This is a genomic window from Acidicapsa borealis (assembly GCF_059115245.1).
Genome location: NZ_JCACNY010000001.1, coordinates 4,087,922 through 4,203,264, shown reverse-complemented (window position 1 = coordinate 4,203,264; position 115,343 = coordinate 4,087,922). Strand labels below are relative to the sequence as shown.

The 115,343-nt window shown below is 57.5% G+C and carries 93 protein-coding genes, 1 tRNA gene and 1 riboswitch (2 of these 95 running past the window's edge); of the genes, 50 read left to right on the top strand and 44 right to left on the bottom strand.

The window, feature by feature from the left end; all coding sequences use genetic code 11:
- Together AC5S27_RS17240 and AC5S27_RS17235 are read right to left on the bottom strand one after the other, a co-directional pair.
- Nucleotides 1–663: the 5' portion of an L-dopachrome tautomerase-related protein gene (locus tag AC5S27_RS17240; protein WP_493935804.1), read on the bottom strand. Its footprint begins 480 nt before the window's first position; 663 of the gene's 1,143 nt are visible here — the first part of the coding sequence; it begins with the start codon at nucleotides 661–663; the stop codon falls past the left edge of the window.
- Between the two features lie 113 nt (nucleotides 664–776).
- Nucleotides 777–1,616 carry an oxidoreductase gene (locus AC5S27_RS17235; protein ID WP_493935803.1) on the bottom strand — a complete coding sequence of 280 codons (840 nt, stop codon included), beginning with the start codon at nucleotides 1,614–1,616 and terminating at the stop codon, nucleotides 777–779.
- Nucleotides 1,617–1,699: 83 nt separating this feature from the next.
- Here AC5S27_RS17235 and AC5S27_RS17230 point away from each other — a divergent pair, with 83 nt between their 5' ends.
- Nucleotides 1,700–2,257, top strand: a complete 558-nt coding sequence (locus AC5S27_RS17230; protein WP_493935802.1) for a TetR/AcrR family transcriptional regulator — start codon at nucleotides 1,700–1,702, stop codon at nucleotides 2,255–2,257.
- 282 nt (nucleotides 2,258–2,539) lie between these two features.
- Here the strand turns inward: AC5S27_RS17230 and AC5S27_RS17225 are convergent, their stop codons facing one another.
- Both AC5S27_RS17225 and AC5S27_RS17220 read right to left on the bottom strand, forming a co-directional pair.
- Nucleotides 2,540–2,965 (bottom strand): PIN domain-containing protein, encoded by a 426-nt coding sequence (locus AC5S27_RS17225; RefSeq protein ID WP_493935801.1) that lies wholly within the window; start codon nucleotides 2,963–2,965, stop codon nucleotides 2,540–2,542.
- Nucleotides 2,962–3,207: an antitoxin gene (locus tag AC5S27_RS17220; protein WP_493935800.1), complete on the bottom strand. Its 246-nt coding sequence runs from the start codon at nucleotides 3,205–3,207 to the stop codon at nucleotides 2,962–2,964. Before AC5S27_RS17220 ends, AC5S27_RS17225 begins: the two co-directional genes overlap by 4 nt.
- Before the next feature lie 252 nt (nucleotides 3,208–3,459).
- On the opposite strand from AC5S27_RS17220, the gene pgsA reads away from it, so the two are divergent.
- Complete coding sequence (gene pgsA, locus AC5S27_RS17215) at nucleotides 3,460–4,110, top strand: CDP-diacylglycerol--glycerol-3-phosphate 3-phosphatidyltransferase (RefSeq protein WP_493935799.1); 651 nt, start codon at nucleotides 3,460–3,462, stop codon at nucleotides 4,108–4,110.
- A gap of 85 nt (nucleotides 4,111–4,195) precedes the next feature.
- Here the strand turns inward: pgsA and AC5S27_RS17210 are convergent, their stop codons facing one another.
- Complete coding sequence (locus AC5S27_RS17210; protein ID WP_493935798.1) at nucleotides 4,196–5,023, bottom strand: GvpL/GvpF family gas vesicle protein; 828 nt, start codon at nucleotides 5,021–5,023, stop codon at nucleotides 4,196–4,198.
- Between the two features lie 353 nt (nucleotides 5,024–5,376).
- A complete protein-coding gene (locus AC5S27_RS17205; protein ID WP_493935797.1) occupies nucleotides 5,377–6,186 on the bottom strand; it encodes a hypothetical protein in 810 nt (269 codons plus the stop codon).
- 203 nt (nucleotides 6,187–6,389) lie between these two features.
- On the opposite strand from AC5S27_RS17205, the gene AC5S27_RS17200 reads away from it, so the two are divergent.
- Entirely contained in the window at nucleotides 6,390–7,115 is a 726-nt protein-coding gene (locus tag AC5S27_RS17200) for an MBL fold metallo-hydrolase (protein ID WP_493935796.1), read from the top strand.
- A gap of 74 nt (nucleotides 7,116–7,189) precedes the next feature.
- Entirely contained in the window at nucleotides 7,190–8,500 is a 1,311-nt protein-coding gene (locus AC5S27_RS17195; RefSeq protein WP_493935795.1) for a Gfo/Idh/MocA family oxidoreductase, read from the top strand.
- On the opposite strand, the gene aroE is transcribed toward AC5S27_RS17195, so the two are convergent.
- Entirely contained in the window at nucleotides 8,497–10,077 is a 1,581-nt protein-coding gene (aroE, locus tag AC5S27_RS17190) for a shikimate dehydrogenase (protein WP_493935794.1), read from the bottom strand. The genes AC5S27_RS17195 and aroE overlap by 4 nt on opposite strands.
- Before the next feature lie 143 nt (nucleotides 10,078–10,220).
- Between aroE and AC5S27_RS17185 the strand changes: the two genes are divergently transcribed.
- Together AC5S27_RS17185 and AC5S27_RS17180 are read left to right on the top strand one after the other, a co-directional pair.
- Entirely contained in the window at nucleotides 10,221–12,239 is a 2,019-nt protein-coding gene (locus AC5S27_RS17185; protein ID WP_493935793.1) for a M3 family metallopeptidase, read from the top strand.
- Nucleotides 12,240–12,277: 38 nt separating this feature from the next.
- Complete coding sequence (locus AC5S27_RS17180; RefSeq protein WP_493935792.1) at nucleotides 12,278–13,066, top strand: SDR family NAD(P)-dependent oxidoreductase; 789 nt, start codon at nucleotides 12,278–12,280, stop codon at nucleotides 13,064–13,066.
- 3 nt (nucleotides 13,067–13,069) lie between these two features.
- Here the strand turns inward: AC5S27_RS17180 and AC5S27_RS17175 are convergent, their stop codons facing one another.
- A complete protein-coding gene (locus tag AC5S27_RS17175; protein WP_493935791.1) occupies nucleotides 13,070–13,720 on the bottom strand; it encodes a hypothetical protein in 651 nt (216 codons plus the stop codon).
- A gap of 413 nt (nucleotides 13,721–14,133) precedes the next feature.
- Between AC5S27_RS17175 and pgeF the strand changes: the two genes are divergently transcribed.
- Nucleotides 14,134–14,928, top strand: a complete 795-nt coding sequence (gene pgeF, locus AC5S27_RS17170; protein WP_493935790.1) for a peptidoglycan editing factor PgeF — start codon at nucleotides 14,134–14,136, stop codon at nucleotides 14,926–14,928.
- A gap of 131 nt (nucleotides 14,929–15,059) precedes the next feature.
- Here pgeF and AC5S27_RS17165 read toward each other — a convergent pair whose 3' ends face one another.
- A complete protein-coding gene (locus AC5S27_RS17165) occupies nucleotides 15,060–15,353 on the bottom strand; it encodes an integration host factor subunit beta (protein WP_493935789.1) in 294 nt (97 codons plus the stop codon).
- 206 nt (nucleotides 15,354–15,559) lie between these two features.
- On the opposite strand from AC5S27_RS17165, the gene AC5S27_RS17160 reads away from it, so the two are divergent.
- Entirely contained in the window at nucleotides 15,560–16,324 is a 765-nt protein-coding gene (locus AC5S27_RS17160) for a dolichyl-phosphate beta-glucosyltransferase (protein WP_493935788.1), read from the top strand.
- 194 nt (nucleotides 16,325–16,518) lie between these two features.
- On the opposite strand, the gene AC5S27_RS17155 is transcribed toward AC5S27_RS17160, so the two are convergent.
- From AC5S27_RS17155 to AC5S27_RS17080, 16 genes are all read right to left on the bottom strand, one after another.
- Nucleotides 16,519–19,668, bottom strand: a complete 3,150-nt coding sequence (locus AC5S27_RS17155; protein ID WP_493935787.1) for an efflux RND transporter permease subunit — start codon at nucleotides 19,666–19,668, stop codon at nucleotides 16,519–16,521.
- Nucleotides 19,665–20,942, bottom strand: coding sequence for an efflux RND transporter periplasmic adaptor subunit (locus AC5S27_RS17150; RefSeq protein ID WP_493935786.1), 1,278 nt, complete (start codon nucleotides 20,940–20,942; stop codon nucleotides 19,665–19,667). Before AC5S27_RS17150 ends, AC5S27_RS17155 begins: the two co-directional genes overlap by 4 nt.
- 2 nt (nucleotides 20,943–20,944) lie before the next feature.
- Nucleotides 20,945–22,243 carry a TolC family protein gene (locus AC5S27_RS17145; protein ID WP_493935785.1) on the bottom strand — a complete coding sequence of 433 codons (1,299 nt, stop codon included), beginning with the start codon at nucleotides 22,241–22,243 and terminating at the stop codon, nucleotides 20,945–20,947.
- A 92-nt stretch (nucleotides 22,244–22,335) separates the two neighbouring features.
- Nucleotides 22,336–23,394 (bottom strand): YncE family protein, encoded by a 1,059-nt coding sequence (locus AC5S27_RS17140; protein ID WP_493935784.1) that lies wholly within the window; start codon nucleotides 23,392–23,394, stop codon nucleotides 22,336–22,338.
- Nucleotides 23,395–23,496: 102 nt separating this feature from the next.
- Complete coding sequence (locus AC5S27_RS17135; protein WP_493935783.1) at nucleotides 23,497–24,762, bottom strand: sensor histidine kinase; 1,266 nt, start codon at nucleotides 24,760–24,762, stop codon at nucleotides 23,497–23,499.
- A gap of 194 nt (nucleotides 24,763–24,956) precedes the next feature.
- On the bottom strand, nucleotides 24,957–25,646 hold the full coding sequence (locus tag AC5S27_RS17130) for a response regulator transcription factor (RefSeq protein ID WP_493935782.1): 690 nt from the start codon (nucleotides 25,644–25,646) through the stop codon (nucleotides 24,957–24,959).
- 90 nt (nucleotides 25,647–25,736) lie between these two features.
- Nucleotides 25,737–26,873: a phosphatidylinositol-specific phospholipase C1-like protein gene (locus tag AC5S27_RS17125; protein WP_493935781.1), complete on the bottom strand. Its 1,137-nt coding sequence runs from the start codon at nucleotides 26,871–26,873 to the stop codon at nucleotides 25,737–25,739.
- A gap of 57 nt (nucleotides 26,874–26,930) precedes the next feature.
- Entirely contained in the window at nucleotides 26,931–27,866 is a 936-nt protein-coding gene (locus tag AC5S27_RS17120) for a metallophosphoesterase family protein (protein ID WP_493935780.1), read from the bottom strand.
- A 27-nt stretch (nucleotides 27,867–27,893) separates the two neighbouring features.
- Nucleotides 27,894–31,430 carry a carboxypeptidase-like regulatory domain-containing protein gene (locus AC5S27_RS17115; RefSeq protein ID WP_493935779.1) on the bottom strand — a complete coding sequence of 1,179 codons (3,537 nt, stop codon included), beginning with the start codon at nucleotides 31,428–31,430 and terminating at the stop codon, nucleotides 27,894–27,896.
- A 323-nt stretch (nucleotides 31,431–31,753) separates the two neighbouring features.
- A complete protein-coding gene (locus AC5S27_RS17110) occupies nucleotides 31,754–33,076 on the bottom strand; it encodes an amidohydrolase/deacetylase family metallohydrolase (protein WP_493935778.1) in 1,323 nt (440 codons plus the stop codon).
- A gap of 148 nt (nucleotides 33,077–33,224) precedes the next feature.
- Nucleotides 33,225–34,841, bottom strand: a complete 1,617-nt coding sequence (locus tag AC5S27_RS17105; RefSeq protein WP_493935777.1) for a PLP-dependent transferase — start codon at nucleotides 34,839–34,841, stop codon at nucleotides 33,225–33,227.
- A gap of 69 nt (nucleotides 34,842–34,910) precedes the next feature.
- On the bottom strand, nucleotides 34,911–35,396 hold the full coding sequence (locus AC5S27_RS17100) for a RidA family protein (RefSeq protein WP_493935776.1): 486 nt from the start codon (nucleotides 35,394–35,396) through the stop codon (nucleotides 34,911–34,913).
- Nucleotides 35,397–35,462: 66 nt separating this feature from the next.
- Nucleotides 35,463–36,323, bottom strand: coding sequence for an RraA family protein (locus AC5S27_RS17095; RefSeq protein ID WP_493935775.1), 861 nt, complete (start codon nucleotides 36,321–36,323; stop codon nucleotides 35,463–35,465).
- Between the two features lie 71 nt (nucleotides 36,324–36,394).
- Nucleotides 36,395–36,646: a chitobiase/beta-hexosaminidase C-terminal domain-containing protein gene (locus AC5S27_RS17090; protein WP_493935774.1), complete on the bottom strand. Its 252-nt coding sequence runs from the start codon at nucleotides 36,644–36,646 to the stop codon at nucleotides 36,395–36,397.
- Nucleotides 36,647–37,356: 710 nt separating this feature from the next.
- Nucleotides 37,357–41,415 (bottom strand): translocation/assembly module TamB domain-containing protein, encoded by a 4,059-nt coding sequence (locus tag AC5S27_RS17085; RefSeq protein ID WP_493935773.1) that lies wholly within the window; start codon nucleotides 41,413–41,415, stop codon nucleotides 37,357–37,359.
- Between the two features lie 12 nt (nucleotides 41,416–41,427).
- On the bottom strand, nucleotides 41,428–44,418 hold the full coding sequence (locus AC5S27_RS17080) for a POTRA domain-containing protein (protein ID WP_493935772.1): 2,991 nt from the start codon (nucleotides 44,416–44,418) through the stop codon (nucleotides 41,428–41,430).
- Nucleotides 44,419–44,657: 239 nt separating this feature from the next.
- On the opposite strand from AC5S27_RS17080, the gene AC5S27_RS17075 reads away from it, so the two are divergent.
- Nucleotides 44,658–45,635 carry a YihY/virulence factor BrkB family protein gene (locus tag AC5S27_RS17075; RefSeq protein ID WP_493935771.1) on the top strand — a complete coding sequence of 326 codons (978 nt, stop codon included), beginning with the start codon at nucleotides 44,658–44,660 and terminating at the stop codon, nucleotides 45,633–45,635.
- A gap of 255 nt (nucleotides 45,636–45,890) precedes the next feature.
- On the top strand, nucleotides 45,891–46,784 hold the full coding sequence (locus AC5S27_RS17070; protein ID WP_493935770.1) for an SDR family oxidoreductase: 894 nt from the start codon (nucleotides 45,891–45,893) through the stop codon (nucleotides 46,782–46,784).
- 43 nt (nucleotides 46,785–46,827) lie between these two features.
- Here the strand turns inward: AC5S27_RS17070 and AC5S27_RS17065 are convergent.
- A tRNA-Val gene (locus tag AC5S27_RS17065) sits at nucleotides 46,828–46,902 on the bottom strand.
- Nucleotides 46,903–47,283: 381 nt separating this feature from the next.
- On the opposite strand from AC5S27_RS17065, the gene AC5S27_RS17060 reads away from it, so the two are divergent.
- The 3 genes from AC5S27_RS17060 (at nucleotide 47,284) to AC5S27_RS17050 (ending at nucleotide 49,510) form a co-directional block, all read left to right on the top strand.
- On the top strand, nucleotides 47,284–48,000 hold the full coding sequence (locus AC5S27_RS17060; protein ID WP_493935769.1) for an RNA polymerase sigma factor: 717 nt from the start codon (nucleotides 47,284–47,286) through the stop codon (nucleotides 47,998–48,000).
- Nucleotides 48,001–48,049: 49 nt separating this feature from the next.
- Nucleotides 48,050–48,559: an anti-sigma factor family protein gene (locus AC5S27_RS17055; RefSeq protein WP_493935768.1), complete on the top strand. Its 510-nt coding sequence runs from the start codon at nucleotides 48,050–48,052 to the stop codon at nucleotides 48,557–48,559.
- A 114-nt stretch (nucleotides 48,560–48,673) separates the two neighbouring features.
- Complete coding sequence (locus tag AC5S27_RS17050) at nucleotides 48,674–49,510, top strand: DUF3106 domain-containing protein (RefSeq protein ID WP_493935767.1); 837 nt, start codon at nucleotides 48,674–48,676, stop codon at nucleotides 49,508–49,510.
- A gap of 77 nt (nucleotides 49,511–49,587) precedes the next feature.
- Here the strand turns inward: AC5S27_RS17050 and AC5S27_RS17045 are convergent, their stop codons facing one another.
- Nucleotides 49,588–50,514, bottom strand: a complete 927-nt coding sequence (locus AC5S27_RS17045; RefSeq protein WP_493935766.1) for a proline dehydrogenase family protein — start codon at nucleotides 50,512–50,514, stop codon at nucleotides 49,588–49,590.
- A 231-nt stretch (nucleotides 50,515–50,745) separates the two neighbouring features.
- Between AC5S27_RS17045 and AC5S27_RS17040 the strand changes: the two genes are divergently transcribed.
- Nucleotides 50,746–51,252, top strand: coding sequence for a hypothetical protein (locus AC5S27_RS17040; RefSeq protein ID WP_493935765.1), 507 nt, complete (start codon nucleotides 50,746–50,748; stop codon nucleotides 51,250–51,252).
- A gap of 22 nt (nucleotides 51,253–51,274) precedes the next feature.
- Here AC5S27_RS17040 and AC5S27_RS17035 read toward each other — a convergent pair whose 3' ends face one another.
- Nucleotides 51,275–52,669, bottom strand: coding sequence for a glycoside hydrolase family 27 protein (locus tag AC5S27_RS17035; RefSeq protein WP_493935764.1), 1,395 nt, complete (start codon nucleotides 52,667–52,669; stop codon nucleotides 51,275–51,277).
- A 269-nt stretch (nucleotides 52,670–52,938) separates the two neighbouring features.
- Between AC5S27_RS17035 and AC5S27_RS17030 the strand changes: the two genes are divergently transcribed.
- Nucleotides 52,939–54,216, top strand: a complete 1,278-nt coding sequence (locus tag AC5S27_RS17030; protein WP_493935763.1) for an alkaline phosphatase family protein — start codon at nucleotides 52,939–52,941, stop codon at nucleotides 54,214–54,216.
- Nucleotides 54,217–54,231: 15 nt separating this feature from the next.
- Nucleotides 54,232–55,155 carry an N-acetylglucosamine kinase gene (locus AC5S27_RS17025; RefSeq protein WP_493937329.1) on the top strand — a complete coding sequence of 308 codons (924 nt, stop codon included), beginning with the start codon at nucleotides 54,232–54,234 and terminating at the stop codon, nucleotides 55,153–55,155.
- Nucleotides 55,156–55,224: 69 nt separating this feature from the next.
- Here the strand turns inward: AC5S27_RS17025 and nagA are convergent, their stop codons facing one another.
- Both nagA and AC5S27_RS17015 read right to left on the bottom strand, forming a co-directional pair.
- Nucleotides 55,225–56,391: an N-acetylglucosamine-6-phosphate deacetylase gene (nagA, locus tag AC5S27_RS17020; protein WP_493935762.1), complete on the bottom strand. Its 1,167-nt coding sequence runs from the start codon at nucleotides 56,389–56,391 to the stop codon at nucleotides 55,225–55,227.
- Between the two features lie 66 nt (nucleotides 56,392–56,457).
- Nucleotides 56,458–56,742 carry a hypothetical protein gene (locus AC5S27_RS17015; protein ID WP_493935761.1) on the bottom strand — a complete coding sequence of 95 codons (285 nt, stop codon included), beginning with the start codon at nucleotides 56,740–56,742 and terminating at the stop codon, nucleotides 56,458–56,460.
- A gap of 150 nt (nucleotides 56,743–56,892) precedes the next feature.
- Between AC5S27_RS17015 and AC5S27_RS17010 the strand changes: the two genes are divergently transcribed.
- The 3 genes from AC5S27_RS17010 to AC5S27_RS17000 all read left to right on the top strand — a co-directional run bounded on the left by AC5S27_RS17010 (nucleotide 56,893) and on the right by AC5S27_RS17000 (nucleotide 60,537).
- Nucleotides 56,893–57,780: a deoxyribonuclease IV gene (locus AC5S27_RS17010; RefSeq protein WP_493935760.1), complete on the top strand. Its 888-nt coding sequence runs from the start codon at nucleotides 56,893–56,895 to the stop codon at nucleotides 57,778–57,780.
- A gap of 44 nt (nucleotides 57,781–57,824) precedes the next feature.
- The gene (locus AC5S27_RS17005) at nucleotides 57,825–59,066 is read left to right on the top strand and encodes a serine hydrolase domain-containing protein (protein WP_493935759.1); all 1,242 of its coding nucleotides are present in this window, start codon (nucleotides 57,825–57,827) and stop codon (nucleotides 59,064–59,066) included.
- Between the two features lie 367 nt (nucleotides 59,067–59,433).
- Nucleotides 59,434–60,537 carry a tetratricopeptide repeat protein gene (locus AC5S27_RS17000; protein ID WP_493935758.1) on the top strand — a complete coding sequence of 368 codons (1,104 nt, stop codon included), beginning with the start codon at nucleotides 59,434–59,436 and terminating at the stop codon, nucleotides 60,535–60,537.
- A 480-nt stretch (nucleotides 60,538–61,017) separates the two neighbouring features.
- Here the strand turns inward: AC5S27_RS17000 and AC5S27_RS16995 are convergent, their stop codons facing one another.
- On the bottom strand, nucleotides 61,018–61,410 hold the full coding sequence (locus AC5S27_RS16995) for a cupin domain-containing protein (protein ID WP_493935757.1): 393 nt from the start codon (nucleotides 61,408–61,410) through the stop codon (nucleotides 61,018–61,020).
- A 122-nt stretch (nucleotides 61,411–61,532) separates the two neighbouring features.
- Between AC5S27_RS16995 and leuS the strand changes: the two genes are divergently transcribed.
- From leuS to AC5S27_RS16975, 4 genes are all read left to right on the top strand, one after another.
- Nucleotides 61,533–64,037, top strand: a complete 2,505-nt coding sequence (leuS, locus tag AC5S27_RS16990; protein ID WP_493935756.1) for a leucine--tRNA ligase — start codon at nucleotides 61,533–61,535, stop codon at nucleotides 64,035–64,037.
- A gap of 59 nt (nucleotides 64,038–64,096) precedes the next feature.
- The gene (locus tag AC5S27_RS16985; RefSeq protein ID WP_493935755.1) at nucleotides 64,097–64,990 is read left to right on the top strand and encodes a hypothetical protein; all 894 of its coding nucleotides are present in this window, start codon (nucleotides 64,097–64,099) and stop codon (nucleotides 64,988–64,990) included.
- Between the two features lie 66 nt (nucleotides 64,991–65,056).
- A complete protein-coding gene (guaA, locus tag AC5S27_RS16980; protein WP_493935754.1) occupies nucleotides 65,057–66,607 on the top strand; it encodes a glutamine-hydrolyzing GMP synthase in 1,551 nt (516 codons plus the stop codon).
- Between the two features lie 3 nt (nucleotides 66,608–66,610).
- Nucleotides 66,611–67,846 (top strand): glycosyltransferase family 4 protein, encoded by a 1,236-nt coding sequence (locus tag AC5S27_RS16975; RefSeq protein WP_493935753.1) that lies wholly within the window; start codon nucleotides 66,611–66,613, stop codon nucleotides 67,844–67,846.
- On the opposite strand, the gene AC5S27_RS16970 is transcribed toward AC5S27_RS16975, so the two are convergent.
- Both AC5S27_RS16970 and fba read right to left on the bottom strand, forming a co-directional pair.
- Nucleotides 67,843–68,457 (bottom strand): DUF421 domain-containing protein, encoded by a 615-nt coding sequence (locus tag AC5S27_RS16970; protein WP_493935752.1) that lies wholly within the window; start codon nucleotides 68,455–68,457, stop codon nucleotides 67,843–67,845. The genes AC5S27_RS16975 and AC5S27_RS16970 overlap by 4 nt on opposite strands.
- Before the next feature lie 140 nt (nucleotides 68,458–68,597).
- On the bottom strand, nucleotides 68,598–69,647 hold the full coding sequence (fba, locus tag AC5S27_RS16965; protein WP_493935751.1) for a class II fructose-bisphosphate aldolase: 1,050 nt from the start codon (nucleotides 69,645–69,647) through the stop codon (nucleotides 68,598–68,600).
- A 341-nt stretch (nucleotides 69,648–69,988) separates the two neighbouring features.
- On the opposite strand from fba, the gene msrA reads away from it, so the two are divergent.
- Nucleotides 69,989–70,636, top strand: coding sequence for a peptide-methionine (S)-S-oxide reductase MsrA (msrA, locus tag AC5S27_RS16960; RefSeq protein ID WP_493937328.1), 648 nt, complete (start codon nucleotides 69,989–69,991; stop codon nucleotides 70,634–70,636).
- Nucleotides 70,637–70,667: 31 nt separating this feature from the next.
- Here msrA and AC5S27_RS16955 read toward each other — a convergent pair whose 3' ends face one another.
- Nucleotides 70,668–72,350 (bottom strand): DUF1570 domain-containing protein, encoded by a 1,683-nt coding sequence (locus AC5S27_RS16955; RefSeq protein WP_493935750.1) that lies wholly within the window; start codon nucleotides 72,348–72,350, stop codon nucleotides 70,668–70,670.
- On the opposite strand from AC5S27_RS16955, the gene AC5S27_RS16950 reads away from it, so the two are divergent.
- A complete protein-coding gene (locus AC5S27_RS16950; RefSeq protein ID WP_493935749.1) occupies nucleotides 72,342–73,115 on the top strand; it encodes a hypothetical protein in 774 nt (257 codons plus the stop codon). The genes AC5S27_RS16955 and AC5S27_RS16950 overlap by 9 nt on opposite strands.
- Nucleotides 73,116–73,135: 20 nt before the next feature.
- Here the strand turns inward: AC5S27_RS16950 and AC5S27_RS16945 are convergent, their stop codons facing one another.
- From AC5S27_RS16945 to AC5S27_RS16935, 3 genes are all read right to left on the bottom strand, one after another.
- Nucleotides 73,136–74,260, bottom strand: a complete 1,125-nt coding sequence (locus AC5S27_RS16945; protein ID WP_493935748.1) for a DEAD/DEAH box helicase — start codon at nucleotides 74,258–74,260, stop codon at nucleotides 73,136–73,138.
- Between the two features lie 522 nt (nucleotides 74,261–74,782).
- On the bottom strand, nucleotides 74,783–77,473 hold the full coding sequence (locus AC5S27_RS16940; protein WP_493935747.1) for an ABC transporter permease: 2,691 nt from the start codon (nucleotides 77,471–77,473) through the stop codon (nucleotides 74,783–74,785).
- A 28-nt stretch (nucleotides 77,474–77,501) separates the two neighbouring features.
- On the bottom strand, nucleotides 77,502–77,885 hold the full coding sequence (locus AC5S27_RS16935; RefSeq protein WP_493935746.1) for a PadR family transcriptional regulator: 384 nt from the start codon (nucleotides 77,883–77,885) through the stop codon (nucleotides 77,502–77,504).
- A 50-nt stretch (nucleotides 77,886–77,935) separates the two neighbouring features.
- On the opposite strand from AC5S27_RS16935, the gene AC5S27_RS16930 reads away from it, so the two are divergent.
- Nucleotides 77,936–78,877 (top strand): hypothetical protein, encoded by a 942-nt coding sequence (locus AC5S27_RS16930; RefSeq protein WP_493935745.1) that lies wholly within the window; start codon nucleotides 77,936–77,938, stop codon nucleotides 78,875–78,877.
- Nucleotide 78,878: 1 nt separating this feature from the next.
- On the opposite strand, the gene AC5S27_RS16925 is transcribed toward AC5S27_RS16930, so the two are convergent.
- The gene (locus AC5S27_RS16925) at nucleotides 78,879–79,433 is read right to left on the bottom strand and encodes a molybdopterin-binding protein (protein WP_493935744.1); all 555 of its coding nucleotides are present in this window, start codon (nucleotides 79,431–79,433) and stop codon (nucleotides 78,879–78,881) included.
- Between the two features lie 38 nt (nucleotides 79,434–79,471).
- Between AC5S27_RS16925 and AC5S27_RS16920 the strand changes: the two genes are divergently transcribed.
- The 9 genes from AC5S27_RS16920 (at nucleotide 79,472) to AC5S27_RS16880 (ending at nucleotide 90,691) form a co-directional block, all read left to right on the top strand.
- Nucleotides 79,472–79,939 carry a NuoI/complex I 23 kDa subunit family protein gene (locus tag AC5S27_RS16920; protein ID WP_493935743.1) on the top strand — a complete coding sequence of 156 codons (468 nt, stop codon included), beginning with the start codon at nucleotides 79,472–79,474 and terminating at the stop codon, nucleotides 79,937–79,939.
- A gap of 202 nt (nucleotides 79,940–80,141) precedes the next feature.
- On the top strand, nucleotides 80,142–81,257 hold the full coding sequence (locus AC5S27_RS16915) for a homocysteine S-methyltransferase family protein (protein WP_493935742.1): 1,116 nt from the start codon (nucleotides 80,142–80,144) through the stop codon (nucleotides 81,255–81,257).
- Nucleotides 81,254–83,962 carry a methionine synthase gene (gene metH, locus AC5S27_RS16910; RefSeq protein WP_493935741.1) on the top strand — a complete coding sequence of 903 codons (2,709 nt, stop codon included), beginning with the start codon at nucleotides 81,254–81,256 and terminating at the stop codon, nucleotides 83,960–83,962. Before AC5S27_RS16915 ends, metH begins: the two co-directional genes overlap by 4 nt.
- Before the next feature lie 716 nt (nucleotides 83,963–84,678).
- Entirely contained in the window at nucleotides 84,679–85,674 is a 996-nt protein-coding gene (locus tag AC5S27_RS16905; RefSeq protein ID WP_493935740.1) for a hypothetical protein, read from the top strand.
- Between the two features lie 152 nt (nucleotides 85,675–85,826).
- Entirely contained in the window at nucleotides 85,827–86,963 is a 1,137-nt protein-coding gene (locus AC5S27_RS16900; protein WP_493935739.1) for a chitobiase/beta-hexosaminidase C-terminal domain-containing protein, read from the top strand.
- A 137-nt stretch (nucleotides 86,964–87,100) separates the two neighbouring features.
- A riboswitch (SAM riboswitch) is annotated at nucleotides 87,101–87,211 on the top strand.
- 126 nt (nucleotides 87,212–87,337) lie between these two features.
- Nucleotides 87,338–88,600: a threonine synthase gene (gene thrC / locus AC5S27_RS16895; protein WP_493935738.1), complete on the top strand. Its 1,263-nt coding sequence runs from the start codon at nucleotides 87,338–87,340 to the stop codon at nucleotides 88,598–88,600.
- Complete coding sequence (locus AC5S27_RS16890; protein ID WP_493935737.1) at nucleotides 88,590–88,865, top strand: MoaD/ThiS family protein; 276 nt, start codon at nucleotides 88,590–88,592, stop codon at nucleotides 88,863–88,865. Before thrC ends, AC5S27_RS16890 begins: the two co-directional genes overlap by 11 nt.
- Nucleotides 88,866–89,033: 168 nt before the next feature.
- The gene (locus tag AC5S27_RS16885) at nucleotides 89,034–89,948 is read left to right on the top strand and encodes a GNAT family N-acetyltransferase (protein ID WP_493935736.1); all 915 of its coding nucleotides are present in this window, start codon (nucleotides 89,034–89,036) and stop codon (nucleotides 89,946–89,948) included.
- Nucleotides 89,945–90,691, top strand: a complete 747-nt coding sequence (locus AC5S27_RS16880) for a lysophospholipid acyltransferase family protein (RefSeq protein WP_493935735.1) — start codon at nucleotides 89,945–89,947, stop codon at nucleotides 90,689–90,691. Before AC5S27_RS16885 ends, AC5S27_RS16880 begins: the two co-directional genes overlap by 4 nt.
- 185 nt (nucleotides 90,692–90,876) lie before the next feature.
- On the opposite strand, the gene AC5S27_RS16875 is transcribed toward AC5S27_RS16880, so the two are convergent.
- The 4 genes from AC5S27_RS16875 to AC5S27_RS16860 form a co-directional block, all read right to left on the bottom strand.
- Nucleotides 90,877–91,941 carry a LacI family DNA-binding transcriptional regulator gene (locus AC5S27_RS16875; protein WP_493935734.1) on the bottom strand — a complete coding sequence of 355 codons (1,065 nt, stop codon included), beginning with the start codon at nucleotides 91,939–91,941 and terminating at the stop codon, nucleotides 90,877–90,879.
- 121 nt (nucleotides 91,942–92,062) lie between these two features.
- Nucleotides 92,063–94,780 carry a glycoside hydrolase family 3 C-terminal domain-containing protein gene (locus AC5S27_RS16870; RefSeq protein WP_493935733.1) on the bottom strand — a complete coding sequence of 906 codons (2,718 nt, stop codon included), beginning with the start codon at nucleotides 94,778–94,780 and terminating at the stop codon, nucleotides 92,063–92,065.
- 152 nt (nucleotides 94,781–94,932) lie between these two features.
- Nucleotides 94,933–96,828: a tetratricopeptide repeat protein gene (locus AC5S27_RS16865; protein WP_493935732.1), complete on the bottom strand. Its 1,896-nt coding sequence runs from the start codon at nucleotides 96,826–96,828 to the stop codon at nucleotides 94,933–94,935.
- A 463-nt stretch (nucleotides 96,829–97,291) separates the two neighbouring features.
- Entirely contained in the window at nucleotides 97,292–98,440 is a 1,149-nt protein-coding gene (locus AC5S27_RS16860) for a DUF481 domain-containing protein (protein WP_493935731.1), read from the bottom strand.
- Nucleotides 98,441–98,698: 258 nt separating this feature from the next.
- On the opposite strand from AC5S27_RS16860, the gene AC5S27_RS16855 reads away from it, so the two are divergent.
- The 4 genes from AC5S27_RS16855 to AC5S27_RS16840 all read left to right on the top strand — a co-directional run bounded on the left by AC5S27_RS16855 (nucleotide 98,699) and on the right by AC5S27_RS16840 (nucleotide 102,853).
- Nucleotides 98,699–99,334: a helix-turn-helix domain-containing protein gene (locus AC5S27_RS16855; RefSeq protein WP_493935730.1), complete on the top strand. Its 636-nt coding sequence runs from the start codon at nucleotides 98,699–98,701 to the stop codon at nucleotides 99,332–99,334.
- 50 nt (nucleotides 99,335–99,384) lie between these two features.
- Complete coding sequence (locus tag AC5S27_RS16850) at nucleotides 99,385–100,737, top strand: sugar porter family MFS transporter (RefSeq protein ID WP_493935729.1); 1,353 nt, start codon at nucleotides 99,385–99,387, stop codon at nucleotides 100,735–100,737.
- 76 nt (nucleotides 100,738–100,813) lie between these two features.
- Complete coding sequence (locus AC5S27_RS16845; RefSeq protein ID WP_493935728.1) at nucleotides 100,814–101,329, top strand: Uma2 family endonuclease; 516 nt, start codon at nucleotides 100,814–100,816, stop codon at nucleotides 101,327–101,329.
- Between the two features lie 99 nt (nucleotides 101,330–101,428).
- A complete protein-coding gene (locus tag AC5S27_RS16840; RefSeq protein ID WP_493935727.1) occupies nucleotides 101,429–102,853 on the top strand; it encodes a cytochrome P450 in 1,425 nt (474 codons plus the stop codon).
- Here AC5S27_RS16840 and AC5S27_RS16835 read toward each other — a convergent pair.
- A complete protein-coding gene (locus tag AC5S27_RS16835) occupies nucleotides 102,819–104,567 on the bottom strand; it encodes a glycosyltransferase family 39 protein (protein WP_493935726.1) in 1,749 nt (582 codons plus the stop codon). The two genes, AC5S27_RS16840 and AC5S27_RS16835, sit on opposite strands and share 35 nt — an antisense overlap.
- A 173-nt stretch (nucleotides 104,568–104,740) precedes the next feature.
- On the opposite strand from AC5S27_RS16835, the gene AC5S27_RS16830 reads away from it, so the two are divergent.
- From AC5S27_RS16830 to AC5S27_RS16780, 11 genes are all read left to right on the top strand, one after another.
- Nucleotides 104,741–105,259: a Uma2 family endonuclease gene (locus tag AC5S27_RS16830; protein ID WP_493935725.1), complete on the top strand. Its 519-nt coding sequence runs from the start codon at nucleotides 104,741–104,743 to the stop codon at nucleotides 105,257–105,259.
- Nucleotides 105,260–105,654: 395 nt separating this feature from the next.
- Complete coding sequence (gene rplM / locus AC5S27_RS16825; protein ID WP_493935724.1) at nucleotides 105,655–106,089, top strand: 50S ribosomal protein L13; 435 nt, start codon at nucleotides 105,655–105,657, stop codon at nucleotides 106,087–106,089.
- A gap of 56 nt (nucleotides 106,090–106,145) precedes the next feature.
- A complete protein-coding gene (gene rpsI, locus AC5S27_RS16820; protein ID WP_493935723.1) occupies nucleotides 106,146–106,541 on the top strand; it encodes a 30S ribosomal protein S9 in 396 nt (131 codons plus the stop codon).
- A gap of 147 nt (nucleotides 106,542–106,688) precedes the next feature.
- Nucleotides 106,689–107,576, top strand: coding sequence for a 30S ribosomal protein S2 (gene rpsB, locus AC5S27_RS16815; RefSeq protein ID WP_493935722.1), 888 nt, complete (start codon nucleotides 106,689–106,691; stop codon nucleotides 107,574–107,576).
- A 136-nt stretch (nucleotides 107,577–107,712) separates the two neighbouring features.
- A complete protein-coding gene (locus AC5S27_RS16810) occupies nucleotides 107,713–108,372 on the top strand; it encodes a translation elongation factor Ts (RefSeq protein WP_493935721.1) in 660 nt (219 codons plus the stop codon).
- A gap of 213 nt (nucleotides 108,373–108,585) precedes the next feature.
- Nucleotides 108,586–111,246, top strand: coding sequence for a glycoside hydrolase family 2 protein (locus tag AC5S27_RS16805; RefSeq protein ID WP_493935720.1), 2,661 nt, complete (start codon nucleotides 108,586–108,588; stop codon nucleotides 111,244–111,246).
- Between the two features lie 97 nt (nucleotides 111,247–111,343).
- On the top strand, nucleotides 111,344–111,580 hold the full coding sequence (locus tag AC5S27_RS16800) for a hypothetical protein (protein ID WP_493935719.1): 237 nt from the start codon (nucleotides 111,344–111,346) through the stop codon (nucleotides 111,578–111,580).
- An 11-nt stretch (nucleotides 111,581–111,591) separates the two neighbouring features.
- Nucleotides 111,592–111,876: a PIN domain-containing protein gene (locus AC5S27_RS16795; RefSeq protein WP_493935718.1), complete on the top strand. Its 285-nt coding sequence runs from the start codon at nucleotides 111,592–111,594 to the stop codon at nucleotides 111,874–111,876.
- Between the two features lie 75 nt (nucleotides 111,877–111,951).
- Complete coding sequence (sseA, locus tag AC5S27_RS16790; protein WP_493935717.1) at nucleotides 111,952–112,788, top strand: 3-mercaptopyruvate sulfurtransferase; 837 nt, start codon at nucleotides 111,952–111,954, stop codon at nucleotides 112,786–112,788.
- A gap of 83 nt (nucleotides 112,789–112,871) precedes the next feature.
- Nucleotides 112,872–113,576, top strand: a complete 705-nt coding sequence (gene pyrH / locus AC5S27_RS16785) for a UMP kinase (protein WP_493935716.1) — start codon at nucleotides 112,872–112,874, stop codon at nucleotides 113,574–113,576.
- A gap of 91 nt (nucleotides 113,577–113,667) precedes the next feature.
- On the top strand, nucleotides 113,668–114,729 hold the full coding sequence (locus tag AC5S27_RS16780; RefSeq protein ID WP_493935715.1) for an acyltransferase family protein: 1,062 nt from the start codon (nucleotides 113,668–113,670) through the stop codon (nucleotides 114,727–114,729).
- Between the two features lie 299 nt (nucleotides 114,730–115,028).
- Here AC5S27_RS16780 and AC5S27_RS16775 read toward each other — a convergent pair whose 3' ends face one another.
- A protein-coding gene (locus tag AC5S27_RS16775; RefSeq protein WP_493935714.1) for a lactonase family protein crosses the window boundary here: on the bottom strand, nucleotides 115,029–115,343 show its 3' end. 885 nt of this gene lie beyond the right edge of the window; the window shows 315 of its 1,200 coding nt (coding positions 886–1,200); its start codon lies beyond the right edge, outside the window; it ends in the stop codon at nucleotides 115,029–115,031.

Sequence of the window (115,343 nt, the reverse complement as noted above, 5' to 3'; positions counted from 1 at the left end):
GTCGGGCCCGTAGGGCGTTTGAATGATCCAGTCTTCTGGCCTCATGCACGGATGATCTGACTTGATCGGATAAAACGTGTGCTCCAGGACGGAGTAGACGACGAGACTTGAAGTGGTGAAAGTGAAGAGCCCAGGATTGGGCATGACCACGTATTTGCCATCGGACGTGACTCGGATGTCTTCCGCAAACTTCGCTTGTCCTTCAGGGAATTCAAAGAACTCTACCCGTTTTTTCGTATCCAAATCGAACGCCGAGACATGCGTATGCTTGAAGTCAAGACTCGCCGGTTCAATAAACCAGATTCGATTTTGCTTATCGATCGTCATTCCAAACGTGCCTTGAAAGTCTTTCTGGGCCTCAAGCGAGGGGAAAGGCTCTACTTTGCCGTTCGACCACTTAAAGACCGTTGCAGGCGAAAAGCGATCCGCTTTTGCGTTCGGATGGTAGTTGAAATAGACATCGCCATTCGCCGCAACGGCGAGGTTTCCCGGCGGGTAGTCCAGTTGAATCAATTTTTCGAGGACAAAAGGCTCTGTTGGTAGATTGGCTCCAAGATTGGGGTACTTTTTCCCAGTGCCATACTTGACCTTAACAACAGCCACAAAAATCAGTAATGCCGAGAGCACGACTGTCAGAATCTTTAGAGTGAGCGATTTTTTCATGACGATCCTCTTTCCACGCAGTCGTCTTCTTCTACATAGAGCTGACCCACAAGCTCATCAGACCAGTCCAAATGCTGGCACCATCGTCACCGCATGTTGTTGATGACCAGAATTCACGCTTTAGATTTCGCCATTTGGCGTCCAATCATCCGGAAGAAAGCGTCGAAGCCGCGGTCGGAAAGAACGCGGCGCATGAACAACATTGTCCGTGCCAACCCGCCCGTCACATAGCGGGTCTTGGGTTTGCTCGCCTGAACCGCTTGAACGATCGTGTTGGCGACAACACTGGGCTGCGCAGGAACTGACCCCTTATGGCCTTCCTCCATCATGTTCGCGTGCGCGGTGGCGCCCTTGCCATAGGGGCCGTCACTGGAATACTTCAGGAGACTCTCGTGGGCTATCTGGGACCATTCGCTATGGGTCGCTCCCGGCTGGATAACGATGACATCAATACCGACCGGATACAGTTCCATCCGCAAAGAGTCGCTCAGCCCCTCCAACGCAAATTTGGTAGCGTGGTACCAGGCACCATAGGGTTCGCCGAACTTCCCGCCGATGGAGGATACATTGATGATCCTCCCGGAACATTGCGCCCGCATCGCTGGCAGTACAAGTTGGGTTAGGCGGGCGAGGCCGAATAGGTTGACTTCAAATTGCCTGCGGGCTTCCTCCGGCGGCACATCTTCAAGCGCTCCATAGGAACCGTAGCCCGCGTTGTTAATCAGCACATCGATCCGTCCCGTTTCTTGCATGACAGTGTTTACCGCAGCGGCTATCGAGGCATCATCGGTCAGATCCAAAGCCAACAGATGCGCACCGGCATCGGTTAGGGATTTCATCCGGTCAAGTCGCCGCGCCCCTGCATAAACCGTGTATCCCGCCGTCATAAGGCGCCTGACGGTTTCCTCGCCGATACCTGATGACGCGCCCGTGATGAGAACGACTTTATCCAAATCTTGCCTCCTGCTGACTCCTGACAAAAAACGTCTATTCGTCTAATATTGACAGCGAGACGCAGATTGTCAATAGTCGAGAGATGGATCTTGCAAAAAGAGACAAGGTACTCGCTGCCGCTCTCGATGTGTTTCTCCGTTACGGATACAAACGCGTAACGATGAACGATATCGCCGAGGCTGCAAGCATTTCAAGGCCCGCTCTTTATCTGGTCTTCGATAGTAAGGAGGAGATCTTTAAGGGCGTATACGAGCGTTTCGTCAAAGAGACGCTGATTGAGATTGAAAGCAAAATAGGTCAGCTTAAGACACCCGAGGAAAAGCTTCGAACCGCTTTTGAGCTCTGGACGGTTCGATCTTTCGAAAGGATGCGAGCTTCCAGCGAAGCGGCAGAACTCCTTGAGAGTACTTTTGGGTTCGCTCAAGATTCTGTCAATCAAGGTTATCGATCTTTTGAAAAAATTATCGTTCCAGTCCTCAAGTCACACTCCAAATTCAAGAGCGCTAAGCCAAAGGTCTCCGCCGAGAAGACGGCGCGCATTCTTTCAGGCGCTGTTCGTGGATTCAAGATCGTAGTGAAGGATGTTCCCGAACTCCGTTCGCTGATTAAGGAACTTCTGATTCTCCTGTTAGAGGATTAGTCGTTTATGCCGGCTTGCCGTAAGCAGTTCACAAAAGTAACTGCCGAGATTCACTGGCGTCTTAGTTTGAAGCATTAGTTCGGCCCGTTGTCGTCAACGTCGTTCACCTTCATGGCACATCGCCAATACACGCACCGACGTGCGTTAGTACCGATATGTCGGCATATGGGAGGTAAACCCGCGCCTTGAGAATCAGCGGGTGGAGCAGACGTGCTCCCTGGAATCTCTACCACTGAAAAGATACAGAACAAAGTCGGACAACAGCGCCTGCGCAATCCTTCCTTACCAGCTCTCCGCTGACAAGTCCGGCGTACGCGCCAGATCGCGAGCGCTGGGCGATACCAGCGTCATCCCGAGACTTCGCGCATGCGCCGCTGCCAGCATCTCCTCCGCAGTCGCGTGCAGTTCGCACAGCTCCAGCACCATCTTCACCATGCCGTAGTGCTCCGCCGCGCTTTGCGGAAAATCGAGCACGGAAACATGACGCAGAAACACGTCGATAGCCGTTCGCTCCTGCGCTGAGCGGCGCGAGACCTCCGCCCCATACATCAGCTCGGCCAGCGTCACCGAAGAGATGCAAACCGCCGCAACAGCATGCCCGGTCAACCGGTCCAGAACCGCTCGATCCGCAGCATCGGTGCGCCGCAGGATGGCCGCGCACGTGGCCGCATCCAGCAGGTATTTGCAGGATGAAGGATCGCTTTTCACAGCCCGCCCCACGCCCGGCTGGAGGACGGTTTACGCAGGAAATTCTCAGTCGCCACTTCTTTCGAATGCACTAGCCCAGACCAATTCAGCGGCCGCGCGGAAAGGATCAGTTCGTCGCCGCGCTTTGCGATAAACACAGCATCCGCTGCGAATTCGAATTCGCGCGGGATGCGTATGGCGCGATTGCGGCCATTGCGAAACAGCTTGGCCTTTCTTGCGGTTTCAGACTCGGTTTGCGGCATTGGTTTCTCCAAAAAGGATGCGGCATAGGCCAAGGCCTATGCCGCTCCTCTATTAATGCACAAACAGGCATAATTCCACGCAAATGCAAGTCGTTCAAAACAGGTCAGTTCCAACAAAAATACTTGACAGCCAACTGGAGCTCCGGGCCGGCGAAATTGTTCCACGCGGAACAATTTCGGTGCGAACGCAAGGGACGCATATAATCCCCCTAAGGCTGGACGCTTCCAATTCCAGTTTTTCGGACCCGAAACTTGAATCTGCCCAACTCCATCACGCTGAGCCGCATCGTCATGATCCCGCTGTGGCTCTGGATCCTCTCGCCCTATTTCCCCTGGCGGGATGTCTACGGCGTGCAGGAGACGTCGGCTTCGATTCTCTTCATTCTTGCTTCGATCACCGATGGCGTGGACGGATACCTGGCGCGCAGCCGCGGGCAGATCACCACCATGGGCATCCTGCTCGATCCCCTGGCTGACAAGATCATGGTCACCGCAGCCTTCATTGAGCTGGTTGCCTATAACCCGTCTGTCGTGAAGGTGTGGATTGCCGTCGTGATTATCGGGCGGGAGTTCCTGATCTCTGGCCTCCGCTCGATCGCTGCTTCCGAGGGTTTCACGATTCAGGCCAGCGATCTTGGCAAGTTGAAGACTGTGATCCAGATTGTCGCGGTGGTTTCGGCGATCCTGGCGCATCGATGGTACGAGTGGAACTTCGGCCCACTCGTCGTGCCGGTCGAGTGGACGGCGTATGTGGCCATCTACTTTGCCACGCTGGTTTCGATCATTTCCGCAGTGGACTACTTTATCGGCTTCTGGCGGAAGATCGACGGCGCGGCGAAGGATAGGCGAAAAGCATTTATCTTGTCACGCAAAGGCGGCCGCAGTACCTCCACGGCGGAATGAAGCAATGAATAGGGAATAGGGAATAGGGAATAGAAAAAGCCCCGGCGAGTGCCGGGGCTTTTCGGTTCTGTGATTGCTGCTTATCTTAGACGGCGGCCAGGACTGGCTGGGACTGTGAGGCTGCTGCAGGCTGCGCATGGGTGGCTGCTGCCGGGGCATGCGGTTGAGCCGGTACATGGGCGCCGCGGGTGAGACGATGAACGAAATGGTACGGGGGCCACGGGCCGGAGAGCTGCATGTGGCACTCGCGCATCATGGCGCTGGTGGTCTGGTACTTGTTCTGATACTTCTCGACGCACTTGCGGTCGATCAGGTGGGCGATGTCGAGCATCATCTTGCCGCTCTCGGTCATCCGGCAGCTGACTTCCTCGTCCAACGGATTGAACATGCGGTGCATCTGGAAGCTAACGGCACGTGCGCGGGTCTGGCGTTCGCGCTGGCGTGTGGCGCTTTCGCGGAGGTTGGAGAGATATTCCTTGCCTACGCCTTCGAGCGGGAGATGCTTGGCAGCCTGATCGACTTGCTCTTTGCAGCAGGCATCCACGTGAATCTTGAGGTGCATCTCGGTTTTGCCGTGGAGGCGCTCGAGGTTGCCCTGAAACTGGCGCTGATTGGAGCGGATGGATTTGCGAAGGCTTTCGTCGTCTTGGAAGACAGTTCCGAAACGGAACGGGAGGACGGTGGATTGCTTGAAGCAGTCAGCGATAACTCTGGCGTGATCGACGCCTGCCTTTTGATTCATGATTTCGGCGGGATTGTGTTCGCTGACGACGATAGCTAAGTCACTTGCCGGGTAGAGGAAGACCTGGTTTCCACTGACTCCAAGTACGGATTCAAGCGGGATGGGTTTGCGATGCCGGGCTAACTCTGGAAATGCTTGTTTCTCACCGATGCAATAGGCATACCATGCCATAACGTACACACTCCATTGGGCTGCGTTGGTATTCGCCGCCTGATTGATGACTTTCTACATCGTTGATGAATTCTGTAAAGCTAGTAAATCCGCAATGATGCCGCTTGATATGTGCTAACCCGGATGGCAAGTAGTGCCGCGGGAGTTGAGCTAGGCGAATACTAGCCCCTGGAAAATACGACTGGCAATGTATCAAATACTGAAATCCCGAAATGGAAGCAAGAAATTTAAGTTCAATTTCAGGAGGTAGTACAAGTTTTTGATATGGCGAAAATAGATGCAAGTAACCGTATTCTCGACTGCATCCGCTTGTCGCAGGCCGAAATCTAACGCGGCTCGGGATTCGCGTTGGATTAACGAAGAATGTGCTGAAGCTGGATGAGGAAATAGATGTTCAATCCCAGGGAGACTACCAGGAGCACCAGGCCGACGATGGCCAGAGTGCTGATGCGGCTGCCGACGGCACGAAGGTCTTCGACCAGTTCCTGCTGCTCAAGAGTGTTGCGGTCGGTGGCTTCGCGTACGCGCTCGAGCTGATCTTCGACACGCTTGAGGCTCGTGCCCTGTTCCTGAATCTGGGTCTTCAGTTCCCGGTTACTGGTGCGAACCTCGGCGAGGCCGCGTTCGACTGGTTCCAGGTCTACTTTCACCTGTTGCTGAGGGTGATGAGTACCGGGCTGAGGAGCCATCAAAGCCCCCAGCACGTTGGCAAAATTGCCTTCGAGCAGGGGAAGCAGGCGTTGGACGAGCGGCAAAGCGGAACGAACGGCGCTCACGGCGCGCTGCAGACCTGATTTGGGGGCGTTCGGATCCTCTGGCAGGGAAGCGATCGGCGCAGCGGGATGGGCAGTTGGCGATTCGCCAGCAGGACTGTGACCGTTACTGGAGGTGGCGGCCGCAGGGTGGAAGGGTTCAGCGGGAGCCGGCTGTGCGGCAGGCGGTACCGCTCCGTAAGGCGCAAATGGATTCGCTGGCGGCTTTGCGGTCACGGTTTCAAAAGGCGCGGTCGATGGGGATTCGGACGACGGAACGGAGCGGCCGTTCGGTGTCGATGAGGAGGCTCCTCCCTGATAGGGGCGCAGACGCGGTTCCGGAGCCGGGTCGCTCATCGCTTGTACGCGCTGGCCCAGTTCACTCAAACCAAATTGCTGCGGATCGTTCATGGAAAGCCTTTCCCCTCCACTATATAGAGAAGCGAGGGCAGGGAATAGAGGATAGCGGGCGGAACCGGCGCATTGGCGACAATTATTTGCTGTTGTCCCTTGCAAAGGCTCGCGAACTCGACTGAGTCCTCCATCTTAGCCTTAAGCAAGAATCCCGGAGGCGTCTGCCGCATCAAGAGTTGGGTGGAATGCTGGAGGTTCTGTTGAAGATTCGCCCCGTATCGCCCCTCTCGTATCAACTGACGCGCTTGAACTTTGTGAATGCTTACCTGGTGAAGGAAGCAGATGGTTTGACTCTTGTGGATACCGCATTGTCCGGGTCAGCAGGGGCCATTGTGAAGGCTGCCGCGCAGCTGGCGCCAACGCTGGGTTCGGGAACGATCAAGCGCGTGCTGCTGACGCATGCACATGTGGACCATATTGGTTCGCTGGACGTGGTGGTCGCTGAACTGTCTGCTTCAGGCGGTAAGGTCGAAGTGGCGATTGGGCGCAGGGAAGCGCGTATGCTGCCGAAGCCTCCAAAGCAGGATCTTATGTTGTTGCCGGGTGAGCCGCCCTGCCATATGAAGGGCTCCTTTTCCGGCGCGGATACGGAGCCGACGCGCTTGCTGGAGGATGGCGAGATGTTTGGATCGCTGAGGGTGATTGCGACGCCAGGACATACTCCGGGGCATTTGAGCTTTCTGGATGAGCGTGACGGGACCTTGTATGCCGGGGATGCGTTGCTGACGATTGGCGGGTCGGTGAATATTCCGGGGTTTGGGCCGTGGTGGTTTCCGCTGGCGGGGTTGGCGACGTGGCACAGGCCTTCGGCACTGAAGAGCACACGCAAGCTGGCGGAACTGCGGGTGGAGCGGGTGGCTCCTGGGCATGGTCCTGTGGCGCCGGGTAGTGGAATCGCTCGGGCTGCGCAGACTGCCAAACTTTAAAGAGATGAAAGATCGATGCGGCTGAGCGCGACCGCATCGACAACTTCGCTGATGAGCCTGGCATCAGAGCGATCATGGCAAACTTCTCCTCTGTCGCTTCACTTTCGCGCCGCCAATTTCTTCAGAGTGCTTCTTCTTCCGCTGCTGCTGCTTTCGCCCTTGGCGCTTCAGGAGAGGCTGTCGGTCAGGGAACGGGACAGCCATCGTCGCAGCTGGCTGCTTCGCTCGAACAGTCCAGAGAAAACTTCGTACAGTTGTCGCAGATCCATGGGCCTTCCGAGCAGGACGAGAAGGCACCTGGTCCGTTTCTGCCACCAGACAAACGTGTTGGGTACGCAATTGTCGGCTTGGGCCGCCTGTCGATCAACCAGATTCTGCCTGCGTTTGGCCACTCGCAGTACTCGCGGGTGACGGCGCTGGTGAGTGGGGATCGCGTCAAGGCGCGTCGCATTGCCGCGCAGTATGGTGTACCGGAGTCATCGCTGTACAGCTATGCCGAATATGAACGGCTGGCTGACAACAATGATGTTCAGGTGATCTACATCGTTTTGCCCAATGGCATGCATGAGGAGTACGTGCTGCGCGGGGCTAAGACAGGCAAGCACATTCTTTGTGAGAAGCCGATGGCTACTTCAAGCGCAGAGGCGCGGCGGATGATTGCAGCCTGCGCGCAGGCCAAGGTGAAGCTGATGATTGCCTACCGGCAGCAGTATGAGCCGCATAACCGGATGCTGCGCACGATGGCGAGTGAGGGGAAGCTGGGTAAGCTGCGCGGGTTTGTGGCTACCAATTCGCAGCAACAGGGCGATCCTGCGCAGTGGCGGCTGAAGAAGGCGCTGGCAGGAGGTGGATGCCTGCCGGATGTCGGGCTTTACTGCATCAATGCGGCACGTTTTCTATCCGGGCAGGAGCCAGTGCGAGTCAGCGCGCAGATGTGGCAGCCAAAGGATGATCCTCGCTTTCACGAGGTGGAGGCGAGCGTGAGTTTCTCCATGCAGTTTGCGGATGGTTTTCAGGCTACCTGTACGACCAGCTACGACGTGCATAAGAGCCAGGCTCTGCGGCTGGAAGGCACGGATGCGTGGGCGGAGTTGAGTCCTGCGTTTGCGTATCACGGGAACAAGCTGCGGTGGTCGCGGCTGGACGATGGCAAGGAACAAGCGGTTGAGCCGCAGGTGGAAGAGAAGGACCAGTTTGCTCTGGAGATGGATCATTTCTCTTCGTGCATCGTGGATGGGAAGCAGCCGCATACGCCGGGGGAAGAGGGCTTGCAGGATCACCTGATCATGGAGGCGATCTACAAGGCGGCGCGGTCGGGCAAGACGGTGGAGATTGCCGGGCTGAGCCCGCACACGCGCGGGCCAGAGTTAATTGATTTAGATTAGTGCGCCTTATTGGTCAGGGCGTGCAGGACTACGCGGAGCATTTCTGCTTCCGGGGCGGCTTTGCCGGTCCATAGCTCGAACTGGCGGGCACCCTGGTGAACGAACATTTCCACGCCCTGGATGGTGTGGAGGCCGCGGGCTTTGGCTGCTTGAAGCAGGGGCGTGTTCAGCGGGTTGTAGACGAGGTCGAAGACGACACGGGCTTTCCAGGGAGTGCCTTCGAGCGGTAGCGGGTGTGGGTTGCCGGTCATGCCACAGGGTGTGGCGTTGATGAGGACGTCGAATTCGTTGGCGGCGATCTGCTGCTCGGTGATGGTGCGGGTGTTGGAACTGGCGGCCAGTTCTTTGGCGGCGGACTCCTTGCGGCTCCAGATGAAGACTTTTGCGCCTTTTTCGGCGAGGCCGTAGACGGCGGCGCGGGCGGCTCCGCCTGCGCCGAGGACGAGGATGCTGCGGTCCTTGAGGGTCATGCGCTTTTCGAGCGGGCGGATGATGCCGGCTACGTCGGTGTTGAAGCCGTAGAGCTTGCCGTCTGCGCCGAGGCGGATGGTGTTGCAGGCGCCTAGCTTGGCGGTGAGCGGGTCGACGTTGGCCAGGTGAGGCAGCAGTTGCAGCTTGAGCGGCATGGTCACGCTCAGGCCGCTGAGGGGCAGCTTGTGAAAGAGGTTGAGCAGGTCGGCTACGCCGGCTGGGCCGGACTCGGCTTTGAGCGGGAGATAGACGGCGTTGACGCGCTCGCGGCGGAAGGCGGTGTTCTGCATGAGCGGCGAGAGGGAGTGGGAGATGGGGTTGCCGGCGACGCCGTAGATCTTGGTGGCCTGGTCGATCTGGTCGATTCTGTAGAGCTCGCGCAGGGTGCGGGCGGTCATCTGGCCGGGGGCGGTTTCGTGGCCGTCGGGCGCGGAGGCGAAGGTGAAGGCCGAGCCGGCGCGGATGCCGAGGATGCGGCTGACGATGCCGGTCTCGCCCATGGCGATGCCGATGACCTGGGCGTCTCCGGAGCGCTGTTTGAGCCAGTCGAGCAGGGAGAGATTGTCGGAGAGCGTGAGGGCGGTGTTGACGATCTTGATGAAGTCGGGCTGGAAGCGCTGGATGCGGGCGAAGGCGGCTTCGGGGTCGGCGGCGGCGTGGAAGTCGTGGAAGCTGATGAGCAGGGCGGTGCCGGACTGATCGAGGGTTTCGCGGAGCAGTTCGAGTGCGCCGGCGGAGGCTTCTTCGGCGGACTCGATGGAGAGATCGATGAGGGCGAATCCGGCCTCGGCTGCGGCGGAGAGGGCTACCAGCTCGTCAGCGAGCTTGCCGGAGAAGTTGCCGCCGTGGGCTTTGCGGCGGCATGTGGCGATGGCGGTAACTTCCTTGTGGTCAGCGAGGAAGGCGCTGATGGGCGCGAGAGTGATCGCTGCCTGGCCGAGGGCGTCGAGGGAGTCGAGGCGGAACTCGAGAAATTGGGAGTCGGCGAGGGTGGCTTTGGCTCGTTCGAGCAGCTCGGGAACGGTGCGGGCGGAGAGTGCGACGCAGACTTTGCCCAGCCGGGTTCGGAGGTGGAGAGCGGGCGAGATGAGTGTCGAATGCTGCATGACGGCAATTGCGGCATCTTAACGGGGCTACGCCGGGAACGCAAGTGACGGATGTTGGCGGGGCGCAATTGAGGCATTTGGCGCAGATGCGGCTGGGTGTGGCAACCTAGATACTTGGAACGGGAAGCGGAGGTTGGGTGGCTATGAGCTTGGTACAGGATTCGGTGACTGCGGTGGATTCGGCGATTCATGCGTGGGATGGTGGGGAGCCGACGGCAGAGGGATTTGCGGGCTGGGTTTCGGACCGGCTCGCGGCGCATGAGGCGGCGCTTGCGGCTCTGCTGGTGGTGGAGGGTGCCCGGACTCCGGAGAATTCGCTGCGGCTGTATGACGTGGCCCTGGAGCAGCTTGGGCTGGCTAGCGCGCAGGCTGGGATTCTGAATTCTGTGGCGGCTGAGAAGGCTTTGCGGGACCAGGCGCAGACGGAGGCACAGCGGATTTCGCAGGCGTATACGGCGCTGGGGCTGAACCGGCCGGTATATGACGCGCTTTCGGGGATTGATGCAACGGGGGCCAGCGCGGCTACGCAGCATTATTTGAAGCGGACGTTGTTGAGCTACCGGCTGGCGGGTGTGGATAAGGATGAAGCGACTCGCGCGCATGTGCGGGCGTTGTATGACAAGGCTACGGGGTTGGCGCTCGAGTTCAGCCGGAATATTCAGGAGGACCAGAGCAAGGTACTGGTGACGGATGCGGCGGAGCTGGATGGGCTTCCGGCCGACTATCTGGCGCGGCACAAGCCAGATTGCAATGGACACTTTGAACTGAGCACCGACCAGCCTGACATGCAGCCGGTGATGGCGTATGCCAAGAGTGATGCGCTGCGCGAGCGGATGTTTATTGCTTACCACAGCCGGGCTTATCCGCAGAACAAGCAGATTCTGCTGGACTTGCTGGCGGTGCGGCAGGAGATTGCGACGGTTCTGGGATTTTCGAGCTGGGCCAACCTGGCTACGGCGGACCAGATGATCGGGTCGGCGGCGAATGTGCGGAGCTTTATTGCGCAGCTGGAAGAGGCGAGCCGCGAGAGCGCAGAACGCGAGTTCGGCATGGTGCTCGAGCTGGCACAGAAGCGGCGCCCTGAGGTGAAGACGCTGAATGCGGCTAGCCGGGGGTATTGGTTCGAGCAATACAAGCGTGAGGCTCTGGACTTCGATTCGCAGTCGGTGCGGCCTTACTTTCCGTACGCCGAGGTGGAAAAGGGTGTGCTGGCAACAGCGGAGCGTTTGTTTGGAGTGAAGTTTCAGCGCTCGACGGAAGCGGGCTGGCATGCGGACTGCACTGTTTGGGATGTCTGGAGCAAGGATGGGGAGGCTCAGGTTGGCCGGTTCTATCTGGATATGCATCCGCGCGATGGCAAGGATAAGTGGTTCTCCGCTACCGGCGTGGTGACCGGAGTCAAGGGCCGCTATTTGCCCGAGGCGGGACTGATCTGCAACTTCCCGCAGACGGTGGTGGATGCTGACGGCAAGGTGACCGAACCGGGGCTGATGCTTTATCGCGATGTGGTCACGTATCTCCACGAGTTTGGGCACCTGATGCATGCGCTGGTGGGTGGTCATACGGAATGGGCCGGGTTGTCGGGGTTTGCGACTGAGGGCGACTTCATTGAGGTGCCGTCGCAGTTGCTGGAAGAGCTTTTCCGCGATGCCGGGCTGTTGCAGAGCTTTGCGCGCCACTATGAGACGGGTGAGGTGCTGCCGGAGGAGCTGATTCGGAAGATGAATCTGGCGGATGCCTTTGGCCGCGCGGACGGCATGCGGACTCAGTTGTATTACACGACGCTTTCGCTCGATCTGCATGACCAGGATCCGGCGGGGATCGATCTGGACCGGGTGACGAAGTCGCTCTACCGAAGCTTGCTGCCGTGGGAGTGGATCGAGGGCAACCGCATGTATGCGAGCTTTGGCCACCTGATGGGCTACACGTCCAACTACTACACCTATGCGTATGACAAGGTGATTGCGCTGGACTTCTTCGCTCAGTTTGATCCGAAGGATTTGCTGGGTTGCGAGGCTGCGGCGAAATACCGGAAAACGGTCATTGAGCAGGGAGGGTCGAAGCCGGGGCGGGAGATGGTTCGCGACTTCCTCGGACGGGATGAGGATTTTTCAGCGTTCTCCGATTGGCTCAATGAGGAGTTTGCGGCGGTTGCCGGCTAGTCCCTGAGTGGGTGTCGTCCATCCGTTATGATCTCGGAATGGCGAGTGTTGCGGATTTGAAAGGGAAATGGGCGCTGGTGACTGGGGCCAGCGCCGGCATTGGCGTGGCATTGGCGCGGGAATTGGCTTCGCATGGCGCAAAGCTGATTCTCACCGCACGGCGGCGGGATCGCCTGGAGGCTCTGGCTACGGAGCTCAAGGCCAAAGGCACCGAGGTTCGCCTGGTCACGGCGGATCTGACCCAGCGTGAGGATCGACAGGCTATTTTTGACGCAACGGCCGGCGCCGGTCTTGAGGTTGAGATCCTCATCAACAATGCCGGCCTTGGTGTGTACGGCAATTTCACCGAATGTGATTTAAAGACAGAGTTGAGCCAGGTGCAGGTGAACTGCGAAGCGGTGGTGCATCTCTCACGGCTGTTTGTTCCCGCGATGGTCCAGCGCGGCCGGGGATGGGTGCTGGTGGTGGCTTCCACGGCAAGCTTTCAGCCTGTACCGTTTCTCTCAACCTATGCGGCGACCAAGGCTTTTGACCGCTACTTCGCGCTGGGTTTGGCGGAGGAATTGGCTCCCACAGGCGTGAAGGTGACTGCGCTCTGCCCGGGGCCGACGGAGAGCGAATTTTTTGACGTGGCGGGCGCTGCGAAATTCAAAGACAGGAAAATTCAGTCGGCGGAGCAGGTAGCGCGGCTGGGGATTGCTGCGCTGGCCGCTGGCAAGCGGACGATCATTCCATACTTTGGCGGACGGGCTACGGCCTTTCTCGTGCGGTTTTTGCCGGCCGGATTGATTACCTATATCGTGGCCAAGGTAGCGCGTCCGAAGTAGAACCTATTGGGTGGTCGCGGCAGGAATTGTTTCCGGAATTTGCGTGTTGCTGGCGATGCTGAATGAGTTGAAGAAGTGGATCACTTCGTCTTCGTGGCGCGCGGCGGGGGATGGGGCGGTCGCGATCAGCATATAGAGCCTTGGGCGAGCGTAGATGAAGCGGGTATCCATGATGCCGCCTCCGGCGTTGTGACTGACGACGTCGCGTCCCGGGTAGCCCTGGGGGTTGGTGCGAATTTCGCTTACCTGCGTCGTTCCTGAGCGTCCAAGTGCGCCGTCACGGGCCTGATCCAGAGTCTTGTCGGCGACCAGATCGTTCATGCGAGCGACGGGCGGCTTCTCGGCCCATGCGATGGCGTAGGTTCGATCGGAGTCGGGTTTGACCATCAGCATGCTGATCGGTTCGTTTGCTCCGGTTTCGCTGGTCGCCTGCACGACGACCTGCTTCGGATCTCCCGGCATCTCCAATTTGAAACCCTGATCGGACTCGTCCACCGGTCGCCACTCCAGTTGCTTTCCGGACGCAAGTTGCCCGTCCGCTGACCGGCTGGGGAGCAGTTCTCGAAGGAAGTCGAGGTCAGTGCGATATCTCCAGACGTAGACCGCCCCGATGAACACAAGTACAGCGATCAGATAGAGATACATCCGCTTCATATACTTCTCAGCTTGCCGCGTGGTAATCAGCGGCGCAAGGGGCGATATGCACAATGAGTAAACAGGGTGCCTTTTTGGGTAATAGGTAACCAGGGACTCTCGCGGCACTGAGGATACATAGTTGGGCGATACACGATTTTTTTTGCAGACTTGGGCAACTCTTCGCATTCCGATGCATCTGAATGAATAACCAGCAGAGGCAACCGCTGTAGTACTTTCCCGCCAAAGCGCTTCTATCTCCGTTGTTGGTCTGGAAACAGACTCCCATCCCCCGATCCACAGAAACTCCCATCTAAAATGCCTCTCGAGTGGGCCCGCCGGAAGGCGGGCCCAACGCTCGTCTGGGCTCTGTTTCCGTCCAGCCGGTTTAAGATAGGCGTGTGAAGTCCTTTGCCAGCTCCGTCGATCTTCCCATGGCATCTGCAAATGGGGTTTCGCCATTGACGGTGCCTCAATTTGAAAATCTGCCATGGCTCTGGCATGGTTTCAGCACCCGGCTGGGTGGCGTGAGCCGCGCCTACTCTTCAGGTGCCACCGATTTGAACCTCGGATTCACGCAGGCAGATGCGGCTGAGGATGTGCGGGAAAACCGGCGTCGATTTCTCCATGCGGTAACGGGTAATCCGGAGACGCCGCTGGTCACGGTCAGGCAGATTCATTCCAATGTGACGGTTGTCGCGGGCGGGGTCGAGTCCGGAGGATGCGAGGCGGACGGGCTGATGACTGACCAACCTGGGTTGCTGTTAGGCATTCTTACCGCGGACTGCATTCCTGTGTTGGTGGTGGATCCGGTTAAGAAGGCTGTGGCAGCGTTTCATGCAGGATGGCGGGGCACCGTTACGCGCATCGTCGAGCGTGGGATCGCCCAGATGCATGCGCAATTCGGCTCGCGCCCGGGTGACCTGCTTGCGGCTATCGGGCCTGGGATAGGCGCCTGCTGTTATGTGATCGGCGGTGAGGTGGAGGGGCGGTTCGCGGAGAACTTCGATTACGCCGCAGAGCTGTTTTCTCGAAACGGAGACCAGCAGCATCTGGATCTGATTGAAGCCAACCGCCGGCAGTTGCTGGCGGCGGGACTAGCAGGAGACTCAATCTCGGTTGCAGGTGGGTGCACGGCTTGCCACCCTGAGCTGTTCTACTCGCATCGCGCTTCTGGCGGCCACGCCGGGCGGATGATGGCGGCAATCGGTATCCGGCCAGGGTTTTAGCCGAATTCAGCGGCCGAGGGCATTCCCCACGCGACCAGCCACCCGGCGGAATTACCGGAGAACTCAATTCCGGAGCTTGCCCCATGCAGGCCGCGCGGCGACCGGAGCCCGAGGGCGGCACGCAGAGCTGTCTATCCGGCTGCAGCTTCGTCTGGATTGACCAGATCACGCAGTTCTTTGGAAGGCTTGAAATAGGGAACACGTTTGGCAGGAACGTCGACGCGATCGCCGGTCTTGGGATTGCGGCCGATGCGCGGATTGCGCTCCCGGATGCGGAAGGAGCCGAAGCCCCGGATTTCGATTTTGTCTCCGGACTGCAGAGCTGCAATGACGGAGTCGAAGATGGTCTCGACGATGACTTCGCCGTCACGGCGGGTCAAATCGCCAAGGTGCGTCACCTTCTCAACGAGGTCTGCTTTAGTCATGCCCAACGCCTCCGCTTCCAAGCATAACCGGATTCTCCCCGGCATCCCAAAAAAAGTGCTTTGTTGTGCAAATTGAACAGGTTGGGAGGTATTTTTCTCAAATTTTCCCTGTTCTGGCAGATCCGGTGATGGGCAGGTCCGCTCCGGTATGATGACAAGGTATTCTGCCGGAATGTATTGCCGTCAGCCAGAAAGGTTCCCGTTTCGTGAGTCGCTATCCCGCCTGCAGTATCGTCATACCTGCCTATAACGAAAGCGCGCGGATTGGCGCCACGCTGCGGGAGGTTGTAGAGTGCATCCGTCGTGAGGGCTGGAATGCGGAAGTGATCGTGGTCAACGACGGGTCGACCGATACAACGGCGCGCCAGGTCCTCGACTTCGCCATTGCTGCACCCGAAGTGCGCCTCGTCGAGAATCCAGGCAATCATGGCAAGGGCTATAGTGTTCGCAATGGCCTGTTGCAGGCGCAGGGCGAGATTGTCATGTTCACGGATGCTGATCTTTCGGCACCGATTGGCGAGGCAGAGTTGCTGTTCCAGGCAATTGCCGGGGGTGCGGACATTGCCATTGGTTCCCGCTGGCTGGAACGCAATCGCCAGACCCACCGGCAGCCACTCTACCGTCAATTCTTCGGACGGTGTTTCAATCTGGTGACCAGGACCCTGATGGGCCTCGCGTTCAAGGACACACAATGCGGGTTCAAGGCATTTACCAGGGCTGCGGCTCAGACGGTCTTCCAGTTGCAGACCATCGAGGGATGGGGTTTTGACCCTGAAATTCTGTTCATTGCCACCAAGCGCGGTCTGCGCATCGAGGAAGTGCCTGTAAGCTGGGGGCACGACGAGCGCAGTCGCATGAGCTACCTTCGCGACGGGATTCAGATGTTGCGGGAGATGATGATCATCCGCTGGAATGCGCTGCTGGGGCGGTATAACGGACCAGTCCAGCCCATCAAACGGCCAAGAGTCTAGCGGCTGGCGGCGTCGTGTTGGAAACACCGAGTCTCGAACAGCTCGGTCAGGAGAGCGTTTCCGGATGTCTCATCCCATCATCCTCCGTATCTCTGGAGTAGCGATATTCTTTTTGCTGCTCGCGCTGCTTCTCTGGCGGCGGGGCCATAGGGGCTGAGTTCTCACCAAAGTGGAAAGGGACCGGCGCACCTGCGCTACGAGTGCAGCGTCTGGCCGTGATTTCGTGTCAGGAGATGGTAGACCACCGGCGTCACAATCAGCGAAAGCGCCACCGAGACAAAGATTCCGCCGATGACGGCGATGGCAAGTGGCTGCAGCATCTGTGACCCTTCGCCGAGCGCGAATGCCAGCGGCAACATGCCGCAGACGGCGGCGATGGCGGTCATCACAATGGGGCGAAGGCGGCGTTGGGCGGCCTGGAGCATGGCTTCGGTGCTGGAGATGTTCGCGGTGCGGAGCTTTTCGTCGGCGTCAAGGAGCAGGATGCCGTTCTTTGCGACGATACCGATGACCATGATCAGGCCCATGAAGCTGGCGACGTTGAAGGTTGTCTGCGTCATGAGCAGGGCGAGGACGACGCCGGAGATGGACAGGATCGAACTGGTGAGGATGGCGATGGGCGCGGCGAAGTTGCGGAACTCGCCGAGAAGGACCCCGAAGACTAGGACCATCGCGAGGATGAGAACGCGCAGGAGTTCCTGGAAGGATTTCTGCTGCTCCTGGTAGGTGCCGCCGTATTCGACGCGAACGCTGGGAGGCAGATGCAGTCCTTCGACGGTGGATCGTACTTTGGTCATGGCGTCGCCTAGATTGGTACCCTCCAGACGGCCTGTGACGAGGATGAGCTGCTGCAGATTTTCGCGGCGAATTTCGTTCTGCGGAGGGAGCTGGGTGATCTGGGCGATGGAGCCCAGGGTCGCCGTGTGGCCGGAGGCTGAATTGAAGACGGTGTCCTGGATGGCCTCGAGAGATCTGCGGTTCTCCTCCGGCAGGCGGACGCGGATGGTGTAGGGGCGGCCGTTGACGATGAGCGGGTCGGTTGTTGGAAGGCCGTCGAGGATGGCGGTTGCGTCTTCCGCGACCTCTTGGGGCGTGAAGCCGTAGCGGGCGGCGAGGACGGGGCTGAGCTGGAAGCTGGTGGCCGGGCCGCTTACGGTGTTGTCGATGCCATTCTGGGTGTCTACCACGCCGGGGATTTTGCCGATGGCATCCTGAACCTTGGGGCCGAGCTGGTTGAGCAACTTCTGATCGTTGGCGAAGAGCTTGATCTGGATGGGTTCGGGTGAGTTGGAAAGGTCGCCGATCATGTCCTGGAGGACCTGCGTAAATTCGACGTCCAGCTCGGGCTCGGTCTTCCTTACTTCGGCGCGTACATCGGCCATGATGTCGTCGATGGGGCGGGAGCGTTTGGTCTTGAGGCGCACGGTGAAGTCGCCGTAGTTGGCCTCCGTGACGGCGGCCAGACCGAGTTGGAGACCGGTGCGGCGGGAGGTGATTTCAACCTCCGGAGTATTGTGGAGGATCTGCTCGACGTGCTGGAGGACGCGATCGGTTTCGACGAGAGAGCTTCCGGCGGGCATGGTGTAGTCGAGGATGAAGGCGCCTTCGTCCATCTCGGGAAGCAGGTCGGTGCCAAGGTATCTGTAAGCGATAATGCCGCCTGCGACCAGCACGAGGCAGCAGATGCCGAGCAGAACGGGGTGCGCCAGTGCCCAGTGCAAGGCGCGGCTATGGATTGCGAGTACCCGGCTCATGAATTTACCGGGCTTCTCTTCGTGTGCCTGTTCTTGCGCCGGCTCGATGGGGTCCGCCTTCTTTTTGCGCTCACCGAGAAAAGCCAGCGAGAGCGCGGGAGTCCAGGTGAGGGCCAGCAGAAGGGAAGTGAGCAGCGCCGCGGTCATGGTGATGGCGAGCGCGCGGAAGAAGCTGCCGGTGACGCCGGTCACGGCGATCAGCGGTAGGAAGACCACTACTGGAGTGATTGTGGAACCGACCAGTGGAGCGGTGATTTCGCCAAGGGCCTTCTTGACGGCATTGGCGCGAGATTCTCCGCGATCGCGATGGACGACGATGTTTTCGACGACCACGATGGCGTCGTCTATGACCAGGCCGATGGCGGCGGCGAGGCCTCCGAGGGTCATCAGGTTGAAGCTCTGGCCGATGATCCAAAGAAAGAGGATGGTGATGGCGATGGTGACTGGAATGACCATGCCGGCGACGAGGGATGAACGCCAGTCATGCAGGAAGAGGAAGAGGATGACGCAGGCGAGGATGAGTCCGATAAAGATGGCGTCGCGGACGGAGGCGATGGATTCGCGAACCAACTGGGACTGATCGTAAAAGGGAGTCAGATGGACTCCGGCGGGGAGCTTGGACTGGAGTTCTGCGATCTTGACGGCGACTGCGTTGGCGACGGTGACGGTGTTGGAAGAGCTCTGCCGGGCGATGTTGAGCAGCACGGATGGCTTTCCGTTGGAGGTCACCATCGTGTAGACGGGCATGGTTGCAGCTTCCACAGTGGCAACATCCGCAACGCGGATGGGAGCGCCGTTGGGGGTGGTCTTGATGACCAGATTGGCGAGATCGTCGGCGGAGTGGGCCTGCGCGCCGATCAGCCCGAGGATGAGCTGATGATTGGCCTGGTAAAGGCCGGGCGAGTCGATGATGTTGGCGGCCTGGACGCCGTTGACGAGGTCAAGCAGTGTGACGCCGGAAGCCTGAAGGCGGGCGAGATTTGGGATGATGTGGAACTCGGGGACTTTGCCGCCCTGGACAACGACAGTGCTGACGCCTTCGACACGATTGAGCGGTGGCTTGAGGTCGTAGGTAGCGAGCTCCCACAGACGGGTCTGCGAGACAGTCTGCGGGCCTTTATCGTCCGCCGTCAGAGCATAACCGAGGATAGGGAAGGTGGCGAAGGTGAGGCGGTTGGTGCTGATCTTTGCCGTGGCGGGGAGGGTCTGCCGGACTTTAGAGATTGCGGCATCGGTGAGCTGGAGAGTGCGAATCATGTCCACATTCCAGTCGAAGAAGAGGCTGATTTCCGCAGAGCCTCGGCTGGTTGTACTGCGGACTGTGCGCAGGCCGGAAACGGAATTGACTGCGTCCTCGATGGGCTTGGTGACGGTGATCTGCATCTGCTCGACGGGCATCACGCCGTTGTCGACGCCGATGACCACGCGCGGGAAATTGGTGTCTGGAAAGACGGATATGGGCACCTGCAACGCAGCGTAGATGCCGACGATGGTGAGTGCGATCAGGAAGAAAAAGATTGGTGTGGAGATGCGGGTGAGCCAGAAGGATTTTTCTGGAGCGGCGCTTGGCAAACCTGGGAGAGTGCTCACTTGTCGTCAGCTCCCTTGGCTGCATCCGGCTTTTCAGCTGGCGCGATCTTGACCTTGGTGTTTTCGTCGAGTGCGTAAGCGCCAGCAAGAATGACTTTGTCCGCGCGGGTGATGCCGGAAAGAATTTCTACATCTTTGTCCGTTGTGATGCCTACGGTAACAGGGTGTTTGTGAGCCTTGCTGTCGGGTCCAACCACCATGGTGAACTTAGTGCCATTCGGCGCGGTCTGGAGTGCCTCTGCAGGAATCAGCAGAGCGTTGCTCTTTTCTCTTGAGGTGATGCTGGCGTGGACCGGAGTTCCGGCCTTCAGCGTACCGTTCTTGTTTTCGATGCGTAACCAGATCTCGACCGTGGTACTGCCGGGGTCGAGCGCGGGGCTGATCAGTGAGACCTTCGCGTCCACGGGATCGTCAATGCCGGGCACGCTGATGGTGGCTGGAGCGCCGACTGCAAGCTGTTGCGCTTCGACCTGCGCAATGTGCACCTTGGCTAACAGCGCGGAAGTATCCATCACGGTGATCAGAGGCGTTCCGGCCGGAGCCGTCTCCCCGGCGAAGAGCGGTCGGTCGGTTACAACGCCGTCGATGGGGCTGCGAATTTCGGTATAGCTCAGTTGCGCCTGCGCGCCGAGAAACTTGCCCTTCGCGGAGTCGAGCTGACCCTTGGCCGCAACCAGCGATGCCTGGTTGCTGGTCTTCTGTACCGCCTCAAAGTGCTGTTTGGCGATGTCGTAAGCGGCTTGAGCCTGCACGAGCGCGGCCCTGGCCGTGTCCAGATCGCGGCCCGGAATGGCGCCCTGCGTAAACAGTTGCGTGCGAGCGGCAACGATGCTTTGGTTGAGATCGAGCTGAGCCTTGGCCTGTGTCAGATCGAGCTGAGCCTTGGTAAATTCTTCTGGTACGGTGGCGCGGGTGGCTGTTTCGTAGCCGGCTTTGGCCGCATCGTAGGATCCTTGGTTGTCGAGCGCTGCTGCGGCCAGATCGCTGTTTTCAAGGGTGGCCAGAAGTTGTCCCGCCTTGACGTGAGCGCCGCGCTGAACGAGGAATCTCTTCACTGGCGCCGTGACTTTTGGCGCGATGGCGGCCTGGGATAGCGGAGCCAAAGTGGCGTCTGCAGTGATGGAGTCGGAGATCGAGCCAGTATGCGGCTGCGCTGCCTGCACTTCGACTTCGGGCGTGGGTGCTTCTTCAGCTTTGTGGCAGCCTGAGAGAACCAGAGACAAGGTCAGGGTAACGCCTGTCAGTCGGAAGATTTTTAGTCGTGTCAAAGGCATGATCAAAGGCTTCCCGTAAGGATCTGGAGGTTGGCTAGAGCGGTCTGATAGCGGACCACGCCGTCTACGCGTGCCGTTTCCGCTGCAGTCATCGCTGTCTGAGCATCGACGACTTCGAGCACTGTGGCTTCGCCCGCCGAGTAGCGCAGGCGCGTCAGGCGCAGGCTTTCGCGCGCAGTGGATGCGCTCTCGTCGAGCGATGCAAGCTGAGTGCGTGCAACGCCGGCTTCTGCGTAGAACTCGTCGATCTGCGCGATGAGCTTGCGCTGCGCGGCGGTCAATGCAACTCGGGCAGAGTCCCGCAAGGCGACTTTCTGCTTGATGCGGTCGTGCGTTGCAAACCAGTCCCACACCGGGATATCGAGTGTGACCGATGCGGAATAGCCCAGGTTGCGCGTGCCATCCGGCGCGTGTATCGCGAACTGGGCCGAGTCGATGCCGTAATTGAAGTTAAGGCCAAGATCAGGCAGGTATGCTGCGCGCGCGCCCAGCAGATCGAGTGAACTGGCGCGCACCGAGGCCAGAGCGCTCTTGAGCTCGGGATTGTCATGGGCTGCTGTAGCCTCAAACTCTTCGCGCGCGGCCAGCGGCGCGGGCGTGGTGAAGTCTGTCAGCGTGTACGCGGTGCGTGGGTCGGGAAAGAGTAGCACCGCAAACTCGAGGCGTGCCTTCTCGCTCTGCAATTTCGCGTCGTCCAGATCGCGCTGACGCTGTTGAAGCGTGAGTTGAGCTTTGATCACATCGGCATGGGCTACTTCGCGGGCACTTTCGCGGTTCTGCGTCAGCTTTGAAAAATCCGTGGCTTCATCCAGCGCATGCTGCGCCACAGCCACCTTTTGGTCGGCGGCAAGGCTTGTGTAATAGAGGCTGATTACTGTTGCAACGAGTCCGCGGCGAGCGATTTCGAGCTCCGCTGTAGCGACGACGCTGGCCGCCGATGCGCGAGAGGCTGCGGCAAACTGCTGGATGCCGATGGTTTCAGTAACGACGCCCTGACTTGTGTATTCGTGTACAGCGTTGTTGGCGATAAAGCGAGGCGTACTTTGAACAGTGCTGGCGCTGGCGTTGGCTGAGTTGGTGGCTCCGTGAGCTGGCTCTGTATAGAGAAACTGATTGTGATAAACGACATTCGGCAGCAGGGCTGCACGAGCCAGCGAACGGTCGAGTGCGGCCACTTTGCCTGCGGCAACAGCAGCGGCAAAGGTTGGCTCATTCGCCTTTGCCCGGGCAATTGCATCCTCAAGAGAGATCGTTTGCGGATTGGTCGATGAAGTGGCAAGCGGAGTGGTAGATACCTTCACTTGCTGAGCTTCAGCAACTTTGCACGGCAAGGCGATACCTGCGCATACAAGGCATGCGCAGGTCCAGCTCAGTGTTCTGGAGAAGAGGCCGTTCATTTTCCGATAACCATCACGCTGAAGCTGTTCGGCAGGATCGACGGACGCGGATGGGGGTTGGCATCGGTTGCTGCCGGCGCTGGCCCAAACTGCGCCGTGACCACGTAGATCTTGCCTGTCGAGGGATCGAGTGTCATGGTGCGTGCGCCTTTGGCCGTCGTCAATGTTTGCACGGTCTTGTAACTGCCGTTGCTTGCATCTACAACACTGAGCTTGCCGTCTCCGCTTGAGGCGAAGGCAAGCTTCAGCTTTGCGTCGTAGCCCGCCGCATCCGGACCGTCGCCGATCGCGGGAGTGGCAAGCACCTTACCCGTGGTGTAGTCGACGACGGCCATCTTGTTGCCATCGCACACGGCGAAGAGGCGCTTGCCGGCCACATCGATCGCCAGGCCTGACGGTGATTCGCACGGGGTGATGGACCACTCGGAGATTACCTTGTGTGACTTGGCATCGATGTGCGCAATGGTGTTCTTGGTTTCGATATTCACATAGACATTGCCTGCACCATCCGCAACCGGGAACTCGGGCTTACCAGAGACAGCAACAGTGGCGATGACTTTACGGGTCGCCGTGTCGATCACCGTGGCATCTTTGCTGCTGCCGTTGAATGCCCAAACGGTTTTTGTCACCGGCTCGTACACCATGCCGTCGGGGTTCGTGCCTGCCGGAATCGTCGCAACGACCTGCAGGGTGGCCAGATCGAAAACTGCTACCGCGTTCGAGCGGCCGTCGCTGATGTAGCCAAACTTGCCAGTGCTGTCGAAGACGACGCCATGTGTGCCTTTGAATCCAGTGACGGCACCCACGGACTTGCCTGTAGCCAGGTCGAGGACTTCAACGCGAGTGCCGTGAGTAACGTAGAGACGATGCGTTTCAGGGTTGGCTACGAGATAGTCCCAGCCGCCTTCGCCACCGATCTTCCAGGTGTCTTGAACTTTGTACGATTGCGCTGGGGCTGCGGCGGTAAGGGTGAGAACGAGGCCGGCGGACAGAGTGGCAGCCATGCCAAGAGTGCGGATTTTGCCAATTGCATTTGGAAGTTGCTGCAAGTGCATAGATACTCCAATTCGTTGCGGCAGGTCGATTGCTGCATCGGTGGCTGCCGCTTCACTTACTATCCCATTGCAACCTTAAGCGTTACTGAAGAAGCGCCAGTATTACTGAAATTCTTTTTGAGTTTGCACAGGCTGAGACGAAGCGAGAGGGAGGCGAATGGACACGGTTGTACCGCGCTTCAGTTCGCTATGGATTGTAATTGCGCCACCGCAACGATCGGTGATGGCTTTGCAAATGGCCAATCCGAGGCCGGTGCCGCCGGTTCGCCTGCTGCGCGAAGGGTCGCTGCGGGAAAAACGCTCGAAGATGCGCGGCAGATCCTCGGCATCGATACCCTCGCCTTCATCACGAATCAGGATCTCTGCTACCCCATCCGCATCTTTAAGATCGATGTCGATATGCGAGTTAACCGGGCTATGCTGCAGGGCATTCATCAGAATGTTTGTAAAGAGCAGCTTCAACTCTTCTGGATCGATCTGGGCATTCAGAGACAGATCGCCGCTGATTGCAATCGCGATGCTGTTCACTTCCGCCATGGTATCGAGCTGACGAACGACAGCTTGGAGGCTCACATAGATCGGGGTGGCGGCAGTTGTTATTTGCGCTGCACTGTTATCCTCTAGCCTTGCCAGCGTGAGCATCTGCGCGACGATCGATTCCATCCGGGCGCAATCGTTCAGAACACGTTCTAACCCCGCCTCGTATTCAGGGGCTGTACGCTGCTTCATGCCCAGCAATTGAAGGGACGACTTCACGACGGCGACACTCGTTTTCAGTTCATGCGCGGCATCGCCGACAAATCTCTTCTGCTGCTCAAAGGACTGCTGGAGACCTTGCAGAACATTCTCAATGGCGTGCACAAGCGGGGTTAGCTCCTGCGTCTGGCGAGCCTCTTCCGGCGGCGCAAAATTCCATGATGTGACTGAGACACCGGCTGCTGCGTAAGCTAACTGGCGCAGCGGCGCAAGACCGCGATTCAACAGCCAGAACATGAGTATTCCCGTGGCGGCCAGAACCAGCAAACTGCTTAGCGCATAGAAGCCTGCGGCACGCAGAACGGCCTCCCACACGCGCTCGGTCGAGGCTCCGTAATAAATCGTTACGGCTCGGCGTATGCCACCGCCCTTGTCGCCGGGGTCGACGATTCGTTGGCCGGTGATTGCAATGACACGATATTCCTTGTGATTGAGTCTTACGCTGTAGTATCGCTCTTCGTTCCTATCTCCTTGATCGGATCGACGGTGCTTCTTTTCCACCAGAGCTGCCGAACCGGCCCAGTTTGCAGAACGGCCGAGCAGGCGTCCGTGGTCGTCGGTGACTTCGTAAATGTCATCTTTGGGCGCACTCACTTCTGTGCCGTCCAGCATGACGTTATCGGCGGCGTCTTCGGCATCCTGAACCGCGCCGAGCATAGAGTCCGCACGCCCTCGCAGCAGAATGTCGAAGGAGCGGAAATGGGTGTGCCGCTCGTAAACGATGGCCACACCAGTCACACATAGAGCGGATATTAGCTCCACGAAGAGAACGGTCACGATGAGACGCCGCGTGATGGAATAGGGTCTCAATCGATCGCCGCCTTGCGCGTAACGAGCCTGTAGCCGCGTCCCCGCAGCGTTTCGATGCTGCCGGCCTCTTCACTTCCGCCCAGTTTCTTGCGCAGATTTGAGACGTGGACTTCGATGACATTCGAGTGGTGCTCCCAGTTATAGTCGTAAAGGTGCTCGAGCAACTCCTGCTTGGAGACCACTACGCGAGGGCGATGCATCAAGTACTCAAGGATGCGATACTCCATGGGAGATAAGGTGATGGACTCGTTGGCCTTCTGCACCGTCTGTTCGAGCGTATTAAGCGAGAGATCGCCTGCGTGCAAAGTCGGATGAGCGACGCCCTTGCCTCGACGCACGAGCGCCTTCACGCGGGCCAGCAGTTCGCCCAGGTCGAATGGCTTGCTGAGATAGTCGTCGGCTCCCGCGTTCAGGAGACTGATGGTGGAGTGAACTTCGTCGCGTGCCGTGAGAATGAGGACGGGTGTCTGATCCTTCGCTGCACGAATGCGACGCAGCACAGTGGGCCCATCGAGCCTGGGAAGCATCAAATCGAGAAGGATCAGGTCGTAGCAGCGATTCTGCGCGAGCATCAACCCAGTCTCGCCGTCCTCCGCGCAGTCCACGGCAAACCCCGGGCCCTCGCGCAGAGCTGTGGCCACGTTCTCGGCCAGACGCAATTCGTCTTCGACGATTAACACCCGCATAGGTGCATTATCTACCCTTCGAGCTTAAGGTAGCCTGAAGACGGTCGGTCAGGCTGCCCTAAGCAGCGATGGAATGGCAAACACGGCGCATCAGGGTTGTACGCTGCATCCTGCCGGGGCATTGACAGGATTGCATCGAGCGACCGCATTGCCAGGCAGTGTGACGACGTAGTGGCCCTCCCAGCGGGCGGGCTCGTCCACTGGATAATCCGTGCTCAGCAGCTGTGCTCCGCTGGCCAGGCGGGAATCACGAGTGCTTGTGTCGTTTGCTCGTGCCTGTCGGGTGTCTGCGTCCGTACGGGAACGCACGAGATAACCCTCCTTCACCAGCTTCTGTATCTCTTCAACAGAGCCATCGTTTCGTTCTACGAAGGCTGCGTCTGGTTGACCCGGGTCAGCATTGGTGAAGATAACGCGGCCACGCAGCGAGGGATGCCCCGAGAGGTAGGTAGGACCGACAGGCTTTTGATCCATTAGAAACACTACTTTGCCGCGTGCTTCGGAAAGCGTCGGCCAATGGCCGGCGAGGATTGCTTCATTCAGCGTCTTGAAAGAACCGCGCACATCGTCGGGCGTGATCATTTCGCCGGGAGCGAAGACGGACCGAATCTCGGCATCGAGCGCGTCAAAGGTGGCGGCGGTGAAGGTCTCCGGGGTTGTGACTTCCAGTGCGCCTTCAGGCTTATCCTGCTTGGTCTCAAGGAGAACAAAGATTGGGATGTGATTGGGGTGTGCTTGTGACCATTGCCTCACCTGCGTGAGACAAGCGATGAAAGGCTGGCAGGTGCTGCGGTAGTCCACATCCTGTACGTGCATCACCTTGAAGCCTGACTTGAGCATCAATCCTTCCGGGTCGAAGTCCGGATCGGGAGGGAGCTTGGCCGAAGCAACCATCCTGGGCCCTGAAGGGTGGGCGTATAGACCACCCTTGCTATCGGCAAAGATGTCGAGTTCGATCTGGCGAACACCACTGTCGAACTGTTGCGGAAGCGGCTCATGTTTGTAGTCAAGGCCCTTATAGGCATTGGCATACTTCGCCTGCCATAGCTTGCTCTCACTCGGAGCAATGCCTGCGTGATAGCTGTTGTGCGTGCCGATCACCTGGATCTGGTTGAGCTTGAGCGCATCACTGGATGTCTGACCGTAAAGAATGCCTGTCGAGGAAAGAAGGAAAGCTGCGCTCGAGCACGCGGACAAGGACAGAATCCGGAAAGTGGAGGGAAGCATGTGATTTCCTTTGCGAGCTGTTGTGGCGTCTTGAATGTTGATCGAGCGAAATGAAGACTAAGCAGATCGATAAGGCTGGCTGTAGTGCGTGGCCCATTCGACGAGGTCTATATTCATGAAGCGCCAGGTTGCCAGCTTAGGATCAATCTCGATCAGCATATATGCATTGGGATCGTAGCGCGTGGCGGCCATGACATAATGCTGTGGCCCGTAGGTATGCGCGAAGTCGATCCACTTGTGCATGTGACCTGAAACAACGACCTGGATCGTGTCCTTATACTTGCGCAGCAGGGGATACAGACCATAGTCGCCGAACTCCATAGGCACATCCGAAATGAGCGGATAGTGAATGAAGACAAAGGTTGGCTTGTGCTGTTGCAACTGCGCTTCAAACCAATGTAGTTGCTCTTCGCCGAGCGAGCCAATTCCAGGGTTGAAGTCCGCTGCAGTATGGTCCTGCGTGCTGCCGAGGAAATTATTGAGATGGATGAACTTGTATCCTTTGTAATCGACCACAGAGTAGGGATCGGTATTGTACTTAGCCTTGAATAACCGGTGGCTCATCTCACGCGGTACGCGGCGCACATCGTAATCGTGATTCCCGAAGCCGAGGTGTACGGGCATCTTGAACTGATCCGTGATGGCCTTGGCATTGTCGAGGCGGGTGGTGTTCTTGAAGTAGAAGTCGTAGTCGGTCGACGGGTAGTTGTGGAAGTAATCGCCAATGAGGAAGACTTGCTCAATGGCTGGGTTGAGCGAGTTGATCAGGTTTCTTGCGGAGATGAGCCGTGGAGTTGTGACGAGGATGCTCTCGTTGTCTTCCACGCCGTTTTCACTTCCCTTCACGTAGAAGTCGTCAATGATGTGGGTATCGGCGATGAGTGCTATGTAGAACTTACCCGAGGAGGCCGAAGCCCGCTCAGCCCAGAGTTGATGGGTGAGCAGGCTGCCTAATGACGCGCCGGCAAGGGTGGTGAACTGTCTGCGATTCATAGTTCGGCTCCTCAGGTCTGTTAATGGTTAGAACACGATTTTGCCTGCGAACTGCAACACTCGAGGCGGGAAGATGGTGGATGCTGAAACAACGCCGAAGCTGCTGGACGTCGGGCTGAAGGTGCTGGAAGGAAAAGCATAGTTGGTTTGATTGAGCACGTTGAACGCCTCAAAGCGGAAGTCAAACTTGACGCTCTCAGGATACAGCGCGAAGGTCTTGTGCAGACCCATATCCAGTTGGTAGTAGGGATCAAAGCGCACTGAGTTGCGGCCCGCTGTGCCGTAGGGATGATTGTTATCGGGAAGGCTCAGCGCGGGATCCGTGACGTTGACAAAGACTTTGTTTTGCAGCACAACAAGGCCTTGATTTCCGTTGATCTTAACGCGCTCGCTTTTGGGAAGGACGATATTCCCGCTCTGATTGGGCCGCTGAACAAGCAACGGACTGACCTGCTGAAAGCTGTTCGGTGAGTAAGTGATGTTGACCGGAAGACCTGCGCTCGCATTTTCAATCGCGGTCAACTGCCAACCCCCCAGGACCTGCTGCATCAGGTAACCTGCACCGCTTCCGAAGGTACGTCCCTTTCCGTAAGGCAGGTCGTAAACCACGGACAGAACGTTGTTCAATGGCTGGTTGTATGCGGACGGTCCGCGATCCCCATTTGGATTGGCAAGGTTGATACGCGAATTGTCTCCGTCCGGCGTGTCGAGATGACCGGCAGCGTTGTCAATGGCACGTGACCACGTGAACGAGTCGAGCAGGTACAAACTATGACCGGCGCGGTGTTCCACTTTGGCCTGAAGCCCGTTGTACGAGAGGAAGCCTGCAGGTAACGTCTCCTCGATGGTGGTGAACGTCTTGATCGGACGACGTGCTGCAAGCGAAAGGCAACCAGACGAGACGGTTGCGTTGCAAGTAGGAGTGACCGCATTTGGCGCGGACTGGTTCAAGTCGGCAAGCACTTGTAATTTCACGCCATGCGAGCCGACATACGCGGCCTCCAGCGTGGTTGAGGGACCGATCTGTCGCTGCACGGTGAGATGCCAGGCTTGCACGTAACCGGTAGGTAGATTTTTGGGAATGTAACGTGCCTGAGCGGTGAGGTTGCTGGCAGCCGTGACGTTCGAGGGACTGGTAAAGCCATCGGGATAGCCCTGGCTGGTGGTGCGGAAGCACGGCGTAGGATTGGTGGAATTGAAGGGTGCAGTAGCCTGTGCGTCCGTGCAGACAGGCAGCAACTTCTGCGAACCAGTCACTGCAGGATCGGCAAACTGCGGAGCTTGCACGATATTGGTGTTAACGATGTTGGGCAGGTTGTACACCAGCAGATTCTCGCCGCCTTCGCGATTGTACTGGGCAAAACTCAGTCCGTAGCCTGCGCGTACAACGGTCTTTGGATCGATAGAATAGGCAACACCGAGACGTGGGGCAAAGTCGAGCTTGGGCATGTTGACCAGGGCGCGATCATAGATCGAGCCGGAGTGAGCCCTGATGAGCGACTGTGTGCCCGGGTCATAGTTTGCAAGCTTGTTGTCCGACTCCCACTGCGGTGTAGCCAACTCGTAGCGCAGACCTGCGTTGAGGGTGAGCTTAGAGGTAAGACGAATATCGTCCTGGAAATAGAAGTAGTGCATGCGCTGGTTGAGATGCACCACGACGAAATTGTTCAGCTGGAATGTGTCGCGCGCACCGAAGAGAAAGTCCGCCAGTGAAACAGCTTCTTTGGTGCCTGTATCGGCGCCGCTCAATGCGCTTGCCGTTGCTCCCGTAAAGCTATAGCCGCCGTTATACGTGTCTTGTCCGTAGGTTGGGTTGAAGTCGTCAATCTTCGTGAAGATTGCCTGATACTCGTAGCCGACCTTGTATGTGCTGCGTCCGTGAATCTGCGTGTAGTTGATCTTCGGATTGAAGATATATGGATTCTGAAACTGAGGATTGCTGCCCTGGTTGCCAAATTGCGAAAAACCATTGACGCTCTGCACGTTCAGGCTGCGTACAACGACGGGGTCCGTCGGTAATCCTGGGATACCGGTCATCAGGCTGGGTAGATTGGCGCCATAGGGACCTTTGCCGCCGTCGGTCAGAGTGAAGGCGAAACGCGCATCAAGGATGGAATTCTGGTTGAAGACATGCGTCGCACCGATGGCCGCTTGTTGATTGAAGATCTTCACATGGCCATTGCTGTTGCCGCCTGCCGGGCCCTGGATGTTCGGTGGTGAAAGGATCAATGCCTGGTGCTCGCTGTAGCGGAAGAAGGCGGTCGTCTTTGGACTCACGGTAGCGTCCATGCGGATATCGCCCTTATCGTCATTGATTGTATCCGCCGGCAAGGAAGCGTAATTGTTCGAGAATGGATCGCCGGGCACATTAGGAGCAGGGAGAGCAGCAAGAACACCTTTGGCGAAGGAGGAGACAGATGGGTCGGTGAATGGAATGACGCCGTTACTGTACGTTTGTCCCGTCAGAGGATTACGCAGAGGTACAGGCGTTCCCGTTTCTGTGCCGCCGCTCGCAGTCAAGAAGGTATAACCGCCGTTAGCCTTGGCAAGATCGCTTGTGCCGTACTGGTTCGCCGTGGGAACCGTAGCGAGATTTACAGCGTGTACGACCTGGCGTGTTCCTTCGTAGTCGCCGAAAATAAAGATGCGATCTTTCCATACCGGTCCGCCCAGTGTTCCGCCGAACTGATTGCGAAGAAGAATTGGTTTCTGCGGTGCGCCGGTGAGGGGATTTTTCGGAGGCGTAAAGGGGCCGATCGCGTTGAATGCTGTGTTACGAATGTAGTCGTAAGCCTTGCCATGGAAGCTGTTGGTGCCGCTGCGGATGCTGACATTGATGACAGCGCCGGCGGAGCGGCCGTATTCTGCGCTGTAGTTGTCTGTCTCAACGCGGAATTCGGAGATGGCATCGGGAGACGGTGGAATCGCCTGGTTCGAGAACCCCTGATTTGAAGTACCGTAAGCGTTGTTGTCCAGGCCGTCGAGAAGGAAGTTGTTGAACTCACTGCGTTGACCATTCACGTTGAAGGAGGCATCACGGCTGCTGTCGGATGTGTTCTCCAGAGTATTGCGACGAACACCCGGAACAAGCGCAGCGAGATCAGCATAAGCGCGGCCGTTCAGCGGAAGATTTTCTACTTCGCGCGTACCGATCACTTGGCCGCGTTCACTCGAATCGGTCTCAAGCAGCTGAGCGGCATCACTGACTGTTACCACTTCGCTGGCCGCGCCAACTTTGAGTGTTACATCGACGCGTTGGTGCGCATTCACCTGGACCAGAAACGCAGCGGTGGTAGAGGTACCGAAGCCAGTAGCCTGGGACGTGACTTCGTAACTGCCTACCTTCACATCGGTGAATTGATAGGCACCCTGAGCGTCAGTCGTCACGGTGACCTGACCCTTGGTCTCTTCGTTGATGAGGGTAACAGTTGCGTTGGCCACTGCTGCTCCGGAAGGGTCGCGGACGTATCCGAGGACTGAGGCGGTTTCGAATTGGGCAAAAGCCGCGACTGCATTGAGCAACAGCAGACATGCGAATGCAGCGAGCAAGTAGATGCGTTTCATGGTCAGCTCCGAGGTGCAAATTCTGTCAAATGATTTTGGTAACAAATGCAGCGGGCCCGGCCTTTATGGGAGAACAAATTAGACAGCGGCTCAGGGAATAGTCAAATTGCTCCGCTACACTGGGTCGCACTCACGTCCGGGTGACTTGCCCGGACCTGAGATCACAAACTCGCTCTATTTAACCGCATCAATGTAAATTCATTGTGAATGTAAAGTGTTTTGTGTTGCAGACACGAAAGAGAAGACGCCCGGCTTCGTTTGGCTGCTTGAGGTCAAAGGGCGAACGCTTGGATGTGGTCCTGATAGCCTGAGGATGGAACAGTTCAGTGCGGCTTATCAGCAGTCTTCTGCTCTTCTATATGTGGCGCAAACGTGGTCCAGCGAGATGCTTTCTCTGCGTTTGGTCCCGGGGCCGCGTCCCAGGGAGTTGCGCTGATGCCGTTCAGATCGTAGACAATTTTCCCATCCTTTACGGTGAGCTCACAAATAATCTTCTGGGTGCCTGTAAGCCTACGGTTGACCATATCCGTAAAGCCGAAGTGACCCTGTTCCACGCGTAAAACCACGACATCGGCGATTGCGCCTTCTGACAGATTCCCTAATTCCTCATGCTTGATCTCGCGTGCGGGATTTGCTGTCATCTCTGCGATCACGTCCTTGAATGGCACTCCGATATTGAGAATTTTGTCAGCTACATTGAGTTCGTCTTTCATTGCGCTGTTCATGCTGCTGATGTGCAGGTCGGTAGAGATGGAATCAGGTATGAAGCCAGCTTTTATCATCGGGATGGCAAGCGACCATTTGAAGCTGCCTCCTCCCTGACCTACATCAAAATAAATGCCGCGCTTTCTTCCTTCCAATAGGCCAGCACTGGGACCGAGTGTGACGGCATCCTGCTCGTGGCGCAGGCCAGAGTACATGTGCGTATAGATATCGCCCGGCCGGAGTTTGCTTGTGAGCAGATCGTAGATGGGGCGGGTTGGCCGATCAGTGCCGAAGTCAACCATCACCGGAATATTTGCTTTGGTACCCGCAATGACTGCCTGTTCTACAGGCTTCCAATCGGGACCTTCGTAGTGTGCGGTCTTGATTCCAACTATTGTCGCGGGGTACTTGAGCGCCATTGCGGCGGTCACTTGCCCATCCATGTCTGCGGTGTTGTTTTCAAATGCTGGTCCGCGCATTCCCGCACCCACGATGTTCAACATTGCGAAGACGCGCGTCTTTGAACGGTCAATGATCCGCTGCTTGAAGTCTTCGAAGTTGCGCCACCCCGAACTGCCTGCATCTACGACCGTGGTGACGCCGGTACGAAATGTAAATCCATCCGGCGCCACGCTGTTGTCGCCCGCGTAGGAGTCGCGTTCGCCGGTGCCGGCATAGACATGGACGTGAATGTCGATGAGCCCAGGAGTAACATAGAGCCCTTTGACATCGATCGTCTTGAGCGCTGCATTCGAAGGAATATGCGCTGCAACTTTGCCAATCTTGCCATCTTTGATGGCAACATCCATTCTTGCGTCAATGTTGTTTTTGGCATCGATCACATGTCCACCTTGCAGCAGGAGGTCATAGACCGGAGCAGGGGATTGCGCCGTAGCTCTCTCAAGGGAAAATAGCAGGATGGAGATTCCGAGTGTAAGCATGAAAGCAGTGCGCCGAGACCAAAAACAAGGCTGCATTAGTGAACCTCTGGTTGAAAAAAGGTGCAGTTAGTACGCAACTCTTATGGCTCTATCGCGGTTTGAAGCACAGGGATGCGGTTCAAGTTGAGACTTGATTCTCGCAGGGAGTTCAGGCGCGTGTGGCCTTCCAGGTCGCGTCGCCGTATTCGCCCAGGTGTACCGTACCGGTCATGCTGCCGCCGTCGACCTTACCTTTGAATGTCCATGGAATCTCGTTGCCGCTGACCGCCATCGAGGAATGCAATTCGATCTCAGTGGCGTGTATGCTTCCTTTGATATCCGCCTGGTACAGTTCACCTTGCTGCTTGCCTGTAATGCTGTTGCCGCTTTGTTCAAGCGCGAAGTGCTGCTCACCAACGCCTCGCGTGTATTGGATGGAGACTGCCCACTTCCCCTGGACCTTGGCAGGCTCCCCTGAGGGGATAACGGGATCGTCGTAGTGACCTGGTTGCGTAAGGCCGAGATAGATTGCTTCGGCAACGATGGTCTCCTCGCCTGCGTCCATCATGTAGGGCATGATGGTGATGGAACTTGCCATGTTATCCGGCCTTGTGCCCGTCCCGCTATCGACAAGAATGCGCGGAGTGCCAGCGTCCAGGCGTGCTACCAGTTCCGTGCCTGTAATCTTCAATTGTGTAGCATCCCAGTGAATGCGTAGCCGCTGCGACTTGTTCGACAGGTCTTCCGGCTGCAAGTATTCGGTCGTGACGGAAGGCAGGCCTTTCACTCGTCCTTCGATGTGCTGCAACCACGAGACCCACTGGCGCTGTTCTGCTTCATGATCGCGTTTGTACCACTGGCGCACTGCGGCCAGCAGTCCCATAGTCTCTTCCTTACTACACTTGTAGGCGCGTCCGTAGTTGTGATGCGGTGCTGCCTGAAAATATGCCGCCCGACAGAGATCTTTCTGGCCAATCATCATTCCCGAGGACTGCGGACCGCGCAGGCATTTGCCACCGGAATAACCTACCAGCGTGGCCCCATGTTGAATATGGATATTCGGCACTAGGGGTTCCTCGGCAGCCGCGTCCACAAACACCGGGATGTCTTTCTCCTTAGCGATGGAACAGATATTGGGAATGCTCAACGGTCCTTGCTCGGCAGCGGGACTGGAAAGGATATAGATCATTGCGGTCCGTTTGGAGATTTTACTTCTCAACTGCTCCGCTGAGTCCACTTCGACGATCTCAGCGCCTGTCATCCGGATACCGAAGTCGTATGGGTTGCGTGAATGCGATGGAACAATCACCTGATCGCGTGCCTTGATATAAGGCAAAGCCTGCGACTTCTCAGGATCGGTTCCTGCAATACAGGCAATGGTGGCAAGAGCAATAGCCGCTTCGCAGCCAGTCGTTGCAATGCCCCACTCTGCGCCAGTCAATTGGCCGAGCTCTTTCCCCACGGCATCCATCAGTTCATCAAGATGAACGAAGTAGTGCGAAGCCTCAAACATCGCCTGCTTCACCTGCGGCAATGACCGCGAACCGCTGATAATGGTAAAGGTTCCGCGTGCATTCAGCAGGGGACGAACACCGATTCTCGTATAGAGATTGTTGGATTCTGAGCCTTCTCGCTGCGGCAGTGTCATGCTGTCGCCATGCTCCGAAGACGGGCCAGCGTTTGCTGCGGTTGGTGAAATAGCCGCAACTGCTCCCATAGCGGAGAGGAGCCCGGACTGCTTGATGAGTTGACGCCGCGACCAGAGCTTCGATGGAAAAATGGGCATGATGGCTGCTATTCCTTTACATTGCGATGTCGTTGTAGGAACTGTTCAGAACGTTCAAGGCGCGCTGCTTCAGATGTAAGCGATGAGATCAATCTCGACCAGAGAGTTTCCTGGAATACCGCCGGCAGGGGCAACTGTCGTACGGACTGGCGGCACCTTGCCCCAGCGCCCTGCATAGACCGTATTCATCTTAGCCCAGTCGTTGATGTCGTTGAGGTAGACGTTGACCTTCAGCACCTTTTCCATCGACGATCCAGCCGCGATGAGGGTTTGCTCCAACTCATCCAGCACATGCTTGGTGTGTTCCTCGATCGTCCCCTTGAAATGCGCGCCGACGCCTGCGAGGAAAAGAAGGTTTCCGTAAGATACTGCGCTTGAAAAGAGCGGTGGAGCGGCTGGTGCAGAATCTGCATTGGCCTTCGTGGGATAGGACTTCTTCTCCAGTTTGCTGGGTGACTGCGCCTCTGCAGATGGTATGGATAGCGTGCCGCCTGTCACGGCCGCCGCGGTGGTAACTGCGCTCTTCAGCAGGTTTCGTCTTGATTGCTTTTGCATGGAATCTCCTTACCTTCGAATGATGAGCGATGGGCCGTCGCGCTGCACACAACTATGGTCAGGCAGCTAGATTCTGCCGAACTGCTTGACTGCTTCAACGATTGAGTGCAGCTTCTCAATGACCGGATACATCGCATGTTCACTGTAATCCAACTGCTGTGCGCGAATGAGAACCTCAGCTGCATGTTCGCGGGGAACGACCACTACCCCATCCTGGTCTGCCACAATGATGTCATTGGCCCTTACGGTTACGCCGTCGCATTGGATCGGTATGTTACTGCCCTCGAATCGATAATGGTGGACAGAGGTGGAGGGAACGCTGCCCGTCGAATAGACAGGGAACGCGATGCGCTTCAACTGAGCGACGTCGCGTACGCCACCATCGATTACGGCACCCGAGAACCCTCGCGCAGACATTGCGGTGCCCATGAGACCGCCCATCCCCGCGATGTCGGAGCCATCCTCCACGAGCATCACATACACAGATCCCGCGCCCCCTGAGTCAATTGCATGCAGCATACCGCTTAGGGCATCCGGGTCGTTGTTTTCCTGCTTGACCAGCTTCACGGTCAGCGCGAATCCAGCAAATTTCGTTGGGAAAATCGCCTGCATGTGATGGGACATATAGCTCTTCCTGTGCAGCAATTGCTCGATTGCATCGGAGACGGATGCCGCCTCAACATGCCGGTAAGCCTCAACCATGGCGGCCGGATCGCTGTTGTATTCGGCGGCAGTCGTGAACTTCTGGGCCGCCAGGATGGTCGCTACTGAGAGCGTAGACACCATTGCGACCGATACCCATGCCAGAGTGCGCGCCGACCTTCGAAAGGGTCCCAGTTTGGATTTTGGATTCACCTGCATCATGATCTTCAAGAGGATGATAACGCGCGTCCGCCTTGGGCTGCTCTCAAAAATGCAGTTGCTCAAGAGGCGGCTCTAGAATCGAGCTTTGCTGTACCGTCATCCGGCACGGTCATCGGAAAGATCCAACATCGTCGCTACCTCGGACGAGCCAGACGAGCGTCAGGCGCGATCGCGATGGCGTTTACGGCCTCGCTTTCATTTACTGTAATGGGTGAGGAGTAGATGGCTGACGACGCCGTTGCAGCGCTGCCATCAGTGGTGTAGTGGATGACGGCACCGGGAGTCACGTCCGTCAGAGAGGCGTTCTGCGCAGTGGTGTACGTGCCTGCGGCTACTGAGAATGCAGGTGCCTGCGTGTTCGAATTCTGCCAAGTGAGGACCGCCATGGAAAACAGCGGTAGGTAAAGGACCGTTGTCGCATTAACGCTACTCAGCGAACTTTTTGTGGTCTGGACGCTATCTGCAAACTCGTTGCTGTCGGTGATGTTTGCGGAAGTAAGCTGCCTACTCACGTCTCGACACGATTTACGAAGATGAAAGCGTTCGATGAATATAGAGTCTGTCTAGCGTTTTTATAATGTTGGAGATAAGCGATTCATTACTTTCAGAATTCGATAAGTTTCGATGAGGAAATGCACCTCAAAGTTGCAGTACTAGACGAACCTTACTTAACGTTACCCTGTAGGCATTTTGGGGATTATCAATACAACGCTTCTGTGTCAATACGTCGTAGATATCCCGAAGCGCTATCTTGGGAATCTTGCAGTGAACCCTCTCGCGGCAATTCCGACTCCTTCGCCGCCCTTTGGCGCACCCGAATCCACGCCGCCTCGATATCAAAGTAGACTGCATCTAACGCTGCGAGGTCACAAAATATGCGTCCATTTACGTGGGTAGTGTTGGCTGCTTGCGCAGTTGCAGCGACGAAACTGTTTGTCCAAGCCTACAGACAATGCGGATCTGTGAGCAAGAGCCGAGAGGAATAACCATTGTGATACCGACTTAAGTTGACTGAAAAGCACTGCTGTCTCGCACTAGCGATCGAGGACGAGCATCAGGTCATGACTCTACGGTGTTCTCAATGCAAGGCAACGATCTACCAGGTCTTCTTAATAATGGCATCAAAAGCAAAACCGCCGTTTTGGTCGCGTGTCGCGCTCAGCGCCACCCGCGGCGAAATTTGATATTGTCCCTGAATGACCTGACTCTGAGTCGAAGCAACATTACTTGAGAAAGTCACGAAGAGATTTCCGGTAACTCTTTGCTGAATGGTGATATTGGCACCTGGAGGTCCTTGACTTGTGCCTCCCGCGAGTACGGGATTGATTGAGAGTTGAGAGATGCCTGCAATCTTTGAGACCCGGCTCGTCACCTGACTGCTGACCTGGGAAGCAACCAGCCCTGCCGCCGCCTGGTTTGCAGGAGTGGATGGATTAGCCGCGTTGGCCTCAGTGGTTTGGCCGAATGCCAGCAAATTGATGATGTCCGCGGAAGGCAATGCAGGGTCAGAGTTGTAGTTTGTACGCAATTGATCGATTGGCCCGTTGAATCGCAGGTAAACGTCGTACTGCTGAATGGTTGTTTTCAGGGATAGGTTCAGCACCGGCTCTGTCTCCGATGGATTTACGAACTCAACTGTACCGCCGCTCAGGACAAATCTATCCCCATTGAGAATCACATCCCCATTATTGATGTTGACTCGGCCAAGAATGACCGGATTGGCTGCAGTTCCGCGTACCTGGAGATTCGCGGTGCCATCAATGCTAAGAGTCCGGCTGACGAGATTGATGTTGCTGCTGGATCGCACAGCCACGTTCAAATTCAGGTTCTGGCTGAATCCGGGAGTGGGAGGCGTCGATACACCGCCTGAGAACTGACTGATGAAGCTGTTCATATCAAATGCCGAGGTGAAGGAAAGATCCGTAAGGGTGACCGATCCTCCCAGAGTGGCGGAGTCTGTTGAGCCAGCTAGTCTCAGGTTTGCATCGATCCCTTCTCGCATGCCCTGCGGATAGAGAGTGCGAATCCCGTTTGCAGCGAGTCCGAGATCAAACTGGACAGTCGGTCGCAACGAAACTCCGCCCTGCGCAGTGACCGTTCCCCCACCTACGGTACCTTGAAATTTGGCGATGCTCAGGCGATCCCGAGTAAGCGTCAATGTACCATTGCCGTTCTGTAAACCTACCGGTAAGTCAACGGATGCATAGGTGGCATTGACGATGTCGATTTTGCCACCGAAGTCAGACGAACCTCTTGAGTTGATGTCGAATTTAAGGTCGCCGGACGTCCTGATATCCGGATCGAAGAGTTGTGCCAGCTGAAGATTGACCGAGCCCTGAAGCATGACCGACATCGGTGCATTTCCCTGAACGGGCACCGAACCCTGAAATTGAATATCTGTGTCTGTTCCTTGAATACGCCCGCGTTGCACGTCGACGACACCGTTCTTGTAGTCCGCGTGAATCGGACCAGCTGCTGCGAGCTGGATGTTTTTTCCATAGCCCATCTTGAGAGTGGGAATGGTCACATGAGCTTCGATCAGATCTTTGTTCTTGAGTGGTCCATGCATGGTCGCATGGATCTCGGTCTCACCGGACACATCTGCGGCGTACTCCGGCGCATAGACTGCCAGCAGAGGCTGGAAAGGGATGTTCTGCGTATCGAGCGAAGCATCTGTGACATATTCTCCGGTGAGGTCAATGTGAGCCTTTGCCTGAATGCTGGTGTTGGCGGCGGAGGTATGAAGTGCGGCATTCGCAACGTGGTCTGCAACATTGACCTGGAGATTCAATCCCGTGATCGACTGTTTTTGCACGACCAATTGAGGGACCTGGAGCGATGCCTGCAACTGAGGGTTATCAAAGCTGCCTTTACCGCTCGCTGTCATTGAAAATGTCCCGGAAGCACCAATGTTGCGAGCTTTCACTGGCTGCAGCTTCTCGATGACTATCCCGTCGGCGTTGAGCTTCGCGTCGTAGGTTCTATCCCTGGGACGTAAGGATACGTTGCCCGCGATGTTCCCTGCAGGCAGTTGAATTGTAAGATCGGCATGGGCCTCGTCGCCTGTTCCCGCGAAGGAAACTCTTGCGACTGGTACGGGCTGATCAAAGGCTACAAGCCCTTGCGTGGAAATCGTACCGCTTCCCACGGGATTGAGTTGCGTACCATGCAGCTTGATGTTGGCGGTCACCATGCCGGAGACCGGTAAATTCTGCCCCGCCAATTTCGTGAGTTCTGCTATATCCAACTGTGATGCATCCACGTCGGCTTGAACGGGACTGACGCTTGTGAATGCCCACTTGGTTAAGGATGTACGTGCATTGAAACGGATGCGTCCTCGCGAGGCCGGATCCAATTCACCGCGCTGGAGACTAGCCATCGTTGGGCTCAGCTCGATATCGGTCCGGATCAGTTTCCACTCGCTTCCGTTTATGTGCAGATTGGAAGCAGAGAACTGCCCGTTTAGATGCGGGGCGCTGACTGTTCCGCGAACTGTGCCGTTGAATGATGCCGTACCGTGGAGGCCGAGTGGTTGAAGTTGTTGACCCGTGGGAGGCGTACGAAACAGATCGGCAATGGTCTCAATCTCCGCCAGATCATTTGCCTGAAACCGCAGGTCCAGGCTGGACCGATCACTTACGGTCCCATTCATCGTGAGGCTGGTCTGCGGAGTTTTCACAAAGCTATTGGTGATCGAAACCTGCTGATTTGCACCTGTATACACGGCGTGTATGGAACCATCGATCGGGATACGATTTGCTGGCCTTAGCGCGGCATTGGCCTTCACGACCTGGAAGCCCGTAGCGGCTTGTGCTGTTCCTTTGACTTCGCCCTTGATCGTCGCGTCTGCGTGTGCGACCAGATCTCTCAAGGTTTTTCCCCACGTAGCCTCGAGGTTTGCGTTCAGCCCTCCGGCCACGGCAACATTGCGGGTCGTAGCGTTCTTGCCCGCGAGGCTCTTCAGTTCGGCCAACTGAACATTGCGGACTGTTGCGTTCACTCTTGTGTGCGAGTCGCCCGCCACGTTGCTCATCGTACCTTCGCCGCTCACCGTACCGCCCAGCACATTGAGACGAAGATCTTTAAGGTATGCGTCGCCATTTGCGAGTGAGTAGTGAGCGGCGAGGTTGGTGATTTGCGTTCTCAGCGAAGGCGTCTTGATGTCGAGCCGCTGACTGGTCACATCACCATCTACCAGCAAGGAGTCAAGCGCTGTGCGGTTGGTTTCTTGTTCGTAGTGTAGATTGCCCACGGCGTGTAGTTGGCCATTGGGGACAGAAGAACTTGCTAGGATCTTCCCAACCTGGTTGCCATCGATGATCGCGTCGTAATGTGCATCTGCTCTTGGACTGGAATAGTTCTGAATTGTGGCCGTGAGCAGAACCTGCGAGGGTCCAGTGGAAAACCTTGATCGCGTCAGGTGAAACGTAGTCGGAGTTGCGTCAAACTCGGCTTCGAGATCATGTGGGATCGTGTTCAAGGTACCTGACTTCAGATGTCCGTCTGTATAGGAGAGGCGTCCAGAGTATTGTTTGAGGAGAGCGTTGAAGGAGGCTTTGAATTCGACATCATGCAAGTCTGCCGCAAGTACACTTTGTCTGTCGTTGTAATAAACCTCACCGCGATCAAGGACTGCCTGCCGGATGGCCAGATCGAAGATGCTGGTGCTGCTACTGCTGCTATCGCCGCTGCTCTTGATCGTGGGAAGATTAGAGACTCCATTGGCATCCACGACGATGTGAACAATAGGCCGATCGACACGAAAGCTGTCGAGATACCACTTTCCATGCAGGACCGAGACGATGCGCACCGAGGCCTCAGCGTGATCCACCTGGAGCAACGCAGGACTGGCATAGGGTGCGGCTCCATCCACACTGACGCCATATATATCGAGACCAAGATTGGAAAGATTCAATCCATAGTTCTGTACCTGAACTCGAACTCCGAGACTCTCACTCGCCTTCTGCTGAACCGTTGCCAAGACGTAGTCATGAAAACGTTGATTATGCAACAGCACTGCGATCGCGATGAGCAAAAGTGCAACAACGGCGATCGCTCCACTTAGGATCCAGCCGACGACCTTGAGTGCCCTTCGTTTGGGCAACGTAGGGCCGGGCTGCTCATCCTTGTGTGTATTGTCTATAGCGTCGCTCATGAAAATCCTCGTTCAGAAAGCTTGCCCGATGCTGATGAAGTACTGGGTCGAACTTACTCCAGCAACGGGGGTGCTCAGGTTGTGACCAAGATCGATGCGTACCGGGCCGACCGGTGTGGCATACCGCAGACCAAGACCTACATTGTGCGTGTACAGCGAAGTGAAGTCATGAAATCCTATGCGAGGAAAGACGTTTCCGCCGTCGTAAAAAGCGACGATTCCAAGCCCCTTCTTGATGGGGAGCGGAATTCGCGCTTCGCTATTGATGAGCAGCAGTTCATTGCCACCACTTGGTACCTGAATGTATGTCTTGCAATTGGATGTTCCGTCCGGGCAGACCTGCACTGACCGCTGTGGACCGGCACCGTCGAGTGGAAAGCCACGTAAGGAATTTCCGCCCCCAGTAAAGAACGCCTCGCTGATCGGAACGCGACTGTTGGCGAAGGGCTGCGCCAGACCAATCCTCAAGCTGTTCGCGAAGACGATGTTATGGAATCCGGTCTTGTAGTAGGCGATCTGCCCGTTTAACTTTGTGAAGTCAACGCTGGATCCGAGTTTCGACGTGTTGAAGGCCAACTCCACCGACCTTAGCATTCCTTTATGTGCATCCAGCAAATTGTCTCGAGTGTCCCTGGTGAGGTTCGCCGCAAGAGTGGAGAGTCTCACGTTCCGATCTTCCTGCAGAACGAGCGTAGGAATCAGCACTCGGGTAAGATTCGTCTGGCTGAAGCTGTATCGCAAGAACAGCGTTGTGGTTTTCGCTTTGTCCAGATCACGCTGTAGCTGGAAAGAACCAACTTCCTGTTGCGAAGAGTAGATCGGATTCTCTTCGTTCTTCTCGGCAGAAAACGATGTAGTCGCACGCCATGGAGACCACCTAAAATTCGGATCGATGTAGTAGAAAGCGCCACGCTGATCGAGCCTGCCTGCGAAGCCTGTGAATGAGAGCGTCTCGCCCTTGCCACGAACATTGTTGCGAGTGAATTGAAATGTTCCACGCGGCCCGTAGAAGGTCTGCTGGCTGGAGGTGAAGCTCGACGGAAGCCCTACCGGAGGAAGACCGGGGAGGGTGACCGTGCCACTCGGAACGCTGCCACCACGATTGATCACTTCAAAGCCAAAACCGTATGTGATCTGATTCTTTTTCGCTTCATGCACCTTTACGAGAACGTCTTCTTTGGTCTGCGTGGTGATCTGCCTCTTGGGATCAACCTCCGCCCAGTCAAAAACTCCCGTGTGGTTATACAGCTGGCTTTCCGAAGTCAGCAACTGTGTTTCGGTCAGCGGAGTCTGCGGACGTATTGAGGAAACATCCTGATCGATCAGGCGCTGCAGCGTATGTTCCCGCCCGAGCGTAACCACATCTCCAGCAAATACCTGTGGTCCTTCGTAGATGTGATAGACCACGTTGATGTGATGCGGATCTTCTTTTGAGACCACTGTGGATGTCTGACGGAAGCTCGAAGTCAAATATCCGGCTTTGAGATATTGCGCGATGATATTAGCGCGATCCGCTTCTACCAGCGCCTGCGAGTATGGCTTGCCAGCTCCCAGCTTCAGGCCTTTCGGGGCGAAGCCAGTCTGCGGGAAGGTATCCGCACCTTCGATTTGCAGTGAATTTACGATGTCACGTGGCCCTTCCTGGACCTGGAAGAAGACTTTGATGTCGCCGCCACCGTTCTCAACTTTCGATGTCACTTTGGCGCTGCTGAATCCTTGCGATTGGTAGACGGCTTGCAGGTTCTTCACGCTCGTGCGCACCAGCTTATCGCTGAATTTCCCTACAGAAAGAAAGTGCTTCTTTTCCACCGCGATATGCGGAGTTAGATCACCACCAGGGACCTGCTTGTTGCCGGCCAGATTAACCTCAATGACCTTGTGTTTCTTTTCTTTTGCAATCGTATAAACAATCGTATTGCCGGACGTACCCGTGTTCGACTTCGCATCGACAGTCGCATCGAAATAACCTTTCGACTGGAAGTAAGAAAGCAGAGCCTGTCTGCCTTCCTGGATCGATTCATCGTCTACGCCAATTCCCTGGTAGAAAGGCAACAGCGCCTTGCGGGTCCAGGGAAAAAGGTGCGCTCCTTCCACGGTCACGTGGATTGGAGGACCGGTCTTAACTTCAAGGTGGATGTCTGCGCGATTGGTGTCAGCGTGATACTCAGCACCTTGCAGCTTGACCTGAGCTGCAAGCAGATCTTCCTTGGCAAGCTGACTCTGGAGATAAGTGGCCGCCTTATTCAGGGTGGAACGGCGGTACGGTTTCCCCGGCCGTATCGCGGCACCGCGTCCGCGGGCCCAGATTGTTTGGAGAGCTTTGCGGAGCTTCTCAGCTTGCTCTGGAGTGGCATCAGCTAGGATCACATCTCCGAACTTTGCCTTCTGCTTAAGCGTGACGTGAAAGTAGACATTGGCGAGCCCGTGCGCATTATCGACTTTCGTCTCTGGCTTCACCTCGGCCTGAAAATATCCCTCCTGCTGGAAGAACGTGAGCAGACTCTGCCGATCTCGTTCGACATCGTCAATGTTGTACGGAGCTTGCGGCGGGAAGTTGGCTACCTGCACCAGTCGTGAATATGCGAAGCGCTCTGCTCCGGGAAACTCAAAAATCCCAAACCAAATCGCAGGCTCCAAGATCAGCAGAACCCGGACTCCGTCTGCCTCCGGATCGACCTGGATCTGGATCTCTTTGAATTTTCCAGTTGCTTTCAACGCATCCACGGTCGCATTGACTTTGTCGCGAGAGAACGGCTCACCTTTGCGCTGGACGAAAAGAGACGAAAACTGGGTGGCACTGAACTCCGGGTGCCCGGCGACTTCCACCGCCGTTACATTCTGTCCCTCAAAGGAGTTCAGAATCTGGGATGTCTGCGGCGCCGTTTTTGGGGCCTGCGCTGCGGCTGGCGCACTACTTTGTGCCGCGCATAGCGACCCCGATGCAATCACAATGCCCAGGAACAGCGACAGAAAACAACTATAGGAACTCCGCGCACGAGACATGTCGGACGACGGTGCCGATACCGGTTGAAAAACGCGGCAGGATGGGGGAAGGCCGATCGGCGTCATTCCGGTTTGGATGCAACTCTGCTCCAAACAGTTTGTCTGTGTCGGGCACAGCTTCACCGAAGTGCTCTTCGTCGACAAGAGTCTTACATCGTGATAAATAATTGGCTGAATGTCTGCTCCCACACTGCTACTTGGCATCCATCCTGATAGCGGGACGCTAAAGTCGATTTGAAATGGGGATAGCCATTACGGACCTGCGAGCCAACAAAGTGCCTGCGAGGCGGCTTCGTGAGCGAGGCTGGGATGTATTCAGCAGGTCGTCGTTTCGATCGCTTTGGAATCTCCAGGGAGCGAGTGCAGGTAAAGTAGCGAGACTAACCTGGAAATCCATCCTCAGCGACAGACTTTTCGGCAGGGCGGCAGAATTGGGTTTTTACTTCTTGTTCGCGTTGTTCCCGACTCTTTTTAGTGCCAGCTCCGTCCTTGGGCTCGTCGCCCAATCTGCGAACCAGGTCTACGATAAACTCCTGAGTTACCTGGCGCTGGTCATCCCTACTCAGGCTCTTGGAACTGTGTTGCTGACATTCAATGAAACGACTGCCAACGCCACAACAGGAAAGCTGACCTTTGGTTTAGTGGCTGCGATCTGGTCCGCTTCGGTCGGTATATCCGCGGTCCAGGACTCATTGAATACGGTCTATAAGGTTCAGGAAAGCCGCTCTTACTTCGTTGCACGATTCTATGCAATTGCTCTTACGATCGTTCTCACGCTCATCGTCACGCTCATCCTGAGTGCCATGCTTGGCGGAGATTTTGTTGCAGCCATCGCAGCTCACGACATTCAGAATCACATCCTGGGGGTATTGGCCGGAGTGTTAGCCCGGCTAGCAGGCTGGGCAATCGCTACTGCATTGCTGTCGCTGTCTTTCGCTGTCATCTACTACTGGGCTCCTGATCGCAAAGCCCGCAGGTGGTCCTGGCTCAGCCCCGGATCGGCTTTCGGCATTGTCGGCTGGCTTCTTGCGTCGCTGGGACTGAGAATATACCTCAGCCTGTTCAACAGCTATTCGGTGACCTATGGCTCTCTCGGGGCTGTCATTATTCTTTTGACCTGGTTTTACATCACCGGTTTGATGATCCTGGTCGGGGCAGAAATCAATAGCGAAATCGAAAATGCAAAATCCTCGGATTGCCTTGTAGCCCCAGAGTGAAGCGTCAGAAGCTTTTGGGATGCATCATTTTGGAAGGCTTCTTTTGATCGCCATGATACGCGTTCCCTAGAAGGCCCTGCACGTTCTTGGGTGGCCATCCCGTGTCGTGCTGCAGCAATCCGCATTTGTATCTCGATTTCTTTGAAATTGCGCTGCACTTGAAGAAGTAGACCAAAATTAGCCAGTGGACCGTGCCTGGATCCGGGATCTGCATCCGAATAGAGGTGACGTTTTCGTCCTATAAGGAGCAAATTGATGAAGGACCTCTACACCCTGCAGGATCCAACCACGCAATATCCGAGGCCGAAGTTTAGCCGGCAGCCGCAGTCTGTTCCTGGACTCGATAAGAAGATGAAACCTTTGGCCGACCACGGCGAGAAAAGCTATATCGGACATGGGCGGTTGCGGGACCGAAAGGCACTGATTACCGGGGGCGACTCGGGCATCGGTAGAGCCGTAGCAATCGCATTTGCGCGCGAAGGTGCAGACGTCGTTCTGAACTATTTGCCTGCTGAAGAGGAAGATGCAAGAGAGGTCATCGCTCTGATTGAAGCCGAGGGCCGCAGGGCGTTTGCGATACCCGGCGATCTAACCGACGAAAAGTTCTGTATGAAACTCGTGAGAGATGCTCACAAGAAACTTGGCGGACTGGACATCCTTGCTTGTGTGGCAGGCAAACAGCATGCGGTTGAGAAGATTGCCGATGTCAGCACGAAACAGTTGGAGGAAACCTATCGCGTCAACGTCTTCTCCCTTTTCTGGCTATGTAAGGCTGCACTGCCCCTTTTGCCCCCAGGTGGGTCTATCATCACGACTGCTTCGATTCAGGCAACTCATCCGAGTCCGTCTCTTCTGGATTATGCCCCGACCAAGGCAGCAATTCTTGCATTTACGAGGGCACTTGCCAGGCAAGTCGCAGGAGACGGTATTCGGGTTAACTGCGTAGCGCCCGGACCGGTGTGGACTCCTTTACAGACCAGTGGGGGCCAACCCGACAAGAAGATTCCAGCATTCGGATCTGAAACGCCGATGAAGCGGCCCGGACAGCCCGTCGAGATGTCTCCAATTTATGTACTGCTTGCCTCGCAGGAATCCAGCTATGTCACAGGTGAAGTGTATGGAGCTACGGGCGGTCTCGAAATCTCCTGAGGACGCATCGTTAGCGCGTAATCCATTTATTTGAATTTGGAGATGGTGGGCGATGCAGGATTCGAACCTGCGACTTCCACCGTGTGAAGGTGGCACTCTACCGCTGAGTTAATCGCCCGCTTGGCCTTGTCTTTCGGACCGTGGAATCGACTTCAGTCGAAAACCGATGCCCTTGAGCTGCTCTGGCTTGCTACCAGTGAGGCGTAGCAGGGCAGGTTTGGGAACAGGCAAGGCCTACTGCTGTAGATTATCATCAGCTAGCCGCGTGGTTCAATGTGCGGGTCGCCAGCTTTGGGCGGACATGCTTTGCTGCACGATGCGTTTACGATTCCTCCCAATGCGATTCGCCGCCGACCCCCCGGATCACTCCGGCGGCCCTACAGCTGCGTCCGCAAGCGGCAGCCCAAACGCTCGCCTTGCTCCCCGAAATGACACCAAAATAAGCCAAGATTCCCCGGAACATGCGCAACAAAAGGATATGGAACGGGTTCCAGAAGATATGGCAAGCCTGGTGATCGACAATCCGGGGCTCATGTCGGGGCAAGTTGCTGTCCGGAACTCAGTTTCCTCTGGTTCCAGATTCGAATCTGGAACGGAAGCGAAGACCGTCGCAGAAGAAACGGTGACAGGTCAGACGGGTCCAGCGGAGCGTACGGACGCAGAGATCATGCTCGCCGTGGCAGCGGGCGACGAGGCAGGATATACCTACCTGGTCGGAAAATATCACCGCCAGATCATTCACTTTTTGTACCGGATGGTGCATAACGAAGCAGTAGCCGAAGAACTCGCCCAGGAAGTCTTTTTGCGGGTTTACCGCTCGCGGGAAAGTTACCGCGCAGAGGCCAAGTTCAGTACATGGCTTTACCGCATCGCCACCAACCTGGCTGTGAATCACGCCCGTGATACGAAAAACGAGCGGACGGCCCAAACGCTAGAGCTAGATGCTCCGGATCCCGAGTCGGGTTCCACTCCTGAAGTAGCCGATGACGATCCAAACGTGGAGCAGCGAATGTTGCGCGAGGAGCGGATGGCGGCGATCCGGGCTCATGTGGCGGCCTTACCAGAACGGCAGCGGATGGCCGTGTTGATGCATAAGTATCAGGAGATGGATTACCGCCAGATTGGTGAAGTTTTGAAGTTGAGCGAGTCGGCGACCAAGTCGCTGCTTTTCCGCGCATACCAGTCGCTGCGGGAGTCGCTCAAGGAATTTGTTTAGGGGAAGCAGGGCAAAGCTGGGGGACACCAGCCCGGGGAAGGAGTACAAGATGAACTGCAATGAAATGAATGCGATGTTGCCGGAGATGTTGTTTGACGCCGAGGTGGCTAACGCCAACGGCGAAGCCCAGGCGCATCTGGCCGGGTGTGCCGACTGCCGCAAGCAGTTGGACGACCTGCGAGCCACGATGGCGCTGATGGATGCATGGGAGGTGCCTGAGCCGAATCCGTACTTTATGACCCGGCTCGGTGCGCGTCTTGAGGAAGAGCGCGAGGCTGCGCCAGCCGGATTGTGGGAGAGGATTCGCGCCCGGTTTGTCTACAGTTCGCGGCTTACCCTGCGTCCCGTTGCGGCGATGGCCATGACGGCAGTGCTGCTACTGGGTGGCGGAGCGTATCTTGGATTTGACAACTGGGAGACGCCCACGCCGCAGCCTGTGCAGGCCGCCGTTGTTCACGATCTGCAGACACTCGATAGCAACGCCCAACTTCTTGACCAGCTTGAATCCATTACCGATCAGCCGGACGACCCGAATAGCGACGATCCGGGGCAGAGCTAACGTCAGCAGTTGATAGCCCAGATTTTTTGATTCAACCTTGAGAAGAAAGAAGAGACGATGATGAATCCCAGGACCAGAGCGAACGTTGCTCGACAGGTGGCAAAGGCCGCTTGTATGGGGATTCTTTTTTCTTCCGCCGCAATGGCTTTTGCGGGGATGCGCTTTGGTGGCCAGCATGGCGCACCGGCCCCGCGTCCTGCCCCGGTGCCGCGGTCGGCGCCCGCCCCGCGCATGCAAGCGCGGCCACAGCAGCCTCGGCCGCAGATGCAGGGTCGTCCAGGTCAGCAGCCCAGCTATCGTCCTGGTGCTACTCCCGGATATCGTCCTCCGTCAGCGCCGCAGAACCAGCCACCGCCGCGTTCGCAGTTTCCCCCTCGACCCGGCAGCACGTTTCCCGGTCGTCCGCAGGCTGGCGAAGCCGCACCATCGCAGGGCCAATATCCTGGCGCCGCCCCGGGTTCCGCTTATCGTCCTGCGTACAACGGGTCGACGAGTTCGGTCCGCCCGACGCCCAACAACGCCGGACACCTGCCCGAGTGGATGGCTGAGCACCAGAACCTTCCCGTCAATCAACAGGAGCGGCAGTTGCGTGCCGAACCCGGCTTCAATCGTCTCAGCCCCGGCGAGCAGCAGCGCGCTGTCCAACAATTGCACCAGATCGACCAGCTCCCTGCAGCTCAGCGCGAACGTCGCCTGGCCCGTGCTGAAGCCATCGAGCGATTGTCGCCCGAGCAGCGTATGCAGGTGAACCAGTCCGCCCGGCAGATGTCCGGACTTCCTCCGGATCGTCAGCAGATTATGCGGCGCGCCTTCCGAGATCTTCGCGGCGTCCCGCCCGATCAGCGTGAGACGATGCTGAATTCGGCGCGCTACAGTTCCACTTTTTCTCCTCAGGAGCGAGGTATTCTTTCCAACCTGCTTCGCGTTGAACCGTACGAAGCGCCACACTAACGTTATCGATTGAGGGAAACGAAAATAGCCGGTCTGGAATCCCAGACCGGCCATTTTCTTTTGCGATTTGGAAGGAATTACGACCGCAGGAGGTTCTTCGCCAGAAAAAACACGTTTGCAGGCCGCTCCGCGAGCCGCCGCATGAAGTACGGATACCATTCGCGGCCGAACGGGATATACACACGAACGTTGTATCCTTCCTTCACAAGCCGGCGCTGCAGGTCCCGGCGAACACCGTACAGCATCTGAAACTCGAAGTGGTCCGGCGCGATGCCTTGATTCTGCGCATAGTTTTTGGCTGCCTCAATCATCGCTTCGTCGTGCGTCGCCAGCCCGTGGTAGAGCGGGCTCGACAGCAGAATTCCGGAAAGCCGCACGTAATTGGTGTCCGTGTCGTGTTTCTGTGCAAACGCGACCGACGGCGGCTCCTGGTACGCGCCCTTGCACAGCCGGATGCGAATGCCCTCTGAGATCAGCTGCTGAATATCCGCTTCCGATCGGAACAGATAGGCCTGGATCACTATACCGATATGACCACGGTACTCCTCGCGAGCATGAAGGTGGCGCACCAGGTCGATGGTCGTCTGCGTCAGATTTGACCCTTCCATGTCGATGCGCAAGAAATTGCTTGTGGCGCGAGCGTGCTCCGTTAGCCCTGCAGCGATCTTGTACGCCAGGTCCGGATCCATCTCCAGGCCCATCTGCGTCAGCTTCACGCTGATGTTGGCCTTCAGCTTCTTCGCCGCAATCGCATCCAGCAGCCGGTGATAAATTTCTGCTGCCTGGTGCGCTTCGGTTTCCGTTGCCACGCTTTCGCCCAGTGAATCCAGCGTCGCCGTCATGCCGTAGTTATTCAGCATTTCGGCTGCCCGCAGCACATCTTCCACCTCCAGCCCGGCGACAAAACGGGAGCTGAGTTTTCGTCCGGCGCGGGAGTTTTCACTGAATTTGCGGAGAGGCTTGTTCGTGGAAAGTGCAATAAACGCGGAGCGAAGAAGGGGCATTGTGCGGGTGATCTCCGAAATGGGGAAGTTCTGTTTGTTCTGTCACATCTGCAGCAGACTGCGTTTGGCCTGAAGCTCAAGTTTCGCACAATCGAGGTAGTGCGTGCGGTCTAACCTTGATGACACGCAAAACCAAAGGAATGTTGCGTCTGGACAAGATTTGGTTCACCTTTCCGGAAATTGCGGCAGCGGCGTGTGTCATCCTGCTTTCTGTATCAAAGGAGATGGTTCGTGCAGAAATCTTTCCTTGTGTCCGCGATGTTTGCGGTTGTCGCGCTCAGTACTTCAATCTGCTGGTCCCAATCGCTCCCGTCCACCGCAGGCGAAACCCTCAGCGGCCAACATCTGGTTGTTGCGGATGCCGTCAAGGGGCACGTCTCGATTGTCGTTGCAGGCTTCAGCAAGGACGCTGGTCCTCCCTGCGGCGATTGGGCAAAGGCTATCCGTGCAGACCCGGCTCTGACAGGTGTCAAGCTCTACCAGGTTGCGTCTCTCGAGTCTGCCCCCGGCTTCGTCCGTGGAATGATCAAATCGGCCATGCGCAAAGGACTTTCGTCTGCAGAACAGGACCACTTCGTCATCCTCACCCAGGACGAAAAACTGTGGCGCAGCTACTTCCAGGTCTCCGCGGAAAAAGAACCTTATATTGTCTTGCTGGATGCATCTGGCCAGGTCAAATGGCGCGGCCATGGCGCGGCTGCCAACCTCGAATCGCTGCTGAAAACAGCACTGAAGTGAATCCCGCCCTGTAAGCCTCAGTTCATCTGGCCATCGGTGGCAGCTTGGTTTGCGCCAGATAAAGCACGCAAGCGTGTGGAGCGAGCGTTACATCCACTTCGCCGTTGGCAGGCAGATCTTTCTTCTCCCACAAGTCGCGCAAATGAGTCCCCCGCAATTGAGCAGACAAGTCTTCCAACCGGGCATGGATGCGGACCGGCTGATCGTCCAGGTTGAACAAGGCTAAGTATCGCGGTGGATCGGAGTATGCCTCTTCGGAAGCAATCCAGGCTCGCACCTTTCGCAGTTCCGGCGGCAGAGTAATAATTGGGTGTGTCGCCCATGCGCGCTGATTGATTCGAAGCACATCTCTGTTCGTAATGAGCGACCGCGCAAATTCATCTAGCTTGGTGAGATTTCCGCCCAGAATCAGCGGCGAACGAGTTATGGCCCAAAGCGTAAACTCAGTCCTCGCCTCGTCATGAGTGAACCGCGATTCACGCGGCTCGCCCCATCCCGGATGCGGAGTCAGCGACCCGAGCGGCAGCATATCCTCGTCCGGCCAACTTCCTGGCCCCACATACCCGCGCCAGGGCACGAGCCGGCTGAAGGCCTGCAGTGTACCCATGGGGAATTCGCCTTCACCTGGTTTGGCCACATGCGACCATACGTCCCAGTGGTCGTCTGAAATTCGCCACATCTGCGCGTACTTCGCAACTTCCCCGGCATGGTCCAGCGCCGTCGGTCCTGGCGAAAGGCTCAGGACAATCGGCCTGCCAGTCTTCGCGGTAGCTTTCTTGATTGCTGCCGCCACCTGACGGATTTCGCTGATCTTGTATGGCCTGTCTGAGATGCAATCCACCTTCAGGTAATCGATACCCCAGGTTGCATACAGCCCAATCATGGAGTCATACCAGGCCTGACCGGCGGCATTGTCCTTGATCCCGTAATTGTCCTCGTTCCACGGACACACGTCGCTCGTATCGGCTGCGTCGCTGGCAGTAAACGCCGACCCGGCAATCGGCCGGTTCTCCTTCACGCTTTGCCGGGGAATTCCGCGAATCAAGTGGATTCCAAACTTCAATCCCTGCCCATGCACCCAGTCGGCCAGCGGCTTCAGTCCGGCTCCGCCTTTCCCATCCTTGCCCGCAGCATCCGGGAAGCGGTTCAGCGCAGGAATCAGCCGCCCATTGGCGTCAAGCACGAACTTCTGCTCTTCCGTCGTTTTTCCAAACGGATTCTCCAGATACCAGCCCTCATCCACCACCGCATATTGCCAGCCAAGCTGCTTCATGCCCGCCAGCACAGCCGCATTGGCCTTGAAATCGGCCTCATTGATGGTCAGCCCATACGAATCCCAGCTATTCCAGCCCATCGGCGGAGTTGGAGCCAGCGGAGCGGACTTCTGAGCGTGAGAACAGACGGCGGAACCTGCCAATAGGCCAATCAACACCCCAAGCGCAATTTTGTTAACATTTCGCATTGGCAAACGTATACCACACAGGCGCAACTCTCATCACCTCGCTGCCTCGAACCAGCGAAATTCCTGCAGGAAATTAACCTAGATTCAAGAGTGCGTTAGATCGATGGGAAGGATACCATTCCCATGCGTTAATCTGGTGCGGAGGTATTGGGATGGTTTTGCGCTGGTGGTTGTCCAGTCGAAGTGTGCGCTTAGCGTTGGCGGTCGGGCTCGCTTGCGGAATTTTGTCCGCTGCCCCACTCTCTGCCTACTCCCAAGAAGTACGCGAAGCGCACCCTGCCGTCATCCTCCACTCTGAACATGGCCCCAATTCAGCGAAGACCCTCAAGGCACACTACGTCGTCCTCGTCTCACTCGACGGCTTCCGCTGGGACTATGCCAAGAAATACGGCGCTACCAACCTGCTCGCCCTCGGCAAGCAGGGCGTTTCTGCTCCCGATGGTATGTTGCCCAGCTACCCCTCGCTGACCTTCCCCAACCACTTCGCCATCGCGACCGGCCTGTATCCCGAGCACAACGGTCTGGTAGCCAACAGTTTCTTTGATGAGCAACGGCAGTCGGAGGGCAAGTTAGCTCGCTACGGCATCGGCGACGCCAAGGCTGTCACCGACGGCAGTTTCTACTCCGGCGTTCCTCTCTGGTCGCTCGCTGAAAAGCAGGGGATGCGGACCGCGTGCCTGTTCTGGCCCGGCTCGGAAGCTGAAATCGCCGGCGAACGCCCCAGCAGCTACCTCAAATTCGACGACTCAGTCGACGAAATGTCTCGCGTCGATCAGGTTCTCAACTGGCTCTCCGAGCCCGAAACTACCCGCCCTCACTTCATCACCATGTACTTCTCTGACGTGGACCACGCAGGCCATTCCTACGGCCCCGACTCACCGCAGACCAAGGCCGCCGTTGCACACGTCGATGCGCTCATTGGCAACCTTCGCATCGCTCTCGACTCGACCCATCTGCCAATCGACCTCATCGTCGTCAGCGACCACGGTATGGCCAAGATCGAAGGCCCCTGGATCAACCTCGACCAGTTCACCGACCTCACAGGCGTGGAGACAGCAGGCCCGCTCCTCTACGCCAAGACGGAAGCCGACCGCGTACGCCTTTATGACCAGTTGAAAAAGGCCAGCGATAAATTTAAGGTCTACCGCCTCAAGGATGTACCCGCCGGCCTTCACTACAACGAAAATCCGCGCGAAGGCGATCCAGTCATCGTTCCCACAGGCCCGTACGCTATTCGCGCTCACGCACCACCTGCCGGTCGCCCAGACTCTGAGCCAGTCGGCCAACATGGCTTCGATCCACACGCCATGCCGGAGATGAAGGCAAGTTTTTTTGCCGCAGGCCCGGACATCGTGGCGGGCAAAACCGTTGAACCGTTTGAAAATGTAAACCTTTATCCGTGGATAGCACATATCCTCGGCCTAGAACCAGGCAAGACCGATGGCAAGCTGAATATCCTGGCCGGCACTCTGCGGGACAACGGCGAAGCGGGCAAGGAGTAATCGCAAGTGGCACGAATGGCGTATGTGTTGGGACTCGACGGCGGCGGTACCAAGACCAGGGCGGTGATCGCACATGGAGACGAGGTGCTCGCCCGCATCGAGGGCGGCTCCATCAAAAGGCTCCGCGTCGGCGCGGAAGCCGCTGAAGCCAATCTGCGCAAACTCCTGGACGAAGTCTTTGCCGCCGCCGGAGTGACCACCGTCGATGCCGCATCCGCAGGCATTGCCAGCGCCAGTCTCCCAGGCGTGTGCGAGTGGATCACCGATGTCCTTCATGATTTCGGCATTCAAAACTGCGAAGTGGTTGGCGACGAAGTCATCGCCCTTGATGCGGCCTTCCAGGGCGGTGCAGGTATCCTCCAGATCGCGGGTACAGGCACCAACTGCATCGGTCGAACCGCGACTGGGGAACGCGAAAGCGCTGGCGGCTACAGTTCTACCCTTGGCGATGAAGGCTCTGGCTACTGGATCGGCTTGCACGGCATCCGCCAGGCTCTGCACGCCTACGATCGCGGTGAGTCCACTTTGATCCTTGACCGAGTTGGAGCAGTGTGGGGAACGTCTACTCTGGCTGAACTTGTCCATCTCGGCAACGAAGTCCCAGGGCCGGACTTTTCCGCACTTGCTCCCATCATCTCGCAGTCCGCAGAAGAGGGCGACGCAGTGGCCACCAGCGTTCTTCTCCAGGCAGCTGAAGATCTGGCAGAATCCATCCTGCTCGTCCGCCACAAACTCCGTCAGCGCCACGGCCTCACCGAAGAGGTCCCCGTAGCTTACACCGGAAGTGTTCTAGATAAAATAGGCATCGTTCGCTCTCGCTTGACTGAACTCCTCAAATCGGCAGCACCTCAGATGCCCTTCCGCCAGCAGGGTGTCATTGCCGTAGAGGGCGCCATTTGGAGAGCCCTTCGCCTAAGCGAGACAGTGGGCAAGCGATAGCGTTCGGAGGAGCCTCGAATACAGCTGACTGATTTTCTCAGTGCGCTATAAATTCAGGCTCAGTGACTGTTAGCTCATTCGCTGTAGATTTCCGCGAATCACGGAAGCCAGCAGCACCCCGGCCGAATCTACCGCGACGAAATTAGCTGGAAGCCCGACCCCGATTGCCCCAGCCCGATCCGAGAAGCCTGTCATCGCCGCGGGATTCCGGCTGACCAGCGGCAGTGCCTCCTCGACCGTTGCGCCTGAGAAGGCGACGAAGTTACTCAGCGCAAGATCCAGAGTCAGCACGCTGCCGGCCAGCACACCATTCGCAGTAGCTTTGCCATTCGCCACCTGAACGGCGAAGCCGCCCAGCATATATTCGCCCTCCGGCATGCCCGTCGCTGCCATTCCGTCCGTTACCAGGATGGCCCGGTTGCCGCCCTTGGCCCTCCACCAGACCTTCACCAGAGAAGGATCCACGTGGATGCCATCGCAGATCAGCTCTGCATACAGAGAATCCGTTGATAGAACAGCCCCCAGAATGCCAGGTTCGCGATGATCCAGTGCCCGCATGGCATTGAATGTATGCGTTGCGGAAACAGCACCAGCTGCGATCGTTTGCGTTGCCTCTGCGGCTGTGGCATTCGAATGGCCCATCGAGATGCGAACCCCGCGCGCCGTTGCATGCGCTGCCAGCTCAGCGGCACCAGGCAGTTCAGGAGCCAAAGTCATCAGCCGGATGTGGCCTTCCGCCGCCTCAAAGAAACGATCAAACGTACCGATTCCGGGGGCCAGCAGAAATTCCGGTGGATGCACCCCGCGCTTGACATGCGAAAGGAAAGGCCCTTCAAGATGAATTCCCAAAGGCCGCGCTCCAGCTAATTCGGCATTGCTGCCAATCAGTTTGGCCAGCCCTTCCAGCGAGCGCAGCGTAGCATCGAGCGGCGCCGTGACCGTGGTAGCCAGAAAATCACCCGTACCTCGCGACGCCAGAAACCGGCCAACAGCGTTGAGAGACTCAGGCGTGGCCTCCATCACATCATGTCCTGCCGCGCCGTGAATATGAACGTCGAAATAGGCGGGTGCAAGAGTCGCCCCAGGAAAATCCAATAACTCTACGCCAGCGGGAATGGGCCGCTCCGCACGTGACCACACTCCGGTAACGCGCTGATCCTCGATTTCGAGGGCTGGTTCCGAGAGAAAGCTTGTGCCGTCCCATAGACGGGAGGCGGTAACGACCGTTCGCATCATGAAATCATCGCAGGCTCAGCATCTCTCAGTCCATTCACCGAACTGAATCTCCGCTGGGTTGTTCTGTCAGTGAATGAAAGTCTTTCTTCCTTTCCCTGCTGGTTCGGCGGAGGTGGCCGCTTCTCCATCGCGCAGGAGGACGGCGGCGTCCTCAACCTCCTGACGACAAGCAGCAATCTCCGCGCGCAATTGGGCAAAGCTGATCTGCATTTCTGACCGAAAGTCCTCGATCATGCGGGCAAGCCGATCGCCTTCCATTCGCTGTTCAACCTGGCAGGCGCTGATTCCTTTGAGGTTAGGGAGAATGACATCCGTAAGCAGGACTTCGAGCTGGGAGAGCGTGTCAGTCATGGTCAGATTCTATGCCCGACAGATTGATTGTCTCTTATTACGAAGGTCATTGAGCGATCACCGGCCCGGAACGGGTTCTAGGCATCCAATGCCCGCACATCTGGCGTTTTACACTGGACTAGCGGGTACTGGGGGAGTGGGTTGAGCGACTTGGGTAAGACAGCAAACAAGACGGCAAAGCGAATTGGTATTCATCTCGGTACAAGCGGCGGGCCGTCCACGGCAGTCGAAAGGGCGCGCGAAATTGGTGCCAACACCTTTCAGATTTTTTCCTCGAGCCCACGGATGTGGAAGTCGCCGAAGGTAGATCCAGAGCAAGGTAAGCGGATGCGGACACTTCGCGCCGAATACAACGTAGGCCCGCTGGTCATTCACACCAGCTATCTGGTGAACGTATGCAGCCAGAACGAGGAAGTACGGCAAAAAAGCATCGTTGCTTTTCGCGGTGAGATCGAGCGGGCACTGGCACTTGGCGCTGAGTACCTGGTGCTCCATCCTGGCTCGTGGAAGGGGCTGACCCGAGAAGAAGGTCTGAGGCTGGCGGCCGCTTCCATCTCCGAGGCTGCCGGAGGCCTTCCGTGGCAGGACAAAGGCTTCCATATATTGATCGAGAATACGGCCGGCGCGGAGTTTTCGCTGGGCGGCAGCTTTGAGCAGGTGGCTGAACTTGTTGCCCGGCTACAGGCGGCCGGCCCGGATGTTTGTCCTATCGGCGTTTGCCTCGATACTTGCCACACACATGTAGCTGGGTACGACCTGGTTTCAGACGAAGGCTATGAAGAGACAGTGCAACTCATTGAGGCGACGATGGGACTGGCCGCGGTTCGCATGTGGCATTGCAACGATGCCAAAGCCGCCCGCGGATCGAAGCTCGACCGCCACGAAAATATTGGCCAGGGCACAATGGGCCTTGAACCATTCCGGCGACTGCTGAACGATCCCCGGTTCACGCATTGCGCCTTCATCGCTGAAACGCCGGTCGATGAGCCCGGGGATGACGAGCGCAATGTTCGAGTCTTGAAAAGCCTTGTCGAGTAGAAAACCTCCTTGCCTCATGTCTGCCAATGCCCTAGATTCGGTAAATGCAATCCAGACTTTTGCCCCAAGCCCTGAGAGCTTCCGTAGCGTTGGCGATAGCCGGCGCGTCCTGCGTATCGGCCGTAGCGCAACAGGCCAATAAGCCGCAGTTGGCGGGCGCGCGACAGGTCTTCGATGGACGGATGCTGCCGGGCGTCGAGGTCGAGACGTTCTCGCATAGCGACACGTTATTCCCGGTACGCACAGTCTCACGTAGCGGCTTGGTGCAGGCGTTTGTGCCTGCTCCGGATGCGCAAAAGTTGGGTGTGGAAAAGCTGCGCTTCAAGGCAAACGGAGAAGATCTCGATCTCTACGACTATCTTGCCGATGATCGCGTTTCAGGCCTGCTTATCCTCAAAGACGACAAAGTTGTGATGGAGGACTATGAACTCGGCATCGGACCCGATACGCGATGGATATCCTTCTCGATGGCGAAATCCATCTCATCTACCTTGGTCGGCGCGGCATTGAAACAGGGCCTGATCGCAAGCATCGACGATCCAGTCACGAAATACGTCCCCGGATTGAAAGGCGGCGTGTATGACGCCGTAAGCGTCCGGAATCTGCTGCAGATGGCCTCGGGCGTGAAGTGGGATGAGACCTACACCGATCCACGCTCCGACCGGCGCAAGCTTCTGGAACTTCAGCTGGCGGGCAAGCCCGGATCGATCGTCGCATACATGAAAGCTCTTCCGCGGGCGGGCGCGCCAGGAACCATCTGGAACTACAGCACCGGGGAAAGCTTTCTGGTGGGAGCGCTGCTCGAAGGAGCAACGCACAAGCCGCTCGCAACCTACCTCTCGGAGATCTTGTGGTCCAAGCTGGGCATGGAGCAGGATGCGACCTGGTGGCTGGAATCTCCGGACGGCATGGGACTGGCGGGCAGCGGGCTGGGAGCAACGTTGCGGGACTTCGGCAGGTTCGGAGAGTTTGTTCTCCAAGGCGGCGTCCTACCCGGTTCTGGGGAGCGGATTGTTCCGGAGGGATGGTTCGCCGAAGCAGGCAAGGCGCATGTATTTGGAAACAAGAGTGTCGATTATGGATACCTGTGGTGGCCCATTCCGCAGGGTGATCCGATCCACGCAGGAGCCTTTCAGGCAATCGGAATCTTTGGCCAGCATATTTATGTTAATCCGAGGGAAAAGCTGGTGATCGTCGTTCTGAGCGCACGCCCCAAGCCAGACTCAGCGCGAAGCCCCGTGCCGGACACGGCATTTTTCGCAGCGGTGGCCCGGGCACTTGAATAAATAGTCCCGCCACAAGAGTAGTGATACTCAATCAGGGCTGATGGGTTGCGCGTTCGCAGAATAGTTTGCCGGTTGATTCCCATTTCTACTCTATTTAGACACTGTGTTCGTACTGGGAAACCGTCCTGACAACCAGCCATTTTCCGGAGTCTACGCCCTATGCGCGGTGGTATCTTGCCCAATTGAAGCAAGTATTCGAGCTTTGCTTGAGCGCAGACACGTTGATTCCGCAAAGAGGAAATCTCGGTTTCCCTTCGCGGGCAGACTATGTCGAAAGTAACGAGACGGAACGGAACTGTAGGAGTAACATGGCCGTCTGTTACCGAAGGCTGCTAGAGCTTGGGTCGTTTTCATGCGGAGAACAGAGATGAAACTTCTACTGGAGAAGCTGTCCCGGTATTGGCAGCTTCGTTTTCTGGCTGTTTTGGCCGGAGTTGCCTTGATCGTTTATGCAGTTTTGTTGCCAACTCACGACAACGACGGGAATGACTCAGCGATTTCTGCGGTTTCTGCTTCCCAGCTACAGAAGGCGCCGCGCTCGGATGAGCGTGTGCCAGACGGAAGCGTTGAAACGGCAAAAGGAGAAAATATTGGAGCGCCGACCACATGGTTACAGCTGAACCGCGTTGCGGCAACGCAACTGGATTTGGCCGCAGACCAGTATGCGCAGGAAGACTTTCCCCGAGATTTTTCAGAGTCGATCCAGCAGCTTCGACGCGCTTCCAACAAGGGCGACGCTACAGCGCAAATCCTATTGGGGCATGCCTACGAACGCGGGTTGGGCGTACCCAAGGACATGGCAGAAACGGCGCGATTGTATGCTCGCGCGGCGGAGGTTCGTTCTGCCGGGAGTTTGAGTGCGGACTCTCCGGTGAACTACTCTCAGGCTCTTGAAACTTATCGAAGGGCCGCCGAACAAGGCGATCCGGCAGCGCAACTCTACCTGGGTTTGGTCAATGACGTGGGAGAAGATGCACCCAGAAATATCTCGGAAGCCGTACGTTGGTATCGCAAGGCAGCGGCGCAGGGAAGCGCTTCCGCGGCTTGCAATCTTGGCCTGCTCTACCACAATGGTGATGGTATGCCCAAGGACAGTGTGGAAGCGGCGGCGTGGCTGGAGCGGGCTGCGGCGAGGAGTAGCGCCAGTGCGCAATATGCCCTGGGCCAGATGTATGCTCAAGGCGACGGCTTCCAGAAGAATGATTCCAAAGCTGCAGAGTGGCTGGAAAAAGCTGCAGGGCAGGGAAATGCCCCGGCACAGGTTGTTTTGAGCTCGATGTACGCCTCCGGCCGCGGCGTACCCGGAAACACGGCGAGGGCGTATATGTGGATCAACCTGGCTTCAGCCACAGAGCAACAGGCAAGAGATTCAAGAGAGCAGGTTGAGAGGGCAGTTCCGCCGGTCGTCGTCGCTGAAGGGCAGCGGCTCACACACGACTGGCTCCTGCGGCATAGGGCGGTGGGTTGGTAAATCGTTGCACTACGGGCCTAACCTGTTGGTAATAAAAATAGGTGACTTTGGTTCGTGCAAGTTTCTGGATTCGTGCTAATCTTGCTGCCGTGGTTGAAAGCGAGGGTGAAATGGCTTCCTGTATGCACGACGGACAAGGTTGCAGCCCCAAAGTTGGCGCTCTGCACAAGTGTGCTGGGTATTTTGAGTGCTCTTTTGCTTGTGAAAACTACGTTTGTGATAACTATGTGCATCGCAGCCGGTACGGCACGTTTTGCGCAAAGTGTGCTCCGGCACCGCCGGTCTTCGATATGCCGAGGGCAGTGCGGCAGATCCATCACCTGGCGGGGCAGGCTGCAAGGGTGGGAATGAGCCGGCACGTCAGCCCACAACGATGACTGCATTGCGCGTTTGTGCGAGACCAAAGTTTCGTACCAGGGTGCAAGACACTCTTATCGGATATCTTTCCTTCCGCGTTGCGCTCCAACACGATTGCTGAAGCTAATTCTCCTTTTCCAGTTCAACGACCATAACCACGATGGGTTTATCTCCGGCGTTCACGTCGGCGTGCATGGTATTGGCCGGATTTTTCGGTAGCCAGTAGGCTTTTCCGTTCTCCCAGATATGCTCTTCAGACTTGCCATCTGACTCAACGATCTTCATGGTGCCACCGGCCATCGGGATAATGACGCGCGGATGTTCGTGACGATGCATTTGTAGCGGAGCGTTGGGCATGACCGTAGTCTTCCAGACTTTCACGTCTTCGTTTTCGAATTGCGGAATTCGCAAAGTCTGAGAACTATTGGTCTGAGAGTGAAGGAGGGCCAGTGCGCCTCCACAGGTGACTGCTCCGATGACCGCTCCGATAGCCGCGCTGATGACAGTCTTTCGCAAGGGTTTCTCCTTCTGGCTGGGGAATTGCCTTTAACGTTATCTGTGCTTTGACGGGAGTCTAGCACGGCGAAGCCTTCCGTCGCGGGACGAGATTTCACTCGTCCATTTACACTTAGAGAGTTATGGCGGACGAACAAGAGTTGCGTTACGAGCCGGCTGCAATTGAGCCGAAGTGGCAGGCCCGGTGGGCTGCGAATCCTGCGATGTACTCGGCTGAACCGGCCGGTACGGACAAGCCGAAGTACTATGTCCTTGAAATGCTGCCGTATCCCAGCGGGCAGTTGCACATGGGCCACGTGCGGAACTACTCGATTGGCGATGCACTGGCTCGCTACATGTGGATGCAGGGGTACAACGTGCTGCATCCGATGGGATGGGATGCGTTCGGGCTGCCTGCGGAGAACGCGGCACTCAAGAACAACACGCCTCCGCGCGAATGGACCATCAAGAACATTGCGGCGATGAAGCGGCAAATGCTGCGGCTTGGGCTGGCCTACGACTGGGCCAACGAAGTAACGACCTGTCTGCCCGACTACTACCGCTGGAACCAGTGGTTCTTTCTGCGGATGTACGAGCGCGGGTTGGCGTACCGGAAGCAGAGCAAGGTGAACTGGTGCTCGCTCTGCGCTACCGTGCTCGCAAATGAACAGGTGATTGAAGGATGCTGCTGGCGTCATGAGGAAAATCCGGTGGAGCTCCGCAACCTAGAGCAGTGGTTTTACCGGATCACCGATTACGCTCAGGAACTCCACGACGGCCTCGACAAGTTACCGGGATGGCCGGAAAAAGTCCGCACCATGCAGCGCAACTGGATCGGCCGCAGCGAGGGAACCGAGGTTGATTTCGGCGTAGAAACTTTGCCAGAGGAAAAGATTCGCGTCTTCACGACGCGCGTGGACACTATCTTTGGCGCAACCAGCGTTCAGTTGGCGCCGGAGCATCCGCTCGTTGAGAAACTCGTAGAAGGAAACCACGACCTGGCAGAAGCCGTCGCGGCAATGATTGACGCGCAGAAGACAGCGCGCGAGGCCGGTGACCTGGGTGCCGTAGAAAAGCTCGGCATCGATCTTGGCGCGTACGCCGTGAACCCGTACAGCCATGCGCGTGTGCCGATCTGGGTGGCGAATTACGTTCTGATGGAGTACGGCACAGGGGCGATCATGAGTGTGCCGGCGCATGACGAGCGTGACTTTGAGTTCGCGACTAAGTACGGATTGGAGATCCGGCGTGTCATCCGCCCCGTTGACGATTCAGCAGCGGAGCCTGCCCTGCCGTACATTTCCGAGGATGGAGTGCTCCAAAATTCGGGTGACTTTGACGGTTTGAACTGTGAACAGGCTCAGCACGCGTTGCAGATCGAGGCAAAGGCCGGGGGATTTGGGGAGGCGAAGATTACCTTCCGGTTGCGAGACTGGGGCGTAAGCCGACAGCGGTACTGGGGAACACCCATCCCGATGGTGAACTGCCCGGAGCACGGACTGGTGCCGGTCCCGGATGACCAGTTGCCGGTTCTCTTGCCGGACAGCATCGAGATTACGCAGGAGGGCGGTTCGCCGCTTTCCCGTGTGCCGGAGTTCCTGAACACGAAGTGCCCGAAGTGCGATGGTCCAGCCACGCGCGAGACGGACACGATGGACACGTTTGTCGACTCGAGCTGGTATTTCTACCGCTACACGGATGCCCAGAATTCGAAAGCGCCGTTTGATCCGGCCGTGGCGCAGTACTGGTTCCCAATCGACCAGTACATCGGCGGTGTGGAGCACGCGATTCTCCACCTGATCTATTCGCGCTTCTGGACCAAGGTGATGCGCGATCTCGGATTGATTGTCAATGACGAGCCCGCCACGCGATTGTTCACGCAGGGAATGGTGATCAAGGACGGCGCGAAAATGTCGAAGTCGAGGGGCAATGTAGTTTCGCCTGACGACATGGTGGCCCGATACGGCGCTGACGCTACGCGCATGTATTCGCTCTTCGCCGCACCGCCGGATCGCGATCTCGACTGGCAGGAGGATGGTGTCGCCGGTATCAGCCGATTCCTCGGACGCGTCTATCGGCTCGTGGTCCGCTTCGCTCCTCTCGCCAATCAGGCGAAAGGCCAACAGCGCGGCGAAGTCACTGGGATTTCTCTCGCTTTGTTGCGGAAACTACATCAGACGATTGCCAAGATTACGCAGGATTTTGGCGGCCGTTGGCACTTCAACACTTCGATCGCCGCAATTATGGAACTGGTGAACGAACTAGTGGCGGCCGACGCAGCGATTGGTTCGGGTGAAGTCCCGGCGGCCGTGGTGGCGGAGTTGCTCCGTTCGCTTGTGCTCCTGATCGCTCCGTTTGCCCCGTTTCTTGCTGCCGAACTTTGGAATGAGCTTGGAGAAAAGGGTGATGTCTTGCGGACCTCCTGGCCTGTTTCGGACGCCTCCCTCGCAAGGGAGGACGAGATCGAAGTTCCGGTTCAGGTGAACGGTAAGCTTCGTTCCGTCGTACGGCTGGCAGCTGACGCGGACAAGCAAGCCCTAGAGGCGGCGGCGCGCGCGGATGCCGCGGTGCAGCCGTGGATTGTCGGCAAGGTAGTAGTGAAGGTGATCGTGGTGCCTGGCAAGCTAGTGAACCTGGTGGTGAAGTAGTGCCGGAACCTGTATCGAATGCGGGCAGGATTCGCGCCACGCAGTCACTCGTGAGTCACATGAGTTTCTGCTGGCGCCATCCTTCGCTTACGGCGATCGAGATCGGCTGGCGATGGCTGTTTGGTGTGCCGTTCCTGGCTTTGTTGTGGATGCAGTCGGAGAAGATTCAGGAACAAATACCTGCGTCGAGGACTGGACTAGCGCGTCTCAATTTTCAAAATCCCTGGTTGTCTTCCGTTCTGTTAGTGGACGCGGTGGGCACCTATGAGCATGCTGTCTTAGCTGCGCTGGCATGGACTGTTCCGATAGCGGTGGTGGTGTGGGCCATCTTTTCAGGCTTGGGTAGGACCCTCGTTCTTTGGCGCATGGATGCTCTGGACGAAGACGGCGCTCGGCCGGGACTGGCACCGTATCTGCGGCGTGTGCCGGGGATGGTCGTGTTGCAAGGGCTGTGGATCCTGGCACTCTTGGGCTGCTTCTGGCTCTGGTATCGCGGCGTCTCCTGGGCCGCTGCAACACATCTGACTGTTGCCGCCGAGCCGGATCTGATTGGCTACCTTTGCTGGCTTATCTTCCTATCGTTGGGACTGTATGTACTTTGGGCGGTGACTAGTTGGACTCTTGTAATGGCGCCAGTCCTCTATCTGCAGGAAGATTGCTCTCTTTTTAGCTCCTTAACGCGGAGTTTCCAGCTGGGCAAGGCGTTCTCCGGCAAGCTGATAGAAGTGAACTTAGTTACGGCCATCGTGAAGATCATGTTGATTGTGCTCGCGATGGTTTTTTCGGCTGCTCCCCTGCCCTTCGCCGATCAATTTGGTGAGGATGCAATGCACTTGCTCTATGTTCTCGTGGCGATTGCATTCCTGATCAGCAATGATTATTTCCACATGGTGCGGCTGCAAAGTTTCCTTGCATTCTGGAAGACTTATCGAGGTCCGGACGAAGCGCGGTAGCGTTCTGACAGTCGATGGGCGAAAAGTGCTCTTGTCAGGTTGGCCCAAGCCCTGACACACTGGTATGTGGACACCCAAAGTATCGTTATCCTGGATTTTGGCTCGCAGTACACGCAGTTGATTGCGCGCCGGATTCGTGAGCAGAATGTTTTCTCGGCTGTGCTGCCCTGCACGGCTTCGATCGCTGAAATTCAAGCTTATTCACCGATCGGAATCATCCTTTCGGGCGGGCCGTCGTCTGTTTATGACGCCGACGCTCCCGATGCAGATCCCGGTGTGCTGTCGCTCGGCTTGCCAGTGCTTGGCATCTGCTACGGCCTTCAGTTCATCGCTTATCATCTTGGCGGCAAGGTCGTATCGGCAGACAAGCGCGAGTACGGCCATGCCGAAGTGATTATCGAAGATCAGGAGACGGCGCTTTTTGCAGGGTTACCACCGACGCTCCAGGTCTGGATGAGCCACGGCGATGAAGCGCTTGAGCTGCCTGTGGGTTTCCATCGAACTGCGAAGACATCCAACGCACTGGCAGGCATCGTCAACGAAGATCGGAAGATCTGGGCGGTGCAATTTCATCCTGAGGTGCACCATACGCCGCTTGGTCGCGAATTGATCAAGAATTTTGTCTTCGGCATTTGCGGCGCGAAGGGTGACTGGACGCCTGCACACTTTATCGAGTCCACGGTCGCGTCGATTCGCGAAAAGGTTGGCTCCGGTCATGTGCTCTGCGCGCTCTCCGGCGGAGTTGATTCTTCCGTTGCGGCGGTGCTTGTGCATCGTGCCATTGGTGATCAGCTTACCTGCGTCTTCGTGAATAACGGGGTGCTGCGCAAGAACGAATTCGCCCAAGTGACGAAAAATCTACGCGACAAATTAGGGCTGAACCTGGTGCCGGTGGACTCCAGCGATCGCTTCCTCGATAAGCTCGCAGGTGTTACCGATCCGGAGACGAAGCGCAAAGTGATCGGCCGCGAGTTCATTGCTGTTTTCGACGACGAAGCGCATCGTATTGCAGAGCAGTCCGGCGAAATCGATTGGCTCGTGCAGGGAACTCTGTATCCGGATGTGATCGAGTCATCGAGCGTACGCGGCCCCTCGCAGACCATCAAAAGCCATCACAACGTTGGCGGCCTGCCCGAGAACATGAAGATGAAGCTGATCGAGCCTCTACGCGATCTCTTCAAAGACGAAGTACGGCGTATCGGTCGTGATCTTGGCATGCCGGAGGATATCCTCGGCAGGCAGCCCTTCCCCGGACCTGGGCTTGCAGTTCGCATCCTCGGCGAGGTGACGGCGGAGCGCGTTGCAATCCTGCAGGAAGCCGACGACATCGTTGTCAGCGAGATTAAAGCTGCGGGGCTTTATTCTCAGGTGTGGCAGAGTTTCGCGGTGCTGCTCCCCGTGCGCAGTGTAGGTGTGATGGGTGACCAGCGTACCTATGCGAACACGTGCGCAGTACGCGCCGTACATTCGGAAGATGGCATGACGGCCGACTGGGTGCCGCTGCCATACGACGTGCTGAAGCGTATCTCCAGCCGCATCGTGAATGAGGTTCGCGGTATCAATCGTGTCGTCTATGACATTACTTCCAAGCCGCCCGGTACCATCGAGTGGGAGTAAGCGATGGTCATCGTAAGCCACCCCACTGGAAACGCCAATGTTTCTGCTGTCGTCACAGCGCTGGATGAGCACAATTTACTTACGGCGTTCTATACATGCGTTGTGTGGCGTCCAGACAGTGCAATGGCTAAGATCTTGCCGGGGAGCCTGAAAACAATGCTGCAGAGGCGCGCGCGGGTGCAGCTGGATCCGACGCGGGTGCGTACCCGGCCAACGCGTGAATTGATTCGCAATTTGCTGATTCGCGCGGGCAAGAAGAAGTGGATTGTGCGCGAAGATAACCCATTTTCCATTGACTCGGTCTATGCCGGCGTTGACCGGCACGTTGCCAGGGAGCTTCATCGCTATCCCGGACTGCGCGGCGTATATGCCTACGAAGACGGCGCCTCAATCCAGTTTGCTCGCGCGCGAAAGTTGGGCATCCGCTGTCTCTACGACCTTCCGATTGGCTATTGGCGCGTCAATAGAGAGATTTCAATCGAAGAGGCGGAATTGAAACCAGGATGGAGCGGAACATTGAATGCCCTGGCCGATAGTGATCGAAAGCTCGAACGGAAGGATCTTGAAATCTCTCTGGCCGACACGATCTTCGTTGCTAGCTCTTACACTCGCAAGACGCTCCAGTCATATAAGGGCGAAGCGAAGAAGGTCGTCGTGATTCCGTACGGTACCCCGCCGCCGGTCGATAAAGCTCGCGAAGTGACCCGCTCAGACGCGCCTCTGCGTGTGATTTATGTGGGATCGCTTACCCAGAGGAAGGGCATCGCCTATCTTGCCGAGGCAGTCGAAAAACTTGGGAGTGCTGTTGCGCTCACGTTGATTGGCCGAAAGGTCGGCAAATCAGAGTTGCTTGATAAGTTCTGTGCCGGCAACCGCTGGATTGAATCGCTGCCTCATGCCGAGATTCTGGATGAGATGAGCAGGAACGACGTGTTGGTATTTCCGTCTCTTTTCGAGGGCTTCGGACTCGTAATCGGCGAAGCGCTCTCGCGGGGCTTGCTCGTCATTACTACGCCGCATACTGGCGGTCCCGATCTGATGCGGGACGGGAAGGACGGTTTTATTGTGCCGATCCGAGATTCGGAAGCGATCGCGTTGCGGCTCACGCAGCTGTACGAGGATCGCGATCTCCTGCATGCGATGAGCGAGTCGGCTCGCGAACGAGCCGGACAAATGAGTTGGCAGATTTACAAGGACGGCACCGCCCAGGCGGTTCGCGATGCCATCGGCGCCGATTAGCCGGCTTGCGCGTCGCGAAGACTCTTCACCTCACGCATCAGTTCTTCTAACTTCTCCATGAGCTGTTGATATTCGCGTTCGCTATAACTGGGCTCACTCCCTTCCACAAAGAACGTTCCGCTTGGCTCCAACTCGCAACGCCGAACATCATGCAGATGTGTAAAGCCCTGCTTGTGAATTGCGGACATCAACTCCTCAGTGGTGAGTGATTCGCGTTTCATCGCTGCCTCGTCCATCTTGCCGTTCTTCACAAGCAATGTGGACCGTCCTTCGACCAGCCGTGTGAGTTTGGGGGAACGGAACAGCATCTTGGCGACAAGCCAGTTGATTGCAAGGAGAGAAAAAGCTCCAATTATGCCGCCCGAGACAGAATTGTCTTCTCCGATAATGGCATTCTGCACGGTGTTCGAAAGTGAGAGAAGGACAACTAAGTCAAATGGATTCAACTGGGCCAGCTCTCGCTTACCAAAGAGACGCAAGAGTCCCACCAGTACGGCATAGACGATGATCGGCCGCACCAGCTTTTCGATTACAGGCAGGGGCAATTGGAACATGTGGTCCATCGAGTCGCGGATCGATTTGATGAGTTCAGGCATCACCGTAACAATCATGTTCTTCTCCGTTTGCAGCGTTCCAGTAGAGATCGGACATTTGCCCCTTGATCCTACTGGACGAATTTCAGAAAGCTAGCGCAAAAAGGAAACGGCCACTCCGCGCAATGCGGAATGGCCGTGAGTGAGTGGAAAGCAAACTACTTCGCGGAAACCAGCGGTGCTGTACTCAGCGTGCCGTTGGCATAGCCCTTGGCCTGCTCGGCAATCGAAACTGCTGTGTAATCGCCCGCATGACCGGCCTGACCAAACTGCACCATACGGGTGGCAACAACCTTCTGCATCGCCTCGCGAGCCGGCTTGTTGTAGTCGCGCGGATCGAACTTCTCGGGGCTCTCCCACAGCACTTTCCGGATAGCGCCGGTGATGGCAAGGCGGTTGTCGGTGTCCACGTTGATCTTGCGGACACCATTCTTGATGCCCAGCTGAATTTCTTCCACCGGTACGCCCCAGGTTTCCTTCAGGTGGCCACCGTACTGGTTAACGATGTCCTGCAGGTCCTTCGGAACCGAGGAACTGCCGTGCATGACGAGATGGGTCTTCGGCAGGCGATTGTGGATTTCGATCAGCAGGTCCATCTTGAGTACAGAGCCATCCGGCTTTTTGGAGAATTTATAAGCGCCGTGGCTGGTGCCGATGGCGATCGCCAGCGCGTCCACGCCGGTGCGCTCGGCGAATTCAACTGCCTGGTCGGGATCGGTTACGTGCTCGAGTCCGCTGCCGCCGGCACCGTGGCCATCCTCAATGCCGCCGAGGACGCCGATTTCGCCTTCCACCGTAACGCCGCGCTCGTGCGCGTATTCAACCACGCGGCGGGTCACTTCAACATTCTCTTCAAATTCGGTCGGGGTCTTGCCGTCGGCCTTGAGCGAGCCGTCCATCATCACGCTGGTGAAGCCCAGCTCAATCGCGCTCTTACAGGTTTCAAAGCTGTTGCCGTGATCCTGGTGCATGGCGATCGGAATGTCAGGGTAGAGCTCAGCCGCAGCGAGCATGAGGTGATACAGGTAGCGATCCTGGGCATACTGCCGGGCTCCGCGGCTCGCCTGGATGATGACGGGAGACTTGGTCTGCTGCGCGGCCTCCATGATGGCCTGGATCTGTTCCATATTGTTGACGTTAAAGGCACCGACACCATATCCGCCCTTGGCGGCTTCGTCGAGTAGCTGGCGCATTGAAACTAGAGGCATAGGAATTCTCCTTCTTGGCTCCATCCGCTCAAGACACGTGAGGGGCGGTGGCAGCAATCGCTCTAATGGTATCAGACGTTTAGCCGGGCGATTTGCCGCAGGCCAAGGTCCCCTGCGAAGTCTATGCGCTTCCGTCGCCGCGGAATTTTCCGGAAGCGGACTGCCACGGATCGCCAGGCTGAAATAGAGTGCGCTCTCTTTTTGATGTTGATAGCACAGGATTGCCGGTAGCAGTGCTGTAACCGTTTCGATTGCCGCGTATCTAAACTGATATTGGAGCGGGCGTAGTCCCGCGGAGGCTTAACATGGCTGCGTATTTCACAAACCGTCGTCTCGCCCTCATGCTATCGGTCCTTCTCATCAGCAGCGTTGGCTGCCACGCAGCCGCAAGAACGCCCGCTCCCGCGCCCGTAACAGACGTGCCTCTGGCAAAGCAGCCCGGCAAGGCGACCGCTATCTTTGCCGGCGGCTGCTTTTGGGGAACCCAATCTGTCTTTGAGCGCGTTAAGGGAGTGCTCGATACGACGGCAGGGTACGCAGGAGGGTCTGCTTCGACTGCGACGTATGATCAGGTGACGACGGAGACCACCGGCCATGCGGAGTCGGTCAAGGTTATCTACGATCCATCGAAGATCACTTACGGCCGACTACTGCAGATTTTCTTCTCGGTTGTGCATGATCCGACCCAGCTCAATCGTCAGGGGCCGGACGTGGGAACTTCGTATCGCTCGGCAATCTTCTACACCAATGAGGAGCAACGCCGCATCAGCGCTGCATACATCGCGCAACTCGATGCTGCGAAGGTATTTCCCAAGCCGATCGTGACGCAACTTACACCACTGAAGGGCTTTTACGACGCGGAGTCCTATCATCAGGACTACGCGCTCTATCATCCTGACAATCAGTACATTTATGTCTGCGATAAGCCCAAGGTGGACGCGCTGAAAGAGGAGTTTCCTGAACTCTTCAAGGATTACAAAGGGAAGTGAACCGTATCACTGGCTACATAGCGCGGCTTGTTTATTTTCTGAGTTCGATCGAGAGTACTCGACCATCTACGGACTTATCTGCGCTGTCCGTATACTGAACGCGCGCCTTCATCCCTTCGATATCGTGGCACGGATTCATTTCGTTCTTGGGTTCGAAGCCTAACGCGGAAAGTTCCAGCTTGTAGTAGTCGTTGGTGTAAAGTGCAACGGACTTCTTTGCCCCTTCGACGCGAAAGTCCATCACCGCCGGATAAGTGCATTCGACGTGCCGAATCACCCCAAGCAACTCATGCTGTATCCCTGCTGAGGTTTCCACGGGATGTTTGGGTTTCACTTCCGCTTCGACCACGGTCCGGCTCGCGACACTTGCGTTTTCGCCGTTGATCACTGTAGCGGTGAAGTTGGTGTGTGCGCCGGCCTGCGCCATGCGTTGTGCCGTTTCCAGGTTGATCTGGATAAGTCGAATCTCGCTGGGATCTTTTGCCAGACCTGAAGCACTATGCAGGGCCGCAACTGCCTCGTCGTACTTCCCCATCGACATTAAGATCGTGCTTGCATTGATGCGATAGTTGAGGTTGCCGCGGTCAAGCTGTATGGCATGAAGATTCAGCATCCGGGCTTCCTCGAGCTTCTCGTGTCGTTGCGTGAGTACATTCGCCAGGGCATCATAAGCAGGCGCGAAGGATGGATTAAGCCGAATGGCTGTGCGCAGACTTGCTTCGATCTTCTCGTCTGAGTCAGGACCGCCCCTGCCCATCGACATTGCTCCAAAGTAGTAGTTCGCCAGATAGTTCTGAGAGTCGAGCTTGACTGCTTCCCCGTACCATTTCCGGGCCGTTTCCTCGTCGTGATCGCGAAAGGCGATATAACCTTTGGTTTCGTAGGCCTCCGCACATTTGGGATCGGCTTTCAACACAGAATCAATCAGTGCGAGCGCCTCATCCTTACGGCCGATCGAAGCAAGAAGATCTGCCCGGGCTGCGTCGGACCCTGTCTGCGTCATTTGCCTTACATGATAAGAAGCTTCGTTCAAAGGGGCCGCAGCACTCGAAAGCACAAACTCTTGATAGCTGGCGTTGTTCACATAGCTGTTCAAGGCAGACTGAAGCTGCTTCAGATCGCCGAAGGCTTTTTGTGCAGCGTCCACGGGATCTTCGTGATTTCTGACAAGGGTTAAGTAGTCATCCAATTGGTGCAGGTGCTTCACCCGGTCATTCACTTCGATGTAATGGGTCAAGGCCCAGGACTCTGAATAGAAGATGGAGCCTTTTTCTTCTTCGTGGTAGTAAGGAGAACTATGGTCAACTTTGAGCAGCGTTGCCAGTGGGATCATCTTTGTCTGACGTAGATAAAGAATGTCGTTTACACTCGGTTGCCCAAGATGTACATCCTTATCGCGAATGGTCGTGTTCTGAAAGAATTCAGCCAGTCCCTCATCTAGCCAGAGCGGCATCCACTCGAGGGCTGCCGACATTTGCAGATGTGTGTATTCGTGGTAGACGACAGAATAAGGATGATCGTCTTCAACATCCTGACGAAGTAGAACGTAGTTTTTGTCCTGTGTCTTTAGAAAGAATCCACCGATACGTAACTGGCCTTTGGCGAGATAGTCGGCAGGTTCAAGCGTCTGAAACTCTTTGTAATTTCTTACAGCAACAATAATGATGGGCTGAGCCGGGTCGACGTTTACCTTGGGAAAAAGCGTGTGAAACATCCAGCGCATGCGCTCGAATTGGTCGACGACCTGCTTCCCCTGCTTTTCGCCAGAATTTGTAATGACCGTAAAGTGGTCGCTCTTGATTTCCAGCCATTGCTGCGGTGCTATGAAGGCTTTTGCATTGCGCGTCTTGAGCGAAACCACAGCGATGAGCAGAATAATCAGAAGTTTACGCATGAGATTGCGGCCAGTGTAACAGAAAGGGAATGGCGAACCGATGATGGGAATGGATATGCACCGCAAATTACAAAAGGCCGATTCGTTGTTAGCGAATCAGCCTCTTATATTGTTGTCGATTACTTAGCGGATAACTTAGTAGCGACCGCCACGACCGCCGCCACCGCCACGGTCATTTCCGCCGCGTCCACGACCGCCGCCACCGCCAGAACCACCCTTTTGCGCCTGGAAGCAATCGCGGCAGAACACCGGACGATCGCCTCTCGGTTCAAAAGGAACCGTAGTCTGCTGGCCGCAGCCAGAACAAACCACTGCTGTTCCCGTGGTTGCGCGAGAGCTATAACCACCGCCCCCGCCGCCGTAGCTGCTTCCGCCGCCACCAAAGCCGCCGCCACCACCACCAGCTTGGTCGGCCTTCTTGGCCTGTCTGCAAGGCTTGCAGCGCTTCGGCGTCGAATATCCCCGTTCCTGGAAGAACGTTTGGTCAGCAGCAGTAAAAGTAAATTCCCGTCCGCAGTCGCTACAGGTAAGTTGCAGATCTCCAGCCATTGTGGTTCCCCTTTTTCAGTTTGTGAAAACCCGTAGACCTCGCGGGTACAGATAGTCTACGCGCTTTGCGGCGCTGTGACCCGAAATCGTTTCATAGAAATCGATAGTGAACGCTCGATTTTCCGCAAATCACTACGTTCCGACGCCGAGGCGAAGGTGGAAGCGATACCTTTGCTCGAAGCGCGGCCGGTACGACCAATGCGATGCACAAAGTCTTCAGCAACTTTCGGGATATCGTAATTTACGACGTGAGCAACATGGGCAACATCGATGCCGCGCGCTGCCACGTCGGTAGCTACAAGGATCCTGTGACGGCCTTCCGAGAAGCTCTTCAGTGCCTGGTTACGCTGCGCCTGCGAACGATCGCCGTGAATCTGTGTCGCCGAGTGGCCCGAACGAGCAAGCCGCGTAGCTACGCGATCTGCACCATGCTTGGTGCGAACGAAGACCAGAAAGCTGCCTTCGCCAGACTCAAGTAGATGCTCAAGCAACTCATGCTTCTTATCCTGCTCTACTTCAAATGTCTGTAACTCAACGTTCTCAGAAGGCTTAAGTACCGAACCAATCTCGATGCGAACCGGATCCTTGAGATACTCGCGGACGACTTCCTTGATCTGCGCGTCCAGCGTAGCGGAGTAGCAAAGAGTCTGACGAGACTGCGGCAGGCACTCAGCGATACGACGGATGGCCGGCTTGAAGCCCATGTCCAGCATGCGATCGACTTCGTCCAGGACGAGAATCTGTACCTGGTCCAGCTTGACCAGTTTGCGCTTGAGATAGTCTTCCAGGCGTCCTGGGGTGGCGACGATCAGGCGTGCACCGCGCCGAATGAGCTGCAGCTGCGGGCCTTCTGCCATGCCGCCAACAACCAGGGCGACGGAATTTGCAGGGTTGGTATTCAGGCTGCGGAAGGCAACCTCGACCTGCATCGCCAACTCCCGGGTGGGCAGCAGGATCAGCGCGGTGGCTGTGCGGGATTCCGTTTTGGCCAGCTTTTCCAGAATGGGAATGAGGAAGCTGAGCGTCTTGCCGGTGCCGGTCTGGGCAGTGGCGAGGACGTCCTTACCCTCAAGTGCCGGCGGAATTGCGCCGGACTGAACTGGGGTTGGGATGGTGAAATTAAGAGAAGCGATACGCTTTTTCAGCGTTTCGGAGATTTGAAAATCAGCAAACTGAGTCACTTGGATCCTTCTATGCGGCCTTACGCGGCATGCTCCGCGGAGCAGGATGCTGCGGGCCCAAAGTAATGCTCTGCGGTGGCTTCAAGCACCGGAAGAGAATCAATATGAATGCGTAGTGGAGTACCGAGGGGAAATTAATCCTGATGATTGAGTGAAGTAATTCTTATGAATGACTCAATCCGGCCCTGCCGCACGCTGCCTCTGATCGTGAGTGCTTCTCCCGTAAGGGTTCAGCCAGACTCATGCGATCTGCTACCCGCTTGAACTTCACACATAAGCGGTTACGCTGTAGGGGCTTGGAAAAGTGCTTTGCGGGGCAGTCCAGCTTTGTGGCCCAGCGGAAAACCCTGTCAGGGTCCGGGACCAACGTCTCCTGGCGTTACTGGCTTGCAGGAGAGCAAGAATGGCTCACAACCAAACAACTGAGCGCAATTCAAGATTAGCACAGTTAACGATTATGTCAACGGCAACGCAGTCTTGAGTGACCTACGAGTAACCGGCTCTGCAGCGAAGGTTGTAGCCTTACTCACAGCGAATCGCCGTTATCGGCTCGATGCGAGCAGCGCGGATCGCGGGCAGCAGGGAAGCGGCACTTGCGATGATCGCCAGTGCCGATACTGATACCAACAGAATCCATGGATCGCGCGGAGACGTTTCGTAAAGGAAACTGGCGAGAGCCTTTGACGCGAGAACCGCTGCGATCAGGCCAGCGGCCGATCCGGCAATCGCGACCACAGCGTTTTCGCGGAAGACCAGCGCGACAACGCTGGCCCGCTGCGCTCCCAGCGCCATGCGAATGCCAATCTCGCTGGTGCGCCGCGCCGTGGCGTAGGAGAGCGTTCCATAGAGACCGATAGCCGTGACAAGCAAAGCGCAGCCGGCGAAAAAGACGGAAAGCATCGCCATCACTCGTTCGCTGCTGATCGATCCGCTCACCACATTCTCCATCGAAGTCATCACCGGCGCGGGAATTTGTGGAGCGATTTTCGCAGCCAGGGAGCGCGCAGCTGCAGCCAGCGGCTCCTTTGGTCCATCCAGCCGAACTACGGCCGAGTAGGACGGCTTCTTACGATCGACCTGCGTAATAGGAAAAAATGCGGCTGCGGGCGACGGCGCGTGCAGATCTTCGTACTTGGCATCGGCCACTACTGCGATTACTTCATAGTTTTTCTTGTCCTTCACGATCTGCTGTCCGAGAGGGCTTTGCCCGTGGAAAAACAGCTTTGCCGCCGACTCATTCAGGATGATCTTCAGCCCCGACGTCGCCGTGTCGCTCCAGGCAAAATCTCGACCTGAGAGCATCGGCGTGCGCATGGTCTCAAAGTAGCCTGGGCCAACGGCATTCAGGTCAAGATCGTGAGATGTCTCTCCGGGCCTGCTGAAGTCTTCGTCCCAGGATGTATTCGTCAGCGGGATGATGTGGGTGAAACTGACGCTCTTGACGCCAGGCTGGCGGCTGAGAGCTTCTCCAAACTGTTGATAGACGCGGATAAGCGGATCGCCATCGAGCGGCTGTTTGTCCATCTTCAATTCGATATTCACGAGACCCTTGGGATCGAAACCTAGGTTCGAACTGTACAAACGAAACAGGCTGGTAGCGAGAAGGCCTGCGCCGATCACCAGAAGCAATGCGAGGCTGACCTCAGAGATCAACAGAAGCTTGGGAAAGAGCTTGCGCCGTTCATGCGCTTGTGTTGTGTGCTGACCTTCTTTGATCTGTTCATTCAGGTTGCCGGAAGTTGCCATCCATGCGGGAACCAGACCGATGAGAAGTGTGGAAAGCCCCGCAGCAATCGCGGAAAAGGCCAGCACTCTTACATCGATAGACGTATCGAGAAAGACGGTCCTGCGTGAAGCGCTGAGCAGGGTAGTCGCAATCGCCTGACTGACAAGTGGCGCCAGGATCAGTCCAATCACCGTGCCGGAAGCGGCAATAAGCAGGCTCTCGACCAGCAGTTGCTGAATGAGTCTGCGCCGGGTCGCTCCCATGGCAAGCCGTGTTGCCAGTTCACGCTCGCGGGCAGCGGAGCGCGCCATCAGAAGGCTGGCCAAATTCATGCACGCCAGCAGTAGTATTCCGCCGCACATGGAGAATAAGGCGATCAATGGCTTCTGAAAGATAAAGCGAAGGTAAGTGAAGCCCTGCGAGCCAGTGGTTGCGGCAAAGTGAAAATGCCGTTTCTCCATTCGGTCAAGCTCATTGGCATCTCCGCCAGAAGCTCGAAGAATGGGCATGGAGATGGGAATCAGCGCCGCATTCGCCTTTTCCAGCGTGACACCATCCTGCATACGGCCCATGATGGTGAGCCACCACCCATGCATGCCGGCCTCGATCATGTTCTCCGGTGCGTCGACAATCGGCTCGTCGGCGAGGGGTACATAAATCTGTGGCCGCTGCGTCGGGTCTGCTCCTGTAAACCGCTTAGGCATCACTCCGACGACTGTAAAGCTGTTGTTGGCAATCGTGAGCTTGGTGCCGATCACATCCGGGGCGCGGTTGAACCAGCTCTGCCAGAAGTCCTCGGTGATGACAACCGCCAGACCGTCAGGGTTGCCACCCTTTTGATCATCCGCCGGAGTCAGATAGCGGCCAAGCAACGGAGGAGTTTGCAGCGCGGAAAAATACGATCCGCTCACCAGCATTCCGTCAATACTCTCGTTGTTCGAACGCCCTCGAACAAGCAGTTTGCTTCCGCTGTACGCGAAGACATCCGAGAAAATCTCATGTCTCGACTCAAGTCCGCGGAAGAGCGGAGCCGGCATACTGTACTGCAGTCTTGGACCGCTCACGTCGATGCCAATGACAGCCAACTGTTCGCTGTGAGGTACGGGGAGCGGGCGAAGCAGAAGACCATTGACAAGCGAAAAAACGGCAGTGTTTGCGCCGACGCCAAGAGCCAGCGTGAGCAAGGCGATGGCTGTGAATCCAGGAGACTTCTTAAGCAGACGGATAGAGAACGTGATATCGCGCAGCAGATGTTCGAGCGCGCGGAACTGCCAAAGCTCTCGCAGGCGCTCTTGCCAGCGGCTCTGGTTACCGAAGGTGCGGCGTGCAGCGGCGTTCACCTCGACGGCAGGCACGCCCTGGCGTAAGAGCTTTTCACGAAGGAGCGCCTGATGGAATTCAAGTTCCTCGGCCATTTCGCGGTCCATGCGCCTCTTGCGGAAGAGAGACTTCAGCCGGCCAAGAAATTCGTCCACGTTGGATGTCATGATTCTCTCTCCTCTTAAATTGGTCTGATCACGAAGCCTGCATTACGAAAGCCACTGCAGCCGAAAGCCTTGCCCATCGCTGGGATTCCGCGTTGAGCCGCTTCTTACCTTCTGCGCTCAACTGATAAAACTTGGCGCGACGATTGTTCTCTGATAAACCCCACTTCGCTTCCAGCAACCCACGCAGTTCGAGACGGTGCAGAGCGGGATAGAGCGCACCCTCTTCCACCCTGAGCAACTGCTGTGAGGTCTGATGGATCCACTCCGCCACCGCATAGCCGTGCTGCGGACCACGCACCAGTGCCTTCAGCACCAGCATCTCCAGCGTTCCCTGGATCAAATCGCCTGAATCGTTGTTTTCTTCCCTAATCATCTTAGGGAAGAGATTATGAAGAACTGTACCCGTTGTCAACTGGATTCTCTTGGGTGGAACGATTTTGCGGGGACCGTCATACTAGACCAATGCGATTGCTCCGCTTTCTCAAAGCCGCTCCTTCCGCCTTTCTTGCGACCGGCCTATGCGCAATGATCTGCGGGCCTGGTCTACTGCAGGCCCAGGTACCACTCGACGCCTTTCATTGGATCGACTTCCGCGATGCGAAAGATGCGCCCACCGTGACCTGGGTGACGACCGCGCTCAAGGCAGAAAAATGGACCTCAATCCGAGAGATCGGCGTGCAGTGGGATGCGGCCATTGTGGTAACCACGGAACGGAAGACCAATCAGTCGATGCCTGCGACCGACACCTATACGATCTGGAATGTTTCGCTGGCGAAGCAGGAGGCACAGCCTCTCCTGCACGGCGTGAATGCGCACATTCTGAATTTCACCAGCTTCGGCGCGACCGGCTTGCAGGCCCCGGAGATGGGGCTCGTGTATGAGGATTGCCTGGGCTGTGACGCGCCCTCAACCTTTTTCACTACGCTTTACTACAACTTCAAAGAACATGCGTGGCGTGCGCGCTGGATTCACGGCGACCAGGCTGCCGTCCTGTGGACTGGCGGCTCCATTGATGGGGTGACCCGCACCCAGGTTTATGGCCTGCTGACAGACCTCTCCGGACACAACATTCTCGGAACCTGGAACCACTACGACTACGGCAAGACCAAGCCGGCCGAAGACTTTGTTTTCTCCTACAGCGTGGATGGAGCCAGCGGCCTCGAACAGACCCAGGCGCTCAGCGGCAAACCCGCTGACCAGATGAAAGACAAACTTTGCCGGGTCGGTACAGGGCAGGCAGCCCAGGGTGATCCGCTTACGACAACCCTGGCGCGCGGACAGGATTCCGACCTTTGCCAGGAGCTACTTGGAACAGCGACAAAAGCTCGTCCTTCGCGGCGGCCAAACACGACTCCACCCGCGAACAACCACGGCAAGTCAACTCCGCCGGGCTCGAAAAAGTAGGCTATTGGATCGGCAACACGCGAATCGCAACAAGATTGCGCACCCAGCGCGCGGGACGCTTTTCGCCGGTCGTCACCAGTTGCAGCGGCCCGCTGCCGGATATCGGCTTGCCATCCATTGCGTCGGCCACCAACGTCGTGCCATCGTGCACATCCGGGGTCACTTCGCCGACTGAGTAGGCGACCTGATATCCGTCCGATCCCTCGGCGACCAAATATAGCCGGAAATCCTTCCCGTGCGGTTTTTCCGGCACACCAAGCCGTGCGAGTAGCACGATCAGCGGGACGCCGGAGTAGGTCTGCTCGGCCTTCGCATGCTCGTTGTAGACCTTGATCGTGGTGTGAGGGAGAGCGGCGAGGGTAGCCGCCGTCCATTCTTCGGTCTTGCCGTTGTAGGTGACCTTCAGCGGTCCAGCGGGCGGCGTCTTGGTCTCGGGCGGCATCTCGGCCATCGGCTTGGCAGGAGTCGGGACCTGTGGCGTGGTCTGACCCAAGCCCAAAGTTGAAACGGCGACGAACGACGACAGCAAAACCGATTGCCAAAACCTGATACGCATGAGGAAACCCCTCTCGAAATCCATCGTATACTGACGATATGTCGATTGTGGGCAACATCGCGGGCATCGCCAAGGGCATGAGCATCACCTTCAAGGAGATGCTGGAGCCGACACAGGTTGAAAACTATCCCGACGGGCCTGGCCCGCTGCGGGGAGCGAAGTTCGAGCAGCGTTTTCGCGGCGCGCATGAGTTGCAGCGCGACGAAAACGGTCTCGAAAAGTGCGTCGCCTGTTTCCTCTGTGCGGCCGCCTGCCCGTCCAACTGCATCTTTATCGAAGCAGCGGACAATACCAAGGAAGTTCGCATCTCCTCCAGTGAGCGCTACGCGAAGACCTACAACATCGACTACAACCGCTGCATTTTCTGCGGTTACTGCGTAGAGGCCTGCCCCACCGACGCCATCACCCACGGTCACGGCTTCGAACTGGCCGCCCTGAACGCGACGAATCTGGTCATGCGCAAGGACGATATGCTGGTGCCGGTAGCGGCGCTCACGGCGAAGTAAGCCAGAGCTCCGGGGTTCCCCAACCCCAAAGTCCGCTAACCGGCATGTATCTGGGACCGATGGGTCAACAGCGCTCTTCATTGCGCGCCGTCGATTCGATTCCTGGTTTCAACATCGTTCGCCATATATCCTAGGAAGTTAACCGTCTGCGTTCCCGGCGGTCACGGATAGTTCTGGCGTCGAAGAAAGCGGCCGGCAGCAAATGAAATCAGTCCATCGCCATCCACTCGAAAAGATCCTAGACCAGCGCATCGCCATCATCGATGGCGCCATGGGCACGACCATCCGTACCTACGGCATGAAAGAAGTGGACATTCGCGGCGAGCGTTTCAAGGACTCGACCAAAGATCTGCTGAACAACGGCGACCTGTTCTCACTCACCCAGCCGAAGATGATCTGCGACATCCACCGGCGCTTCTTGGAGGCGGGCGCGGACATCATCGAAACCAACACCTTCGGCGCCACCAGCATCACCCAGAGCGAATTCTTCGTCGAAGACCCCCGCGAACACGGCGGCCGGAAGGATCCGGACTTCTACCAGAAAGTGATCGAAGATCAGTTCCTCAATGACCTCGCCTGGGAGATCAACGAGCAGTCCGCTCGCCAGTGCCGCGAATGGGCCGACCGCGTCTCCAATGAAACCGGCCGCCAGCGCTTCGTCGCCGGTGCAATCGGCCCACTTACCGTCTCGCTGTCGAATTCCCCTGACGCCGACGACGCCGGTTTTCGCGTTGTCACCTTTGATCAGGTCAAGGCAGCCTACGCACACGAAGTTCGTGCCCTCATAGCTGGAGGCTCTGACCTGCTGCTCGTCGAGACCATTTTCGATTCGCTCAACGCCAAAGCGGCGCTCGTCGCTATCCGCGAAGTCTTCGACCAGGACGGTTATGCGGCATCAGGCAAGGAACTCCCGGTCATGATTTCGGCCGCCGTTGGACGCGGTGGAGAAACCCTCATTTCCGCCCAGACCACGGAAGCCTTCTGGAACGCAGTCCAGCACGTAAAGCCGCTATCGGTCGGCCTCAATTGTTCGCTCGGACCCGACCTGATGTATCCATTCCTTGAAGAGCTGTCGGAGAAAGCAGATACGGCGATCTCCTGCTATCCCAACGCCGGCCTGCCGAATCCCCTTTCTGAGACAGGCTTCGACCTCGGGCCGCCGGATATGGCTCGCTTCCTCGGTAACTTCGCCGACCACGGCCTCATCAACATCGCAGGCGGCTGCTGTGGCAACACGCCGGAGCACATCGCAGCGATCGCTAAAGCACTCGAAGGCAAGGCTCCGCGCAGGCTGGACCGGCAAGAGGTCGCGGCGTGACCGAAGCTCAGCAATTCAAGCCACTACGCCTCTCCGGGTCCCAGCCCTTCACCCAGCAGGCCGGTGTCTACATCATGATCGGCGAGCGGACCAACGTTGCCGGGTCGCCTAAGTTCGCCCGCCTGGTCAAAGAAGGCAAGTACGAAGAAGCCGTCAGCGTAGCCCGCCAGCAGGTAGAAAATGGCGCCAACGTCCTCGACATCTGTATGGACGAGGGCATGATCGACGGCGTAGCCGCCATGTCCCGCTATCTGCAGTTGCTGGCCAGCGAGCCCGAAGTCGCCAGAGTTCCCTTCATGGTCGACTCCTCCAAGTGGGAAGTGATCGAAGCCGGCCTCAAGTGCCTGCAAGGCAAGGGCATCGTCAACTCCATCTCACTCAAGGAAGGTGAAGACAAGTTCCGCCAGAACGCCGCCACGGTTCTCAAATACGGCGCAGCCGTCGTCGTCATGGCTTTCGACGAACAGGGCCAGGCAGCTACCTACGAGGAAAAGATCCGTATATGCGAACGCGCCTACCGGATTCTGGTAGACGAAGTCGGCTTCCCGCCGCAGGACATCATCTTCGATCCCAACATCCTCACGGTCGCAACAGGCATGGAGGAACACAACAACTACGCGGTCGACTTCATCCGTGCCACGCGATGGATCAAGGAGAACCTGCCACACGCCAAGGTATCCGGCGGCGTGTCGAATATCTCGTTCAGCTTCCGCGGTAACAACAAGGTCCGCGAAGCCATGCACTCGGCCTTCCTCTACCACGCCATCGCCGCCGGCATGGACATGGGCATCGTCAACGCCGGCATGCTCGAAGTCTACGAGGAGATCGAGCCGGAGCTCAAAGTCCTCGTCGAGGACGTTCTGCTCAATCGCCGCCCAGATGCCACCGAGCGGCTCGTCGAGCTAGGCGAATCTCTCAAAGGGGCCGGGACGGCGGTCAGCGAAAAGAAGGCGGAAGAGTGGCGCAATGGCACCGTCGAAGAACGCCTATCCCACGCGTTGGTTAAAGGGATCGATACTTACATCGAGATCGACGCCGAGGAAGCTCGCGTCAAACTCGGTCGTCCTCTGTTGGTCATCGAAGGCCCCCTGATGGATGGTATGAGTGTCGTCGGCGACCTCTTTGGAGCAGGCAAGATGTTCCTGCCGCAGGTGGTCAAGTCTGCCCGTGTCATGAAGAAGGCGGTCGCGCACCTGACCCCGTTCATGGAAGCCGAAAAGGCTGCCATGGTCGCGTCCGGCCAGGTCGTCAAAGCCCAGGGAAAGATCGTTCTTGCCACGGTCAAGGGCGACGTCCACGATATCGGCAAGAACATCGTCGGAGTCGTTCTCGCCTGCAACAACTACGAGGTCATCGATCTCGGCGTGATGGTTTCGAGCGAAAAAATCCTCGAACGCGCCCGGAGCGAAAAAGCCGACCTCATCGGCCTCAGCGGCCTCATCACTCCTTCACTCGACGAAATGGTGCACGTAGCGAAAGAGATGGAGCGCCAGGGATTCAAGCTTCCCTTGCTGATAGGCGGAGCCACCACCAGCCGTGCACACACAGCCATCAAGATCGCTCCCCACTACAGCGAACCCGTCGTCCACGTGCTTGACGCCAGCCGCGCCGTTCCGGTGACCACCAGCCTGCTCAGCGACGACGGCAAAGCCGAATTCGTAGCGCAGCATCGCGCCGACTATGAAGCTCTCCGCAAAGCTCACGCCACTCCAAAAGCAAAGCTGCTCCCTCTGGATGCAGCCCGCCAACGTCGCACTCCCATCGAGTGGCGCCCCGAAGATCTGCCTACCCCGGAGTTCACCGGCATCCGCATCCTCGACAACTTCCCGCTAGCAACCTTGCGGGAGTTCATCGACTGGACGCCATTTTTCCACACCTGGGGCCTGAAAGGTGTCTATCCCCGCATCCTCGAAAATCCTGAGAGTGGGGAACAGGCCCGCCAGATTTTTGCCGAGGGCAAAGCACTTCTCGACCGCATCGTTTCCGAAAACCTCGTCACTGCCCACGGTGTCTACGGACTTTTCCCGGCGAGCGCCATCGGCGACGACGTCGAACTCTACACCGACGAATCCCGCAGTGAGGTGCTCGATAGATTCCACTTCCTGCGACAACAGGCTAACCGGGAAGGCAGCGAACCATGCCGTTCGCTCTCAGACTTCATCGCCCCCAAAGAAACGGGCCTGCCCGACCACATCGGCGCCTTCGCTGTGACCACCGGTATTGGCCTTAAAGCACTCTGCGACCGCTTCCGCGCAGACAATGACGACTACAACGCCATCATGGCCGAGGCACTCGCTGACCGGCTCGCCGAAGCCTTCGCCGAATGTCTCCATAAGCGCGTCCGCGATGAGTGGGGCTACGGCCGCGATGAAGGCCTGACCACCGAGCAGATCATCCGCGAAGAATATCGCGGCATCCGCCCCGCGCCTGGCTATCCAGCCTGTCCGGACCATACCGAGAAGGGAACGCTCTGGCGTCTGCTTGACGTGGAGCGTAACACTGGCATGCAGATCACCGAGTCCTTTGCCATGTGGCCGGGTTCCAGCGTGAGTGGGATCTATTTCGCTCATCCCGAAGCGCGCTACTTCAGCCTGGGAAAGATTGACCGTGATCAGGTCGAAGACTACCGCAAGCGCAAGGGGATGAGCGTAGCCGAGGTTGAGCGATGGCTGGGACCGAATCTGAATTACGATCCCGCCGGCTGATTCTGCCCGGATCGATACCCACAGACTGGGCGCCGGACTAGAAAAGCCCTGGAAACGTCCCCTCTCAGTCGAACGTGAACCGGAGAATCGGCATCCAAATACAGGATGAGGAACATCGCCGCGTAACCCCTCCCTGATACCCCACCAACCTTCCAGTTCTGGTCACGATTTCATTTTTCAAGCCACTTTTATGCTGTAGCCCGTGGAAAGCAAACAGCGGTTCAACTTGATTTTTGTTACCTCTGAAGCTGGTCTTTTTTGGGGCTTCCAGAATACTTGCTGCGGGAACAGTGGATTGCTGTATCGCTGAATGTCTCAAATTTCGGAGGAAAAAGCGGGAATGCTGCCGAATTCACAGTGGCGCAAACAAGTTCGACTTGGGGTGCCGCCGAGGTGAATTCTGTGGGAGTAACGCATCTTTTTCGTCGGAAGTACTGCAGTTCGAGGTACTCTTTCTGTTAACACGCCAGTCTGGATTACGAAGGCAGCGAAAAAGTCTTTAGATTGTTGGAACCAGAGGAGCCAGCAGGCGTCCGATCTATGAGTGGACCGTTTTCTGGAGCCGAAGCAGAGTACGAACGCAATCCTGGTGCACGCACCCGTCGGCGCAAATCTTCGTGGCCGGAGGCCTCGAAGCCAGGGAGGTTTTGTGTTCGAAGGGAGAAAAGATGAGCTCGATGATGGCCAGGGCATCAATCAGCCGGACAGGAGTCCGTATGCCGGTCAATCGATCCTTTGAGCGGGAATTGGCATTGCTGGAGGCGATGAGCGGCCGTGTTCCGGACGCCGCTGGCGTCGACCGGGTGCGCAGGGCGCTCGGCAATGAGAACAACTATCTCGTGGCGAAGGCTGCAAGGATCGTTTCCGACTACGAATTGGCGGAGCTGATGCCGGAAGTTTTGTCTGCGTACGCCCGTTTCTTCATCGATGCAGTCAAGACCGACCCTCAGTGCTGGGCGAAGAACGCCCTCGTGAAGGCACTCGTAAAGCTGGAGTGTCGCGATTCGCGGGTGTTCCTGCAGGGATTGCGTCATCGCCAGGAGGAGCCGGTCTGGGGTGGGCACTCGGATACGGCAGGCGCACTGCGCGGAACCTGCACGCATGCGCTGGTGGCCTGTGAAGGCCTGAGCGAGGTCCAGTTACTGGATATTCTGCTGGAACCGCTGGTCGACCTGGACAAGACCGTGCGCATGGAAGCTGCGCGGGCAATTGGGCAGGTTGGCGGTACCAGCGCCGCTCTCCTGCTGAAACTGCGCCTGCTCTTGCGCAAGGAAGATCCCGAAGTCCTCGGAGCATGTGCTTCTGCGCTCTTAGGCATGGACAAAGCGGACAAGGCTGCGACCATCGCTCTCGTCGCGGATTTCCTGGACGACGGTGAAGAGGCCGCCGCGGAAGCTGCCTTCGCGCTGGCCGAAACGCATGAGCCCATTGCCCTTACGGCACTGATGGAACGCAGGCGGAAAGGCGCCGATACCTGGTTCGGCTCTGTCTTGGATAACGCGATTGCCTTGACCCGGCTCGCGGAGGGTATGGATTTCCTGCTCGAAGTGATTGCAAACGACCCGCGCGGGGCTCCCTCGGCGCTGGAGTCCATCAGCCGCGTCTATCATTCGGAAGAAGTGCGCGGCCGGGTGCAGGCTGCAGTCGAACGTTCCAGCAGCGAACGCGTGGTAGCGGCGTTCCGCCAGTACTTCCCAAATCCAAGGGCCTAGCCACTCTTAGCCCCGTTGATCTTGCTGCCCGCAGGCAAGCGTAAGTTGCTGCATCGCCTGTTCTTGGCCGCATTGACCGTTCCAGTGTGCCGATGCTACAAGGGTCACGCTGCGCCTTTGGCATTTCCATGGCGCGAACTGAGGCTTGCGCAATGCAGACTGGAGTAACGGTGGTAGGTTCTTCGATTCTTTGGATGGTTCTGACACTTGCAGCGTGCGGTTGCGGCGGCGCCAGCAGTTCGTCAGCCGCTCCCCCGCCCACTCAGGTCGCAGCACCCACAATCACAACCAGGGCCGCCCAGAATGGTGCGGTCATCGTGACCCTCACGAGTTCGACATCAGGCGCGAAGATCCACTATACGGTTGATGGAAGCATGCCCACAGCAACGTCACCGCTCTCTCAAGCTCCCTTCCTCGTTGCCGCGAATGAGACGCTGAAGGCTTACGCAACCGTATCAGGCGACAAAGACAGCAATGTGACCAGCCAGACCTTTGCTCCAAATATTCCCTCGGGAACGCTGGTCTGGAGTGACGAGTTCAGCAACGCTACGGGCAGCAACCAGCAGCCTGACCCCTCTGTCTGGGGCTACGACACAGGTGCCAGTGGCTACGGCAACAATGAGCTCGAAGACTATTGCGCGTGGGGCTCGACCGCCTCTCCGTGCGATCCGGCGAATCCAAATGCGTACGTAGGCACCGACAATATGCTGCACATCGTGGCACGCAAGACCGGCAGCGCCTACACCTCGGCACGCATGAAGTCGCAGGGACTTTTCAGTCTGCAATACGGCCGCCTCGAAGCGAAGATCTGGGTGCCGGAGGGGCAAGGCTACTGGCCCGCTTTCTGGACACTCGGCAACAACATCGCCACGGTGGACTGGCCGGCCTGCGGTGAGCAGGACATCATGGAGCGCGTGAATGCAGCTCTCACACCCGACTGGAACGAAGGCTCTGTCCACGGGACTGGCTTCACCGGCAATGTAGGTCTGGGGACGAAATACAGCTTTCCTGCCGGGCAGACAGCCGCAGGCTGGCACACCTACGGCATGATCTGGAGCAAGAACTCGGTTGCATATTACGTCGATGATCCAACCAAGCCGTATGTGACGTATACCAATCCCTCCAGTCTGAATGGCCTGGCGGGCGCTGTCTGGCCTTTCGACGGCGGAGATAGCGCGTTCCTGATTCTCAATCTCGCCATAGGCGGCGACTGGCCCGGTGCTCCGGATGCGACGACCGTCTTTCCTGCGTCGCTGATGGTTGATTACGTGCGAATCTACACGAACTAGTGCCCACGATCCGGATCGAGTTAGCGACCGTTAGGTCCCCGATAAGCTCCGTTCGCTGCAGGTAACGTTGCGTCGCGCAAGTCATTGTGATATCACAGATACATATTCTGGTTCGTCCCTGACGGGGTCGGGCCTGGATTTCATGAAGAGTGGTTGAGGGACGAGCCCTGCGACGCCACGACAACCGGCCGGAGCAATTCTGGATCACGGTGTCAACTCTCGCCCGGTACTGCCGGGGGACATGAGATTCGGAAAATGCTCTGGTTTTTTACCTCAGCCTTTTCGCATTTGGATTCCTCTCAGGTTTGCTCCCTTTGGAGCCGGTGTCGCAGATTCACACCCAGCTACTCGCAACCGCTGTACGCGAGGGAACTGTGACGACTTCATATGAACTGCGATGTAGAGAGTGCGGCAAGGGCTACGGAAATCAGCCGCTCTCCATTTGCGACGAGTGCTTCTGTCCACTGGAAGTGGACTTCGATCTGGATTATGCAAAGGCCCGCTTCACCCGCGAAGCTATTTCCTCAGGCCCACTCAATATGTGGCGCTACCGGGCGCTGTTGCCCGTCTCCGACTCTTACGTTCCTACGACGCCTGCCGGCTTAACGCCGCTGCTTGAGGCTCCACGTCTCGGCAAGCGCATCGGTGCGAACAATCTCTATCTCAAGAACGATGCAGTCTGCCTGCCCACGCTGAGCTTCAAGGACCGCGTGGTCGCGGTCGCGCTGGCCAATGCACAGGCCTTTGGATTCGACACCGTCGGCTGCTCCTCGACCGGCAACCTGGCCAACGCCGTTGCCGCTGGAGCCGCCCGTCTCGGCCTGAAGACTTACATTCTCGTACCCGCTGATCTCGAGCCTGCCAAGATCCTCAACACCCAGGTCTACGGCGCAACGCTGATCCGCATCGACGGTAACTACGACCACTGCAATCGCCTCTGCTCGCAGATCGCCGAGAAGTACAACTGGGGCTTCGTGAACGTGAATCTGCGCCCCTACTACGCAGAAGGTTCGAAGACTGTTGGCTACGAAATCGCCGAGCAGCTTGGCTGGCGCTTGCCCGATAACGTCGTTGTTCCCATGGCTGGCGGTTCGCTGATCACCAAGATCAAGAAGGCCTTCCGCGAACTCGTTGCCCTAGGCCTCGTTGAAGACAAGCAGGTGAAATTCTTCGGTGCGCAGGCCACCGGCTGCTCGCCCATCTCCACCGCCGTCAAGGGCGGAGCCGACCAGATCGAGCCGCAGCGCCCGAACACCATTGCTCGATCGCTCGCCATCGGAAACCCAGCGGACGGTTCCTATGCCATCCGCGCCATTCGCGACTCTGGCGGTTGGGCTGAGGATGTTTCGGATGTCGAGATCGTTGCAGCCATTCAAGAGCTTGCCGAAACCGAAGGTGTCTTTACGGAGACGGCTGGCGGCGTGACCACGGCAGTGACTGCGCGCCTCTACGCACATGGCCGCATCAAGCCCGATGAGCTGACCGTAAGCTGCATCACCGGCAATGGCCTGAAGACGACCGATGTGCTTCAGGGTGCGTATGAGCAGGCTGCACCGGTTCGTCCGCGCATGTCGGACTTCTCCGCGTATCTCGAAGAGCGTCAGGCAATCGCAGAGGGAGTCGCCTATGCCGGTTAAGGTTCTACTGCCCAATGCGTTCCAGAAGCACACCAACAACGTCCGCGAGATCGAGACCCGCGCCGCCAATCTGCCGGAGTTAGTCACGGACCTCGAAGGCCGTTTCCCCGCGCTGCGCCAGCATCTCCGCGGCGAAGATGGACAAGTCCGCAAGTTCATCAACTTCTACGTGAACGAGGAAGACATCCGCTTCCTCGGCAACGAGAAGTACGCCTTCCAGGATGGCGATGAAGTGCTGGTGATTCCGTCGATCGCTGGCGGTTGATGGTAGCCTGAATCAGATGCTAAACGGCCGGATTCTCAGCGAATCCGGCCTCTTTGCGTAAGACGCATTCACAGATTTGTCGTCAGGAATTAGCGTTCCGTTCGCAGAGGGTTCACGGTTCTGTAGCACAGATTGGGCAATACTGTCCTCGTGAATACTCGGATAGGGTTGAAGGTTCCTGCCAGACTTGCAGTGGCTCCATCGCCGCTGTGGGACGTTTCGCTTTCCGGCTCACCGTTTGAAGTTCATACGGGTTCCTATGCTGGCGGCGGAGTTGCTGTTGAACCTGCGTTCCCCATTCCGGCCCTCCTTCCGGAACGCAAGCCTGCCAAGCGCATCCACGCTGAGGTTGGTCATTATTGTGTGCGTCTGGCTGAGTCTGTTGCCGACCGTGACGCTGTCTGCAGGCTTCGCTTCAAGGTCTTCAACATCGAGTTGGGCAAAGGTCTGGATGCGTCGTATGAGACTGGTCTCGACACCGACCACTTCGATCTGTTCTGCGAACATCTGCTTGTCGAAGACAAGAACGACGGTCGCGTCGTTGGCACGTATCGGATGCAGTCCGGCGAGACGGCTGCTACGAATCTCGGCTACTACTCCGAGCAGGAATTTGATCTGTCTCCGTATGAATCTCTTCGCAGCGAAGTGCTGGAGCTTGGCCGCGCCGCCATCGACAGTGACCATCGCACGCCTGAGGTGCTGACCCTGCTCTGGCGAGGGATCGCACAGTATGCTACCGATATGCAGTTGCGCTACTTGATCGGATGCTCGTCGTTGAACTCGGTGGACCCGCGCGAGGGCTGGCAGATGTACGGCCAGCTTGGGAACTATCGCGTGGCGGAAGAATTGACCACCGCTCCGACAGCCGATTATGTATGCCCACAACCTGCGCCTGAGAATTCTGAAGCAGAGCCGGCAAAGGTGCCGAAGCTGCTGAAGACGTATCTGGCGATTGGGGCGCGCATCTGCAGTGCGCCGGCCTGGGATCGGGAGTTTGGCACTATCGACTTCCTCACGCTCTTGGATCTGCGCACCATCTCGTCGTCTGCGCGGAACCGGTTCCTGGCGCCGCTGACGCAGTGAGTCCCAAGGCCGCCTGGCGCGGCGTTCTCCTTGTCACTGCTCTCTCGATCTGCTTCCTTCGCTTTGGCTTGCTCTGGTTCGCCTCAGTCGTGCGCGGCAAGCGGGTCAGTCTCATGCAGCGCGCGGAGTGGATGCAGTTCTGCGGGCGCGTAGTGCTGGCTGCGATGGGCATTCGCGCGCGCATCGAAGGGCCGCTGCCTTCCGGATCAACGCTGATTGTCGCCAATCATCTCAGCTATCTCGACATCGTCATCGCCAGCGCTGCTATCCCGTGCGCCTTTGTAGCTAAGTCTGAAATCAGTTCCTGGCCTGCGTTCGGCACGCTGGCGCGGCTCGGCGGAACGATCTTCGTCAACCGCATCAGCCGGGTGAGTGCGTGGGAAGTGGCCGATCGCATGGGCGAGCGAATGGCGGCGGGCGTTCCTGTGCTGTTCTTTCCGGAAGGAACGAGTACCGACGGCAGCGAGGTCTGGCGGTTTCATTCGACGCTGTTTGCGCCGGCTGTTGAGCGGGGGCTGGCTGTTGTCCCGGCGGCGATTTTTTATGAGCCAGCTTCAGCGGAGTTGCAGGAGCGGGACCTTTGCTGGTTTGGGGAGGATCTTTTTTTCCCGCATTTACTGCGGGTCTTGGGCGTGACTGGATTTACGGCTGTGATGCGGTTTGCTGTGCCTGAAGTCTTTCCGGACCGGCAGAGTGCTGCGTGGAGAAGCCATGATGCTGTGGTGCGGCTTCGTGAGCAGTGATTCCTAGCTCAAAGGCGAAGAAAAGGTGTATGGGAGGGATATTTATTTTTCTGCCTTGCCACTCGGTCGAAAGCAACAGCAGATTCCCTTCGGGAATGACAACAAGAAAAGTAAAAAACTGCGCTGATTTATTGTTCGCTTTTTGGAATACGTAATACGCGACTCTCGGGCAAATAATTTTGCGATTACGTTGCGGCTGGTGGAGGGGCGGTCGAGCCTCGGACTACCAGGGTGGTGGAGACGAGGAATTCCCGCTGGATGACGGCGGTGGAGTTCGAGGCGGCGTGCTCGGCCTGGATGAGAAGAGCATCGAAGGCGGCTTTGGCCAGTTCCACGCGGGAGAGGCGAATGGTGGTGAGCGGCGGCAGGGTGAACTCGGCGAAGTCGATGTCGTCGAGGCCAATGACGGACAGGTCCTGCGGCACGCGCATTCCGGCCATGTAGGCGGCGCGGAGAACGCCGATAGCGGTCATGTCGTTGGAGCAGATGAGTGCAGTTGGCGGCGCCTTGAGGGCCATGATTCGCTCGAATCCGGTGACGCCACCCTTGAGAGTGTGATCGGACTCAATGATCCAGTTTTTCTGGACTTTGAGGTTGGCGTCCTGCATGGATTGCTGGAAATTGGCGAGACGCGTGTTAGCGGAGTGCAATGTATGCGGGCCGGCGAGGAAGCCGATGCGTGTGTGACCAAGTTCAGCCAGATGCTGCACTGCGGCGTGGATGCCGGCGCTGTAGTCGAGCAGGATGGTGCTGACCTTGGGGTCGTCCAGGTGAAACTCGGCGAGGACGATGGGCATGTTGTGGATGGCGAGCTGGTCGAGGACCGACTCTTCGCTGCCGAAGGTGAGGACGGCTACACCTTCCACCTTGCGCTCGAGCATGCGGCGGACGCAACTGGTGAGCTGGCTGGCGGAGTTGATGTTGGTGGAGCTGACCAGGATCTCGTAGCCGTGAGCGACGGCGATCTCTTCGAAACTGGAGATGAGTTCAGGAAAGAACGGATTGGTAATGTTTTCAACAATGATGCCAAGGATGCGGCTGCGGCCTGAAACCAGGCTCCTGGCATGGGTGTTGGGGAAGTAGTTGAGCTGCTCAATGGCCTGCCAGACGCGTTGCGACAGCTTCTGGCTGACGGCGGGCGACTGGTTGATGGTGCGCGAGACGGTCGCAATCGATACCTTGGCGAGGGCGGCCACGGTGCGGATGTCAGGTTTGCTGGGAACGGTGGTGCGGCTACCTTTGCGGCTCACTGGATCATGGTACTTTCTTTTTTTTGTTATGACAAAGCATTGGTAACTGGAATGTTAGAGCCGATGGCACTGTAAGCCTCCGGAGCACACTGGATGCTCCGGAGGCGCTGGGGACTTGGGTTTATCGAGGCAACTGCTGACTGCCGGTGACGGTGAAAGTCGTCTCGGATTTTGCCTTTGCTTCTGCGGGTTGTGCTCCCGCGAGAGTTAGCGTGTACTTCCCAGGAAGGATACTGCGGTCGCCTTTGTCGTCGACGCTAGAGAGTGAGCGCGGCTCGAGGTGCAGGGTGACTTCGCGGGTCTCTCCGGCTTGCAGGTGTACGCGCTCGAAGCCGGCCAGCGAGTGAATCGGACCGCCGGTTTGCGGAGTCTTGAGGTACGCTTCCACGACTTCGTCACCTGCCAGCTTGCTGGTATTCGTGACGCTGATCGTTGCGGTGAGTGCTTCGCCTGCTTGCAGCTTGCTGGAGGAGAGGGTGACCGGGCTGTAGGTGAAGGTGGAGTAGCTCAGCCCGTAGCCGAAGCCGTACTCCGGCTTGCCGGTGTAGTAGCGGTAGGTGCGGCCTTTGAGGTTGTAGTCAGTAAAGGCGGGCAGGTCGTCTACACCGTTGTAAAAGGTAACGGGCAGTCGGCCGGCGGGGTTGTTGAGTCCAGCGAGAGTGCGGGCGATGGCGGTGCCGCCTTCGACGCCGGGATACCAGGCTTCGAGGACTGCTGCGGCGTGTTCCTGCGCCCAAGGCAGGGCGATGGCCGAGCCGCTCTGGATGACGACGACTACCGGTTTGCCTGTAGCGGCCACTGCTTCGAGCAGCTTGACCTGTGCGGCGGGGAGATTAATCTTGGTGCGGTCGCCGCCCGCAAAACCGTCGATTTTGACGTTCATTTCTTCGCCTTCGAGCTGGGCATCGAGGCCGACGAAGGCTACGACAACATCGGATTGCTTGGCTGCGGCTACGGCTTCGTCGAGCTGGGCCTGCGGCGGGGCGATCCATTTGAAGTAGAGACCGCCGCCCGCCTGGTCGCCGGAGTGGCTGTATTCGAGCTTGAACTCGTGCGGCGCAGTGTCGGGGAAGGCGTAGGTGACCGTGACCGGGTGGCCGCCATTCATGATGGGCGGGGCGGAGGGTGAGGCGCCGGGCGCGAACTTGAAGTTGCCCATGTCGGAGGAGGTGATGGCTTTGCGCAGGTCGGCTTCGGAGAGGACTTTGCCGTCGATGGTGAGGCGGAAGCTATCTTTCGGCGAGTAGGGGAAGGCGTCGGCTGGCTCGACGGAGAGGGTATACGAACCGGCAGCGGGCGCGGCGATGGTGCCACTCCAGCGTACGGAGTAGGCGTGGGTGTGCAGTTCGGGTACGGGCAGGGAATCGCCCCACTCGGACTGGATATTGCGGTCGGTGAGGGTGGCGATGGGGCGGCCGGTCCAGTCGGTAGTGGCGAAGAATTCTTCCTTGAGACCACCTGTAAAGGCTGTGCGAGGAACGATGATGCCGGTGCCTTCGGCGAGCGTGGAGCCCTGGGCGTAGTGGATCTGCGCGTTCGGGAACTGGGCGGTGATGCCGTCGACCGGTTCGACGGGGTGATAGGGCACGCCGTTGTAGTTGCCTTCAAGGCCATAGATGAGGTCGGCTTCCGGCCCTACCACTGCAATGCTGGTAGCTTTCTGAAGCGGCAGGGTGCCGTCATTTTTCAGCAGAACAATGGCTTCTTCGGCTGCTTTGAGGGCGGTGGCTCGGTTGGCGGCTGAGGCGTTGGCGCTGAAGGGGATGCTGTCGTAGGGATTGCTGCCCTGGGCGTCCATCAAGCCGAGCTGGAAGCGGGCGGTGTAGAGGCGTTCGGCGGATTGTGTGATGAGGTCTTCGGAGACGGCTTTCTGGCGGACGGCGTCGGCGAGGGTGTTGAAGCCGGGCGCCCAGATGCTGCAGGAGAGATCTGTACCGGCCTGGATGGAGATGACGGAAGCATGCAGGATGTCGGGGGCGTTGTGGTGGCCGTTGGTTACGTCCTGGATGGCGCCGCAGTCGGAGACGACGAAGCCCTGAAAGTTCCAGGCTTTGCGGAGGTGGTCGGTGAGCAGGTTCTTATTGGCGCAGGCAGCATCGTTGTCGATGGCGTTATAGGCGCACATCACGGAGGCTACGTGGCCGTCGACGACGGTGGCGCGGAAAGCGGGAAGGTAGGTTTCTTCCAGATCGCGCTTGCTGGGGTTGACGTTGAAGCCGTGACGTTGGGACTCCGGACCGCTGTGGACAGCGAAGTGCTTACTTGTGGCCATGGCTTTCGGGTGGTCCGGGTCATCGCCCTGGACGCCGGTGATGAAGGCTACGCCGAGCTTGCCGGTGAGGAAGGGGTCTTCGCCGTAGGTTTCCTGGCCTCGGCCCCAGCGTGGGTCGCGGAAGATATTGATGTTGGGGGACCAGAAGGTGAGGCCGTAGAAGATGCGGTGGTTGCCTTCCTGCTGGGCGCGGTTGTACTTGGCGCGGGCTTCGGTGGAGATGACGTCGCCCATGGCGTGGACAATCTTGGGGTCCCAGGTGGCAGCCATGCCGATGGCCTGCGGGAAGACAGTGGCGAATCCGGCGCGTGCGACGCCGTGAAGGGCTTCGTTCCATGTCTGGTAATCGGGAATGCCGAGGCGCGGGATGGCGGGGGCCCAGTCTTCGAGCTGGGAGGCTTTCTCGTCGAGGGTCATCTTGGAGACGAGGTCGTGGGCGCGGATCTGCGGGCTGAGCTGGGGGTTCTGGTAGTCGGGAAGCTGGGCTGTGGCGGACACCGGGGTGAGCAGGATCGCCGCGTACAGGACTGGCACAAGCGGGGCAAGGGCGTGCAGGCGGAACTTCATGGGTGGTTCTCCTTCGAATGCTGGGGCGCTCGACCGGTTTGGGGTCATAGGGCTGTGAAGCGTAACGGGAGAAATGTACAGGGCGGAGGGGTATTTTGGCTAGATATATCGCTTTACTAGGGAACAATTGCAGAATTGCGGGTGCAAATGTGTCAGGCGACGGAGGCGTCGTTGTCGAACATTTGCCCTGCCAAGTCGCCGAGACGCTGGAATTCTGGTTTGCCACGGAGCGGTTGAAGGCGCGGATCACCGAGCAGCTCGAAGAGCCAGGGGCAGTGCTGCTCTTCGGCTACAGAGAGGGCTTCGAGAGCAGCGTCGTGTTCACCCAGTTCGACGAGCAATGGAGCCTGGAAGGAGCGCATGACGAAACGCTCGCGAGCGAGCCACTGCTGGCGGTCGAGGATGGCGCGGGCTTCCGCGATCTGGCCCATGCGGGCGTGAGCATAAGCGAGGGTGGCGAAGCCGGAGTCGAGTGTCGGGGCTAATTGGGTGAGGCGGGAGGCCAGGGCTACAGCTTGTTCTGCGAGGTCTCCACCCTCGGTCTTATGTTTGCTATTGGCTGTCTCGCGGCCGGAAGATGCGGCGAACACGATAGATGAAAAGAAAAGCGCGCCGGGATCGTTAGGGAAGAGCGCGACCGTACGTTTGGCCTGTTCGAGCGCGGCGTCGGCTTCTTCCGCGAGATGGAGAGCCCAGGTTAGGCGCCAGTGCAGTGCTGGCGCGTAGGGATCTGTTTCGAGTGCGGATCGGAGGATACGCACAGCCTCGCCGAGCCGGCCCTGGCCGAGTGCGAAGCGGACTTGATAAACGGTGTTCCAGAGGCTGTGCGCAGGGCGTTGGGGGCGGGCGAAGGATGCGGCGGCTGCGTCCATGTCCCGGTCGTGGAAGAAGTGTATCCATCCAAGGGCGGGATGCACTGACGGCTCGTTGGGCGCGATGGCCAGTAGTGTCTCTGCTTCCTTGCGGGCCAGGTCCGCGGCCTTCTCCGCGCGCATGTAGCCGAAGGAGGAGAGTGCGAGGTAACTGTGCAGCAACTCCACACGGGCCGGGATCAGTCCGGGATCGAGTTCGAGCGCCCGGTGGAAGGCCTGGATTGCATCCTGCATACGGACTCGCTCGAAGGTGGCCCAGTTTGACCGCGCCTGCATATGAATGGAATAGGCCTGACTACGGTTCGTGTCGCGGGCGGCGATGACGGCGGGTGCATCGAGAAGCGCTGTGTCATTTGCGGGAACGCGCGCGATGGGACTGGTGAAGGTTTCGTGGATGCGGGCAGTGATGCGCTTGGCGATGCGCGCGTCAGCGTGGGATAGCAGGCTGCGGGGGATGAGGAAGTCCTCGGCCCATAACTGCACAGCCTCGGGAACTCGGATCAGTTCGATACGGAAGCGGAAGTGGGTGGGGAGGGCTGAAACGGTTCCGGTGAGGGCGACATCCGCATGCAGTGCAGAGCCGACTTCCTGAGCGGTGCGCCCCTGGGATACGAGGGTGAATACAGAGTCGCGAGCCACGATGTTGGCGACGGGAGTACGGGTACGGCCAAGGCGCAACATGGTTTCTTCAGCGATTCCGGGGCCAAGGTATGCGGGTACGCCGGGGCCGGTCGCCAGTGGCAGGATCACCAGCCTAGGCAGCGTGCGCGTTTTGCCGGTGGACTTGCTGGGATGCTGGCCGGACGTGTCTTCTTCGGAAGACGGATGGTGATCCAGCTGGACCCTCTTCACGGGAAATTCGAAGCGGTAGCCCTGCTTGTAGATGGTGAGGATGCAGCCTTCTGGCTCAAGGCGGGTGCGCAGGGACGAGATGCAGCGGGGGAGGCTCTCAGGGGAGACGTGAACATTGCCCCATGCCGCGCGGCGAAGCTCTGCAACAGGCACGATCTGGCCGGCCTTGGCGAGCAAAGCGCGCAGCACATCCAGTTCCTTGAGTGGCAGAGGAATCACGGTCGAACCGCGAACGAGCGTGCCATCCGGGCGAAGGCTGAACGGGCCGAAGTTGTACTGCCACCTGTCGGACTGAATAGGCAGGTCCGGCGCGGAAACGACCATGCGGCGATCCCCATTAACGTACGTTGTTCAACGAACGCGCGATTTTTACCTTCGGATTTGCTTTGAACGAAAAAATACGGAAAACTTACGAATTTCTTTTCAGAAGGTGACCTCACAGCGGGGAACCGGTAGCCATCCTTGAAGTGCACGCAGTGAAACAGGATATGGTGCTCAGTTAAGACATTCGAATCGTTGGAGATAAAGATACTTTAAGAAGTTTGTCCACGCGAGGGTTAGTTTGGAGGCTGAACTTAATTGTGGGCCGAAAGGGCGAGATTCGTTCACAAAACACCAAAGTCGTTTCATCCCAAGCAAAAAAGGCCGGATTTTGTCCGCGGCTGTCTGTAGTTCAAAAAGGAAAATCTGGCTGAATTGCGTTACGTGGTGACAGAAGAATGTGTAACAAATGAACGGCGCGGGCGGACCAGAGCCCACTCGCGCCGTGGTGTGTATTCTGCGACTGCTATTTGCGGGTGAAGGTGAAGCCCAGGCCGGTGGTCAGGATCAGGTCGTTGCCCTTGGCGCCGGAGGGCGGATTGGTGACATAGACATCGCTAAGGTTCGTCTGCCAGCTAAGCCAGCTGCTGATCTTGGTGCTCAGTCCGGAGTTGAGGGTGAAGCGGAACTGGCTGGTATCGGCCAGGTCGGGGAAGATGTAGGCCTGTTCGGTGAAGCTGCTGGTCTTGCCCAGTTTACGGCTGTACTGCTCACCGAAATCGAGTGCGGCGAAGCTATTGGTGTAGGAGGCTGTGCCATCCGGCGGAGACTGGACGGGGGTCTGCGCGCCGTAGTTTTCATGGGTCCACACGACGCCGCCGAGGACGTCGAACTGCTGTCTCGGCTTGGCGATGGCGTGCCAGCCGAAGCCGCCGCCGAGCACGTTGCGTAGGTCAAGGTGCTGAAGCTGGTCGGTGGCGAAGTCCACGGTTCCAAATGCGAAAAGTTTGGGGTTGACGTTGTGGTCGTAGCGTATCCCGGCATTGGTCGTATCCGCGGTGGTGGTGCCCGTCACGCCATCGTTGGTGTAAAGAGTGTTGAGGTAGAGCGAGGTTTTGTCAGTGCGGGTGGGGCGGGACATGGTGAGGCCGGTTCCGAACGATGTTGTATCGCTGTTGCCGCGGGCGATGGCGAAGCTAATATTGGCGGCTCCGGCCCATCCGTGAAGGAAGTTGGGGTGCAGGGAGGCTTCATAGGCAGTCTCAGCGGCCACAGAGCGAAGGGCTTTGAGAGCGGGCGCTGGGACTGGCTCGGGACCTTTCGCGACAGTGGTGACTACAAAGCCTGAGGAGGTGCGCTCGATCGAGGTGACCTCCTGTTTCTCGACCATGATCTTCTTGCCCATCTTGGTTTCAACGGGATAGACGAGAGGTTTGTCGAGCTTGACGCTGGTCACTTCATCGAAATTGATGACCACGTTGCCGGCATAGCTTGTGCTCACGGTGAGTTTGCCGCCGTCCAGCTGGGTGACGGTGCCGGTCAAGTGATCGCCGTTCTTAAGGGTGATGGAGTCTGCCCAGCTTGCGGTTGGCAGGATCAAGAGCGCAGCCAGCAAGCCTCTGCAGGTCAGACGGAGCCGTGAGTGCGAGGAGGTTGGAAGAACAGAAAAACGCATGGGGGAATCCTTTCGAGGCGGGGTGCGGTATCGCGACCGGCCGGTATTGCGGGGATCGGGACTGGCATGCCTGGGGAGGGCATACCCGAAACTATCGGGTGGTGACCATGTCTCACAGCATTCTACCCGTCTTCCCAGCGGAGTTTGATTCCTATTTCGGACAGGTACGTTCCCAGATAACTACCCCCGATAGATTTCAGAAATTCTTCCGAAATTTCGTTACAGATAGGTGGGAGACTTTTGCCTGGAGAGAAACAAATGACGAAATCCGTCTCGCATTCGGAATGGTTTCTTGCGCCGTATTGCATAGGAATGAAGTTGCGCAGCTTGCGCACTGAGAAGCGCTTGACGCTGGCCAGGCTGGCCGCAGAGACCGGGCTTTCGACGGCGCTTCTATCGAAGCTCGAAACAGACCGCATGGTGCCGACACTGTCGACGATGGCGACAATCTGCCGTGTCTACGGCGTAGGGCTGGGCCACTTCTTCTGCGAGCCTACGGAGCATTCGCTTTCGGTTACGCGCAAAGTGACAAGTCAAGGGCGAGGGCGGAGCGCCGAAGCGGGTGCGCGGATTCCGCTGAATCCAGGCGTGCCGGACCGCCGGATGGATGCCTGCCTGGTGGACCTGGCTCCCGGCGCGACGGCGGCCGAGCCCGAGGTTCGCGACGGCGGTGCGCTGCTGGTCTATGTGCTGGATGGACGGCTGCATCTGGATGTGGGCGGGATGCGTGAGACGCTGGAAACAGGTGACTGCGCGTACCTGGAAAGCGACATGCCGCTGGCCTGGGGTGCGGCGGGAAAGCAGCGCTGCCGGCTGCTTACAGTGACCCCATCGCTCAAGGAACTGGCGCGACAAGGGCAGCAGGAAAGTGTTTCGGAAGGAGCGGCCAAATAGGGGTGAGGTAAAAGGAGGAATGGTAACGGTCCCACCCTGTATGATGGCCGATGTTCCGAGAATCAGGGAGAACGATGCGGCCTAACTACTACTTGATGAAGGCAACGGTGAGCGGCGCCCTGGGCGGTCTGCTCTTTGGATTTGATACAGCAGTCATTGCAGGCGCGATTGACGCCCTGACCAAGCTCTATCACCTCACCGATACGACGCAGGGCTTTACCGTCTTTATCGCAGTCGCGGGTACGGTGGTGGGCGCGATGTTTGCAGGGTCGATCGGCCAGTGGCTCGGCGGACGCGAGACGCTTCGCATCACAGCAGTCTTTTACGTGATTTCGGCTCTGGGTTGCGCTATCGCCTGGAACTGGCCGGCGCTCCTTGGCTTCCGCTTCCTGGGGGGCCTGGGGATTGGAGCCTCGTCGGTATTGGGGCCTGTCTATATTACGGAACTGGCCCCGGCAAAATGGCGCGGGCGTATGGTCGGGACCTTTCAGATCAATGTCGTACTGGGCATCCTGCTGGCCTACGCTTCGAACTTCGCGATCCGTACGATGCACCTTGGCGGACTGGAATGGCGCGTGCAGCTTGGAGTGGCGGCGATTCCCGCGGTCCTCTTTTTAGTGCTTCTGTTTGGTATTCCCCGCAGCCCGCGCTGGTCGGTTTCGAAGGCTCGGATCGATGAGGCTATGCATGTCTTGAAGATGATGGGCGATCCAAATCCGGAGGCTGAACTGGCCGAGATTCAGCTTGCCTTGAAGGAAAGCCACGCCGTCGCGAACGAACCGGTCTTTCAGTGGAAGTACCGATATCCGCTCTTCCTGGCGATTACGATTGGCGCGTTCAATCAACTGGCCGGAATCAATGCGATTCTCTACTACTTGAACAACATCTTCGCTTCGGCGGGCTTTACACAAATGTCGGGAGACTTGCAGGCAATTGCCATTGGCGCGACGAATCTGGTCTTCACGTTGCTGGGCATGACGCTCATCGACAGACTGGGGCGGAAGACACTGCTGTTGATCGGCGCTGCCGGGACCGCGGCTTGCCTGGCCGGTGTGGCTTACGTGTTTCTAACCAACTCGCATCAGGCATCGCTGATCTGGCTGCTGGTGATCTACATTGCGTTCTTCGCGGTTTCGCAGGGCGCGGTGATCTGGGTCTATATCGGCGAAGTTTTCCCCAACGTCGTGCGCAACAAGGGGCAGAGCGTGGGGAACAGTTCGCACTGGATCATGAACGCAGCGATTGCGCTGATTTTCCCTATCCTTGCGGCTAAATCCGGGGGCGCGCCGTTTGTCTTCTTTGCGGTGATGACGGTGGTGCAGTTCGTGGTGGTGTTGTTCTTCTATCCCGAGACCAAGGGGCAGACGCTGGAAGCCCTGCAGCGGCGGCTGGTGAAAGGATAGGGAGTTAGAATCAGCGACTGCCGGACTTTCGTCTCGGATCGCTGATTCAACTCATTTCATGCTACGATCCGAAATTATGACGGCTTCCACGCAAATCTCGCTGAGCGAATATCTCGAGACAAGCTACCGCCCAGACTGCGAGTACGTAGATGGAGAAGTTCGGGAGCGAAATGCGGGCAAGTGGGAACACGCTCGATTGCAATGGCTTCTGGCCGCGTGGTTCAGCAATCATGAGAAGCAATGGGGAATTACCGGAAGTACTAAACAACGAGTGAAGGCACCAGGCGACCGGGTCCGCGTACCAGACTTAGTCGTTTTGCCCGCAGGGCCTCAACCGGATGTCCTGACGGAGCCGCCACTCTTAGTGATCGAGATTCTGTCACCTAACGATAGTTATTCCGACACGCAGGAACGAGCTAAGGACTATAGCGACATGGGTGTTCAAACTGTCTGGATAGTCGATCCGAAGACGAGGACTGGCCGTGTCTGCTCGGGGGAACAGTGGGTAGAAGCGAAGCGACTTGAAGTTGCAGGCACGCCCCTGTATGTCGAACTGGATGACATATTCGAGCAGATCCACTCGCAGAGCTAGGTCGCGAACTCGAGACTCATTTCGATACGGTCCAAGTTTCAATCCGGCCAGATACCTGGTGGCAAATATCCCTTTGCTCTCTGAGCTAGAATCGGGCGGGTGAGCACCTCTCCTAATCCGCAGGCGATACCTCCTGACATTCGCATGAGGCCGGGCACAAACCGGCCGGCTGGACCATCGTTCTGGCCCCGTTTGCTGCGTGGGGAGATGTTCCGCTTCAACTCCGCGGAGTGGCTGGTGGCAAATGCGCGGCTCTATGGCGACCTGGTGTATTTCGAGTCGCCGGGAGTGAAGGTGCTGCAGTTCAATCACCCGGATCTGGTGCAGGAGATGCTTGTCCGCGATGCGCCTCACCATCATCGCAACCTGATCGTGAAGCGCACCAGGACTGTCCTGGGTGACGGGCTGTTGACCAGCGAAGAGCCGCTGCATATGCGCCAGCGCCGGCTTGCACAACCGGCCTTTCATCGCCAGCGCATTCATGCCTATGGCGAAGTGATTACGCACTACACAACATTGATGACCAGCCAGTGGCAGAGTGGGGCGGTGATTGATGTGCAGCCGGAAATGCTGCTGTTGGCGCTTCGCATTGTGGGCAAGACGCTCTTCGATACGGATGTGGAGGGCGAGGTCCATAAGATCTCGGCTGCCGTGGATGCCTTCATGGGACTGATACCACTGGCTTTTCTGCCTTTTCCTGACCTTATCCAAAAGCTGCCGCTGCCGCCGATGCGGCGAATTCGCGAGGGCCGGGCGGGGCTGGATGCGCTCATTTACAGGATGATTCGCGAGCGGCGAGCGGATCCTGAGGATCGCGGCGACCTGCTGAGCATGCTGCTCGCGTCGGTCGACGCGGAGGCCTCGGCTGCGGCCGGGCAGGAAGTGCGGATGAGCGACCGCCAGGTACGGGATGAGTGCCTGACTGTCTTGCTGGCCGGCCATGAGACAACCGCAAATGCGCTGAGCTTTGTGTTGCGGTTGCTGGCCGATCATCCGGAAACGCAGGAGGCGCTCTTCGCGGAGAGTGAGAGAGTGCTAGGCGGGCGCGCTGCGACTGCGGACGACTACGGGCAACTAGGGCTGGCGGAGCGGGTCTTTGCTGAAGCGCTGCGGCTGTATCCACCGGTGTGGGTGACGGCGCGCACGGCTGCGGAGAGTTATGAGTATCGCGGATTTAAAATTCGCAAAGGAACGATTCTTATTGCGCCGCAGTTTGCGGTCCATCGCGATCCGCGTTACTGGCAGGATCCGGAGCGTTTCGATCCGGACCGTTTCCTGCCGGAGGCGAAGGCGCGGCGGTCGCGTCTCGCGTATTTTCCGTTTGGCGCTGGGAACCGGCAGTGCATCGGCGAGGGGCTGGCCTGGATGGAAGGCACACTGGCGCTGGCAACGATCATGCAGCATTGGCGGCTGTTGCCAACCGAGCCTGGAGGAGGTCCGATCGAGACGGCGCCATCGATTACGCTGCGGCCCAAGCGGAAAGTTTTGCTCAGGGCCGAGCGCCGTTCGCGGTCATCACATTGACTCCTGACGAGGAGGCTCCTACATCCACTCGGTAGATGAAAAACTCGGCGAAGTTCAAGAGTTCGCCGCTGTTGTAGCTGCCCATTGGCTGCACGGTGAGATTGCCGATGCGGCCGGGGTCGAGTGGGCTCTTGACGACGAGCAGGAAGCTGGCGTGTTTGGCGATGAAGCTGGAGAACTCGTCGACGCGTAGCGGGAGGCGCGAGGAGAAAAGCTTCATGGAGAGTTCGGCGTCGAGGTCTTCGGCGGGGCGAATGGAAGCGGGTGTGTGCAGGGTGTAGAAGAGACGACGCTCCAGTTTCGCCGAGACGTAGTGCTGCATTTGCGTATAGACCGGCGTGTTCGGCGCTACAACGGGAAGATCGCTCTTCTCGAGTGCCTGAACCCAGGGCAGTTGCTCAAACCTGGCGGAGAGTGGCGGGTGACGATGCAGGGAGCCAAAAATGAGTTCACGCTTTGCCTGGAAGAAGACAACGACGAATGCCGCGGCTAGGAACGCGCCGGCGATGCGGTTGCGCTTGAGCGCTTCGGCGGTTCCGGCCACGACTACGAGGGCCAGGCCGATCGTCAGTGGAAGGACATAGCGAGGCACGTAAACGCCCAGCAAGTGCGACAGTGGCCAGACGAAAAAGGGCAGCAGTGCCAGAGCGCCGATCAAGGTCCATTCCGGGATGGTGAATCCGCGATCGTTGATTTTCTCCAGATCGTCTCCGCTGAAGCTGCTATGGATGCGAACGATGGCGGGCCATGCAAGTACGACAAGCAGCACGGCGACAAGCCAGCCGATGCCGACAGCGTAGTTATAGGAGAAGAGGATCTGGCCGCCGCTCGGCTTGGACCAGAATAGGCCGGCGTACATGCGGTGGGCGGCGCTGAGTCCAGGGACTTCAACGACAAGGCAGACCGGTGCCAGCAGTATCGGCACCCATACGGCGAAGTCGATCCGTTTTGTCATCCAGTCGCGAACTGCCTGTCCGAGTGCGAAGGGGATCAAGACAAAGATGGCGAAGACGTGGCAGAGGATGGCAAAGGCTAGTCCGGCGAAAAGACCGAGCAGGCTGAGCCATCGCGAGAGCCGCGTGAGCCGTGAACGGACCGCGAACTCGAGACTCTGCCAGCAGTACAGTGCGCAGGTGACGGCTCCCAGAACAATGCCGTAGGTGCGCATTTCGGAGGCGTAATAGAAGACACCGGCGAGGGCGGGGAAGAGCAGTGCCGCGAGAGCGTACCCTACGCCGTAGCGGCGGACGACGATGGTATAGAGGCCGAGGCACATGACGAGGAATCCCAATTCGAAGGGCAGGCGTGCACGGACCTCGCTCTTACCGAAGGATTTCAGTTCCGCCTGAACGATCAGGGTGGGTACGGGGCTGGGAGTGTCGAGGCCGGCTTTGAAGAAGCTCCACACATCGTTGGAATGGGGTAGCTGTGCGATGTCGTAGCTGGCGAGCTCGTCCCACCAGAAGAGCTTGTTGGCGGACTGGGTGGTGGCCGCGATGCCCAGCAGCGCAAGCAGGAAGAACGCCCACATCAGGCCAAAGCGCTGGAAGGTCGCCTCTGCGGATTTCATACGAAAGCGGCTCATCGCGGATTGAGAAGTAGCGGATGCGGTCTCGGCAAATCCGTTCGGGGAGGTCTGTTCGGTTCCGACCTCTTCGACAGTGTTCTGCGCCATGGGCATCCCCGTCGACTGGGCTTTCTCGCAGTAAAGCATTTTTCCGTGTAGATCTACAGAGTCCCACAGGGGTACGCGCGGGTTTATCAAATTTTTATAAAGATTGCGGTTTGAAGGGCCCGAAATCCACCCAAATCAGGCTGCTCCGGCCGATCTGCGGTACGTGTTCATGCGGCTAACCGGCGACACAAAGTCGTGCTAACATCTCCCGTATGTCGACTACGACCCACATCCCGCTGAGCGAGTATCTGGAGACTAGCTATCGTCCAGATCGCGAGTACGTCGATGGGGAAATCCGGGAGCGGAACGTGGGTAAGTGGGAGCACGCAAGGATTCAGGCGCTATTGGCGATTTGGTTTGGAACCCACGAACAAGAGTGGGGGATACTCGTCAGCACAGAGCAGCGAATTCGCGTTCCCCGCGATAGAGTGCGCATTCCAGATGTGACAGTCCTTGTCGCCGGACCTCAGCCGGATGTTTTGGTTGAGCCGCCGCTCCTGGTGATTGAGATTCTGTCGCCTGACGACACCTATTCCGATACGCAGGAGCGGTCGTGGGATTACCGGAATATGGGTGTCGAGACAATCTGGATCATCGATCCGAAGACTCGCAGCGGGCGGATGTGCACTGGTTCGAACTGGACGGAAGCTAAGCGATTGGAAGTTCCCGGGACGCAATTATTCCTAAATCTCGATGAGATTTTCAGCCGGGTCAGCTCCGAAAACAGATAAATTGCGCGGCCGGCCGGAACGGCGGCGCATGCGTTGACTCCTGATCCAAAATCAAGTATTCTGAAGTCCTTGCGCGGTGTTGCGTCTGCTGGGCAACGGCTCTGTGTGGTTTTTCATCCGGAGTTGGGCTTGAGTCCGTTTTGAGCCGAGGCAGAGCACACCACCTTTCAGAGACGGGCTACATTGCAGCTAAGTTGTTTGCAATCATTGCCCAGCCCGGAAAGTTAAAAGCCCTGAAGGGTTCCGCGCATCCTACGCGAACAGGCTTGTTTAGACGTGGGTTTTTCGGTTCAGCCCGAGCCATTTTTGGCATGGGCGGTTTCTGTTGGTGTTTGCGAGCAGTTTTAGCAAGATTTGGCCGGACTCGAAAGTCTGGATTTGAAAGCGGGAGCGAGATGTCGACCTATATTCCGAGTGCGAAAGAGATTAACCGCAAGTGGTTCGTGGTGGATGCCAGTGGCAAGACCCTGGGACGCCTGGCCACCAAGGCAGCCGATGTGCTGAGCGGCAAACTGAATCCGAAGTACGTTCCGTACATCGATATGGGCGATCACGTCATCGTCATCAACGCGGACAAGGTCCGTTTGACCGGCCTGAAGTCGCAGCAGAAGTTGTATCGCCGCTACACCGGCTTCCCCGGTGGTCTGCGCGAGGAGTCGTTCACGCGCCTGTTGGCTCGCCGCCCTGAAAAGATCATCGAAGAAGCGATCAAGGGTATGCTGCCGAAGTCCAAGATGGGCCGCCAGATGGGCACCAAGCTCAAGGTCTACAAGGGCGACAAGCACCCGCACGAAGCGCAGCTGCCGGAAGCATTGGAAGTCCAGGCATAACAAATTCCTGATTCAGGTTTAAGGGTTCGCAAAGAACCCTGGAGAGTAAAGAGCACATGGCAGATTTGGTTCAGTACTACGGAACGGGCCGCCGCAAGTCGGCGATCGCCCGTGTTTTTCTGCGCCCCGGAACGGGCCAGATCAAGGTCAACGGCAAGAGCTACGAAGAGTACTTCGTGACCCCGGCACAGCGTGTGGCTGGCAAGCGCTCGCTTGTGCTGACCGAACTGCTTTCCTCCTTTGACGTGGTCACCACGGTCAAGGGCGGTGGTGTTTCGGCTCAGGCCGATGCGCTCAAGATGGGTTCTGCCCGTGCGCTGGTCATCTTCAATCCTGAGCTGCGCAAGCTGCTCAAGAGCGAAGAGCTGCTGACCCGCGATGCGCGCCAGAAGGAACGTAAGAAGTACGGACAGAAGGGTGCACGCGCACGCTTCCAGTTCAGCAAGCGGTAGTTCTCAGAGATCAGCTGGCAGAGATCAGTTCTTGCTGTTCTCTGTCAGCTGGTCGCTCAGTAGTCAAATTTCCGCCTTGGCAAGACTGGCGGCATCAATCCGGACCAGGCGAACGCCAGCCCGGATGCAACGCAATAAGGAGCTCAATTGGCAACCATTACCATGAAAGAACTGCTCGAAGCCGGTGTGCACTTCGGGCATCAGACCAAGCGCTGGAACCCCAAGATGAAGGAATACATCTTCGGCGAGCGCAACGGCATTTACATCATTGACCTGCAGAAGACGCTGAAGATGTTCAAGGACGCGTCGAAGTACGTCACCGACCTGTGCGCAGGTGGCAAGACGATTCTTTTCGTGGGCACCAAGCGTCAGGCTCAGGACGCGATTGCCGAAGAAGCGACCCGCGCCGGTATGCCGTACATCAACCAGCGCTGGCTGGGTGGACTGCTCACCAACTGGGTGACCGTGCAGAAGTCGGTCAAGCGTCTGCAGGAACTGGACGAAATGGCGACCGATGGCCGCTATGAGTTGCTCACCAAAAAGGAAGTCATCAAGCTGGAGCGCGAGCGTAAGCATCTGCAAGCGAACCTGGCCGGTATCAAGAACATGAAGCGGCTGCCTGATGCGCTCTTCATCGTCGACTCAAACAACGAAGCGATCGCCGTGAAGGAAGCCAAGAAGCTCGGCATCCCGGTCGTCGCCGTAGTGGACACGAACTGCGACCCGACCGTGGTCGACTACGTGATCCCAGGCAACGACGATGCGCTGCGTGCGATCCGCCTCTTCACTTCGAAGATTTCGGATTCGGCAGTCGAAGGCGTACAGCTGGTTGGCGACAAGCAGTTCGAGCAGGTTGCGGAAGCGGAAGCACCGGCTGAGCTGGTTACGCTGAATGCGGAAGAAGGCGAAGAAGCTGGCGAACCGGTCGAGGAAGTAGTTGACCTCGAAGCGGCCCTCGGCGGCGGTATCCGCAAGGCTCCGGGCGTAGTTTCTGCTCTGGATGCTGAAGCAGAGCCGGCTGAAACAGCCCTGTAATCATCGGCGCGACGAGCGCGTAGCAAGATGAAAGCGTGGCCGCCAGTTGATAAGCGCCACGCTTTTCTTGCGCCGGGATCTTTCCGGCGGGATTTGAATCAAAACGGATTGAGAAGCACAAAGGAATGGAGCGGAAATGACGACGGCAACTGAGAAGATTGGTGCGGGATTGGTCAAGGAGCTGCGCGAGAAGTCCGGCGCGCCCATGGGCGATTGTTTGAAGGCATTGCAGGAGAGCAAGGGCGATATGGAAGCGGCCTTTGTGGTGCTGCGCAAGCGCGGCATGGCTTCGGCCGCGAAGAAGGCCACGCGCAACACGAATGAGGGCGCCGTGGGCACCTACATTCACGCAGGCGGCAAGATCGGCGTTCTGCTCGAAATCAACTGCGAGAGCGACTTCGTTGCTCGCACGGACGATTTCCAGAACCTGCTGAAGGACATCTCGATGCACATCGCAGCCAGCGATCCTCGCTATGTGAAGCCTGAGGACGTAACCCCGGAAGATCTGGAGCGCGAGCGCGAAGTGTATAAGGCGCAGGCTGCGGCCACCGGCAAGCCGGAAGCTGTAGTCGCCAAGATCGCCGAGGGCAAGATGGCGAAGTTCTACGAGGAAGTCTGCCTGCTCGAGCAGCCCTTCATCAAGGATCAGTCCGTCTCGATCAAGGAACTGATCGCGCAGAAGGTGGGCAAGCTGGGTGAGAACATCACCGTGCGCCGATTCGCCCGCTTCAAGGTTGGCGATCCGAACTGGACTGTAGCCACAACGAAGATCGTCGAAGGCACTTCTGCCGAGTAAGCTTTCAGAATTTCAGCCGAAGGCCCGCAGCGCATGCTGCGGGCCTTCCTTTTGCCGCGAGCAATCGGCTACTGCCGGGACGCCTATACGTCTCGGCGGTTAAGATGGTCGAGACGATTTTCCACTCTTCAGGAGACGACTTTCTTGCCGAATTTTTCATCGCGCCGGGTTTCATTCGCAGTTTTGGTTGCGGCATTCGTTTTGATCACGAGCATGCGTGCGGCCGCCGCTGGGCAGTCGGGGCAGGTTGTCGTGTCGTCTGGATGGGAGTTGCAGGACATTGCTAAGGTGCCGGATGCTGGCGCGGCGATTTCAACTGTGACCTACAAGCCATCGTCCTGGTATACCGCAGTAGTGCCGGGAACGGTGCTGACGACGCTGGTGAAGAACGGCGTTTACCCTGAGCCGCTCTACGGCGAGAACAATCGCCCTGACCGAATTCCCGAAAGCCTGAACAAGACATCGTACTGGTACAGGACGGTTGTCGAAGTCCCCGCGGCATACAAGGGTCGCCACGTCTGGCTGAACTTCGACGGGATCAACTTCTCCGCCGACGTGTGGGTGAATGGGACCCAGGTTGGCACGATGCGCGGTGCGTTCAAGCGCGGCATCTTCGATATCTCGACCCTTGCCAAGCCGGGCGAGAAAGCTGCGATTGCCGTGCTGATCACGCCACAGCCGCATCCCGGTCTGCCCAGTGAACACACCATCGTCAATGGCATGGTGACCAACGGCGGCATCACGGCGCTGGATGGACCGACTTTTCTTTCAACCATCAGCTGGGACTGGCTGCCTGGCATTCGTGATCGCGATTCCGGCATCTGGGCGAAGGTGTTTCTGAGCTCGACAGGGCCGGTAGTCGTGAAGGATCCGCTGGTGACGACAGACCTGCCGCTGCCGAAGACCGACTCGGCAGACGTGGTGATTGCGACCACGCTTGAGAACATCACCGACCAGCCGCAAAAGGGCGTGCTCAAGGCCCAGTTTGGCGATGTTGCTGTGGAGAAGCCGGTTGAACTGGCAGCGCACTCCTCGCAGACTGTTTCGCTCGATGCGAAGGCGTTTCCGAAGCTGCACCTGATCAATCCGAAGCTGTGGTGGCCCAACGGGTACGGCCCTCAGAACCTGTACGCCGTGAAGCTGAGCTTCGACCAGGGCGGGACAAGCTCCGATGGGCAGAGCTTCCAGGTCGGTGTGCGCAAGATCAGCTACAGCGTGCCGGATTCGGAGAATCTGACCATCTCGGTGAATGGGGTCAGGGTTTTCATTCGCGGCGGTGACTGGGGACTCGACGAAGGCCTGAAGCGCATTCCTCGCGAGCGGCTTGAGGCGCAGATCAGGATGCACCAGCTGGCCAACATGAACCTAATCCGCAACTGGGTCGGGCAGTCGACGGGCGAGGATTTCTACGAGCTCTGCGACAAGTACGGCATGCTGCTGTGGGACGAATTCTTCCAGCCGAACCCTTCGGATGGGCCGAACCCTGACGACCTGCCAACGTACATGGCCAACGTGCGGGATAAGATACTGCGCTACCGCAATCATGCAGCGATCGCTGTGTGGTGCGCGCGCAATGAGGGCTTTCCGCCGAAGGAGATTGATGATCAGCTGCGCATCCTGATGAAGGAATTGGAGCCGACGCGACGCTATCAGCCGAGCTCGACTTCAGGCGCTGGCGTGAACTCAGGGGGGCCGTATCGATGGCGCACGCCGCGTGAGTATTACTACTTCAATGAGGCGTTCAAGACGGAGATTGGCACTTCGTCCATTCCGACGATCGAGAGCGTGCAAGGCATGCTGGACAAGAAGGACTGGGAGCAGATCGACGACGCCTGGGCGGAGCACGATCTGGCCCGCGGCGCTTCGGCTGGCGACACGTATCCGAAGACGCTGGCTGATCGCTACGGCAAGATCGCCAATATGGCAGACTTCGTACGCAAGAGCCAACTGGCCAACTACGAGGCCTTCCGCGCCATGTACGAGGGGCGCAATGCCAAGCTATTCAATCCTTCGACTGCTGTCATCACGTGGATGAGCAACCCCGCGCAGCCGAGCTTTGTGTGGCAGATCTACCACCATGATTTCGAGCCGATGTCTTCGCTATTCGCGGTAAAGAAATCGGGCGAACTGATCCACATCCAACTCAACGAGAGCAACGGCTCGATTGAAGTGATCAACAACAGTCCGGCGACGATTACCGGGCTTACGGCGTATGCGTGGGTTTACAACCTCGATGGCACCGAGGTCGAGAAGCACGAGATGCCTGTCACCGGTCCGGCCAGCACGGCGATTGATCTTGGGAATCTGCATCCCATTGCAGGCACGTGGGACAATCCGCAATACTCGGCTGTCAGCTTCGTCAAGCTGGAGTTGCGCGATAAGGCTGGCAAGCTCATCTCTGACAACTTCTATTGGCGTGGATTGCCCGAACACCAGGACGACCTCACCGCTCTCGATCAGCTCAAGACGGTCACGCTTGAAGCCAAGGCGACCAGCCGCACCGTCAACGGCAAAGTCGAACTGACGGTAACGCTGCATAATCCCGCCAAGCAGATTGCGCTGATGACACATTTGCAACTGCGTCGCGGCAAGCCGGTCACTTCGGCGAATCCTCTCGATCACGTGACGAGCCGCGTACTCCCAGTCTTCTACAGCGACAACTATGTGTCGCTGATTCCGGGCGAGACACGCACGATCACCATCGAAGCGTCGTCGTCGGACCTGAAAGGCGAGGCTCCGCAGATTGTCGTTGACGGATGGAATGTCAGCGTTTCGTCCGCGGGGTCGCAGGTACCCGTGACGCCGAACGCCAATGCGCAGGTGGAGCACTGGCCTGTGACCAACCTGCCGATCGTCGCGCATACGTGGAAGTAGCTTGAGTGGGCGCCGATGGCAAGAGCGACTTTTCACGGCACCATGATGATTGACTAGAGGCATTCCCAACGAGATACTCAAACAAGGAGGTAGCCATATGAGCGTCGAAATTCATGAACCCGAGATCGAATTGCTGATTGAGCAGCGCATGGCTACCGGAGCCTTTCGGAATGTGGAAGCTGTTCTGCTTCATGCGCTGAAGTCTGCGCCCATTCCGCCCTCGGTTAAGCCGAGCAAGCAGAACTTTGCCGATTTTTTGATGTCATCGCCATTGCGTGATTCTGGCCTTGAGTTCGAGAGAGTGCACGATTACCCTGTCCCCGCTGAGTTCTGATAGGTCTCCGAGTGAGTGGTTTCCTGATCGACACCAATGTCATTTCTGAATTTGCGAAGCCTGCTCCGAGCCATAAGGTGCAGCAGTGGTTTCGGAATGCCGATCCTGAAAGTCTGTTTGTCAGCGTTATCACTCTCGGCGAAATCAGGCTTGGAATTGAAAACTTGCCGGCAAGCACAGTATCCACAGCAGACGGATTGATTGCTGCTACGGCTCTCGAATATGATCTAGCGCTCGTCACGCGAAATGTCGCAGATTTCCAGGGCCTGTGGTTGACCTTAGTGAATCCCTGGTAACAATGCTCCTTGGTTGGTCGATCATCCTGTCGGCATATGTTGGTGACGACAAGTAGAAGAAGATAAGCTAATCCGATGAATCCTCTAGTTTCTATTGAATGGCTTAGTAGTCACTTGAATGAGCCGAATCTGGTGATACTTGATGCAACGTTGCCGCCGGTTGGGGTTTCGCCTGCACCGGACGTGCGTGGGCGTTATGTTGAGAAGCATCTCCCGGGTGCGGTCTACTTCGATATTGAGGAGTTTTCGGATCATTCTTCCGGGCTGCCACATACTCTGCCTTCAGCGGAAGAGTTTGCGCGCAAGGCTTCTGCGCTTGGTGTTGGTGATGGAATGACCATCGTGATTTATGAGCAGGAAGGTGTGTTTTCTGCACCTCGTGCGTGGTGGATGTTCCGTACGTTTGGGGCTGAGCGGGTCTTTCTGTTGGATGGCGGATTGAAGGCCTGGACCGATGGTGGGTTGCCGGTCGAGTCTGGCGAAGTGCGGCGGAAGGTTGCTTCCTTTCAAGCCGTGCTGAACGGCGGCGCGGTGAGGGAGTTTACGGAGATTCAGGAGCTGATTCAGCAGAAGGCGCAGATTCTCGATGCGCGATCGGCTGGGCGTTTTGCTGGGACCGCGCCGGAGCCAAGGCCGGGCCTGTCTTCTGGGCATATGCCGGGGGCTACCAGCGTGCCATTTACGGAGTTGCTGGAGCAGGGAAGTCTCAAGTCTGCTTACAAGCTGCGTGAGGTCTTTGCGGCCAAGGGTGTTGATCTTGCTGCACCGATTACGACGACTTGCGGTTCCGGCGTGACTGCTGCTGTTGTGGCCTTAGGTCTAGAGATCGCAGGAGCCAAATACGTCAGTCTCTACGACGGTTCCTGGGCAGAATATGCGCAGCGCCCTGAAGCGGTGATTGAGAAGGATTGAACTCGGAATGCGCGGCCTTCCGGGCTGTGCTGTCTCAGGTTACGGGGGAAGCAGAACGCCGTATATGCGATACTCGAAAGGGTATGTATAAGCGGATCGTACTCAAGCTCTCAGGGGAGGCGCTCGCCGGCAAGAAGGGTTTCGGCCTGGATGCAGAGCGCGTCATTGAAATCACCAACGAAGTTGTCGAAGTCCGCGCTCTTGGCGTGGAAGTGGCGATCGTCGTCGGTGGTGGCAATTTCTTTCGCGGCGTCGCCGAGCACGCCAAGGACATGGACCGCGTCTCCGCTGACAACATGGGAATGCTCTCGACTGTCATCAATGCAATTGCTTTGCAGGATGCGATTGAGAAGCACGATGTCCAGTGTCGTGTGATGACGGCAGTTGCCATGGACCAGATTGCTGAGCCTTACATTCGGCGCCGCGCTGTGCGCCACCTTGAAAAGGGCCGCGTGGTGATCTTTGCTGCCGGCATTGGCAATCCTTTCTTCTCGACCGATACCGCCGCATCACTCCGCGCGATGGAGATCAAGGCCGATGTGCTGATGAAGGGTACCAAGGTTGAGGGCATCTACAACGCCGATCCTGTGCTCTTCAAGGATGCAGTGAAGTACGACGAGATCACCTACATGGAGATCCTGAAGCAGGGCCTCAAGGTCATGGACCTGACTGCTGTAAGCCTGTGCAAGGACAATAACCTTCCAATGATCATCTTCAACATGAATCAGGCGGGGAATATCCGCAGGGTTGCGTTGGGTGAGAAGGTTGGATCGCTGGTTACTTCGTAGCCTTTGTTCCGCGTCCGTGCTTTCTTCCGAGTTCGATCAAGTCTTAACAACTTCCTGTTTCCTGCCCTAGTAGTCTAGCGTCTAACTGCGAGTGGAAGTCCAAAAGCCAGCCCGGTTAAACGCCCTGACGGGGCTGCGCTGTTTCGCAGCGCTGAATATTGTCTTCTTCCATTTTGGTGATCCTAAGTCCTTCGGGCCTCTGGCTCCGGTGGTGGACGCCGGCTATCTTTCGGTCAGCTTCTTCATTATGCTTTCCGGCTTTGTGCTGGCGTATAACTACGCGGGGCGCGCTCGGGAAGGCAAACTGGACAATGTGAAGTTCTGGAAGGCGCGGTTTACGCGGCTCTATCCGGTGTACATTCTGGCGCTGGGGCTGGGCTGGCAGACGCTTGCCGGCGAGCGGGCTACGCATACTACGGACATGTTCTGGCTGGGGGTGGGGCTGACGCCGCTCCTGCTGCAGGGCTGGATTCCGGTGATCGCTACGTTCTGGAATACGCCTGCGTGGACGATGTCGGCGGAGACTGCCTACTACGTCATGTTCCCGTGGATTGCTGCTCTGAAGCCGGCGCGGAAGCTCTCTGGGCATCTCTTGCGGCTGGGTGCGCTTTGGGTGCTAGGGATGATTCCTGGCACGCTCTACTTCCTGCTCAATCCCGATCATCTGGATCATGTGGACCGGATGTCGAGCGGTTATTGGCTGGAGGCACTGAAGGCCACGCCTCTGCCCCATCTCCCCAGTTTCGTCTTTGGCGTGCTGCTGGCGAGTCTGGATGAGATTGTGCCGCGTCTGGGGTGGCTGCGGGTGGTGATTGGGCTGGTTGGATTTGCCGGTATCTATGGCGTGCTGGTGATGAGGCCACCGTATCCGCTGATCCATGATGGGATGCTGATGCCGCTGTTTGGCTGCCTGATCCTGGGCCTCTCCGGAGTCAACGTGCTGTCGAAGTTCTTTGGGTTGAGGTTGTTTGTCTTTGTTGGCGAGTCGAGCTACTGCCTTTATATGATTCACTTCAACGTCTGGAACATGCTGGACCTGAACCGTTTCAGCAAGTGGATCAGCTATCCGATCATCGTATCGCTTGGGTTGTTGACGCTTTACGTCGTTGAAAAGCCGGCTCAGAAGCTGCTGCGGAAGTGGATGGGCGCCTAATTTCAGCGATTTTTCGGGTGAAATTGACAGAAAGGGGGGGTACCCCCGCTTTGGCTGGTAAGCCTTTTTGCATGAGTCAGTTGACGCTCGTTTTGATGCGCTTAAGTGGGGCTTAAGGGCGGTTAACAACAGATTCCCTGCGGGAATGACGCCGAGAAAAGGAAAGGCAACCGGGATTGTTTTCCTATTATGCGCTTTTTGTGGCGAATTGTAAGCAAGGAAAAGGGCAGCTTCCTTTCGGGAGCTGCCCTTTCTGGTGCGGTGTGTCAACCTGGGAACAGGGTGGGAACAGACTGGGATTACGGCTGGTTGATCTGGATGGAGTGGTTGCCACGTGGTACCGAGGCCAGTGCTGTCGGCAGCCCGATGCTCGGATAGGGGCCGTTCTGGGTGGCCGTAAGAGTGCCGGTGTTGGGATTGATCTTGAAGCCGGAGAGTGAGTTGTCCAGGTTGTTGGCGGTGTAGACGTAGCGGCCAAATCCGGGATCAATGATCACGGCAACGGGCTGGGTGCCGGTTGAGTTGACGGTGGTGCCGCTGGTATTGACGGCTGCCGACGGGGTACCGGTTGCCTTGTCGATGGCGTAGGCGGAGAGTGAGTTGTCGAGCTCGTT

What these genes read in the sequence shown, in the direction of transcription:
- pgeF (WP_493935790.1), top strand. Translation starts at nt 14,134, where the DNA reads ATGGCATCTGCAAATGGGGTTTCGCCATTGACGGTGCCTCAATTTGAA.
- AC5S27_RS17075 (WP_493935771.1), top strand. Translation starts at nt 44,658, where the DNA reads ATGGGGATAGCCATTACGGACCTGCGAGCCAACAAAGTGCCTGCGAGG.
- AC5S27_RS16855 (WP_493935730.1), top strand. Translation starts at nt 98,699, where the DNA reads ATGACGAAATCCGTCTCGCATTCGGAATGGTTTCTTGCGCCGTATTGC.
- AC5S27_RS17210 (WP_493935798.1), bottom strand. Translation starts at nt 5,023, where the DNA reads ATGGCATGGTATGCCTATTGCATCGGTGAGAAACAAGCATTTCCAGAG.
- AC5S27_RS16970 (WP_493935752.1), bottom strand. Translation starts at nt 68,457, where the DNA reads ATGATTGTTACGGTGATGCCTGAACTCATCAAATCGATCCGCGACTCG.
- AC5S27_RS16925 (WP_493935744.1), bottom strand. Translation starts at nt 79,433, where the DNA reads ATGCGTATCAGGTTTTGGCAATCGGTTTTGCTGTCGTCGTTCGTCGCC.
- AC5S27_RS17090 (WP_493935774.1), bottom strand. Translation starts at nt 36,646, where the DNA reads ATGGCGGTCCTCACTTGGCAGAATTCGAACACGCAGGCACCTGCATTC.
- AC5S27_RS17110 (WP_493935778.1), bottom strand. Translation starts at nt 33,076, where the DNA reads ATGCTTACACTCGGAATCTCCATCCTGCTATTTTCCCTTGAGAGAGCT.
- AC5S27_RS16905 (WP_493935740.1), top strand. Translation starts at nt 84,679, where the DNA reads ATGCCGGTCAATCGATCCTTTGAGCGGGAATTGGCATTGCTGGAGGCG.
- AC5S27_RS16985 (WP_493935755.1), top strand. Translation starts at nt 64,097, where the DNA reads ATGAGTTTCTGCTGGCGCCATCCTTCGCTTACGGCGATCGAGATCGGC.
- AC5S27_RS17100 (WP_493935776.1), bottom strand. Translation starts at nt 35,396, where the DNA reads ATGCAAAAGCAATCAAGACGAAACCTGCTGAAGAGCGCAGTTACCACC.
- AC5S27_RS16890 (WP_493935737.1), top strand. Translation starts at nt 88,590, where the DNA reads ATGCCGGTTAAGGTTCTACTGCCCAATGCGTTCCAGAAGCACACCAAC.
- AC5S27_RS17125 (WP_493935781.1), bottom strand. Translation starts at nt 26,873, where the DNA reads ATGCTTCCCTCCACTTTCCGGATTCTGTCCTTGTCCGCGTGCTCGAGC.
- AC5S27_RS17175 (WP_493935791.1), bottom strand. Translation starts at nt 13,720, where the DNA reads ATGAAGCGGATGTATCTCTATCTGATCGCTGTACTTGTGTTCATCGGG.
- AC5S27_RS17050 (WP_493935767.1), top strand. Translation starts at nt 48,674, where the DNA reads ATGGGGATTCTTTTTTCTTCCGCCGCAATGGCTTTTGCGGGGATGCGC.
- AC5S27_RS17025 (WP_493937329.1), top strand. Translation starts at nt 54,232, where the DNA reads ATGGCGTATGTGTTGGGACTCGACGGCGGCGGTACCAAGACCAGGGCG.
- fba (WP_493935751.1), bottom strand. Translation starts at nt 69,647, where the DNA reads ATGCCTCTAGTTTCAATGCGCCAGCTACTCGACGAAGCCGCCAAGGGC.
- AC5S27_RS16955 (WP_493935750.1), bottom strand. Translation starts at nt 72,350, where the DNA reads ATGTTTCACACGCTTTTTCCCAAGGTAAACGTCGACCCGGCTCAGCCC.
- AC5S27_RS17060 (WP_493935769.1), top strand. Translation starts at nt 47,284, where the DNA reads ATGGCAAGCCTGGTGATCGACAATCCGGGGCTCATGTCGGGGCAAGTT.
- AC5S27_RS17180 (WP_493935792.1), top strand. Translation starts at nt 12,278, where the DNA reads ATGGCGAGTGTTGCGGATTTGAAAGGGAAATGGGCGCTGGTGACTGGG.
- AC5S27_RS17150 (WP_493935786.1), bottom strand. Translation starts at nt 20,942, where the DNA reads ATGCCTTTGACACGACTAAAAATCTTCCGACTGACAGGCGTTACCCTG.
- AC5S27_RS17140 (WP_493935784.1), bottom strand. Translation starts at nt 23,394, where the DNA reads ATGCACTTGCAGCAACTTCCAAATGCAATTGGCAAAATCCGCACTCTT.
- AC5S27_RS17195 (WP_493935795.1), top strand. Translation starts at nt 7,190, where the DNA reads ATGGCAAACTTCTCCTCTGTCGCTTCACTTTCGCGCCGCCAATTTCTT.
- AC5S27_RS17120 (WP_493935780.1), bottom strand. Translation starts at nt 27,866, where the DNA reads ATGAATCGCAGACAGTTCACCACCCTTGCCGGCGCGTCATTAGGCAGC.
- AC5S27_RS17005 (WP_493935759.1), top strand. Translation starts at nt 57,825, where the DNA reads ATGCAATCCAGACTTTTGCCCCAAGCCCTGAGAGCTTCCGTAGCGTTG.
- AC5S27_RS17220 (WP_493935800.1), bottom strand. Translation starts at nt 3,207, where the DNA reads ATGCCGCAAACCGAGTCTGAAACCGCAAGAAAGGCCAAGCTGTTTCGC.
- AC5S27_RS16940 (WP_493935747.1), bottom strand. Translation starts at nt 77,473, where the DNA reads ATGACATCCAACGTGGACGAATTTCTTGGCCGGCTGAAGTCTCTCTTC.
- AC5S27_RS16810 (WP_493935721.1), top strand. Translation starts at nt 107,713, where the DNA reads ATGACGACGGCAACTGAGAAGATTGGTGCGGGATTGGTCAAGGAGCTG.
- AC5S27_RS16975 (WP_493935753.1), top strand. Translation starts at nt 66,611, where the DNA reads ATGGTCATCGTAAGCCACCCCACTGGAAACGCCAATGTTTCTGCTGTC.
- AC5S27_RS17000 (WP_493935758.1), top strand. Translation starts at nt 59,434, where the DNA reads ATGAAACTTCTACTGGAGAAGCTGTCCCGGTATTGGCAGCTTCGTTTT.
- AC5S27_RS16915 (WP_493935742.1), top strand. Translation starts at nt 80,142, where the DNA reads ATGAAATCAGTCCATCGCCATCCACTCGAAAAGATCCTAGACCAGCGC.
- AC5S27_RS17135 (WP_493935783.1), bottom strand. Translation starts at nt 24,762, where the DNA reads ATGCTGGACGGCACAGAAGTGAGTGCGCCCAAAGATGACATTTACGAA.
- AC5S27_RS16900 (WP_493935739.1), top strand. Translation starts at nt 85,827, where the DNA reads ATGCAGACTGGAGTAACGGTGGTAGGTTCTTCGATTCTTTGGATGGTT.
- AC5S27_RS16930 (WP_493935745.1), top strand. Translation starts at nt 77,936, where the DNA reads ATGCGATTGCTCCGCTTTCTCAAAGCCGCTCCTTCCGCCTTTCTTGCG.
- AC5S27_RS17085 (WP_493935773.1), bottom strand. Translation starts at nt 41,415, where the DNA reads ATGAGCGACGCTATAGACAATACACACAAGGATGAGCAGCCCGGCCCT.
- AC5S27_RS17055 (WP_493935768.1), top strand. Translation starts at nt 48,050, where the DNA reads ATGAACTGCAATGAAATGAATGCGATGTTGCCGGAGATGTTGTTTGAC.
- rplM (WP_493935724.1), top strand. Translation starts at nt 105,655, where the DNA reads ATGTCGACCTATATTCCGAGTGCGAAAGAGATTAACCGCAAGTGGTTC.
- AC5S27_RS17165 (WP_493935789.1), bottom strand. Translation starts at nt 15,353, where the DNA reads ATGACTAAAGCAGACCTCGTTGAGAAGGTGACGCACCTTGGCGATTTG.
- AC5S27_RS16850 (WP_493935729.1), top strand. Translation starts at nt 99,385, where the DNA reads ATGTTCCGAGAATCAGGGAGAACGATGCGGCCTAACTACTACTTGATG.
- AC5S27_RS17185 (WP_493935793.1), top strand. Translation starts at nt 10,221, where the DNA reads ATGAGCTTGGTACAGGATTCGGTGACTGCGGTGGATTCGGCGATTCAT.
- msrA (WP_493937328.1), top strand. Translation starts at nt 69,989, where the DNA reads ATGCTATCGGTCCTTCTCATCAGCAGCGTTGGCTGCCACGCAGCCGCA.
- AC5S27_RS17080 (WP_493935772.1), bottom strand. Translation starts at nt 44,418, where the DNA reads ATGTCTCGTGCGCGGAGTTCCTATAGTTGTTTTCTGTCGCTGTTCCTG.
- AC5S27_RS17205 (WP_493935797.1), bottom strand. Translation starts at nt 6,186, where the DNA reads ATGAACGATCCGCAGCAATTTGGTTTGAGTGAACTGGGCCAGCGCGTA.
- AC5S27_RS16845 (WP_493935728.1), top strand. Translation starts at nt 100,814, where the DNA reads ATGACGGCTTCCACGCAAATCTCGCTGAGCGAATATCTCGAGACAAGC.
- AC5S27_RS17115 (WP_493935779.1), bottom strand. Translation starts at nt 31,430, where the DNA reads ATGAAACGCATCTACTTGCTCGCTGCATTCGCATGTCTGCTGTTGCTC.
- sseA (WP_493935717.1), top strand. Translation starts at nt 111,952, where the DNA reads ATGAATCCTCTAGTTTCTATTGAATGGCTTAGTAGTCACTTGAATGAG.
- AC5S27_RS16870 (WP_493935733.1), bottom strand. Translation starts at nt 94,780, where the DNA reads ATGAAGTTCCGCCTGCACGCCCTTGCCCCGCTTGTGCCAGTCCTGTAC.
- leuS (WP_493935756.1), top strand. Translation starts at nt 61,533, where the DNA reads ATGGCGGACGAACAAGAGTTGCGTTACGAGCCGGCTGCAATTGAGCCG.
- rpsI (WP_493935723.1), top strand. Translation starts at nt 106,146, where the DNA reads ATGGCAGATTTGGTTCAGTACTACGGAACGGGCCGCCGCAAGTCGGCG.
- AC5S27_RS17015 (WP_493935761.1), bottom strand. Translation starts at nt 56,742, where the DNA reads ATGACTGACACGCTCTCCCAGCTCGAAGTCCTGCTTACGGATGTCATT.
- AC5S27_RS16865 (WP_493935732.1), bottom strand. Translation starts at nt 96,828, where the DNA reads ATGGTCGTTTCCGCGCCGGACCTGCCTATTCAGTCCGACAGGTGGCAG.
- pyrH (WP_493935716.1), top strand. Translation starts at nt 112,872, where the DNA reads ATGTATAAGCGGATCGTACTCAAGCTCTCAGGGGAGGCGCTCGCCGGC.
- nagA (WP_493935762.1), bottom strand. Translation starts at nt 56,391, where the DNA reads ATGATGCGAACGGTCGTTACCGCCTCCCGTCTATGGGACGGCACAAGC.
- AC5S27_RS17045 (WP_493935766.1), bottom strand. Translation starts at nt 50,514, where the DNA reads ATGCCCCTTCTTCGCTCCGCGTTTATTGCACTTTCCACGAACAAGCCT.
- AC5S27_RS16860 (WP_493935731.1), bottom strand. Translation starts at nt 98,440, where the DNA reads ATGCGTTTTTCTGTTCTTCCAACCTCCTCGCACTCACGGCTCCGTCTG.
- AC5S27_RS17130 (WP_493935782.1), bottom strand. Translation starts at nt 25,646, where the DNA reads ATGCGGGTGTTAATCGTCGAAGACGAATTGCGTCTGGCCGAGAACGTG.
- AC5S27_RS16830 (WP_493935725.1), top strand. Translation starts at nt 104,741, where the DNA reads ATGTCGACTACGACCCACATCCCGCTGAGCGAGTATCTGGAGACTAGC.
- AC5S27_RS16805 (WP_493935720.1), top strand. Translation starts at nt 108,586, where the DNA reads ATGCGTGCGGCCGCCGCTGGGCAGTCGGGGCAGGTTGTCGTGTCGTCT.
- AC5S27_RS16800 (WP_493935719.1), top strand. Translation starts at nt 111,344, where the DNA reads ATGAGCGTCGAAATTCATGAACCCGAGATCGAATTGCTGATTGAGCAG.
- AC5S27_RS16920 (WP_493935743.1), top strand. Translation starts at nt 79,472, where the DNA reads ATGTCGATTGTGGGCAACATCGCGGGCATCGCCAAGGGCATGAGCATC.
- AC5S27_RS17105 (WP_493935777.1), bottom strand. Translation starts at nt 34,841, where the DNA reads ATGCCCATTTTTCCATCGAAGCTCTGGTCGCGGCGTCAACTCATCAAG.
- AC5S27_RS17070 (WP_493935770.1), top strand. Translation starts at nt 45,891, where the DNA reads ATGAAGGACCTCTACACCCTGCAGGATCCAACCACGCAATATCCGAGG.
- AC5S27_RS16835 (WP_493935726.1), bottom strand. Translation starts at nt 104,567, where the DNA reads ATGCTTTACTGCGAGAAAGCCCAGTCGACGGGGATGCCCATGGCGCAG.
- AC5S27_RS17230 (WP_493935802.1), top strand. Translation starts at nt 1,700, where the DNA reads ATGGATCTTGCAAAAAGAGACAAGGTACTCGCTGCCGCTCTCGATGTG.
- aroE (WP_493935794.1), bottom strand. Translation starts at nt 10,077, where the DNA reads ATGCAGCATTCGACACTCATCTCGCCCGCTCTCCACCTCCGAACCCGG.